This window comes from Kitasatospora kazusensis (assembly GCF_039529945.1).
Classification (GTDB): Bacteria; Actinomycetota; Actinomycetes; order Streptomycetales; family Streptomycetaceae; genus Kitasatospora; species Kitasatospora kazusensis.
On the sequence record NZ_BAAANT010000029.1, the window covers coordinates 1 to 91,387 of the forward strand.

The 91,387-nt window shown below is 73.2% G+C and carries 80 protein-coding genes and 1 riboswitch; of the genes, 23 read left to right on the forward strand and 57 right to left on the reverse strand.

The genetic code is table 11. The features are described 5' to 3' along the window. The 3 genes from ABD330_RS22185 to metK all read right to left on the reverse strand — a co-directional run. On the reverse strand, nt 1–793 hold a 793-nt coding region (locus ABD330_RS22185), incomplete at its 3' end, for a homocysteine S-methyltransferase family protein (RefSeq protein ID WP_344467677.1). Further along, nucleotides 790–1,737 carry a carbohydrate kinase family protein gene (locus tag ABD330_RS22190; RefSeq protein ID WP_344467678.1) on the reverse strand — a complete coding sequence of 316 codons (948 nt, stop codon included), beginning with the start codon at nt 1,735–1,737 and terminating at the stop codon, nt 790–792. The genes ABD330_RS22185 and ABD330_RS22190, both read right to left, overlap by 4 nt. A 54-nt stretch (nt 1,738–1,791) precedes the next feature. Further along, the gene (metK, locus tag ABD330_RS22195) at nt 1,792–3,000 is read right to left on the reverse strand and encodes a methionine adenosyltransferase (RefSeq protein WP_344467679.1); all 1,209 of its coding nucleotides are present in this window, start codon (nt 2,998–3,000) and stop codon (nt 1,792–1,794) included. 278 nt (nt 3,001–3,278) lie between these two features. Here metK and ABD330_RS22200 point away from each other — a divergent pair, with 278 nt between their 5' ends. Further along, the gene (locus tag ABD330_RS22200) at nt 3,279–4,493 is read left to right on the forward strand and encodes an FAD-dependent oxidoreductase (protein WP_344467680.1); all 1,215 of its coding nucleotides are present in this window, start codon (nt 3,279–3,281) and stop codon (nt 4,491–4,493) included. Nucleotides 4,494–4,635: 142 nt separating this feature from the next. On the opposite strand, the gene ABD330_RS22205 is transcribed toward ABD330_RS22200, so the two are convergent. Together ABD330_RS22205 and ABD330_RS22210 are read right to left on the reverse strand one after the other, a co-directional pair. Then, the gene (locus tag ABD330_RS22205) at nt 4,636–6,237 is read right to left on the reverse strand and encodes a right-handed parallel beta-helix repeat-containing protein (RefSeq protein WP_344467681.1); all 1,602 of its coding nucleotides are present in this window, start codon (nt 6,235–6,237) and stop codon (nt 4,636–4,638) included. A gap of 158 nt (nt 6,238–6,395) precedes the next feature. Next, a complete protein-coding gene (locus ABD330_RS22210; RefSeq protein WP_344467682.1) occupies nt 6,396–7,148 on the reverse strand; it encodes an SDR family NAD(P)-dependent oxidoreductase in 753 nt (250 codons plus the stop codon). A 214-nt stretch (nt 7,149–7,362) separates the two neighbouring features. Here ABD330_RS22210 and ABD330_RS22215 point away from each other — a divergent pair, with 214 nt between their 5' ends. Next, nucleotides 7,363–8,880 (forward strand): MFS transporter, encoded by a 1,518-nt coding sequence (locus ABD330_RS22215; protein ID WP_344467683.1) that lies wholly within the window; start codon nt 7,363–7,365, stop codon nt 8,878–8,880. A gap of 74 nt (nt 8,881–8,954) precedes the next feature. Here the strand turns inward: ABD330_RS22215 and ABD330_RS22220 are convergent, their stop codons facing one another. From ABD330_RS22220 to ABD330_RS22240, 5 genes are all read right to left on the reverse strand, one after another. Next, on the reverse strand, nt 8,955–9,725 hold the full coding sequence (locus ABD330_RS22220; protein WP_344467684.1) for an SDR family NAD(P)-dependent oxidoreductase: 771 nt from the start codon (nt 9,723–9,725) through the stop codon (nt 8,955–8,957). Nucleotides 9,726–9,817: 92 nt separating this feature from the next. Then, complete coding sequence (locus ABD330_RS22225; protein WP_344467685.1) at nt 9,818–10,489, reverse strand: SDR family NAD(P)-dependent oxidoreductase; 672 nt, start codon at nt 10,487–10,489, stop codon at nt 9,818–9,820. A 114-nt stretch (nt 10,490–10,603) separates the two neighbouring features. Continuing rightward, entirely contained in the window at nt 10,604–11,809 is a 1,206-nt protein-coding gene (locus tag ABD330_RS22230; protein WP_344467686.1) for a cytochrome P450, read from the reverse strand. Further along, nucleotides 11,806–12,489, reverse strand: a complete 684-nt coding sequence (locus ABD330_RS22235; RefSeq protein ID WP_344467687.1) for a thiaminase II/PqqC family protein — start codon at nt 12,487–12,489, stop codon at nt 11,806–11,808. The genes ABD330_RS22230 and ABD330_RS22235 overlap by 4 nt, the downstream gene beginning before the upstream one ends. 118 nt (nt 12,490–12,607) lie before the next feature. Further along, entirely contained in the window at nt 12,608–13,231 is a 624-nt protein-coding gene (locus ABD330_RS22240) for a PadR family transcriptional regulator (RefSeq protein WP_344467688.1), read from the reverse strand. A 183-nt stretch (nt 13,232–13,414) separates the two neighbouring features. Here ABD330_RS22240 and ABD330_RS22245 point away from each other — a divergent pair, with 183 nt between their 5' ends. Further along, entirely contained in the window at nt 13,415–13,867 is a 453-nt protein-coding gene (locus ABD330_RS22245) for a hypothetical protein (RefSeq protein ID WP_344467689.1), read from the forward strand. 98 nt (nt 13,868–13,965) lie between these two features. Here ABD330_RS22245 and ABD330_RS22250 read toward each other — a convergent pair whose 3' ends face one another. Both ABD330_RS22250 and ABD330_RS22255 read right to left on the reverse strand, forming a co-directional pair. Continuing rightward, nucleotides 13,966–15,168, reverse strand: a complete 1,203-nt coding sequence (locus ABD330_RS22250; protein WP_344467690.1) for a cytochrome P450 — start codon at nt 15,166–15,168, stop codon at nt 13,966–13,968. Nucleotides 15,169–15,236: 68 nt separating this feature from the next. Continuing rightward, nucleotides 15,237–16,298, reverse strand: a complete 1,062-nt coding sequence (locus ABD330_RS22255) for a methyltransferase (RefSeq protein WP_344467691.1) — start codon at nt 16,296–16,298, stop codon at nt 15,237–15,239. A 186-nt stretch (nt 16,299–16,484) separates the two neighbouring features. On the opposite strand from ABD330_RS22255, the gene asnB reads away from it, so the two are divergent. Further along, a complete protein-coding gene (gene asnB / locus ABD330_RS22260; protein WP_344467692.1) occupies nt 16,485–18,341 on the forward strand; it encodes an asparagine synthase (glutamine-hydrolyzing) in 1,857 nt (618 codons plus the stop codon). A 12-nt stretch (nt 18,342–18,353) separates the two neighbouring features. Then, nucleotides 18,354–19,037 (forward strand): class I SAM-dependent methyltransferase, encoded by a 684-nt coding sequence (locus ABD330_RS22265; protein WP_344467693.1) that lies wholly within the window; start codon nt 18,354–18,356, stop codon nt 19,035–19,037. A 193-nt stretch (nt 19,038–19,230) separates the two neighbouring features. On the opposite strand, the gene ABD330_RS22270 is transcribed toward ABD330_RS22265, so the two are convergent. From ABD330_RS22270 to ABD330_RS22305, 8 genes are all read right to left on the reverse strand, one after another. Beyond that, nucleotides 19,231–20,802 carry an FAD-dependent monooxygenase gene (locus ABD330_RS22270; RefSeq protein WP_344467694.1) on the reverse strand — a complete coding sequence of 524 codons (1,572 nt, stop codon included), beginning with the start codon at nt 20,800–20,802 and terminating at the stop codon, nt 19,231–19,233. A gap of 44 nt (nt 20,803–20,846) precedes the next feature. Beyond that, a complete protein-coding gene (locus ABD330_RS22275) occupies nt 20,847–21,569 on the reverse strand; it encodes a TenA family protein (protein WP_344467695.1) in 723 nt (240 codons plus the stop codon). Nucleotides 21,570–21,731: 162 nt separating this feature from the next. Next, nucleotides 21,732–22,607 carry an NAD(P)H-binding protein gene (locus tag ABD330_RS22280; protein ID WP_344467696.1) on the reverse strand — a complete coding sequence of 292 codons (876 nt, stop codon included), beginning with the start codon at nt 22,605–22,607 and terminating at the stop codon, nt 21,732–21,734. Continuing rightward, a complete protein-coding gene (locus ABD330_RS22285; protein WP_344467697.1) occupies nt 22,604–23,833 on the reverse strand; it encodes an FAD-dependent monooxygenase in 1,230 nt (409 codons plus the stop codon). The genes ABD330_RS22280 and ABD330_RS22285 overlap by 4 nt, the downstream gene beginning before the upstream one ends. After that, nucleotides 23,830–24,690, reverse strand: a complete 861-nt coding sequence (locus ABD330_RS22290; protein WP_344467698.1) for an LLM class flavin-dependent oxidoreductase — start codon at nt 24,688–24,690, stop codon at nt 23,830–23,832. The genes ABD330_RS22285 and ABD330_RS22290 overlap by 4 nt, the downstream gene beginning before the upstream one ends. Nucleotides 24,691–24,723: 33 nt before the next feature. Next, nucleotides 24,724–26,073, reverse strand: a complete 1,350-nt coding sequence (locus ABD330_RS22295) for an FAD-dependent oxidoreductase (protein ID WP_344467699.1) — start codon at nt 26,071–26,073, stop codon at nt 24,724–24,726. Further along, entirely contained in the window at nt 26,070–26,315 is a 246-nt protein-coding gene (locus tag ABD330_RS22300) for a ferredoxin (RefSeq protein WP_344467700.1), read from the reverse strand. Before ABD330_RS22300 ends, ABD330_RS22295 begins: the two co-directional genes overlap by 4 nt. Further along, a complete protein-coding gene (locus tag ABD330_RS22305; RefSeq protein WP_344467701.1) occupies nt 26,312–27,508 on the reverse strand; it encodes a cytochrome P450 in 1,197 nt (398 codons plus the stop codon). The genes ABD330_RS22300 and ABD330_RS22305 overlap by 4 nt, the downstream gene beginning before the upstream one ends. A gap of 264 nt (nt 27,509–27,772) precedes the next feature. On the opposite strand from ABD330_RS22305, the gene ABD330_RS22310 reads away from it, so the two are divergent. The 3 genes from ABD330_RS22310 (at nt 27,773) to ABD330_RS22320 (ending at nt 31,964) form a co-directional block, all read left to right on the forward strand. Continuing rightward, entirely contained in the window at nt 27,773–28,801 is a 1,029-nt protein-coding gene (locus ABD330_RS22310; RefSeq protein WP_344467702.1) for a methyltransferase, read from the forward strand. A 292-nt stretch (nt 28,802–29,093) separates the two neighbouring features. After that, nucleotides 29,094–30,827: an MFS transporter gene (locus ABD330_RS22315; protein ID WP_344467703.1), complete on the forward strand. Its 1,734-nt coding sequence runs from the start codon at nt 29,094–29,096 to the stop codon at nt 30,825–30,827. 117 nt (nt 30,828–30,944) lie between these two features. Further along, entirely contained in the window at nt 30,945–31,964 is a 1,020-nt protein-coding gene (locus ABD330_RS22320) for a methyltransferase (protein ID WP_344467704.1), read from the forward strand. 72 nt (nt 31,965–32,036) lie between these two features. On the opposite strand, the gene ABD330_RS22325 is transcribed toward ABD330_RS22320, so the two are convergent. After that, nucleotides 32,037–33,056 carry a methyltransferase gene (locus ABD330_RS22325; RefSeq protein WP_344467705.1) on the reverse strand — a complete coding sequence of 340 codons (1,020 nt, stop codon included), beginning with the start codon at nt 33,054–33,056 and terminating at the stop codon, nt 32,037–32,039. Nucleotides 33,057–33,297: 241 nt separating this feature from the next. On the opposite strand from ABD330_RS22325, the gene ABD330_RS22330 reads away from it, so the two are divergent. Continuing rightward, nucleotides 33,298–34,908, forward strand: a complete 1,611-nt coding sequence (locus tag ABD330_RS22330; protein ID WP_344467756.1) for an FAD-dependent monooxygenase — start codon at nt 33,298–33,300, stop codon at nt 34,906–34,908. Nucleotides 34,909–35,009: 101 nt separating this feature from the next. On the opposite strand, the gene ABD330_RS22335 is transcribed toward ABD330_RS22330, so the two are convergent. Continuing rightward, nucleotides 35,010–35,867, reverse strand: coding sequence for an LLM class flavin-dependent oxidoreductase (locus ABD330_RS22335; protein WP_344467706.1), 858 nt, complete (start codon nt 35,865–35,867; stop codon nt 35,010–35,012). 58 nt (nt 35,868–35,925) lie between these two features. After that, nucleotides 35,926–37,098, reverse strand: coding sequence for a nucleotide disphospho-sugar-binding domain-containing protein (locus ABD330_RS22340; protein WP_344467707.1), 1,173 nt, complete (start codon nt 37,096–37,098; stop codon nt 35,926–35,928). A gap of 242 nt (nt 37,099–37,340) precedes the next feature. Here ABD330_RS22340 and ABD330_RS22345 point away from each other — a divergent pair, with 242 nt between their 5' ends. Further along, entirely contained in the window at nt 37,341–38,078 is a 738-nt protein-coding gene (locus ABD330_RS22345; RefSeq protein ID WP_344467708.1) for an SDR family NAD(P)-dependent oxidoreductase, read from the forward strand. 52 nt (nt 38,079–38,130) lie between these two features. Here the strand turns inward: ABD330_RS22345 and ABD330_RS22350 are convergent, their stop codons facing one another. After that, nucleotides 38,131–38,565, reverse strand: coding sequence for an antibiotic biosynthesis monooxygenase family protein (locus ABD330_RS22350; protein WP_344467709.1), 435 nt, complete (start codon nt 38,563–38,565; stop codon nt 38,131–38,133). 101 nt (nt 38,566–38,666) lie between these two features. On the opposite strand from ABD330_RS22350, the gene ABD330_RS22355 reads away from it, so the two are divergent. Beyond that, nucleotides 38,667–40,286, forward strand: coding sequence for an FAD-dependent monooxygenase (locus tag ABD330_RS22355; RefSeq protein ID WP_344467710.1), 1,620 nt, complete (start codon nt 38,667–38,669; stop codon nt 40,284–40,286). Between the two features lie 68 nt (nt 40,287–40,354). Here the strand turns inward: ABD330_RS22355 and ABD330_RS22360 are convergent, their stop codons facing one another. The 10 genes from ABD330_RS22360 to ABD330_RS22405 form a co-directional block, all read right to left on the reverse strand. Beyond that, on the reverse strand, nt 40,355–41,215 hold the full coding sequence (locus ABD330_RS22360) for an NAD(P)-dependent oxidoreductase (RefSeq protein ID WP_344467711.1): 861 nt from the start codon (nt 41,213–41,215) through the stop codon (nt 40,355–40,357). A 172-nt stretch (nt 41,216–41,387) separates the two neighbouring features. Further along, nucleotides 41,388–41,696 carry an antibiotic biosynthesis monooxygenase family protein gene (locus ABD330_RS22365; protein ID WP_344467712.1) on the reverse strand — a complete coding sequence of 103 codons (309 nt, stop codon included), beginning with the start codon at nt 41,694–41,696 and terminating at the stop codon, nt 41,388–41,390. Beyond that, nucleotides 41,689–42,006, reverse strand: coding sequence for an antibiotic biosynthesis monooxygenase family protein (locus tag ABD330_RS22370; protein ID WP_344467713.1), 318 nt, complete (start codon nt 42,004–42,006; stop codon nt 41,689–41,691). Before ABD330_RS22370 ends, ABD330_RS22365 begins: the two co-directional genes overlap by 8 nt. Then, nucleotides 42,006–42,758, reverse strand: coding sequence for an SDR family NAD(P)-dependent oxidoreductase (locus ABD330_RS22375; protein ID WP_344467714.1), 753 nt, complete (start codon nt 42,756–42,758; stop codon nt 42,006–42,008). Before ABD330_RS22375 ends, ABD330_RS22370 begins: the two co-directional genes overlap by 1 nt. 53 nt (nt 42,759–42,811) lie before the next feature. Beyond that, entirely contained in the window at nt 42,812–43,279 is a 468-nt protein-coding gene (locus tag ABD330_RS22380; protein ID WP_344467715.1) for an anthrone oxygenase family protein, read from the reverse strand. Nucleotides 43,280–43,311: 32 nt separating this feature from the next. After that, the gene (locus tag ABD330_RS22385) at nt 43,312–43,779 is read right to left on the reverse strand and encodes an SRPBCC family protein (protein WP_344467716.1); all 468 of its coding nucleotides are present in this window, start codon (nt 43,777–43,779) and stop codon (nt 43,312–43,314) included. 17 nt (nt 43,780–43,796) lie between these two features. After that, complete coding sequence (locus tag ABD330_RS22390; RefSeq protein ID WP_344467717.1) at nt 43,797–45,020, reverse strand: ketosynthase chain-length factor; 1,224 nt, start codon at nt 45,018–45,020, stop codon at nt 43,797–43,799. Between the two features lie 2 nt (nt 45,021–45,022). Then, the gene (locus ABD330_RS22395) at nt 45,023–46,321 is read right to left on the reverse strand and encodes a beta-ketoacyl-[acyl-carrier-protein] synthase family protein (RefSeq protein ID WP_344467718.1); all 1,299 of its coding nucleotides are present in this window, start codon (nt 46,319–46,321) and stop codon (nt 45,023–45,025) included. Beyond that, a complete protein-coding gene (locus tag ABD330_RS22400; protein WP_425555609.1) occupies nt 46,318–46,764 on the reverse strand; it encodes a cupin domain-containing protein in 447 nt (148 codons plus the stop codon). The genes ABD330_RS22395 and ABD330_RS22400 overlap by 4 nt, the downstream gene beginning before the upstream one ends. Beyond that, the gene (locus ABD330_RS22405) at nt 46,761–47,096 is read right to left on the reverse strand and encodes a TcmI family type II polyketide cyclase (protein ID WP_344467719.1); all 336 of its coding nucleotides are present in this window, start codon (nt 47,094–47,096) and stop codon (nt 46,761–46,763) included. The genes ABD330_RS22400 and ABD330_RS22405 overlap by 4 nt, the downstream gene beginning before the upstream one ends. Nucleotides 47,097–47,258: 162 nt before the next feature. On the opposite strand from ABD330_RS22405, the gene ABD330_RS22410 reads away from it, so the two are divergent. Beyond that, nucleotides 47,259–47,639, forward strand: coding sequence for a SchA/CurD-like domain-containing protein (locus ABD330_RS22410; protein ID WP_344467720.1), 381 nt, complete (start codon nt 47,259–47,261; stop codon nt 47,637–47,639). A 65-nt stretch (nt 47,640–47,704) separates the two neighbouring features. Here ABD330_RS22410 and ABD330_RS22415 read toward each other — a convergent pair whose 3' ends face one another. The 12 genes from ABD330_RS22415 to ABD330_RS22470 form a co-directional block, all read right to left on the reverse strand. Then, nucleotides 47,705–48,157: an anthrone oxygenase family protein gene (locus tag ABD330_RS22415; protein ID WP_344467721.1), complete on the reverse strand. Its 453-nt coding sequence runs from the start codon at nt 48,155–48,157 to the stop codon at nt 47,705–47,707. Between the two features lie 24 nt (nt 48,158–48,181). Next, nucleotides 48,182–48,562, reverse strand: coding sequence for a SchA/CurD-like domain-containing protein (locus tag ABD330_RS22420; RefSeq protein ID WP_344467722.1), 381 nt, complete (start codon nt 48,560–48,562; stop codon nt 48,182–48,184). Next, a complete protein-coding gene (locus ABD330_RS22425) occupies nt 48,562–48,828 on the reverse strand; it encodes an acyl carrier protein (protein ID WP_344467724.1) in 267 nt (88 codons plus the stop codon). The genes ABD330_RS22420 and ABD330_RS22425 overlap by 1 nt, the downstream gene beginning before the upstream one ends. Nucleotides 48,829–48,951: 123 nt before the next feature. Further along, the gene (locus ABD330_RS22430; protein ID WP_344467725.1) at nt 48,952–49,779 is read right to left on the reverse strand and encodes an AfsR/SARP family transcriptional regulator; all 828 of its coding nucleotides are present in this window, start codon (nt 49,777–49,779) and stop codon (nt 48,952–48,954) included. A 153-nt stretch (nt 49,780–49,932) separates the two neighbouring features. Further along, on the reverse strand, nt 49,933–50,685 hold the full coding sequence (locus ABD330_RS22435) for a thioesterase II family protein (RefSeq protein ID WP_344467726.1): 753 nt from the start codon (nt 50,683–50,685) through the stop codon (nt 49,933–49,935). A 216-nt stretch (nt 50,686–50,901) separates the two neighbouring features. After that, nucleotides 50,902–51,729: an AfsR/SARP family transcriptional regulator gene (locus tag ABD330_RS22440; RefSeq protein ID WP_344467727.1), complete on the reverse strand. Its 828-nt coding sequence runs from the start codon at nt 51,727–51,729 to the stop codon at nt 50,902–50,904. Nucleotides 51,730–51,895: 166 nt separating this feature from the next. Further along, nucleotides 51,896–52,807 carry a 4'-phosphopantetheinyl transferase family protein gene (locus tag ABD330_RS22445; protein ID WP_344467729.1) on the reverse strand — a complete coding sequence of 304 codons (912 nt, stop codon included), beginning with the start codon at nt 52,805–52,807 and terminating at the stop codon, nt 51,896–51,898. After that, nucleotides 52,807–53,148 (reverse strand): acyl carrier protein, encoded by a 342-nt coding sequence (locus ABD330_RS22450; protein WP_344467730.1) that lies wholly within the window; start codon nt 53,146–53,148, stop codon nt 52,807–52,809. Before ABD330_RS22450 ends, ABD330_RS22445 begins: the two co-directional genes overlap by 1 nt. Next, entirely contained in the window at nt 53,145–53,462 is a 318-nt protein-coding gene (locus ABD330_RS22455) for an acyl carrier protein (protein WP_344467731.1), read from the reverse strand. The genes ABD330_RS22450 and ABD330_RS22455 overlap by 4 nt, the downstream gene beginning before the upstream one ends. Beyond that, nucleotides 53,462–55,228, reverse strand: coding sequence for an acyl-CoA dehydrogenase family protein (locus tag ABD330_RS22460; RefSeq protein WP_344467732.1), 1,767 nt, complete (start codon nt 55,226–55,228; stop codon nt 53,462–53,464). Before ABD330_RS22460 ends, ABD330_RS22455 begins: the two co-directional genes overlap by 1 nt. Before the next feature lie 123 nt (nt 55,229–55,351). Continuing rightward, nucleotides 55,352–57,142: a fatty acyl-AMP ligase gene (locus ABD330_RS22465; RefSeq protein WP_344467733.1), complete on the reverse strand. Its 1,791-nt coding sequence runs from the start codon at nt 57,140–57,142 to the stop codon at nt 55,352–55,354. 174 nt (nt 57,143–57,316) lie between these two features. Further along, nucleotides 57,317–57,529 carry a hypothetical protein gene (locus tag ABD330_RS22470; RefSeq protein ID WP_344467734.1) on the reverse strand — a complete coding sequence of 71 codons (213 nt, stop codon included), beginning with the start codon at nt 57,527–57,529 and terminating at the stop codon, nt 57,317–57,319. Between the two features lie 323 nt (nt 57,530–57,852). Between ABD330_RS22470 and ABD330_RS22475 the strand changes: the two genes are divergently transcribed. From ABD330_RS22475 to ABD330_RS22490, 4 genes are all read left to right on the forward strand, one after another. After that, on the forward strand, nt 57,853–58,143 hold the full coding sequence (locus ABD330_RS22475; protein WP_344467736.1) for a hypothetical protein: 291 nt from the start codon (nt 57,853–57,855) through the stop codon (nt 58,141–58,143). After that, nucleotides 58,140–60,425 (forward strand): TOMM precursor leader peptide-binding protein, encoded by a 2,286-nt coding sequence (locus tag ABD330_RS22480; protein ID WP_344467737.1) that lies wholly within the window; start codon nt 58,140–58,142, stop codon nt 60,423–60,425. The genes ABD330_RS22475 and ABD330_RS22480 overlap by 4 nt, the downstream gene beginning before the upstream one ends. 33 nt (nt 60,426–60,458) lie before the next feature. Continuing rightward, nucleotides 60,459–61,940, forward strand: a complete 1,482-nt coding sequence (locus ABD330_RS22485; protein WP_344467738.1) for a SagB/ThcOx family dehydrogenase — start codon at nt 60,459–60,461, stop codon at nt 61,938–61,940. 444 nt (nt 61,941–62,384) lie between these two features. Further along, a complete protein-coding gene (locus ABD330_RS22490) occupies nt 62,385–63,575 on the forward strand; it encodes a sensor histidine kinase (RefSeq protein ID WP_344467739.1) in 1,191 nt (396 codons plus the stop codon). Between the two features lie 65 nt (nt 63,576–63,640). Here the strand turns inward: ABD330_RS22490 and ABD330_RS22495 are convergent, their stop codons facing one another. The 9 genes from ABD330_RS22495 to ABD330_RS22535 all read right to left on the reverse strand — a co-directional run bounded on the left by ABD330_RS22495 (nt 63,641) and on the right by ABD330_RS22535 (nt 77,875). Further along, entirely contained in the window at nt 63,641–64,249 is a 609-nt protein-coding gene (locus ABD330_RS22495) for a response regulator transcription factor (protein WP_344467740.1), read from the reverse strand. A 180-nt stretch (nt 64,250–64,429) separates the two neighbouring features. Beyond that, nucleotides 64,430–64,651 carry a DUF6059 family protein gene (locus ABD330_RS22500; protein ID WP_344467741.1) on the reverse strand — a complete coding sequence of 74 codons (222 nt, stop codon included), beginning with the start codon at nt 64,649–64,651 and terminating at the stop codon, nt 64,430–64,432. Nucleotides 64,652–64,978: 327 nt separating this feature from the next. After that, nucleotides 64,979–66,424, reverse strand: a complete 1,446-nt coding sequence (locus ABD330_RS22505) for a glyceraldehyde-3-phosphate dehydrogenase (protein ID WP_344467742.1) — start codon at nt 66,422–66,424, stop codon at nt 64,979–64,981. A 176-nt stretch (nt 66,425–66,600) separates the two neighbouring features. Then, a complete protein-coding gene (locus ABD330_RS22510; protein ID WP_344467743.1) occupies nt 66,601–68,142 on the reverse strand; it encodes a hypothetical protein in 1,542 nt (513 codons plus the stop codon). A gap of 157 nt (nt 68,143–68,299) precedes the next feature. After that, nucleotides 68,300–72,253: an ACP S-malonyltransferase gene (locus tag ABD330_RS22515; protein WP_344467744.1), complete on the reverse strand. Its 3,954-nt coding sequence runs from the start codon at nt 72,251–72,253 to the stop codon at nt 68,300–68,302. A gap of 626 nt (nt 72,254–72,879) precedes the next feature. After that, on the reverse strand, nt 72,880–73,893 hold the full coding sequence (locus ABD330_RS22520; RefSeq protein WP_344467745.1) for a ParB/RepB/Spo0J family partition protein: 1,014 nt from the start codon (nt 73,891–73,893) through the stop codon (nt 72,880–72,882). Beyond that, entirely contained in the window at nt 73,890–75,101 is a 1,212-nt protein-coding gene (locus ABD330_RS22525; RefSeq protein ID WP_344467746.1) for an IS701 family transposase, read from the reverse strand. The genes ABD330_RS22520 and ABD330_RS22525 overlap by 4 nt, the downstream gene beginning before the upstream one ends. Before the next feature lie 1,010 nt (nt 75,102–76,111). Further along, the gene (locus tag ABD330_RS22530; RefSeq protein WP_344467747.1) at nt 76,112–76,573 is read right to left on the reverse strand and encodes a MarR family winged helix-turn-helix transcriptional regulator; all 462 of its coding nucleotides are present in this window, start codon (nt 76,571–76,573) and stop codon (nt 76,112–76,114) included. Between the two features lie 99 nt (nt 76,574–76,672). Further along, nucleotides 76,673–77,875 (reverse strand): MFS transporter, encoded by a 1,203-nt coding sequence (locus tag ABD330_RS22535; protein ID WP_344467748.1) that lies wholly within the window; start codon nt 77,873–77,875, stop codon nt 76,673–76,675. Between the two features lie 638 nt (nt 77,876–78,513). Here ABD330_RS22535 and ABD330_RS22540 point away from each other — a divergent pair. The 6 genes from ABD330_RS22540 (at nt 78,514) to ABD330_RS22565 (ending at nt 85,276) form a co-directional block, all read left to right on the forward strand. Further along, nucleotides 78,514–79,647: a selina-4(15),7(11)-diene synthase gene (locus ABD330_RS22540; RefSeq protein ID WP_344467749.1), complete on the forward strand. Its 1,134-nt coding sequence runs from the start codon at nt 78,514–78,516 to the stop codon at nt 79,645–79,647. A gap of 26 nt (nt 79,648–79,673) precedes the next feature. Next, nucleotides 79,674–79,829: a hypothetical protein gene (locus ABD330_RS22545; RefSeq protein ID WP_344467750.1), complete on the forward strand. Its 156-nt coding sequence runs from the start codon at nt 79,674–79,676 to the stop codon at nt 79,827–79,829. 1 nt (nt 79,830) lies between these two features. Then, entirely contained in the window at nt 79,831–80,040 is a 210-nt protein-coding gene (locus tag ABD330_RS22550) for a cytochrome P450 (protein ID WP_344467758.1), read from the forward strand. A 232-nt stretch (nt 80,041–80,272) separates the two neighbouring features. Next, nucleotides 80,273–80,486, forward strand: a riboswitch (cobalamin riboswitch). A gap of 58 nt (nt 80,487–80,544) precedes the next feature. Continuing rightward, nucleotides 80,545–81,681 carry a Nickel transporter NicT gene (gene nicT, locus ABD330_RS22555; RefSeq protein ID WP_344467751.1) on the forward strand — a complete coding sequence of 379 codons (1,137 nt, stop codon included), beginning with the start codon at nt 80,545–80,547 and terminating at the stop codon, nt 81,679–81,681. A 150-nt stretch (nt 81,682–81,831) separates the two neighbouring features. Next, the gene (locus ABD330_RS22560) at nt 81,832–82,653 is read left to right on the forward strand and encodes a helical backbone metal receptor (protein ID WP_344467759.1); all 822 of its coding nucleotides are present in this window, start codon (nt 81,832–81,834) and stop codon (nt 82,651–82,653) included. Between the two features lie 58 nt (nt 82,654–82,711). Next, nucleotides 82,712–85,276 (forward strand): helix-turn-helix domain-containing protein, encoded by a 2,565-nt coding sequence (locus ABD330_RS22565; RefSeq protein WP_344467752.1) that lies wholly within the window; start codon nt 82,712–82,714, stop codon nt 85,274–85,276. Nucleotides 85,277–85,301: 25 nt separating this feature from the next. Here the strand turns inward: ABD330_RS22565 and ABD330_RS22570 are convergent, their stop codons facing one another. Both ABD330_RS22570 and ABD330_RS22575 read right to left on the reverse strand, forming a co-directional pair. Beyond that, nucleotides 85,302–85,817 carry a hypothetical protein gene (locus tag ABD330_RS22570; RefSeq protein WP_344467753.1) on the reverse strand — a complete coding sequence of 172 codons (516 nt, stop codon included), beginning with the start codon at nt 85,815–85,817 and terminating at the stop codon, nt 85,302–85,304. Between the two features lie 14 nt (nt 85,818–85,831). Beyond that, the gene (locus ABD330_RS22575) at nt 85,832–89,680 is read right to left on the reverse strand and encodes a DUF6531 domain-containing protein (RefSeq protein ID WP_344467754.1); all 3,849 of its coding nucleotides are present in this window, start codon (nt 89,678–89,680) and stop codon (nt 85,832–85,834) included. Between the two features lie 313 nt (nt 89,681–89,993). Between ABD330_RS22575 and ABD330_RS22580 the strand changes: the two genes are divergently transcribed. Next, complete coding sequence (locus ABD330_RS22580; protein ID WP_344467755.1) at nt 89,994–91,238, forward strand: serine hydrolase domain-containing protein; 1,245 nt, start codon at nt 89,994–89,996, stop codon at nt 91,236–91,238. The last annotated feature ends 149 nt before the right edge of the window (nt 91,239–91,387 follow it).

The following is a 91,387-nucleotide window of genomic DNA, read 5'->3' on the forward strand; positions in this document are numbered from 1 at the left end:
CCTTGCCCAGCACCGGCAGACCCGCGTTCGGCATGCAGGACAGCCCGATCCGGGCGTTCTTCGCCAGGTAGCGCAGGTGCTCGCTCATCTCCGCCGGGCCGGTCGCACAGTTCAGCCCGATGAAGTCCACCCCCAGCGGCTCCAACGCCGTGAGCGCCGCACCGATCTCCGAGCCGAGCAGCATCGTGCCCGTCGTCTCCACGGTCACGTGCACGATGACGGGCAGATCCACCCCGGCGTCCGCCAGCGCCGCCTTGCTCGCCAGGATCGCGGCCTTGGCCTGGAGCAGGTCCTGCGAGGTCTCCACCAACAGCGCGTCCACCCCGCCCGCGATCAGGCCGGCCGCGTTCTGCCGGAACCCATCCCGCACCTGCGCGTAGGGGATGTGACCGAGCGTCGGCAGCTTCGTCCCCGGGCCGATCGAGCCGAGCACCCAGCGGGTCCGGCCGTCGTCGTGGGAGTCGGCGGCCTCGCGGGCGATCCGGGCACCGGCCTCGGAGAGCTCGAAGATCCGCTCCGGGATGTCGTACTCGGTGAGCGCCGCGAAGTTGGCCCCGAAGGTGTTGGTCTCCACGCAGTCCACGCCGACCGCGAAGTACGCGTCGTGCACCGAGCGCACGATGTCCGGACGGGTCACGTTCAGGATCTCGTTGCAGCCTTCGAGCTGCTGGAAGTCCTCCATCGACGGATCCTGCGCCTGGAGCATGGTGCCCATCGCACCGTCGCCGACCACGACCCGGGTCGCGAGGGCTTCACGCAGGGCGTTCGCCCGGCTCTGCCGGCCGCCGGTCATCGGGCACCGGCCGGGATGTCGTGGGTCCGGCCGATCAGGTCGGCCGGGCTGATCCGGTACTCCTGGGTGCCGATCGTCTGAAGGACCTCGGTGGCGAGTGCGCAGCCCAGCCGGGCCGCCCGCGTCAGCGGCCACTGGCGGCTGAGCCCGGCCAGGAAGCCGGCCCGGAAGGCGTCACCGACGCCGGTGGGGTCGGCCGCCCGGTCGGTCGGCACCGCCGGGACGGTCACCGCCGCGCAGTCCGAACGGGCGATGACCACGCCGTCCGCGCCGTACGTGGTGATCCAGGTGCCGACCCGCTCCAGCACCTGCTGCTCCGTCCAGCCGGACCGCTGCTGGAGCAGCGCCGCCTCGTACTCGTTGGTGAACAGGAAGTCCGCGCCCTCGACCAGGCGCCGGACCTCCGCCCGGTCGAGGCGGGCGAGTTGCTGCGAGGGGTCGGCGGCGAAGGAGAGCCCGAGGGACCGGCACTCGTCCGTGTGCCGGAGCATCGCCTCCGGGTCGTCGGGGGCGATCAGCACCAGGTCGAGGCCGCCGGAGCTCTCCACGATCGGGGCGAGCTCCAGCTCGCGGGCCTCGGACATCGCCCCGGCGTAGAAGGTGGCGATCTGGTTCTGGTCGGCGTCGGTGGTGCAGATGAACCGGGCGGTGTGCCGGGTCTCGCTGATCCGGACGTACCGGGCGTCGACCCCGGCGGCCTCCAGCCAGGCCCGGTACTCGGCGAAGTCGCGGCCCGCCGCGCCGACCAGGATCGGGCGCAACCCCAGACTCCCCAGCCCGAACGCGATGTTGGCCGCCACCCCGCCGCGCCGGATCTCCAGCTCGTCGGCGAGGAACGACAGTGACACCTTGTCGAGCCGGCCCTCGATCAGCTGGTCGGCGAAACGGCCTGGGTAGACCATGAGATGGTCGGTGGCGATCGAACCGGTGACGGCAATACGCACGGCGGTGCTCCTCAGGGCAGTGGCGTGACAGATGACCCGGGCCTGGGCTTCGTCCTAGCCCAGGGCGACGGCGCGGAGCTTCTCCGCCCGGTCGGTGCGCTCCCAGGTGAAGTCGGGCAGCTCACGGCCGAAGTGGCCGTAGGCGGCGGTCTGCGCGTAGATCGGCCGCAGCAGGTCGAGGTCCCGGATGATCGCGGCGGGGCGCAGGTCGAAGACCTGGGTGACGGCTTCCTGGATCTTCAGGACCGGGACGGTCTCGGTGCCGAAGGTCTCGACGAACAGGCCGACCGGCTCGGCCTTGCCGATCGCGTACGCGACCTGCACCTCGGCCCGGCGGGCGAGACCGGCCGCGACGATGTTCTTGGCGACCCAGCGCATCGCGTACGCGGCCGAGCGGTCGACCTTGGACGGGTCCTTGCCGGAGAACGCGCCGCCGCCGTGCCGGGCCATCCCGCCGTAGGTGTCCACGATGATCTTGCGGCCGGTCAGGCCGGCGTCGCCCATCGGGCCGCCGATCTCGAACCGCCCGGTGGGGTTGACCAGCAGCCGGTAGTCGGAGGTGTCCAGGTCGAGCCCGGCGAGCACCGGCTCGACGACGAACTCGCGGATGTCCGGGGCGAGGAGCGAGTCGAGGTCGATGTCGGCGGCGTGCTGCGAGGAGACCACCACGGTGTCCAGCCGCACGGCCCGGTCGCCGTCGTACTCGATGGTGACCTGGGTCTTGCCGTCCGGGCGCAGGTAGGGGACGGTGCCGTCCTTGCGGACCTGGGTGAGCCGCTCGGCGAGCCGGTGGGCCAGCCGGATCGGCAGCGGCATCAGCTCGGGGGTCTCGTCGCAGGCGTAACCGAACATCAGGCCCTGGTCGCCGGCGCCCTGCCGGTCCAGGTCGTCGGTGCCGGCCCCCTGGGAGGCGCCCTCGACCCGGGCCTCGTAGGCCGTGTCGACGCCCTGCGCGATGTCCGGCGACTGCGCGCCGATCGACACCGAGACGCCGCAGGAGGCACCGTCGAAGCCCTTGGCCGAGGAGTCGTAGCCGATCCCGAGCACGGTCTCGCGCACCAGGCTGGCGATGTCCGCGTACGCGGTGGTGGTGACCTCGCCGGCGATGTGCACCTGACCGGTGGTGATCAGGGTCTCCACCGCGACCCGGGAGGCCGGGTCCTGCCGGAGCAGCGCGTCCAGGACGGTGTCGCTGATCTGGTCGGCGATCTTGTCGGGGTGGCCCTCGGTGACGGACTCCGAGGTGAAGAGACGACGGGACACGATTCCTCCGGCTGGTCGGCGGTCACGGGCTGTCGGGCCCGCACAGACTGGGAGAGCGTTCTTCAAAGCAGCTCAAGTCCGGGTCGAAAGTGCGGCCGGGACGGCGCGGCGGGCCCCTCACCCGGGAATCCGGAGCGGAATCCGGCCCGGGATCCGGGCGGCGACCCGGCCTGCGGCTCGGGCGGCGGGCTCCAGCCGGACCCGAGCGGCACGGCGCACGGTGCCAAGGTCCCGTACGCAGCAGTGAAGAGCAGCAGTGAAGAGAGGTGTCGACGGCTATGCGAACAGGCCGATCACCCATCCGGGTCCTGGTCATCGGCGGCGGTATCGGCGGACTCTGCCTGGCCCAGGGGCTGCGGCAGGCCGGTGTCGACGTGCAGGTGTACGAGCGCGACGAGTCGGCCGACGGCCGACGGCAGGGCTACCGGCTGCGGATCAGCCCGGAGGGCGAGGCCGCTCTGCTGGCCTGTCTGCCCGCCCCGCTGGCGCGGCTGCTGGCCGCGACGGCGAACACCAGGGACGACAGCGGGCTGGTCGCCTACGACGAGCAGCTGGTCGAGCAGTGGGCCCCGCACTTCGACGACCCCCGGGCCGGGCTGGACGACAAGATCGACGCCGTCGACCGGGTGACGCTGCGCCGGATCCTGCTGGCCGGGCTGGACGAGGTGGTCCACTTCGGGAAGAACTTCCAGCGGCTGGAGCGGACGGCCGACGGGCGGGTGACGGCGTACTTCGAGGACGGCACCGAGGCGGCCGGTGACGTGCTGGTGGCCGCGGACGGCACCAACTCGCGGGTGCGGGCGCAGCTGCGGCCGCAGGACGTACCGCAGGACCTGGGGATCCGCACGATCTTCTCCCGGATCCCGAGGGCGGAGGCGATCGCGGCCGGTCTGCCGCCGGCGCTCCAGGACCGCTTCAGCTACGTGATCGGCACCGACGGCCACCACCTCGGCCTGATGCCGATGCTCTTCCGCGAGCGTCCGTCCCAGGCCGCCGCGCGGCTGTGGCCGCAGGCCCGCCTGGTCGACAGCGACGACTACTACATGTCGGTCTTCAACGTGCACCAGCAGGATCTGGGCATCGGGGACGAGGAGTTCTTCGCCCTCAGCGGCGAGGAGCTGTGCGCGCTGGTCGTCGACCGCACCAAGGCCTGGCACCCGGACCTGCGGGAGATCTTCGCGTTCGCCCTGCCGGAGACGACCTTCGCCGTCCCGCTGCGGGCCACCCGGCCGGTCCGGGCCTGGGAGACCGGGCCGGTGGTCCCGCTCGGCGACGCGGTGCACGCGATGCCGCCCTCGGGCGGGGTGGGGGCGAACACCGCCGTCCGCGACGCGCAGGCGCTCAGCGGGCTGCTGGCCGCCGTCGACCGGGGCGAGCGGGAGCTGGCCGGGGCGGTGGCCGAGTACCAGGAGGCGATGGTCGGGTACGCGACGGAGGGCGTGGAGATGTCACTGCGGATCGCGCAGTGGTCGATCAAGACGGCCGAGGCCTGAGGACCGCACACGGCCGGGGGGCAGGCCGCTGACGGCCTGCCCCCCGTTCGGTTCCCGGGCGGTGTCGCCACCGCCGGCCGGGTTCCGGTCCTGCTGTCCGGTCCTACCGGACGGTGCTGCTGAACGGCGCTGCCGGACAGCGTTACTGGACGCACGCCCCCTGGCACGCGCCGATGTTCGGCGGCGTGCCGGTGGGCACCGGGAAGCCGTAGCAGTCACGGCCGCCGTTGTCGGCGATCGCGATGCCCGCGCCGATCGCCGGCGAGGCGCAGCGCAGTCGGTAGCCGGACAGGCCGGCCCCGGCGGCGCTGAACAGCGGGTCCGCCTTCACCGCGTGCTGGTCACCGGCCGGGACGGCGGTGATGTTGTAGTAGAGGTTGTGGTCGAAGGTGCTCACCGTGTCGGTGATGGTGGAGCCGCCGGGGGCGCCGTAGAAGATGTTGTTGCGGTACGAGACGTTGGTCTGCCCGTAGTTGCCGATCAGCGCCTTGGCGACCGTGGAGTACACCACGTTGTTGTAGACCGACAGGTTGGTCTCGGTGACGCCGCAGCCGTTGAAGATCACCGGGAAGGTGATCCCGCTGTAGGTGGCGTCGTGGTCGTTCTGGCTGACGTTGTAGCGGATCGTCGCGCCGTCGGTGAACTGCCCGGGCGCGGTGCAGAAGGCCAGGAAGCCGCCGCCGTTGTCGTGGCTGTAGTTGTACTGGTAGGTGACGCCGGAGTCCGCGCCGTCCACGTCGAAGGCCATCATCGGCGGCGAACTCGCGCCGTGCGAAGCCTCGTTGTACTCCAGCAGGGCCTTGTCCGAGTTCCACGCCCAGATGCCGGCGTGGTACGCGGTGGCGCGCAGGCCGAACCCGTCGAGCACGTTGTGGTCGATCAGCGGGCTCACGCCGTTCTGCACGGCGATCCCGTCACCGCCCATGTCGGCGAGGTGGTTGCCGGTGATCCGGACATTGGTCATCGGCACGAAGTAGTTGTCGCCGCTCGGGAAGAGCGCGCGCTTGGACCACTGCGACTCGGTGGCGATGCCGTAGCCGTCCGTGCCGGTGACGGTGCTGTTGGAGACCAGGATCCCGTCGAAGCCGGTGGGGGTGACCGAGCCGGCGGCCTTGAAGACGATGCCGCCGCTGTCCTCCACGTCGGGGCCGGTGCTGTCGGCGGCGTTCACGTCGTGCACGTTGACGTTGTCGACGACGTAGTGGGCGCCGGTGCCGTAGTCGGACAGCAGGACATAGATCCCGGTCCGCACCGAACCGTCCGCCGCGCCCTTGTCCGAGACGTCGAGGTTGCGCAGCTCCCAGCCCTGCACGTTGTCCAGGAACACCGCCGCGCGGGCGCCGCCGCCGACGATGGCCGCGCGGGCCGACCCGCCGTAGCTGCTGACGGTGATCGGCGCACTCGCCGTGCCCGAGCCCTTCGGCGCCAGGACGCCGGTGCAGGTGGCGCCGCTGCGCAGGAGTATCGAGTCACCGGGCTGGAAGGTGACGGTGTCGACCCTGGCGAGGCTGTGCCAGGCGGTGCCCGTCGACAGCCCGTCCGCGGTGTCGCTCCCGGCGGAGCAGTCGACGTAGTACTGGTGGCCGGTCGCGGCGCCGGCCGGCGCGGCGGCGACGAGCGGCGTGACACAGAGCGAGAGGCCGACCGCCGCTCTCAGACCGGTACCGAGGAAGCCCCGCGTACGGGGCTCCCGGGCCGCCGGGACGGCGGGCCCTCCACTGGTCGGACTCCAGGTGAAAACCATGCTGTTGCTCCTTGGGATGAAATACGGCAACCCCGGCCCGGCTGCTTCCGCCTGGCGGGTGGGGTGTCGCAGAGACTGGTGTGACGCGGCTGACGATCGCTCGAAAGCCGGTCGAGAGCGGCCGGAACCGGCCGGACCGGGTCGGCCCGACGGCCGGCTCAGCGGCCGCCGGCCGGGTGGATGACCTGGCCGCTGGTGTTGCCGTTCGCCGCGGAGCCGAGGAAGACGATCAGCCGGGCCACCTCGTCGGCGGTGGTCAGCCGGCCGCTGGGGGTCTCCGCGACGGCCTTCTCCAGCAGCGCCGGGTCCACCGCCTCCAGGCTCTCGGTCAGCGTGCCGCCGGGCGCGACCACGTTGGCGAGCACGCCGTCACCCGTCCACATCAGCCCGCGCACGAAGCCGTGCAGGGAGGCCTTGGCGGCGCTGTAGATCTCCGAGCCGTGGTTCCCGTGCGTCGCGGTGACGGAGGAGAGCAGCACGATCCGGCCCCAGCCGCGCTCCCGCATCCCGCCGAGCGCCTGACGCACCGTCCACAGGTGCCCCTCGACGTTCTCCCGGTAGCGGGCGAGCCAGAAGTCCATCGGGAAGTCCTGGTACGGGACCATGTCCTCGGGGTTCATCCACACCCAGGTCTGGGCGTTGGCCACCAGGACGTCGACACCGCCCCAGCGGTCCTCCACCGCGCGCACCGCCGCGGCGATCGACACCGGGTCGGCGAGGTCGTACGGGAGCGCGCAGGCCCGGTCCGGACCGCCCAGCTCCTCGACCAGCTCCTTGGCGGCCGCCTCGGAGCGGTGGTACGTGATCGCCGTCCGCGCGCCCTCCTGCGCGAACGCCTTCGCCGTCGCGCGGCCGATCCCCCTCGTGGCACCGGTGATCAGCACCCGCTTGTCCGCCAGACCCAGATCCATGACGCAATCCCCTCGTGTTCCTGCGGCGCGGCGCCGACTCCCGGGCGCCGGCCACCACCTTCGGGAAGGGCACTCGCGAACGGCTCGGACCGCACTGGAGCAGCGCTGGAGTCCGGCGTCCGGACGGGTTTTCTCCGGGCGTTCTCGACCGTTCCTGGAGCGGGGCGGGGCACAGTTCGCGCCAATTCGAGCACTGTTCGTCGAAAGGCTTCCCATGACTGCCCCTGCCCGGCAGGCGACTGCCGCACCGGCCATCGGCCGGCTGCGCTGGCTCGCGCTCGCCGCGATCCTCACCACGCACTGTATGGACCTGCTCGACGGCATGATGGTCAACACCGTCGCGCCGGTGATCCGGACCGGGCTGCACGGCAGCTACCTGGACCTGCAGTGGATGGCCGCCGGCTACACCCTCGCCTTCGCCTCGCTGCTGATCACCGGCGGGCGGCTGGGCGACATCTTCGGCCGCCGCCGGATGCTCCTGGTCGGCACCGTCGGGTTCACCCTCGCCTCGCTGCTGGCCGGGCTGTCGGTCAACGCCGAGATGATCATCATCGTCCGGATCGTCCAGGGCGCCTGCGCCGCCGTGATGGTCCCGCAGGGCCTGGGCATCATGCGCGAACTGTTCCCGCCGCGCGAACTGCCCAAGGCCATCGGCATGATGGGCCCGGTGGTGGGACTGGCCGCGATCGTCGCCCCGGTCCTGGGCGGCGCCCTGGCCACCGGCGACCTGCTGGGCCTCGGCTGGCGTGCCGTGTTCTTCGTCAACGTGCCGCTCGGCGTCGCCGCGATCGTCGGGACCCTGCGCTTCGTCCCGGACGACAGCTCGGACAACCGGGCCGGCGACGGCTCCGGCGACCGGACCGGGACGCGCCGGCTCGACGGGATCGGCACCGTGCTGGCCGTCGGCGCGATGGTCCTGGTCGCCTACCCGCTGATGCAGGGGCGCACGGCGGGCTGGCCGGCCTGGTGCTTCGTCAGCATGGCCGCCTCGCTCCCCGTCCTCGCCGTACTGGGCCTGCACCAGAGCCGCCGGAACAGGGCGGGCCGGGTGCCACTGATCGAGCCGGCGCTGGTGCGCAACGGCCGGTTCGTCGCCGCGCTCGCGGTCGGCGTCCTGTACTACGTGGCGCTGAGCGGCATGATGTTCGCCCTCATGGTGCAGTTGCAGACCGGGCACGGCTTCACCGCGCTGGGCGCCGGTCTGGCCATGCTGCCGTGGACGCTCGGCTCCGCGGTGGGCTCCGCCGTCGCGGGTGCCATGCTGGCCCGCCGCTGGAGCGGCCTGCGCACCCTCCAGGGCGGCCTGGCGCTGCTGGTCGCCGGAGCGGTGGGGGTGATCGCCGTCGTCTCGGGCGACCGGGCGGTCACCACCTGGCAGCTGCTGGTGCCGCTGGTGCTGCTCGGCCTCGGCATGGGCGGGGTGCTGACCCCGTACTTCAACCTCGCCCTCGCGATGGTCTCCGGCCCCGAGACCGGCGCGGCCTCCGGTCTGCTGAACTCCTTCCAGCAGCTGGGCAACAGCATCGGGTACGCGCTGCTGGGCACGGTCTTCTTCAGCGTCCTGGGCACCGGCCACGACGTGGACGGCGCGCTCAAGGTGACGTTCTGGCTCGCGGCCGGCCTGCTGGCGCTCGCCTGCGGGACGGCCGTCCTGATGCGCGGCCGCCGGACCGGACCGCACCAGGGGCCCGCCGCCGTCCGGCCGAGGACCCCGGTGGACTCGCAGGTGTAGCGGCCCGGCCGCAACGCGACGGGCCCTCCGGCGGATGTCCGCCGGAGGGCCCGTCGCACTGCCCGGCCGCCCGCTCAGCGCAGCGCGGGACGGCTCATCCCCGCGTCGATCAGGTAGTCGGAGCCCGCGATGCTGGGCACCTTGCCGGAGGCCAGCAGGACGACCAGGGTGGCGATCTCCTCGGGCTCGATGATCCGGCCGGTGGCCAGGCCGGTCATCTTCGGCACCGCGTCGACGAACTCCTCGGGCGTGAGCCCGGCGCTGCGGGCGGTCTCCGGGTTGGTCCACACCCGGGTGCGGACCGGCCCCGGCGAGATGGTGTTGACCCGCACCCCCAGCGGGGTGAACTCGGCGGAGAGCGACTTGCCGACGCTGGCGAGGGCGGCCTTGGCCGCCGAGTAGTGGGCGAGCCGGGGGTCGGCGAGGGTGGCGTTGACCGACCCGATGTTGATGACGGCCCCCCGGCGCTCGACCAGGCTCGGCAGCGCCTCGCGGGTGGTCCGGACGGCCGTGAGGACGTTCAGCCCGAACGCCTCCCGCCAGGTGTCGTCGTCGATGTCGAGGAACCCGGACGCGAGCTTCACACCCCCGCCGACGTTGTTGACCAGGATGTCGACCCCGCCGAACTCCGCGAGCGCGTGCTTGACCAGGGTCTGCGCGCCGTCCTCGGCGGCCAGGTCCACCGTGAGCGCGTACGGCGTCGCCGCGAGCAGCTCGGGGCCCACCGTACGGGAGCCGCCGAGCACCTCGGCGCCGGCCTCGGCGAGGGCCCGGACGCAGGCCAGGCCGATCCCGCTGCCGGCTCCGGTGACGACGGCTTTCCTACCGGTCAGGTCGAATTGCATGAGTTCTCCAGTGAGAGGGAGCGGGTGGCCGGGCCCGCCCGCCGGGCCCGGGCCCAGGGGCGTGGGCAGCCGCCGGGCGGGCCCGGCCGGGGTCAGCGCTGTTCGGCGTAGAACCGGCCGGTGGGGCCGTCGTGCGGGAGGAGTGCCACGTCCGCGATGAACCGGGCCGCCTCCTCGGGCAGTTGCTGCTGGCCCGGCATCATCCGGGTACGGACCCGGCCGGGGTTGACGGCGTTGACGCGCACCCCGGTGCCCTCCGTCTGCTCGGCCAGCATGGTGGTCAGACCGTTGAGGGCGCTCTTGGAGAGCGAGTAGCCGGGGGCGCCGGCGAAGAGCCGGCCGCCGAACTCCGCGGTGGTGCCGCTGGAGACGATCAGGACGTGCCCCCGGCCCCGGCCGGTCATCCGCGGCACGAACTCCTGGATCACCCGCCAGGTCCCCAGCAGGTTCACCTTCAGGGTGCGCTCGGCGAGTTCGAGCGGGACGGTCAGCGGGTCGGTACGCGCGTCCAGCAGCACCCCGGCGTTGCACACCAGGACGTCCAGCGGACCGGCCGCCTCGGCGGCGCGCCGGACGCTGTCCGCGTCGGTGGTGTCGAGCGCGCACCAGCGCGTCCCGGGGCCGAGTCCGGCCGCCGCCGCGCGGGCGTCCTGCGGGTCGCGCGCGGTCACCACCACGTCGAGGCCCCGGCCGAGCAGTTCGGCGGCGACGGCCCGGCCGATGCCCCGGTTGGCGCCGGTGACCAGGGCGGTGCCGGCGGTCACGGGTTCACGTCCATGTCACGGTCTCCAGGTGTCTCCGGGGGCCGGCCGCCGCCGGCTCGGTGGTTGCCGGGTGCCTGCCGGGCGCCTGCCAGGCGTCTGCCGGCGCTTGCCGGGTCAACGGAAGCGCAGGGGAAGGTACTTGACGCTGTTCATGAAGTTGGTCTCCGAGCGGACCGGCGGGGCGGCGGCCTCCAGCAGCGGCAGCAGGTCGGCCGCGCCCTCCAGGAACTGCCGCAGCTCCATCACCGCCAGGGCGTTGCCGATGCACACGTGCGGGCCGCCGCCGCCGAAGCTCAGGTGCGGGTTGGCCGTCCGGGCGACGTCGAACCGGTCGGGATCGGTGAAGACCTCCTCGTCCCGGTTGGCCGAGCTGTACCACATCACCACCGTCTCGCCCTCGGCCAGCGGCTGCCCGGCGACGACGGTGTCGGTGACGACGCGGCGGGCGAAGTGCGTCACCGGGGTGACCCAGCGCAGGACCTCGTTGGCGGCGGACGGCATCAGGCTCCGGTCGGCCCGCAGCCGGGCGAGCTGGTCGGGGAAGTCCAGCAGGGCGAGCACCGCGCCGGTGACGGAGCAGTAGGTGGTCTCGCTCCCGGCGGTGATCAGCGTCGAGGCGAACAGGCCGACCTCGTCCGGGGTGAGCCGGTCCGGCAGGCCGAGCCGGTCGGCGCCCTTCAGCCGGGCGTCGAGCAGCAGCGAGAAGCAGTCGTCGGTGCGGCGCCCGGCCCGGTGGCGGGCGAAGTCCTGGAGGTAGGCGTGGATCTGCTGGAAGGCGTCCTGGCCCCCGTCGCCGCCGTACTCCTCGTCACCGAGGTTCACCGTCCCGCGCGCCCAGCCGAGCATCATGGCGCGGTCCTCGTGCGGGATGTCGAGCAGTTCGAGCAGCACCTCGAACGGCAGCCGCAGCGCGATGTCCTCGGCCAGGTCGAAGCTGCCCCGCTCGCGGGCCTGCGCCAGCAGGGTGTCGACGATGCCGCGGATCGACGCCTCCATGGCCGCGAGCCGGGCGGGCGCGAACGCCTTGAAGGTCAGCTTGCGGATGCGGGTGTGCTCCGGGCTGTCGAGGAAGGTGATGATCGGCGGGCTGGGGTCGACCTTGCGGATCGAGGTCATGGTGGTCGGGCTGGAGGAGAAGGTCTTCGGATCGCGGGAGACCGCGGCCACGTCCCGGTGCCGCACCAGGTGCCAGAGGCTCTCGCCGTCGGTGTCGGTGCCCCTGACCAGCCCCTCGGTCTGCCGCAGCCGGCGGAAGTGGTCGTGCGGGATCCCGTCGGCGAAGGCCTTCGGATCCATCAGGTCGAGTTCCTGGGTGGTCATCGCGCACCCTTTCCCGCCGGGCGCGCCGTCAGGTCGGCGCAGCAGTCGGCGAAGGCGAGTTCGTGGCGGACGCCACGGGAGAAGTGATCGGTGATCACCCGCCGCAGCCGGGGCGGGGACTGGGCGCCGACCCGGTCGGCCAGGGAGAGGAACGCCTCGACCGCGTACCCGTACGACTCCCCGGGGTGGTAGGCGGCGATCCAGGGCAGATAGCGGCTGCCGGGCACGGCATTGTCCCGGAGGTGGTCGGTGACCTTCGCGTTGAACCACACCATGGGCAGCAGCGCGCCGAGGCCGGCCTCGAAGGAGCTCTCGGCGGAGTCCGTGAAGAAGGCGGCGTGCGCGGCCACCGCCGGTTCGGCCACCGGGTCCGTGGCCGGCTCCGGGAGCCGCAGGCCGCCCGCGAGGGCGGCGTACGCCGCGCGCAGCCCGTCCCGGGCCTCCAGGGTGCCGACGACGGACTGTCCGAACAGCAGGGTGTCCGCGTCCTCGGTCGCGGCGGCGGCGCAGCGGGCCAGCGCCCGGGCGTAGGCCGGCAGCAGGAAGGCGGTGTCCTGGCCGACGAAGCGGGCCAGCGCCGCGGGCGGCAGGGTGCCGTCCCGCAGGCCCGACCAGAACGGGTGGTCCAGCACCTGCCGCAGCACCGGTTCACAGATCTCCGCGAGCTCTCGCCGCAGCATCGCACTCCCTCTCGCGCGTCGTCCGTTGTCCCCGTCCGGGACGGTACGGACGGACGGTATGGACGCGCGCTCGAAGGTGCCTGGGGCCCGGCTGGACCCGGTCTTAGGCCGGTCGGTCTCAGTCCTCCAGGACGGGCGCGGCCGAGCCGGCCAGCGCCGTCAGCTCCTCCCAGGTCCAGGCGAGCCGGCCGGCCTTCAGGTCCTCCACCACGCCGGTGAGCCAGCGCAGTTCGGCGGCGGCCACGGTGCGCTGGTACTCGGTCTCCAGCATCACGACCCGGCTGAGCCCGCCGTCGCCCTCGCCCTCCAGCAGGGCGTCCAACTGCTCCAGGCTCCGGGTGATGCTCTCCGCGCGCCGCTCCAGGACGGTCCGGGCCTCGTCGGGGGTGAGCATGAGCGCGAAGGAGAGGGCGACGGGGAACTGCGGGTACTCCTGCTTGGGCGCCCCGAGCATCTCCAGCAGCCACTCGCGGGTGATCCGGCGCCCGGGCTCGGTGATCCGGTAGACGGTGCGCTCGGCGTACTGCTGGTCGCGCCCGGTGCCCTCGATCTCCACCAGCCCGGCGGCCAGCAGCCGCTCGATGGTCCGGTAGATGCTCGCCCGCTGGTTGACGTTCACCACCTGGTCCTTGCCCCACTCCTTGATCAGCCGCTGCATGCCGTAGGGGTGCAGCGGCTGGTAGTGCAGCAGCGACAGGACGGTCAGGGCGAGCGGCGAGGAGCGCAGCGGTGTGTCGGTCATGCGCGCATCGTACGTGCCGGGCGACGTCACCGCCTCACTAGTTACTGACGTACTGGTTACTCCAACACTGGTTGCAGTCACACTGGTTTCTCGTTCACTAGTTGACTCGCAACTAGTTTCAGTGCAACTATATGAGAGTCAGCAGCGCAGGAGCTTCACCCGACCGGGGAAGGACCCACCGAGATGACCGACAACACCACCGAGCGCATCCTCGCCGACCGCACCGTGACCAAGCGGCTGGGCAACTGGACGGCGGCGGACAGCTTCGACGTCCGGGGCCGCGACGCGAGCATCGTCCTCGACCTGCGTTCCCCGGACGTCCCCACGGACGTCCAGTTCCACCTCGACCTGCACCACAGCACCGTCAAGTTGCTGCTCGCCGACGGCGACACCCTGGACCACTGGGACGTGAAGTGGCCCGCGAAGGGCCGGCTCAAGGACGCCCAGGGCCCCACCGGCAAGGCCGGCCGCCGGATCCACCTCTACGGCACCGCCGTCAACAGCGAGATCCGGATCCACCGGGGCGGGGTGGCGATCGTCTCCGCGATGCTCTCCCGCGAGTACCTGGAGGACGCCCGCAGCGCCCGCCGCGAGGGCCGGCACACCACGATCGACGACCCGACGCGTGGGCACTGACGGCAGGCGAGTGGCCGGGACCGCGACCTCCGTCGCCACCCCGGCCACTCGTAGCCCTCTCTCTCGCGGCCCGGCCGCGCGGACCGGGCCCGGCCCGGCTACCAGGCGACCGGGAGCTCGTGCACGCCGTAGAAGACCTTGTCCTCCGCCGCCGTCCGGACCTGGTCGGCCGGCACCGCCAGGCGCAGCCCGGGCAGCCGGGTCAGCAGCGCGCGGAATGCCAACTTCATCTCGACCCGGGCGAGTTGAGCCCCGAGGCACTGGTGGATACCGTGCCCGAAGGCCAGGTGGGGCGCCTGGTCGCGGAGCAGGTCCAACCGGTCCGGGTCCGGGTAGACCTGGGGATCGCGGTTGGCGGCGGCGAGCGAGACGATGAGCGTCTCCCCCGCCCGGACCGTCTGCCCGGCGATCTCCAGGTCCGCCCGGGCCGTGCGGGTCAGACCGAACTGGACGATCGTGAGGTAGCGCAGCAACTCCTCGACGGCGTCGTCGAGGAGCGCCTCGTCGGCCCGCAGCGCGTCCGCCTGCGCGGGGTTCTGCAGCAGCGCGAACGCCCCGAGCCCCAGCATGTTCGCGGTCGTCTCCAGGCCGGCGATCAGCAGCAGCGCCCCGATCCCGACCACCTCGTCGTCCTTGAGCGGCGTGTCACCGTGCAGCAGATCGCTGAGGATGTCCTCGCCCGGCTCCAGCCGCCTGGCCCGGACGAGTTCGGCCAGCCCTCCGTACAGCCCGTCCCTGGCCACCCGCAGCGGCTCCGGCTCGGTGTCGAGCGACAGCATCGCGATGATCCAGCGCTGGTAGTCCGAACGCTGCCCGGCCGGGATCCCCAGCATCTCGGTGATCACCAGTGTCGGGATCGGCTGCGAGAACCACTCCACCAGGTCCACCGGCGAGCCGTGCCCGATCATCGCGGTCAGCTGCTCGTCGATGATCTGTTCGAGCCTGGGCGTGATCTCCCGGCACCGCTTGCGGGTGAAGTAGCGGCTCACCAGCCGCCGGTAGCGGCTCTGCTCCGGCGGGTCCATCGCCGAGAACACCCCGGGCGGCACCGCGAGTTCGTCGTCCGGCAACGGGAGCTCCGTCGCCGGGGTGACCTGGATCAGCGGCGGGCTGGTCCGCGGGTCCGCGAGCGCGGCCCGCGCGTCCTCGTAGCGCGTGACCAGCCAGCCGACCCGCCCGCCGGGCAGCCGGAGCCGGCTCATCGGCCGCTCCTCCCGCAGCCGCGCGTACTCCTCGGGCGGATCGAAGGGGCAACCGCGCCGCGACGGCAGGATCATCGGATCGGGAAGCGGCATCGACATGGGCACACCTGTCTCGCGAATCGACCTGGGTCTCGGGGGTTCGGGGGAGTCCGGGTTCCGCGACCGCGTCACACCGGCCGGTACTCCAGCAGCGCGACGTCGCCGGGCACCGGTTCGTTGGCGGGCGCGAAGCCGGCCGCCCCGGCCAGGCGGTTCCACTCCGCGCGGTCGCGCTCGCGGCCGCCGAGCACGGCCAGCGACTCGACGTCGATGAGCTTGCCGATGTCCCACTCCCCCGGGCCGCGCAGCAGGTTCTCGACGATCAGCAGCCGCGCGTCGGTGTCGCCGACGGCCGTCCTGATGCTCCGCAGGATCAGCAGCGCCTTGTCGTTGTCCCAGTTGTGCAGGGTGTTCTTGACGAAGTAGGCGTCGCAGCCGGACGGCACCCCGACGAAGAAGTCGGACGGCACGACCGACACCCGGTCCTCCAGGCCGGAGCCGTCGAAGACCTCCTTCGCCTCGGCGACCGTGTGCGCCTGGTCGACCAGCACGCCGGTGGTGCCGGGGTGGCGGCGCAGCAGCTCGGCCAGGAAGTGCCCACGGCCGCCGCCCACGTCCGCGATCCGGCGGAACCGCCCGAAGTCGAACTCGTCGAAGATCCGGTCCATGCCGGGGTAGCGGTTCTGCAGCATCGCCCGGTCCAGCACCGCCGCCTTGTCCGGGTGCGCCTTGGTGTACTCGTAGAACGGCTCCCCGAACGCCGGTACGAAGGCCGCCTCGCCCGTCCGCAGGGTGTGCGCCACGTTCTCGTACGGCCGCCACAGCATCGGGTCGGAGGCGAACAGGAACATGTCGCGGATGCCGCCCTCGGCGTCCGAGACCAGCCCCTCCGACACCGGCAGCAGCGCGAAGCGGCCGTCGGCGCGCTCCTCCAGCACCCCGGCGGCGGCGATCGCCCGCAGCACCCGGTAGAGCGCGTCGGCGTCGGTGCCGGTCGTCCCGGCGATCTCGGCGACCGTCCGGGGGCCGTCGGCCAGCGCGTCGGGCACCTTCACCTCGACGGCCGCCCGCAGCGCGCCGACGGCCCACTTCGCATAGATGAATCCGAGCACCTGCTGACGCGGCGGCAGGCCCGGATCGAACCAGCCGGCCATGCCCCGGGGGTTGGAAGTGCTGTCCTGCGCGTCCATCGTCCTCCGCCTCTCGTCCGCCGCTCCGGCGGCCCACAGACTCGCGGCGGCCGCTCGACTCCCGATGGGGCTGCGGTCGAACGGGCCCGCCGCCGGGCGGCCCGGTCCACCGGTCGTCGAGGAGTACTCGAAGCGCCGGGCGCACGCTGCTGCGGGTTTACACCATCGAGGGAAAGGGACACGCCTATGTGCGGCATCGCTGGCTGGGTGGACTTCGAGCACGATCTCTCGGACGAGCGCCCGGTGCTGCAGGCGATGACCGACGCCCTGGCCAACCGGGGCGTCGACGGTCAGGGCCTGTGGCTGAGCGGCTGTGCCGCGCTCGGGCACACCCGGACCGCCGTGATCGACCTGGCCGGCGGCGCGCAGCCGCTGGCGGTGGAGGAGGACGGCCGCACCGTGGCCGTGATCGTCCACAACGGCGAGATCTACAACTTCAAGCAGCTGCGCACCGAACTGCAGGCGCGCGGACGCCGGTTCCGCACCCGTACCGACACCGAGGTCGCGCTCCAGGCGTACCTGGAGTGGGGCCCGGCCTTCGCCGAGCGGCTGGAGGGCATCTTCGCCTTCGCGATCTGGGACGTCCGCCGCGAGGAGCTCGTGCTGGTCCGCGACCGGCTGGGCGTCAAGCCGCTGTTCTACACCCGGCTGCCCGAGGGGGTGCTGTTCGGCTCCGAGCCGAAGGCGCTGCTCGCCCACCCCAAGGTCCGCCCGGTCGTGGACGTCGAGGGCCTGCGCGAACTGTTCTCGGTGGCCAAGCAGCCCGGCCGGGCCGTGTTCCGCGACATGGCGGAGCTGCTGCCCGGCCACACCCTCACCATCGGGCGGGACGGGGTCCGGGACCGCACGTACTGGGAGCTGACGGCCCGCCCGCACACCGACGACCTGCCGCAGACCGTCGAGACGGTGCGCTCGCTGCTGCACGACATCGTGCTGCGCGAGCTGGTCGCGGACGTCCCGCTGTGCACCGCGCTCTCCGGCGGGCTGGACTCCAGCACCGTCACCGCGATCGCGGCCGACTGGCGGTGGAAGCTGGACGGCGAGCGGATCCGCACCTTCGTGACCACGTTCGACGACTACGTGGAGAAGTTCCAGCGGGACGACGTGCGGTTCGCGCCGGACGAGCCGTACGCGGTCGAGGTCGCCGGGCACATCCGCTCGAACCACGTCAACATCAGGCTCAGCCCGAGCCAGCTGATGGACCAGAAGGACCGCCTCCAGGTGGTCCTGGCCCAGGACGGTCCGGCCACGCTCGGCGACATGGACACCTCGAACTACCTGACCTCGCGCGAGATCAAGACGCACTCGACGGTGGCGCTGGTCGGCGAGGTGGCCGACGAGATCTTCGGCGGCTACAACTGGATGTTCAAGCCGGAGTGCGTGGGCGCCGACACCTTCCCGTGGGTGGTCAACGAGGGCCTGCACCCGAGCAACCGGGGAGGCCAGGGCCGGGACCTGTTCGGCACCGGCTTCCTGGACAAGCTCGACATGGCCGGCCACTACGCGGACACCTACCGCACGGCGGCGGCGCAGGCCCCGCACCAGGAGGGCGAGAGCCCCGAGGAGAGCCGGATGCGCACCATCGGCTACCTCACCCTGACCCGCTGGCTGCCGATGCTGCTGGACCGCAGCGACCGGCTCTCGATGGCCCACGGCCTGGAGCTGCGGCTGCCCTACGCCGACCACCGGCTGGTCGAGTACCTGTACAACACGCCGTGGAGCCTCAAGACCTTCGACGGGCAGGAGAAGTCCCTGCTGCGGGCCGTCGCCCGCGACCTGCTGCCCGCCTCGGTGCTGGAGCGCAAGAAGAGCCCCTGGCCGGTCACCCAGGACCCGGCGTACACCCGGATGCTGCACGCCGAACTGGCCGCGCTGGTCGCCGACGAGACCGCGCCCGTCCTGCCGTACCTGAACCTCGACGCGGTGCGGCGCACGCTGGCCGAACCCGGCGACGCGCACGACTGGCCGAGCCGGATGCACCTGGAGATGGCGCTCCAGTTCAACACCTGGCTGACGCACTACAACGTCGAGTTGGCGATCTGAATGGAGACCGAGATGACCGACACCTCGCCCGCTCCCGAGCGGCTGGACCCCCGGATCGCGCACGCGCAGGAGGTGTACACCCGGGGCAAGCTCGCGATCTACGACAAGTGGGTGCTCGGGCTGTTCTGCTCGGCGGTCTGGAAGTGCCCGGCCCATGTGATGCGCAAGCTGTACGACACCTCCGCCGGCCGGCGCCACCTGGACATCGGCCCGGGGACGGGGTACTTCGTCGACCGCTGCCGCTTCCCCGTCCCGGATCCGGAGATCACCCTGCTCGACCTGAGCGAGGAGTGCCTGCAGATGTCGGCCGACCGGCTGGCCCGCTTCGAGCCGCAGACCTGCCGGGCCAACCTGATGGAGCCGCTGCCGCTGCCCCGGCAGCACTTCGACTCGGCCGCCATGAACCTGGTCTTCCACACCATTCCGGGCGGCTGGGAGGGCAAGGGCGTCATCCTGAAGCACGTCGCCGAGACGCTGCGGCCCGGCGGCGTCCTGTTCGGCACCACCGTCCTCGCCGAGGGCGTCCCGATGAGCCGCTTCACCCACAAGCTGCTGCTGGAGCAGCACCGGCGCGGCAACTTCCAGAACCAGGGCGACGACCCGCAGGGCCTGGAACGCCAACTCGCCCGGTACTTCCCCGAGTACGAGGTGAGGATCCGCGGCGCGGTCGCGGTCTTCCGGGCCACCGCGGGCTGAGCACGGCCCACCACCGGCCGCCATCCGGCCGCCGCCCGAGCGCCCCCGCCGACCGCCGGCGGGGGCGCTCGGCGCGTTGCCCGGCGGACAGCGGACAGCGGACGTCGGACGTCGGCAGAGGGCGCAGGGCGCAGGAACGCGGAAGGCGCCGGCCCCCGGCGGGGGTCGGCGCCTTCCGTGCCGGACGGCCGGATCAGACCGCCGTGCCGAGCACCTGCCCGAGCGCGTCCGCGAGCGCCGCGGCCGGGTCGGCCGGGAGCTCCTCGCAGCGCCAGGCGACGTAGCCGTCGGGGCGGACCAGGACGGCGCCGCCGTGGCCGAGGCGGTAGCGGGTGGCCCAGGTGGCCTCGACGTCGACCAGCTCGGTACCGGCCGAGGCCGGGCCGACCCGGTAGGAGCGGACCGGGACGGCCGTCCGCTCGGCGGCGGCCTCCGCCGCCCGCTTCCACTCGTCACCCGACGGCCCGGTGATCAGCGTGAAGGCGTCGTGGAACAGGTCGTGCACGCCGATCCGGCGGCCCTCGTGGTCGAGCCACAGGTGCGGCGCGCGGGTGCCGGGCTTGGCCTGCTGGTCGACGGTCTCGCCGATCACGCCGGTGTGCTCGGCGCCGATCATCGCCGAGGACCGGTACCGCTGCGCCAGGATGCAGAGCGTGGGCTCCAGCGGGTCCTCCTGCGGGGTGGGCCCGAACCGCGACTCCTGGCTGCGGACGGTGAGGTCGGCCAGCTCGACCGCGACGGCGCGCCGCTCGTCCTCGTAGCTGTCCAGCAGGGCGTCGCCGGCCTGCCCCTTCACCACGGCCGCGAGCTTCCAGGCCAGGTTGTGGGCGTCCTGCACCGCCGAGTTGGCGCCCAGCGCGCCGGCCGGCGGCCAGACGTGGGCCGCGTCACCGGCCAGGAAGACCCGGCCGCTGCGGTAGCGGTCGGCGACGCTGACGGCCTCCTCCCAGGCCGCCTTGTCCACCACCTCGACCGGCACGTCGCGGCCGATCAGGCCCTGCGCCGCCTTCACGCAGCGCTCGGTGGTGTAGTCCTCCGGCGACTCGACGGCGGGGTCGTAGGTGAGCGCCACGCCCCACTGGTTCGGCACCGCGTGGGTGACGAACCCGCCGGCCACACTGCCGCCGCCGATGATCCAGAACAGCGCGGTCTTCTCGATCAGGTCCGACAGGTCGGCCTTGATGACGAAGGAGACGTAGGAGCGGATCACACCGCGCCCGCTGCGGGTGATGCCCACGCTCTCCCGGATGCCGCCCCGGTAGCCGTCGCAGGCGACGACGTACTGCGCCCGCACCGTGCGCTGCCGGCCGGTGGTCCGGTCCTCGATCACGGCCGTCACGCCGTCGGCGTCCTGCTCGACCGACACGCACTGGGTGTAGTGCCGGATCTCGGCGCCCGCGGCGCGGGCCGTCTCGGCCAGGATCGGCTCGACGGTGCTCTGGTCGGCCATCCCGAACTCACCGGCCGTCAGCTCGGGCAGAGCGCGCGGGGAGTCCTGCATCATGATCCAGTTCCACTCGGAACTCAGACTCTCGCAGCGCACCACACCCGAGTCGGCGTCGAAGGGGCGGCCTGCCTCCTTGATGCGCTCCTCGATGCCCAGTGGGCGGTAGATCTCCATGGTGCGCGGGTTGATGCCGCGCGCCCGGCCCTGGACGGCCACCCCGGCGTGACGGTCCACCAGGAGCGAGCGCACTCCGTGGTGGGCCAGGAACAGCGAGGTCGCCAGACCCGCATAACCCCCGCCGACGATGAGAACCGGCACGTTTTCGTCGTATGAACTCACGTTCTCTGTCTTCCTTTCCGATGTCATCCCGGCCCCTCGGTGCTGTCGCGCGGCTCGGCCGGGTCGCCGCTCCCCTGGTACGGTCCGGCCCAGCTCTGCAACCGCCAGGCTGCCTCGCAGAAGGCCAGCTCATAGTGCGCGCCGTGCAGGAAACTGTCACCGAGCACGGCGAGTTCGGCGTCGGACGCCCGACGGCCGAAGTCGTCGACCATCCCGAGGTAGGCCTCGACGTAGTCGTGGAAGCCGTCCTCGGGGCAGTACTGGTCGATCCACCACGTGTAGCGGGAGCCGGGTTTCCGGCGCTCCGTCAGGTCGTGGCAGACCTTCTGGTGGAACCAGGTCATGGGTAGTAGTCCACCGATCCCGGCGGCGAAGGAGGTGGTGGCGGCGGCCGTCATGAACGAGGTGTGGGCCAGCGTCGACGGGGTGATCCCGGCGGCCGGTTCCAGCCCCTCGAACCGCTCGGACAGCCGCTCCAGCTCACGGGACATCCGGGTGAGCGACTCGAAGGTCGCCCCGGCCGCGCCCGCGAGCAGCGCGCCGTGGTCGTCCCGGTCCGGCGCGGCCGCGGTACGGGCCAGCGCCCGCGCGTAGGCGGGCACCGTGTAGCGGGCGTCCTGCTCGGCGAAGTGCCACAGGACCTCCGGAGCGAGCGTGCCGTCACGGAGCCCGGCCCAGAAGGGGTGCGCCAGGACCCCGGCGACCAGGGGCTCGGCACGTTCCCAGAGGTGTTCTCGCAGTGTCACCGGTTCAACTCCCCCCGACCGGACGGCCGGACCGCAGCCGTGCCCCCATCTCGCAACCCCTCACCCCGCCGTCGGGCGGTCGTATACCAAACATCTCCGGTCCCGAAACTCAGCCATGGTGGTCGAGTCCGGCTTGAGCCCCGCCGGAGCGGCCGCGCGGCGTCAGCCGGCCCGGCCGGTCCGAGGTCCGAACGCGTCCCGGTGGCGCAGCAGCCAGGCGTCGAAAGTGCCCGCCGGGCGGCCGGTGAGCCGGTGCACCGTCGGCAGCGGCGTGCCGCCCCGGCGCGGGTCGGGGTCGGCGAGCGCGTCCAGCAGGCCGGCCGCGAACTCCGGCGGCAGGCCGCCCTCGGCCATCGCCCGGGCCGCGGCCTCCCGGGGGGCCTCGACGTACTCCAGCGGGCGCCCCAGCAGTGCGGCGATCCTGGCCAGCTGCCCGGGCGCCGTCAGCGCCTGCGGTCCGGTGAGCCGGTAGACCCGTCCGCCGTGCCCGTCCGAGGTCAGGCAGGCCACGGCGGCGGCGGCGATGTCCGCCGGGTCGACGACGGCTCTGGGGATGCCGCCGTACGTCTGGTAGGCGCGGCCCTCGGCCGCGATCGAGGCCCGCCACTGCAGGACGTTGGACATGAACCCGGCGGCCCGCAGCATCGTCCACTCCGCGCCGGTCCGGGCGAACGCCAGTTCGGCGTCCGCCTGGGCACTCCCGTAGGAGCCGACGGCCGGCGCGTCGGCGGCCACCGAGGAGAGCCGCACCAGCCGGCGGACCCTGCGGCGGCCCGCCTCCTGCGCGACGGCCGCGTCCTGGCGGGCCGCGTCGGGGCCGGTCGACAGGGCGAAGACGGCGTCCACACCGTCGAAGGCGGCGCACAGCGTCTGCGGCCGGCCCAGGTCGCCCTCGGCGAGTTCGACACCGGGCGGCAGACCGGAGCGGGCGGCCCGGGCCGCGTCCCGGGTGAGGGCGCGGACGGGCCGGCCGGCCGCCGCCAGCCCCGCGACCACGCCACGGCCGACCGTCCCGGTCGCGCCGAGCACCAGGATCACCGGGGTTCCCCCTGCCCGGCGGCCGTGAGGGCCGGCAGCTCGGGCGGCCGCCAGTCCCCCACCACGGCCAGCCCCTGCTGGCTCTCCCGCGGCCGGGTGCGCCGCATCCGGGCGTTGCGCCGCAGCAGCCGCCAGGGCCGCTCGGTCAGCTTGAACTCGCCCATCCGGCGGGAGGCCTCGGCGATCGACTGGGACCGCGGGCGGCGCTGCTCGTCGTAGCTCGCGAGCGCCTCGGGGACGCTGCCGGGCGCCGCGAGCACCGCGCACAGCACGGCCGCGTCCTCCAGCGCCTGGCAGGCGCCCTGCCCGAGGTCGGAGGTCATGGCGTGCGCGGCGTCGCCCAGCAGCGCGACCCGCCCCGACACGTAGCTGGGCAGCGGACGCACCAGTTCGAAGACGTCGTGGCGCAGCACGGTGCCCGGCGGGGTGGCGGCGATCAGCGCGGGCACCGGCTGGTGCCAGCCGCCGAACCGCCGCAGCACCTCGGCGTGTTCGTCGGGGAAGCGCCTGCCCTGCGGGGTGTTGGCGACGGCGAACCAGTAGACGCGGTCCCGGCCGAGCGGCATCCGGCCGAACTCCAGGCCGCGCCCCCAGCTGCTGCCGCCCGGCTCGGCCGCGCCGTCGACGCCCTCGGCGATGCCGCGCCAGACGCTGTGCCCGCTGTACGCGGGTGGCGGGACGTCCGGCCACAGGGCGCTCCGGATGCCGCTGAACGCGCCGTCCGCGGCGATCACCAGGTCGGCGCTCTGCGCCTGCTCGCCCTGCGGGGTGCGGTAGACGGCCGCGGCGGCGTTCCCGAGGTCCACGACCCGGGTGACGGCCGCACCGGTGCGCAGCGCGCCCGCCGGGAGGGCGGCGCGCAGCAGTCCGTGCAGGACGGGACGGGGCAGCACCACCAGGGAGAGGCCGTGTTCGCGCAGGAAGTCCGGGTCGGCCGGGGGTTGCAGGCGGCGCCCGGAGGCGAGCCGCAGGCCCTCGCCGCCGGGCGCCATGACGGCCGCGCCCGCCCGGACGGCCGCGCCCAGGCCGATCGCGTCCAGGGCCCGCTGGGCGTTGGTGAGCAGGGAGATCCCGGCGCCGGACTCGCGCGGCTCGGGGGCGCGTTCCAGTACGGTGACGCGCCAGCCCGTCCGGTGGAGTCCGACGGCGGCGGCCAGCCCGCCGATCCCGCCGCCGATCACCACGGCGCTGCGGTCCGGCGGCTGCGCGGTCCGGTCCTCGGTCATCGGCGCAGCACCGCGTCCGCGAGCAGGTCCAGGTGGCCGGGGTCGGCCGTGACCGGCAGCAGGAACAGTTCGTCGCAGCCGGCGGCGGCGTAGCCGTCGACCAGCGCGCGCAGGGTGTCGGCCTCGGTGACGGCGCCGGCGGCCAGGTGCTCGGCCATCTTGCCCATGTAGGCGTAGTAGCTCAGCATGTGCTCGCGGGCGTGCTCCTTGCCGTCCGGGCCCAGCGCGACGTAGCAGTTGGCGCCCATCCGGGGGGTGCCGGTGCGGCCCTCCTCGTCCCACAGCGCGCGGAAGCCGGCCACCTGGTCGGCGAACCGCTGCGGCGGGCCGCCGGGCGAGATCCAGCCGATCGCGTGCCGGGCGGCCCGCCGCAGCCCCGCCGGGGAGTGGCCGCCTCCCCAGACCGGGATGTCGCCGTTCACGGGCTGCGGGCCGACACCGGGCACCGGGCCCTTGCCCGCCCAGACCTCGCGCAGTTCCTCCAGCATGGTGTCCAGGCGGCGGCCACGGGTGCCGAAGCCGGTGCCGGTCGCGGCGTAGTCGTCCTCGCGCATGCCGGCCGAGACGCCGATCACCAGCCGGCCCTCGGAGAGCCGGTCCAGGCTGGCGAGCTGCTTGGCCAGTTCGACCGTGCTGGGCCGGTAGGCGGGCAGCAGCACGGCGGTGACGAGCTTGATCCGGGTGGTGACGGCGGCGGCGGCGGAGAGCGCCACGATGCTGTCGTAACTGTCGTACACCACCCGGTCGGTGACGGTCAGGCTGCTGAACCCGAGCCGGTCGGCCCGGCGGGCGAACTCGATCAACTGGCTACCGGCGGCGCCGGGTACTCCGATCGGCAGGCAAACCCCGATGTCCACTGTGTTCTCCTCGGTCGAAGGGCGGGCGGGGAGTCAGTCGTCCCGGTCCCCGCCGCGTTGGGTGTGCAGGGCGTCGGCCATCTTCTGCTTCATGGACGGCACCCGGGAGGCGACGAAGAGGGACGCGCGCAGGCCGGCCAGCGCCAGCCGCCCGACGTACGGGCGGTGGATCGGCTGGTCCCCGCCGGTCTGCTTCCTGGATGCCAGCACGGCCTCGAAGCCGTACCGGATCATCTCGGTCTCGTAGGCGCGGACGGCGTCGTGGAGGCCGAGCCGGCCGTCCCGGAAGTCGGTGAGCCTGCGGGTGAGCAGCGCCGCGTCGCGCAGCGCGGTGTTCGCGCCGACGCCCTGGCCGGGCGTCATGGTGTGGATGGCGTCGCCGAGCAGGGTGATGGTGGTGGTGGGCCACTGCGCGACGGGCACCGAGGTGCGGATGTTGATGGGGAAGCAGGTGCTGGGGTCGCCCAGGCGGAACAGCTCGCGCAGGGCGGGGTGCCACCCGGGGGTCAGCTCCAGGACGAGGTCGATCAGCTGCCGGCCGTCGAGCTTCATCACGTCGGACGGGAACTTGTCGGTGGCGGCCCAGAAGCCCCAGTTGACGTAGTCGCGGGTGTTGTCGAAGAGCAGGCCGGGCCACTGCCCGACCAGGTCGGCGTCGTTGCCGCCGATGCCCTCCTTGACCCGGCCGGCGCCGTCCCAGGGGAACTCCATGGTGTGCAGGATGCAGGTGTGGCCCTTGGGTCCGAACACCAGGCCGATGCCGTTCCGGACGTGCTCCGGCAGCAGGGCCAGGGCCTCGGGGGTGGCCGGCAGCTTCGCGGCGATCGAGATGATCCCGGCCTCTTCCACCCGGGCGTGCGGCAGGTACTGCCGGCGGACCCGCGAGCCGACGCCGTCGGCCGCCACCAGCAGGTCCCCGGTCTCCTCGCTGCCGTCCTCGAAGTACGCGGTGACCCGGCCGTCGGGCAGGCGCTCGTAGTGGGTGAACGTCCGGTCGAAGGAGACGATGTCGTCCATGCCGGTGAACAGCACCTGGCGGAGCGTCATCCGGCTGACCGACCGCTCGCCGCTCTCCTCGTCCACCGCCGGGCGGACGGGCAGGTCGATGCTGGAGCGGAGCCGTTCGGTGAGCATCACGAAGTGCCGGGGCGGCCGGGCGCAGGTGGCCTTGAAGGTCTCGTACAGCTCGGGGGGCAGCAGCCGCTTGAGGGCGGCGCTGCCGTCGGGCCCGATGCCGACGCGGTAGCCGTGCAGCCCCGCACTGCGGGTGCGGTCGCGCTCGAAGACCGCGACGTCGAAGCCCGCACGGCGCAGGCCGTGGGCGAGCGCCATCCCGCCGGTGCCGGCGCCGATGACGAGGACGCGCAGCGGTGTGCCGGTCATGGCGCACCGCCGTCCTCGTCGGCGTCCGGCCCCAGCCCGTCCACCCGGATCGACCGGGTCGGGCAGCCCCGCCGGGCGCGCCGCAGCTCGCGCCGCAGGCCGTCCGGGGGCCGCTCGTCCAGGACCAGCACCCGGCCCTCGGCGTCCTGGTCGAACACCTGGGGCAGCCGGTAGACGCACAGGCTGCTGGTCACGCAGCTCTCCCGGTCCGCCGAGACGCGCAGCCCGTCCACGGCCGTCACCAGCTGACCGGGATCTCGGTGTACCCGGCGAGGAAGCCGCCGACCGGCCGGCGCAGCTCCTCCCCCGGCACCGCGAGCCGCAGCCCCGGGAAGCGGCGCAGCAGGGCCTCGGTGGCCTCCTGGAGCTCCATCCGGGCCAGCGCGGCGCCCGCGCAGAAGTGGATGCCCGCGCCGAAGGTCAGGTGGTGGTTGTCGGTGCGGCGGATGTCCAGGGTCAGCGGGTCGGCGAACTCCTCCGGGTCCATGTTGGACTCCTGGGAGAGCAGCACGGTCGACCCCTTGGGGATGACGGTGCTGCCGTCGAGCAGTTCGATGTCCTCGACCGCGTACCGCAGGGTGCCCAGCGAGGTGCCCATCATCTGGTAGCGGAGCAGCTCCTCGACGGCCGACGGCACCAGCGAGAGGTCCGCCTTCAGCTCGGCGGTCACCTCGGGCCGGTGCAGCAGCACGGCCATCCCGGTGCCCAGCTGGGAGGCGGTGGTCACGTACCCGGCGATCAGCAGCGTCTTGACCCAGTGCTGCAACTGGTAGGCCGTCAGCTTGGCCGGGTCCTCCCGGCTGATCTCGATCATGTCGCTGATCAGGTCGTCGCCCGGCTCGGCCCGCTTGGAGTCGATCAGCTCGGTCAGGTAGTCCCAGTACTGCCGGCGGCACTGGTCGACCTCGTCCTCGGGCAGCTTGGAGACCGACAGGAAGCCGTCGATCAGGCGCCGGAACTTGGGCCGGTCCTGCGGGGGGACGCCGAGCATGTGGCAGATCACCAGGATGGGCAGCGGGTAGGCGAAGGCCTCCATCAGCTCGGCGGGCTGCGGGCCCGCCTCCATCGCGTCCAGCAGCTCGGCGACGATCACCTTGACGACCTCGCGCAGCGCCTCGATCCGGCGCGCGCTGAACGCCCGCATCACCACCGAGCGTTCGGTCAGGTACTGCGGCGGGTCGTTGTCGATGTTGGGGTCGCCGAACAGGTCGTTGCTCGCCGAGACCCGTGAGGCGCGGCCGAAGGTGTTGCGGCTGAGCCGCTCGTCGGCGAACAGCCGCCGCACGTCCTTGTACCGGGTGACCAGCAGGGCCGGCTCACCACTGGGCAGCGCGATCTCCAGCAGCGGCTGCTCGGTCAGGGTCGTCCAGGACTTCGGTATGTCCGGTGCCGGGGCCCATGGAAGGGGATACCCGACTGGGCACGACGCGCTCATCTGTGAACCGCCCTCTCCTGCGCGTGCTGCTGGGACCCGGCCAGCGTGGGCACCCGGCCTGGGGACCGGCTCGAAGCCCGGTCGAGCGCGCCGGGGCCCCGGCGGCCGGGCTCCCGGGCCCAGCGCAGGTCGAGCGATCCTCCATCGGGCGCTGCGAGATTCGCGGCGGTACATCGAGCCGCTGAGCGCCCGGGCCACGCCGTCGACCGGTGCGGGCGCCGCGACCTGCGGCGGTCTGATCCTGACGGAACCAAGGGGAGTGCAATGAGCAGTCAGATCCCGACGCAGCCGGCGTCCGCAGCGGAGTACCTGCCGCTGGCGTTCGGATTCGCCCTCCACCAGATAGGCGCGACCGTGTCGAGCCTCGGCATCCTCGACGCGGTGGCCGAGCGGCCGCAGAGCGCCGAGCAGCTGATCGAGCGCACCGGCGCCCACCCGCGCAGCCTGCGCCGCCTGCTGTACGCGGCGGTCAAGGCGGGGGTGCTGCACCTGGACGCCGACGGCTACCGGGCCACCCCGGTGGCGGCCCACTTCGGGCCGCTGTCCGACATGCACGCCACGCCGGCGGTCTGGCGGGCCTGGGAGGTGCTGGAGGAGTCGGTGCGCACCGGGCGCTCGGCGTTCGACATCGCCAACGGCGCACCGCTGTTCGACCACTTCGAGCACGACCCGAAGCTGGCGGCCGTCTTCCACGCCGCGATGACCGGCGGCAGTGACGTGCAGTCCCCCGCGATCGTCAAGCAGTTCGACTTCACCCGGTTCCGGCACGCGGTGGACGTCGGCGGCGGGCGCGGCACCCTGCTGGCGGCCGTGCTCGGCGCCAACTCGGGCCTGCGCGGCACCGTGTTCGACACCGCCAACGGCGTCGTGGAGACGGCCGGGGTGCTCGCCGAGGCCGGGCTGGACGACCGCTGCGGCATCACGGTCGGCTCGTTCTTCGAGTCCGTCCCGGCCGGTGGCGACGTCTACCTGCTGAAGAACATCCTGCACGACTGGAACGACGAGGAGAGCATCCAGATCCTCTCCAACATCCGCAAGGTGCTGCCGGAGGGCGGACGGGTCGTCGTCTTCACCTCGGTGCTGTCCGAGGGCGGCACCGACGAGGACCCGGCCGACGCCCTGGGCGCCGCCATCTCCGACATCGAGATGCTGGTGATGACCACCGGCCGCGAGCGCACCCTCGCCGAGTACGAGCGGCTGTTCGCCGGGGCCGGCCTGGAGCTCACCGCCGCCACCCCGCTGCCCTGCCCGTACCTCTACCACGCGCTCGAAGCCGCGCCCGTCGCATCCTGAACCCGGCCCGCTGAGCCCGGCCGGCCGAACCGGGCCTACCGAACCCGGCCCGCTGAGCCCGGCCGGCCGAACCGGGCCGGCCGCGGCGGACAACGCGGCCGGCCGGGTTCGGCGAGGGCCCCTCCGGACAGCTCCGGAGGGGCCCTCGCGCGTCACCGTTCGTGCTCGACCGCCGCCCGAGCCGGTCCTGCGAGCATCCCCCGTTGCGGGTACCGCCCCCGGACGCCGGGGCCCGCAGCCCGTGGGCGCCGGCCGCCGCGGGCACGACGAGCGACGCCGACGGAGAGACCAGATGACCACTGAAGCCGACCACCGCACCCTCGCCGCCCCGGGCGGCCCCGACCCGATGCGCTGGCGCGCGGCGGTCTTCGTCCTGGTCGCGATGGCGCTCGACCTGGTGGACACCAGCATCGTCGTGGTGGCCCTGCCCGGGCTGCAGAAGCACCTGCACGCGAGCGGCGCGGCCCTGCAGTGGGTGGTCGAGGGGTACACCCTCACCTTCGCGCTCTGCCTGGTGACGGCCGGCCGGGTCGGCGACCTGCTGGGCCGCAAGCGGGTGCTGCTGGCCGGGATCGTCCTGTTCGTCGCCGCCTCGGCGGCCTGCGGCGCGGCCCAGACCCCGACGATGCTGATCGTGTCGCGGGTGGTCCAGGGGCTGGGCGGGGCACTGGTGGTGACGCAGGGCCTGTCGGTCTTCCAGGTGACCTTCCCGGAGAACGAGCGGGCCAAGGTGTTCGGGCTGTTCGGCGCGCTCTCCGGGCTGGCCTCGGTGCTCGGGCCGGTGCTGGGCGGCCTGCTGATCAACGCGGACCTGTTCGGGTGGTCCTGGCGGCCGATCTTCCTGATCAACCTGCCGGTCGGGCTGGTGGCGCTGGCGGGCGTGGCCAGGTACGTCCGCGAGTCGAAGGCCCCGGACGCCCGGCGGCTGGACGCGGTGGGCATGGTGCTGGTCACCGCGGCCCTGCTGGCGGTGCTCTACCCGCTCGTGCAGGGACGCGAACTGGGCTGGCCCGCCTGGACGTTCGTGGCGATGGGCTGCTCGCTGCCGCTGTTCGCGGTGTTCGCCCGGTACGAGCGGGCCAAGCAGCGGCGCGACGGCTTCGCCCTCGTCCAGCCCGCGCTGTTCCGCCGGCGGACGTTCACCGTCGGGCTGGTCCTGCTGCTGTTCTTCTTCGCCGCCGTCGCCGGGTTCTTCTTCCCGTTCACCTACTACCTGCAGAACGGCATGGGCTTCACCGCGTTCGGTGCGGGCATGGCCGTCCTGCCGTTCTCGGCCGGGGTGGTGGTGACCTCCGCGTTCTCCCCCACGGCCGCCAAGCGGCTGGGCCGGGTCGTGCTCAGTGGCGGCATCGCGGTGATGATGGGCGGCATGGTCGCCCTGATCCTGACGATCCGGCACTACGGCGCGTCCACCGGCAGCTGGGTCCTGGCGCCGTCGCTGGCCGTGATGGGCCTGGGCATGGGCCTGGTGGCCTCGCCCATGATCGAGCTACTGCTGTCGGGGGTGCCGCACCGCGACGCCGGGTCCGCCTCCGGCGTCCTGAACACCGTCAACCAGCTGGGTGCGGCGGCCGGTGTCGCGGTGCTGGGCGTGCTCTTCTTCGGCCTGCTGGGCGGGCAGGCCGTACCCGGCGCGCAGCGGGCCGTGCCCGAACTCCGCGACCGGCTGACCGCCGCCGGGGTGACCGGGCAGGCCCGGGAGGACATCCTGCAGAGCGTCACGGACTGCGCACGGGCGGCGGGCCGGAGCGGCGAACCGGAGCAGCCGTCGGCGCGGTGCCGCTCGGTGGTCCCGGACGGCGCCGTCCCCCCCGGCGCCGAGGCCCGGGTCCGGGCGGCCGTCGCGGACGCGTCGACCGTCGCCCGCAAGGAGGGCTTCTCGCTCGCGGTCTCGCACGTCCTCCGGTTCGAGACCGCGATCCTGGGCGTCGCCTTCCTGCTGACCTTCCTGCTGCCGGCCCGGCTCCGGCCCCAGGAGGAGGCGGGCGCGGACGAGACGAGCGCGGAAGCCGCGCTGACCGGCTGACCGGGCGGCCGGCGGCCGTGCCGACCGGCCGCCGGATCCGACCGCTGGTCGAGCCGTTCTCCATCCCGCGCTGGGAGATTCCGGTGCGCAGATCCGTCCAGGAATGGGAGACCGGTCATGACCACCACCGTCGAGGACGTCGGCACCGCGGCGTCGATCCTCCAGCTAGGCAACCGCTTCTGCCACGCGAAGGCGCTGCTCACCGCCGTCCGGCTCGACCTCTTCACCGTGCTGGACGAGGGGCCCGCGACCCCCGGGGAGCTGCGCGACCGGCTCGGCCTGCACGGCCGGGGGCTGGCCGACTTCCTCGCGCTGCTCGCCGCCCTCGGCCTGCTGCGCCGGGACGCGGACGGCCGCTACCGCAACGCCGACGGCGCCGACCGCCACCTGGTGTCCGGGCGCCCCGGCGCGGTCGGCGGGTTCCTGCGCGGCGCGGACATCAACCTCTACCCGGTCTACGGGGAGCTGGCGCAGGCCCTGCGGACCGGCCGGCCGCAGGGCCGGGTCGACTACACCGGGATGCTCGACGACCCGGTCGCCACCGGCCAGTTCGTGCGGATGATGGACGGCCTGACGCAGGGTCTCGGCGCCCCGCTGACCGCCGCGCTGGAGGGCGTCGAGTACCACTCGGTGCTCGACGTCGGCGGCTGCCGGGGGCACCTGCTCGGGCAGCTGCTCGCCGCCCGGCCGGACGTCCGGGGGCACGTCTTCGACCTCCCGCAGCTGGAGCCGTTCTTCCACGAGTACCAGGCCGAACTGGGCCGGACGGGCCAGGCCGTCTTCCACCCGGGCGACTTCTTCCAGGACCCGCTGCCCGCCGCCGACGTCCTGGTGCTCGGCCACATCCTGCACGACTGGGACCCGGAGCAGCGGCAGGAACTGCTGGACAAGGCGTTCGAGGCGGTCAACCCGGGCGGGGCGCTGCTGGTCTACGACCGGATGCTCGGCGAACTGGCGGACGACACCGAGAACCTGGCGGCGAGCCTGCACATGCTGCTGGTCACCGACGGCGGCGCGGAGTACACCGTCGCGGAGCTCCGCGCGCAGGCGGCCGCGGCGGGCTTCGGCGCGGTCACGCACCGGCGGCTCGCCGACTACGACACGCTGGTGGTCTGCCGCAAGGAGCTCCGCGGCTGAGCCCGTCGGGCCCGCCGCAGTACTGTGCCCCCGGACTCGTGGTCCGGGGGCACAGTGCTGCGCGGTGCGGGGTCAGGCCGCCTTGCGGCAGACGACCAGGGTGTCGTAGTCGCCGAGCGGGAGGACCTCGGTGCCGGCGAAGCCGGCGTGCGCGGCGTGGGCGACGATCTCGGACGCCGGGTACTCCGAGCCGCCGTCGGTGACCAGCAGCATGTCGAGGCTGATCACCAGATTCTCGGCGTGCTCCGGCTCGTCGTCGAGCATCCGGTCGTAGACCAGCAGCGTGCCGCCCGGGTTGACCGCGTCGAACGCCTTGTGCACCAGCAGGCTGCGCTGCTCGGTGTCCCAGTCGTGCAGGACGTGGCCGAGCACCACGACGTCGGCGGCGGGCAGCGGGTCGGTGAAGAAGCTGCCGCCGTGGAACTCCAGCTTCCCGGTCAGCCCGAGCCCGGTGATCAGCTCCTTGGCGAACGGCTCCATCTCGGGCAGGTCGAAGACCTTCCCGGCCAGGTGCGGCCGCGCCCGGACGATCTGCGAGCAGAGGTTCCCGCGCGCGCCGCCCACGTCCACCACCGAACCATGGCCGGACCAGTCGTACGCCTCGATCAGCTGGGCGCCGAGCACGTTGGTGAAGGCGTCCATGCTGCCGATGAACTGACGGAGGATCTCCGGGTTCTGGGTGACCTCGTCGTAGTGGCTGCCGGACTGCTGCTGCCCGGTCCGCAGCGCCTCCTCCAGCCGGCCCCAGGCCGGGTAGAGGTTGCGGCTGGAGCGCAGCAGGAAGCCGCCGACGTACTCCTCGCCGCCGCGCACCAGGTGCCGGTCGGTGCCCGGCGCGTTGCGGTAGCGGCCGTCCTGGCGCTCCAGGATCCGCAGCGCGACCAGCAGGTCGAGGAAGTCGCGCAGGCCGCGTCCGTGCAGCCCCAGCGACTCCCTGACCTCCTCGAATCCGGCCGAGCCGCCCGGGGCCTTGTGCAGCTGCGTGAACAGGTCGAGTTCAACAGCGGTCAGCAGCGCCTTGGCATCGCAGAACGCGTTGCCGAGGCGCAGTATCCCGGCGGCAGTGCCGACGTCCGGGGCCTTGGTAGTCATCGGGGAGACTCCTTCCTGGACGCCTGCCTGCCAGGCGCCGCACCTGTCGGGCTGTGACGCTGTCAGCCGGGCATGGAGCCGTCCTCGAACCTGCCTGGAGGGGCCGCGGCGGCCCCGGGGCCCGACCGTGAAGCCAGGAATCCTTGAGCCCGCGCCGGTACCCCTGTCCCAGTGCCGCGGATCGACCCGTCACTGTTCATGAGTTCATGAGGGGACGCACATGTATGACGTGAACATCCCTGTGTTGATCGTGGGAGCAGGGCCTGTCGGGCTCTCCACCGCCCTCTTCAGCGGGCGCCACGGGATCCGCACCATGGTGCTGGAGAAGCGCGACGGGACGTCGCTGCTGCCGCGCGCCCCGGGCCTCCAGGCACGCACCCTGGAGCTGTTCCGTGCCGCCGGCATCCACGCCGACATCCGGGCGCTGGAGATGGGCGACTCCCACCCCTACTTCGAGGGCGGGATCATCCAGGTCGACACCTTCGCCGGCATCGACGACGCGGTCGTCCTGGAGTCGCCCTCGCTGGACGGGCCGACGGTCAGCCCCGAGCGGGTGATGGGCTGCGGGCAGGACCGGTACGAGAAGGTGCTGCGGCAGAAGGCCGCCGAGTTCGGCTCGGACGTCCGCTTCGGCACCCGCCTGATCGAGTTCACCCAGGACGAGGACGGCGTCACCGCCGTCGCCGAGGAGAACGCCACCGGACGGCGGTTCACCATCCGGGCCGACTACCTGGTGGGGGCCGACGGCGCGAACAGCAGCGTCCGCAGGCACCTGGGCGTGGAGCGGGAGGGGCGCGGGACGGTCTTCAACGCGCTCAGCATCTACTTCAAGGCGCCCGAGCTGGAGACCGTGCTCAAGGGCCGCAAGTTCATCCTCTGCTACGCCAACGTCAACGGCACCCTGATGGGCCTGTCCCGGCTGCACGGCTGCGACCCGTACCTGGCCGCCCCCATCTACTACCCCGAGCGCGGCGAGAAGCCGGAGGACTTCACCGACGAGCGCTGCGTCGAGATCGTCCGCACCGCGGCCGGCAAGGCCGACCTGGCGGTCGAGGTGGTCGACAAGGTGCCGTGGCAGGGCGCCCAGCTGGTCGCCGAGCGGTTCCGCACCCAGCGGGTCTTCCTGGCCGGCGACGCCGCCCACCTGCACCCGCCGGCGGGCGGGTTCGGCGCCAACACCGGCATCCACGACGCCCACAACCTGGCCTGGAAGCTCGCCGCCGTGCTCAAGGGCTGGGCGGGCGACCCGCTGCTCGACACCTACCACGACGAGCGCCACGCGGTCGGCTCCGCGATGGCGGCCCAGGCGATGGTCCGCAACCGGATCCGGCACGGCCACGCGACCGACGCCGACCGGGCCGAGATGGTGGACGACATCATCATCACGCTCGGGTACCGCTACACCTCCACCTCGATCAGCAGCGAGGGCACCGGCCCGGTGCTCACCCCCGAGTTGGAGCTCACCGGCGAGCCCGGCACCCGGGCGCCGCACGTCTGGCTGGAGCGCGGCGGCGAGACCCTCTCCACCATCGACCTGTTCTGGGACTCGTACGTGCTGCTCACGGACGAGGCCGGGTCCCCCTGGGCCGAGGCGGCCACCAGGGCCGCCGAGCGGCTCGGGGTCCCGCTGCGGGTACACCGGGTGGGCCCGCAGAGCGAGCTCAGGCCGCAGGACCGCGACTGGGCACAGGCGTACGGCCTCACTGCGGGCGGGGCGGTGCTGGTGCGTCCGGACGCCTTCGTCAGCTGGCGCGCCGCCGGCCCCGCCGCCGACGCCGATGCCGACGGGGTGCTCCTCGACGCGCTCGGCCGGTCCGCGGGGCTGGCCCGCGAGGCGGCCGTGACCGGCTGAACCCGCTGACGCCGAAGGGCGGCCCGCTCCGATCCGGAGCGGGCCGCCCTTCGGCTTGCGGCGGGCGGTGCGGTGGCGCAGTGGTGCGGTGGTGCCGGCGGTCAGAGCGCGGCGTCCGCCAGCAGGCCGACCTGCTTGAGGTCCGCCGTGCAGGGCAGCAGGATCAGCTCGTCGCACCCCGCGTCCGCGTACGCCTGGACGGCGTCGCGGATCTGCGCGGGCTCGACCAGCACGCCGGAGGCCGTCCGCTCGGCCTTGGGGCCGACGAACGAGTAGTATCCGCGCAGGTAGTCGCCGGCCACCCGGGCGGCGTCCGGGCCCAGGTGGGCGTAGAGGATCGCCACCATCCGCGGCCGGTCGGTGCGGCCCTCCTCGGTCCAGACCCGCCGGGCCTGCCGGACCTGCTCGGCGTAGGCCGTGACGGAGTTGCCCCCCGCGATCCAGCCGGTGCCGAACCGGGCCGAGCGCCGCATCGCCTGCGCCGAGTGGCCGCCCACCAGCAGCGGCACGCCCGCCGGGTGCAGCGGCGCGGGACCGATCCCGGGGACCCGGCCGCCGCCCGCCCAGATCTCCCGCAGCTCGGCGAGCAGCGCGTCCAGCCGCGCCCCCCGGTCGTGGTAGCCGGTACCGGTCGCCGCGAAGTCGTCCTCGCGGCCGCCGGCCGCCACCCCGAGCACCAGGCGGCCGCCGGAGATGGCGTCAATGGTCGCCGCCTGCTTGGCGAGCAGCGCGGTGTCGCCGCGGTAGCCGGCGATCAGGATGGTGGTCACCAGCCTGATCCGCTCGGTGACGGCCGCCGCCGCCGCGAGCGAGACCAGCGGCTCGAAGTTGTCGTACACCAGCCGGTCCAGGACACCGAGGCTGCGGAACCCGCACTCCTCGGCGCGCCGCGCCCACTGCGGCAGCTGCGGTCCGGCCTTGTCCGGGACGGTGGTGGGCAGGCCTACTCCGATCTCCAAGGCTCTCTCCTTCGTCGGTCTCGTCACATCACGTGGATTCGGTGGATCCGGTCCGGTGTCAGCGGACGGCGCGTGCGGTCAGCTCTTCGAGCGCGGCCACCAGCCGGGCGGGCTCGGGCCGCTCCAGGTTCAGCGCGGCCAGCCGCCGGGCCGCCGCGCGCTCGCGGCCGGAGTCCAGCAGCCGCCGCACCTCGGCGCGCAGCTGCGCCGGGCCGGCCTCGTCGCGGCTGAGCACCTCGCCGGCCCCGCAGGCCAGCACCCGGGCCGAGTGGCCCGCGTGGTCCGGCAGTTGGGGCACCAACAGCAGCGGCACACCGGCCTGAAGGGCGGTCAGCACGGTGCCGGCGCCACCGTGCGAGACCACCAGGTCCGCCTCGGCGAGCAGCAGGTGCAGCGGCGCGTCCACGGTGACGGTGACGTCCCCGGGGAGGTCGCCGAGCAGCGGGAGCTGCGCGGCGGAGACCGCCAGCACCACCTCGGCGTCCGCCTCGCGCGCGGCCAGCGCGGCCTGCGGGGCGAGGAAGTGCGCCGGGGACAGCTTGGCCATGGTGTGCCCCCAGGTCACCACCACCCGGCGGCCGCCGGGCCGCCGGGCCGGCGGCTCCGGGAGCGCTCCGGCCCCGGGGCCGTTGTACGGGACGTACCGCATCGGCAGCCGCCGGTAGTCGGTCGGCACCTGGAACTCGTCCGGGCACGGGTCCACCGTGAGCGCGCCGAACGGGTCGAAGGCGTCCACCCCGTTGCGCTCGGCCAGCGGCGCGAGCACCCCGGGCAGCACCCCCCGCGCGCGCAGCAGCAGATCGGTGCCGTACAGCAGCCGTACGGCGGGCACGCCCGCCGCCGCCGCCGCGATCGGCCCGGCCAGTGCGGTGGGCTCGTACACCACCAGGTCGGCCCGCCAGTCGCGGGCCAGTGCGGTGAGGTCGTCCACCATGGAGTCCGCGTGGGCGTGGAACATCCGCATGGCGCGCGGGCCCCGGCCCTCGGGCCCGGCCGGGGTGACCGGTGCCGGGACGGCCCGGGACGGCAGCAGGTAGCCGCGCACCAGGCCGGCCGCGTCCACGTCGTGCCCGGTCCGGGCCGCCGGCAGGCCGGTCCGGACGATGTCGTCGTACAGGCCGGGCTGGCTCGCGATCAGCACCTCGTGTCCGGCGGCACGGCAGGCCCAGGCCAGCGGCACCAGCGCGTACAGGTGCGAAGGCCAGGCCCAGGTCGTGAAGAGCACCCGCATGGACCGCCTCACTCTCCTTGAGAACCAATGGTTCGGCTGAGACCGGCCCACCGGTACACGGTGGGCGGCGGTCCGATGGCCCGAAAGGTCTCCCAGCCGGCTATCAGACCGATCGCGGCGGACTCGAACCGGCTGCTCCGGGCGCTGGTCGAGCTGCCGTCCAGGCGTTCCCGAGACGGTCGCGGGACGGTGGCGGGACGGTGGCGGCGGATCCACCCGGCAGCAGGCAGAAGGAGAAGCAGATGGATCAGGGACTGCTCGGCAAGCGCGTCCTCGTCACGGGCGGCACCCGGGGCATCGGACGGGTGACGGCGCTCGCGTTCGCCCGCGCCGGGGCCCGGGTGGCGGTGTGCTCGCGGTCCGGCGGGGCCGACGCCGACAGCCTCGCCCTGGAGCTGAAGGAGACCGGCGAGGGGCACCTGGTCCTGCGGGCCGACGTCACCGGCGCGGCGGGGGCGGCCGACCTGGCCGACCGGGTCCGGGAGTCCTTCGGCGGGCTGGACGTGCTGGTCAACAACGTCGGGGTGGACGGCCAGGCCTGGTTCGGCGAGCTGGCCGAGAGCGAGTGGCACCGGGTGGTCGACCACAACGTCACCTCGGCCTTCCTGGTCACCCAGGCCGTCCTGGACGTGCTCGCCGACGGCGCCTCCGTGGTCAACGTGGGCTCCTCCGTCGCGCTGCGCGGCCGCGTCCGGGGGGTGCACTACACCGCGTCCAAGGCCGCCCTGATCGGCCTGACCCGGGCGCTCTGCAAGGAGCTCGGCCCGCGCGCGATCCGGGTCAACACGGTGGCCCCCGGCCTCACCGAGACCGAGCCCGGCACCGGGCTGCCGCCCGAGGCGGTCGAGCGGATCGTCGGGATGACCGCGCTGGGGCGGATCTGCCGGCCGGAGGACGTGGCCGGCGCGGTGCTGTTCCTGGCCGGGGACACCTCCGCGTACATCAGCGGCGTGACGCTGAACGTGGACGGCGGCGTGTGAGGACGGGCGCGGCGGCAGGCCCCCGGCCCGGCGGCCGGGGGCCTGCCGCAGGTCAGCCCGCGGGCGCCGGCCGCAGGTCGTGGACGGTCCGGTTCACCGTCATCTGCCCGCCGGCCCGCAGCGGCCGGAGCCTGCGGCGGTGCTCCACGTGCTCCGCGCTCAGCTCGAACTCCCGGAAGCTCGCCTCGTCCGCCCAGTCGGTGAGCACGTGGTAGACGTGGCTCCCGTCCTCCTCCACGGACCGCAGCAGCACCTGCCCCCGGTTGGCGGGGCGGCCCGCGATGAGCCTGCCGATCTCCAGCCAGACGGCCTCGAACTCCTCCTCCCGGCCCGGGACGATGTCCATCCGCAGGATCACCCGGACCGGACCTCCGTACGCCGCCATCCGCTCGCCCGCCATCGCCTCGCCCGCCTCTCGCTCGCCGACCGCCGGGCCACCCGGCCCGGACGGGCCCAGCGTGACCGGGCCCGCTCGAATCCCGGTCAATGGGGCCCGCCTTGAGCGGTACCCGATCCCCGGGGCCGATCCTCCGGGCACGTACCCGCCGCCGGCGCCACCGTCGGCACTGCCCAGCAGAGGAGAACGGGATGACCGAGCAGCCGAAGGTCCCGGTACTGGTCGTCGGAGGCAGCCTGGTCGGGCTGTCGACGGCGCTGTTCCTGGCCCGGCAGGGGGTGCCCTGCCTGGTGCTGGAGCAGCGGACCGGCCTGTCCTCGCACCCGCGCACCCGGGGCGTCAACCCGCGCTCGATGGAGCTGCTGCGCGCCGCCGGCCTGGAGGACGAGCTGCGCGCCCTGCCCTCGGCACGGGTGCTGGCCCGCAACAGCGGGCTGCGGCTGGCACAGTCGCTGGCCGGCCCCGAACTGGGGGCCTTCCAGGAGGAGTACTACCGCGAGGTCAGCTCCGACCTGGGCGCGCTCTCGCCCACCAGCTGGTGCCTGTGCCACCAGAACGAACTGGAGGACGTGCTCCGGGTCGCCGCCGCGCGGGCCGGAGCGGCCTTCCGGTTCGGCAGCGAGCTGCTCTCCTTCGACCAGGACGCCGAGGGCGTCACGGCGGTGGTCCGGGACGGTGACGGCTCGGTCGAGCGGCTGCACGGCAGCTACCTGGTCGGCGCCGACGGGGCCCGCAGCGCGGTGCGCCGGCGGCTGGGCGTCGCGTTCGGCGGGACGGGCCAGCTCGGGCGGTTCCTGGCCGTCCACTTCCGCGCGGACCTCACGGCGGAGCTGGGCGACCGGCGGTTCGTCATGTGCTACACCTTCAACTCCCAGGTGCGCGGCGCCCTGATCCCGCTGGACAACGCGCGGGAGTGGCGCCTCGACGTGATCCTCGACCCGACGGCGACGGGGGACGTCGGCGCCGACTACCCCGCCGAGCGCTGCGTCGAGCTGGTCCGGGCGGCCGCCGGCGTCCCCGGGCTGGACGTGGAGATCCTCGGCACCGTCCCGTGGGAGGCCGCCGCCAAGGTCGCGGACGGCTTCCGGTCCGGGCGGGTGTTCCTGGCAGGTGACGCCGCCCACGTGATGCCGCCGAGCGGGGCCTTCGGCTCCAACGCCGGTGTCCAGGACGCCCACAACCTGGCCTGGAAGCTCGCCGCCGTCCTCGCCGGACACGCCGGGCCCGGCCTGCTCGACAGCTACGATGCCGAACGCAGGCCGGTCTGCGCGGCCACCGTGCGCCAGGCCGTGCTGCGCCAGCAGGACCGGCCGCGCGGCGGCGAGCGCAGCGGGCGGCGCGGTCTGCCGCCGGGCATGGTCGAGGACTCCACCCTGTGGTTCGGCTGGCAGTACCACTCCGCCGGGCCGGCCGGCCCGGCGGACGGGTCCGAGGTCTGGACCACGGACCCGCGCGGCCTGCCCGGCACCCGGGCCCCGCACGTCCAGCTGCTGCGGGACGGCACCGAGTGCTCCACCCTGGACCTCTTCGGGGACGCGCCGGTCCTGCTCACCGGCGCGGCGCCGGGCCGCTGGCCCGCCGCCGCCGAGGCGGCCGCGCACGTGCTGGCCGTCCCGCTCGTGGTGCACGGCATCGGCGGCCGGGGGGAGTTGGACGACCCGAGCGGCACCTGGGCGAAGACGTACGGCGTGACCGAAGCGGGCGCCGTGCTGGTGCGCCCGGACGGGGTGGTCGCCTGGCGGGCCGCGGACGCGCTCCAGGACGCCCCGCAGGCCCTGCGGGAGGCGCTGGCCCGGATGCTCGCCCGCTGACCGGCGGCACACCGAGGGCGCGGGGACCGTCCGGTCCCCGCGCCCTCGGCACCCGGCCGGCCCGCGGCTCAGACGTGCTCGATCAGCACCGCGGCGTCCTGGTCGCCGTCCCCCGCCTCGACCACACCGGCGAACGCGGCCCGTACGGTGTCCAGCACCGGCATCGCGACCCGCACGGCCTCGGCGTCGGCGACCGCCAGCCGCAGGTCCTTCTCCATCAGCGCGGCCCGGAAGAAGGCCGGCCGGTAGCTGCCCTTGCGCATCAACTCGGCGCGGAAGCGCATCACCTGGGAGCTGAAGCCGCTCCCCGCGATGGTGGCCAGCAGCTGGTCCCGGTCGAGCCCGGCCCGCTCCCCGTAGGTCACCGCCTCCGCGAGCGAGGCGACCTGGGCCCCCAGCAGCAGGTTGAGGATCAGTTTGGCGGTGGCCGCCGCACCCGGCGCGCCGAACAGCACCAGCTCGGAGCCGATGGCCTCCAGCACCGGCCGGACGGCCTCGATGTCCTGCTCGTCCCCGGCCGCGAAGACCCGCAGCTGACCCTCCCTGGCCTGGAGCGGGTTGCCCACCACGCAGGCCTCCACCCGGCGCAGGCCCGCCGCGGCCAGCCGGGCGGCGGCCTCGCGCGCGTAGCCCGGCGAGACGGTGGAGGTGTCGACCACCGTGCTCCCGGGCTCCAGCACCGGCACCAGCTCGCCGAACAGCACCTGCTCGACGGCGGCTTCGTCGCTGAGGCTGAGCAGCACGGTCCGGACCCCGGCGGCCGCGAGCGCCGGCGAACCCGCCACGACGGCGCCTTCGGCGGCCAGCGGCTCGGCCCGGGCGGCCGTCCGGTTGTGGACGGTCAGTTCGAAACCCGAACGGAGCAGGCGGTGCGCCATGCCTCCGCCCATGCTGCCGAGTCCGATGAACGCCAGTCTGGTCTGGCTCATGGTGCCGCCTTCCTTCGCGTGTGTTCGTTCCTGACGTCGTCAAGGGGCTGTTCCCGGCGCCGGGGGGTGCGCCGGGAACAGCTGTCTTCCGGGGCCCTGCCCGGTCCGGGGTCGCGTGGGGGTCTCCCGTCCGGCGGGTCTCACACCCGGTGGGCCTGCTGGGCGGCGCCGGTCAGTACGCCGCGTCGACCTGGTAGACCGCGAACGGCGTGCCCGCCCGGTCGTCCCGGTAGGGGCGCAGCGGCGCGGTGTCCGCCCGGTGCCCGTCACCGCGCTCCCAGCTCTCGAAGGCCGCCATGCTCTCCCAGCGGCTGACCACCACCAGCGAGGACGGGTCGTGGGGCTGGCGCAGCAGCTCGTTGCCCAGCATCCCGGGCACGACCGCCAGCCGCCCGCTCACCTGGTGGTAGGCCGCCCGGACGGCGGCCAGTTCGGCCTCGTCCCGGGCGACCTGGTAGACCAGCACCCGCACCTCAGACATCGGCCGCCGCCTGCCCGGGGATGTGCGCGAGGAGCTCCATGGTGTGGAAGGACCCGCCGCTGCGGTAGGGGTGCAGCCGGGCGCGGTGCTCCAGGTGCGCGGGGCTGTCCTCGAAGGCCCGGAAGCGCGGCTCGTCCAGCCAGTCGCTGACGATCCAGTAGGTGCCCTCCTGCGCGGTGTCCTTGGAGAGCCACTGGCCGAGGTTGGCGGGGTGGCCGGTGACCGCTTCGGTGCCCTGCCGCCACTCCTCGACGAACGCGGCCTCGGCGTCCGGCTTGATCTCCATCCGGAGCATGACCCGGAACGTCATCAGGAGATCCCCCCGTCCACACTGACGGTGGACCCGGTGACGTAGCGGGAGAGGTCGCTGGCCAGCCAGAGGATCGCGCCGGCCACCTCGTCCGGGGTGCCGAGCCGGCCCAGGGCCGTCTTGGCGCTGTACCGCTCGATCATCAGCTTCCGCTGCTCCTCGGGCAGCTGGTGCAGGTTCTCGGTCTCCACCACGCCGAGCGCGACCACGTTGAACCGGATGCCCTTGCCGCCGAACTCCTTGGCCAGCGACCGGCTGAGACCCACCAGCGCCGCCTTGGAGGCGGTGTAGTGCGAGCGCAGCGGAATTCCGGCGTCGACCGCCTTGGAGCCGATGCTGACCACCGAGGACTCCGAGTGGAGCAGCGGCAGGGCGCGCTGGATGACCAGGTGCGCGGCGGTGACGTTGGTGGTCAGCACCCGCTGGAACTCGTCCAACGGCAGCTCGGCGTACGGGACGTGGCTGATCGCCCCGGCGTTGTTGACCACCAGGTCGAGCCGGCCGTACTCCTCGCCGGCCCGGGCGACCAGGGCGGCCACCTCGTCCGGCCGGGTCACGTCGGCCCGCAGCACCAGGTGGTGGCCGCCGATCTCCTTCAACTCCCGCTCCAGTGAGCCGACGTAGTCGCTCTCCTGCTGGTAGCAGGTCACGACGTCCACGCCGGCCCGGGCCAGGGCGAGCACGATGCCCCGGCCGACGCCTCGGGTGCCGCCGGTGACGAGGGCCTTCTTGCCCTGCAGGGCCAGGTTCATTGTCTTCCTCCGTAAGGGCGGTCTGATGGGTCGTCGGATGTGTTCCGGCCGGGTCAGAGCAGGGCCGACAGCGCCGCGCAGTTGGCGGCCAGGGCGAGCACGGCGAGCAGGCTGCGGCGCCGGTTCCAGGGGCCCCAGCTGCCGCGCGGGTCGAGGTCGGCGAAGTTCTCCGGCAGGTTGTCCGGGTCGATCGTCCGGATCCACCGGTTGACCGGGACGTTCTTGGTGATCGAGATGGCGACGGTGGCGGCGGCCAGCAGCGCGGCGGCCAGGCAGAGCACCCGGGCGGGGGTCTGCGAGCCGCCGAGGCCGAGCACCAGGTCGCCGGCCAGGGTGCCCAGCAGGCAGATCGGCATGGCCGGGTCGTAGCGGGTGGCGAAGAAGGCGTGGGCGTGGACGTAGCGGTCCGGTGGCAGGGAGGCGAGCAGCGGCCAGCCGCCGAGCTGGGTGCCCAGGAGCACCCCGGCGGCGAGGCCGTTGAGCAGGACCACCAGGGGGGCCAGCAGAGCGGTCACCGTCATTCCTCTCGTTTGGGGCTTCGGGCCGGGCCCGGTCAGGCCAGGCTGCGGGCGCGGTCGGCCGCCTCGACCCGCTCCTTGATCAGCTTCAGCTGGACCAGGGTGTTGCGGTTGAGGTGCCCGGTCATCCCCTCGTCGTCCACCGGGGCCTGCGGCTTCATGTGGAAGTCCTGGATCCAGCGCATCCGGATCCCGCCCTCCTCGGCGACGGTGTACTCCCAGTGGATGTCCATGAACTCGAACGGGCCGGTCTCCACCCGGTGGGCCCGGACGGTGCGGGTCAGCGGATCCGGTGTGCGGCGGGAGACCCAGCTCCACACCACCCCGTTCTCGTCGGGGTGCATGGTCAGCCGGAAGGTGACGGTGGCACCGTCGCGCTCCAGCACCTCGGCACTGGCGTACTCGCTGAACAGGTTCGGCCAGTTCTCCAGGTCGTTGGTGATCTCCCAGACGGTCTCCAGGGGTGCGTCGATGACGATCGAGTTGTCGGTGTGGCCTGCCATGGCGCGTCTTCCTTCCGTCAACGTGCGAGGACCAGAGCTGCGTTGAAGCCGCCGTGGCCGCGCGCGAGCACCAGCGCGCGGCGCAGCGGGGCGCTGCGGGGCGCCTCCCGGACGAGGTCGATGTCGCAGCCCGGGGCGAGCGACTCGACCCCGGCGGTGTGCGGGACGACCCCGTCGCGCAGGGCCAGCAGCGCGGTGGCCACGTCCAGCGGGGCGCCGCCGCCGTACAGGCGGCCGGTGAGCACCTTGGGCGCGGTGACGGGCACCCCGTACGGTCCGAACACCGCGCTGATCGCCCGGGCCTCCGCCAGGTCCTCGGCGGGTGTGCCGGAGCCGTCGGCGAAGACCACGTCGATGTCGCCGGCGGTCAGGCCCGCGTCCGCGAGCGCCTGCCCGATGGTGCGGCGCAGGGCCGGGGGGCGGCCGGAGCCGGGCGCGGGGTCGAAGCCGGCGGCGTAGCCGAGGACGCTGCCGTACGGCTGCGTCACGCCGCGCTCGGCGGCGGAGGCCGCGCTCTCCAGCACCAGGATCGCCCCGCCCTCGCCCGGCAGGTGCCCGGCGGCGGCCCGGTCGAAGGGCAGGTAGGCGCGGGCCGGGTCCGTCCCGGTGGACAGCCTGCCGGTGGAGATCTGCGCGGTCACGCCGTACGGGCAGAGCGAGGCGTCGGTGCCGCCGGTGACCACCAGCCGGGCGCCGCGCCGGGTCAGCCGGCGGGCCTGCCCGATGGCGTCCAGGCCGCCGGCCTGCTCCCCGCACAGCACCCCGCACGGCCCGCGCATCTTGTGCCGGATGGAGAGCTGGCCGGTGGTGGCCGCGTAGAACCAGGCGATCGACTGGTAGGCGCCGACCCACTCCGGCTCGTGCTGGTAGAGCGCGGCCATCTCGTGCTGGCCGAACTCGGTGCCGCCGGAGGAGCTGGCGGTGACGACCGCCATCTCGTACTCGGGCAGCGCGGCCGGATCGACCCGTGCGTCGGCCAGGGCCGCCTCGGAGGCGGCGAGCGCCAGGTGGGTCCAGTGGTCGGTCTGCGGGACCAGCCGGCTGGGCACCGCATCGTCCGCGCTGAACCCGCTCACCTCGCCGGCCAGGGTCACCGGGTAGGGGGTGGGGTCGAACCGGGTGATCCGGTCGATGCCCGACTTCCCGGCCAGCACCGCGGCCCAGTGGGCCTCGACGCCGATGCCGGTCGGCGCGGTGACGCCGATACCGGTGATCACCGGGGGGCTGTCCTCGGTCGGCATGGTCAACTCCTCTCGTGGGCGACGACTCCGGGCCGGGCGAGCACCATCGCGCTCTGGAATCCGCCGAAGCCGCTGCCGACCGTCAGCACCACGTCCGTCCGGTGCTCGCGGGCGGTCAGCGGGACGTAGTCCAGGTCGCAGTCCGGGTCGGGGTTGTGCAGGTTCGCGGTCGGCGGCACGACCTGCCGGTCCAGGGCCAGCGCGCAGGCCGCCACCTCGATCGAGCCGATGGCGCCCAGCGAGTGGCCGATCATCGACTTGATCGAGCTGACCGGGATGTCGTACGCGTGGCTGCCGAGGCTGCGTTTGAACGCGGCGGTCTCGTGCCGGTCGTTCTGCTTGGTGCCCGAGCCGTGCGCGTTGATGTAGCTCACCGCGGTCGGGTCCAGCCGGGCCTGGTCCAGGGCGACCCGGATGGCCTCCGCCATCTCCCGGCCGTCCGCCTTGAGGCCGGTCATGTGATGGGCGTTGCTGCGCCCGGCGCTGCCGACGATCTCGCCGTAGACGTGGGCGCCGCGGGCCTCGGCCGCCGACTTCTCCTCCAGCACCAGGACGGCGGAGCCCTCGCCCAGCACGAACCCGGCCCGGTCGCGGTCGAACGGGCGCGAGGCGTGCTCGGGGTCGTCGTTGTGGCTGGTGGTGGCCCGGATCGCGTCGAAGCAGGCGGCGCTGATCGGGGAGATCGGCGCGTCGGTGGCACCGGCCAGTGCCACGTCGGCGGTGCCCTCCTCGATCAGCTGGACGGCGTGCGCCACGGCGTCGATCCCCGAGGTGCAGCCGGTGGAGACCAGCGAGACCGGGCCCTCCGCGCCGGCCGCCCAGGCGACCTCCACCGCGAGGGTGGAGGGCACCATGTAGCCGTAGAGGTGCGGGACGCCGTAGGTGTGGTCGACCAGCCAGTCCTTGCCGGAGTCGCTGAGGATCTTGTACTCCTCCTCCAGACCCATGGTGCAGCCGACCGCGCTGCCCAGGCCCACCGCGATCCGCTCGGGGGCGACCGCCGAGAGGTCGACGCCGCTGTCGGCGAGCGCCTCGCGGGCGGACACCACGGCGAACTGCGCGGCCCGGTCCATCCGCCGGATCTCGCGGGCCTCCAGCCCCGCCGCCACCGGGTCGAAGTCCACCTCGGCGGCGACCTGGGAGCGGAACAGGGCGGGGTCGAAGAGGCTGAGCCGGCGGGTCGCCGTCCGGCCCTCCGTCAGCAGCCGCCAGAAGGCCTCCCGGCCGACACCGCCGGGCGCGACCACCCCGATGCCGGTGATCACCGCCCGCCGCCCGGCGGCCGGCCCGGCGGTGCTCATGCCCCGCCGCCTATCTGCGGGTTGGCGGCGTCCGGGTGCTGGGCCGGCTCGGTGTCCACGTGCCCGAGCTCGGGCCGCGGGGCGAGCGGCGACAGGTGGAACGCGCAGTGCGCGGTGACCTCGCCGACGTTCACCAGGCGGTGCCGCACGCCGATCGGCACCAGCAGCGAGTCGCCGGCGGTGAGCCGCACGGCCTGCCCGTCCAGGGTCATCTCCAGGTTGCCGGAGACGACGTGGATGAACTCCTCGGAGTACGGGTGGTAGTGCTCGGTGACGTGGTCGCCCGGCACCAGGCTCATCACGCCGCCGAAGCCGGAGGTGCAGCCGACGGTCTTGGGGCTGAGCGTCACCCGGATGTCGCCGCCGCGCTTGGTGTTGGGCTCGGCCTGGTCGGCGGAGAACTTCACCGTCCGGTTGATGGTGGTGCGGTCGGCGGCGCTCACAGGACCCGCCCCTCGCCCTTGGTCCACACGTAGAAGGGGGTCGCCATGGCGTCCTTGGGTTCCTTCCAGTTCGGGTCGTACGGGTTCACACAGGCGGCGAGCCGGCTGTTGATCTCCTCGTAGAGCGGGTGGCTGCGTGCCTTGTAGAGGTCGGGCGAGATGTCCTGGTCGGCCTCGACCAGGTGGAAGTAGAGGTCGTGGAACCTGAACAGGGTGCGCCGGGCGACGCCGATCAGGTGCGGCAGCTCCGTCGCGTCGGAGTCGCCGAAGATGCCCGCGATGTCATCGGCCTTGCCGGGCTGCAACTTCGCCACGATGAGGGTTCGGTGCACTGCTCGCCTCCTACTGAGTGGGTCCTGCCACCGACAGCAGGACTGTTCCAGCGCGGGCTGGAGATGCACTCAAGAGCCTGTCCAGCAAAGGGACTTGAGAGAAATGCGAGCCTCAGCTGCTGGCATCGGGACACACCGCCGTCCACCACCCAGGAGCGACCCATGCCGTTCGCCGCCATCACGTACGACATCAAGCCGGGCTTCGAGGCCGAACTCACCGAGATCTTCGGCAACTTCCGCCGGGTCCGGTCCGACAAGGTGCGGACCGAGACCGGCGAGGAGGCCGGCCGGATCCTGGCGACCGCCGTCTTCCTGCGCGACGACACCATGGTCCGGGTCATCGAGTACCAGGGCGACCTGGACGCGGTGGCCCGCCACATGGCCTCCCAGCCCGGCGTCCGCGAGGTGGAGGCGAGCCTCAAGCCGTACCTGAGCCGCCCTCGTGACACCGACACCGTCGAGGGGTTCGTGGCCACCTTCCGGCGCAGCCTGTTGAACACCGTCGCCCAGATCTCGGTACGGGACGCGCCGCCGGCCGCCTGAGGCCGACAACGCACCGGCCGGGCCGGCCCCCTGGAGCAGGGGGCCGGCCCGGCCGGTGCGACAGCTCAACCACTCAGTGCCGCAACGCTGTTCAGCAGCAGCGCGGTGGCGGCGAGCGCGGTGCGGAGCAGGTGCCAGCGCCGCCACAGCGGGCGCGGGTCCGTCCAGTCGGCGGGGAGCCGCAGCGGGTCCTCGACGGCCTTCACCCGGCGGTTGATCGGGACGTTGCACAGGTGCGACACCCCGGAGACCCCGAGCAGCAGCACCGCCGCCGCGGCGGCCGGGGCCCGTACGGCGCCCCCGCCCAGCACCGCCCACAGCGCGTCGGCCAGGGTGGAGCCGACCACCACGGCCGGCATGGTCGGGTCCCAGTTCCGGCCGAGCAGCTGGTGGGCGTAGACGTAGGTGCTCGTCGGCATCGCGAAGAGCGCGGGCAGCACGCTCAGCGCGACGGCGAACAGCACGCCTGCGGTGACCCCGCTGCCGAGCAGCGCCAGGATGCCCAGCGCAGCAGTCATGGCGAACCGCCTCTCTGTCGGCGCTCAGGCCCGGGCCGGGTGGGTGTCCACGGTGAGCTGGGCGATCGGACGCATCACGGCGTTGCGGAAGTAGGCGGCGAAGCCCTCGGCGCTGGTGGTGTCCCGCTCCTCGGCCAGGTAGGGGGCGAGCCGCTCCTCCAGCACGTGCACCCCGCGCTGGGCCGCCATGTGCCGGCCGACGGCGGCGAAGTCGCCCTCGTAGTGGATGACCCGGACGAGCACGTCGTCCTTGACGAAGACCCCGGTGCCGAGCAGCCGGCCCGCCGCCGTCCCGTCCGCGGCGGCGTAGTCGGGGGTGTCGACCCGCTGGAAGTCCGCGAAGACCGCGGCGATCTCGTCCTCGTGGCCCGGCTTGACGCGGTAGGTGATCGCTGCGTACGGCATCAGGCGGCCCGCACGCTGAGCTGGGCGTTGATCAGCCGGAGGAGTTCCCCGGGGGTCTCCACCGCGATCACCTCGTCGTCGTCGAGCACGATGCCGCGCTCCCGCTTGAGGACCCCGGTGACCTGGAGCAGCGCCAGCGAGTCGTACTCCAGCATGAAGAACGGGACGTTCGTGACATCGTCCTTGTCCAGGTCGTAGCCCTCGGCGGGCTCGCCGGCACAGGCCCGCAGCTCGTCGGTCAGCTCGGTCAGGGTGAACTCACTCATCGCTTTCCTTCCTCAGGTGGTGACTGGTCGGTCGCACGGTAGTTCGGACGCAAGGCGGTTGGGACACAAGGTGGTTCGGGCGAGCCGGTGGTTCGGGCGGGCCGGTGCCCGGGCCGGCCCGGCTCAGATGGCCCGGAGCAGCCGGCCGGGGGCGCCGGTCCGGGCCAGGTCGAGTCCGGGGTCGGCGTCGAGCAGGGCGCTCTGCAGCTCGCGCAGCTCCGGCGAGGGGTCGAGCCCGAGTTCACGGCTGAGCACGGTGCGCAGCCGCTGGTAGGTCTCCAGCGCGGTGCTGCGGCGTCCCGCCCGGTACAGGGCGAGCATCAGCTGGCCCTGAAGGCCCTCGTGCAGGGGGTGCTGGACACAGAGGCCGGCGAGTTCCCCGACCAGCTCATGGTGGCGCCCGAGCCTCAAGTCGGCCTCGATCCGCCGGCCGAGGATGCTCAGCCGGGACTCCTCCAGGGCGCGCGCCTCCGCCTCCAGCAGCGACCCGCACTGGACGTCCACCAGCGCCGGGCCGCGCCACAGGTCCAGCGCCTGCCGGAAGGTGACGGAGGCTCCCGCGAAGTCCCCGTTGTCCATCGCCCGGTGGCCGCGCCGGCCGAGCAGCTCGAACTCGACGCAGTCCAGGGAGCCGCCCTGGGTGTCCAGCAGGTAGCCGCCGGGCTCGGTGACCAGGACGCTCTTCGAGCCGAACGGCAGGTCGGCGGGCGACTGCCCGCCCAGCGCGGTGGCGATGCAGCCGCGCAGTTGCAGGACGTAGGTCTGCAGGGTGGTCTGGACGCTGCGCGGCGGGTGTTCGCCCCAGACCTCCTCGATCAGCGCCTCCACCGACACCAGCCGGTCCGCGCGGCAGGCCAGCAGGGCCAGTACCTTGCGGGGTTTGCCGGCCGTCGGCACGACGGATACCCCCGACTGGTCGACCCTGAGCGGGCCGAGCAGGCCGATATGCATATCGCCTTCTCCCTTCGAGGTTCGCGTTGTTCGGTTCCGGGCGGTGCCGCCTCCGCGCGCGTGCTCGTGTCCCGGGGGCCGGCCGGCCGACCTGCGTCGGCCGCTGACCTGCGTCGGCCGCTCAGCCGGCCGTTCAGCCGGCCGCTCAGCCGGTCAGCCGACGGCGGCGAGCACGGCGGGCGTGGCGAGCAGTTCGCCGAGCAGACTCGGCAACTCGGCGTCCCGGACGAAGAAGTGGCCGCCCTCCAGGGTGCGGAAGTGGAACGACGAGGTCGTCCAGCGCTCCCACTCGGCGACGGCGGCCGGGGTCGCGACCCGGTCCTCGGCGCCGGCGAACGCCCAGATCGGGCAGGAGAGCGGCGTCACGGCGCCGTCGCGCAGCGCGCGGCCGAGCGTCAGGTCGGCGCGGGTGGTGGCCAGCATCTCCCGCAGCCAGACCGGGCGGGAGAGCAGCTCCTCCGGGACACCGCCGAGGCCGGAGAGCATCCTCAGCAGCTGGTCGTCGCCGAGCGCCGCCGAGGTGATCAGCGGGTTGGGCAGGTGGGGCGCCATACAGGCGCCGACCACCACCCCGACCGGCGGGCGGTGCCCGGAGCTGATCCGGTGCTCGGCGAACCGGTGCGCGACCAGGGCGCCGAGGCTGTGCCCGTAGAAGGCGTAGGAGCCCTGCTCCAGTACCGGCCCCAGGTGCTCGTCCAACTCCCTGAACAGCAGGTCGACATCGGTGATCCGGGCCTCGCCGAGCCTGCTCTCCCGGCCCGGCAGCCGGACCGGCACCACGGAGATCTCCGGGCCCACCCGGGCGGCCCAGCCGGCGAACGCCATCGCCCCGGCACCGGCGTGGTGGAAACAGACGAGCCTGAGCGGCGCCCCGGCCCGCGGCATGGCTGCGAAGTACTGGTTCACTCGGCCTCCTTCGCCCCCATCGGCACCGCCGGACGGCAGTGCCCGACGATGGTGGCCAGCGGCTCTGGAAGAACACTGGATGTGAACTGGAGCATGGATGGACACGTACCACCCGGACGCCGCAGGCCCGCCGGGCCGGAGGTTCAGCCGGCCGGGCGCCCGCGGCGGACCAGCGCACCGCCGACCGGCGCGCCGCAGGCTGGCGCGGCGCGGGGCTCAGCCGACCAGGCGCCCGCCGCGGACCAGCGGCTCGGCGGCCACCAGCCCGTAGTCGTCGACCGGCTCCCCGCGCAGGATGGCGCGCTGGAGCTGCTGCAACTGCCCGGACGGCTCCAGGCCGAGTTCCTCGATCAGGGTCTCGCGCAGCTTCTGGTACACCGTCAGCGCCCGGGGCGCGCGGCCCGCGCGGTAGAGGGCGACGATCAGGTGGGCGTGCAGCGCCTCGTCCATCGGGTGGTGCCCGGTCAGCGCGTACAGCTCGCCGATCAGCTCGTGGTGCCGGCCCAGGCGCAGGTCGGCCCGGATCCGCCGCTCCAGCACCCCGATCCGGGACTCCTCCAGCCGGGTGACCTCGATGCTCAGCTGGTGGCCGTGCCGGACGTCGGCCAGGGCCGGGCCCCGCCACAGCTCGGAGGCCGCGCCCAGGAGTGCGGACGCGGCCTGCAGGTCGCCGATCCCGAAGGCAGAGTGGCCCGCGGCGCTCAGCCGGTCGAACTCGGTGGCGTCCACCGCGGACGGCGGCACCTCCAGCATGTACCCGCCGTGCCGGGTCGCCAGGGCCTGCTCGCCGGCCGACGGCTGCCCGCACTCCAGCGCGGCGGCCCGCAGCTTGCGGCGCAGCTGCAGGATGTACGTCTGCAGGGTGGTGGGGGCGCTGCGCGGCAGCTCCGCTCCCCAGAGTTCCTCCATCAGCTGCGGCACCGAGACGATCCGGTTGGCGTTCAACGCGAGCAGCGCCAGGATCTGGCGCGGTTTGGCGGCCGTCGGGACGATCGACGCACCCGACTCGGCAGCGGCCAGCGGGCCCAACACCTGAATTTCCATCCGAGGACGTCCCCCATCTCTCCGCGAATGCCGGGCTGCGGGACGAGTCCGGTCTCCGAGGATCGTGGCACGTGGGAAGGGGGGCGGGACAGTGAGATCTTCAGGAATCGGACCGGAAGTAACCGGCTTGGACCGGTGTGAATTCCTCACACCCAGGCTGTGAGACTCACACTGGCGGCTCCCGCCGGGCCGTCGGATGATGGTCGTGTCGCACAGCGGGCCGGCCGGCGGACCCGCCGAGCAGCTCGGCCAGTAACCCGTCCTCCACCCGCAGGGCCTGGGCCCCGTCACCCGTCTCGCCGAAACCCGCGTCGTAGAGCGCGATGCTCACCGTGTAGCGCTGCTGGAGCGGCGCGGTGTGGAAGGTCCACTCCTCGCCCGTGCCGGGCGAGCCGTCCGGCAGCAGGACGTCCTGGGCCTGCTGCTCCTGCGGTCCGAAGCCGAACTCGGTGAAGCGGAACCGCATGCCCTGGCCGATTGCCTTGCTGTAGGCCTCCTTCAGCGTCCACAGGCGCACGAGCGCGCTGTTGCGGTGCTCCTCGGCGATCCGCTCCAACTCCGCCCGCTCGTGCCAGGTGCACATCTGGGGCTCGGTGCCGAGCCCGACCATCTGCCGGTCCGAGAGCTCCGCGTCCACCCCGATCCAGCCGCGCCTGGTCAGGCCGACCACCAGCAGGTCGGCGGTGTGGCTGAGACTGATGTCCAGTTGCTCGAACCCGCGCAGGTACGGCCGCCCGCCGAGTTTGTAGGCCAGCTCCAGGGCGTCCGCGGACTCGCCGACCACCGCACCGGCGGTGTGCTTGAGCATCAGCCGGGAGGCCACGAACCGGGCCCGGACGGTCGGGTGCCGCATCCGGCGGAAGCGCACCTGGTCGGGGCCGAGCCGGGCCGGGAGGCCGGGGTCGGACAGGTCCGTCGGCAGCCAGTCGTCCATCCGCGCGTGGACGAGCGCGCTGCCGTGCCGGGAGACCGCCTCCCGCACGGCCTCCCACGGCCCGTCCGGGCCGCGCACCTGGATCGGGTTGGCGAACATCCCCGAGGTCCTCGGGTCGGCCGCGGGTTCCAGTGAGGAGACCATCAGAGCGCACCGGCCGACGACAGCCGCCGCTTCAGGAAGCCGACGATCGAACCGACGGTCCGCAGGCTCGGCAGGACCTCCGGCAGGGTCAGCTCGCCGAGCGCGGGGAAGTGCTGCTCCAGCCGGGACTTGAGCTCCATCAGCATCACCGAGTCGAAGCCGAGGTCGTCCACCAGCTGGAGGTCCTCCTCCAGTTCCTCCGCCGTCCCGCCGCCGGCCCCGCCGTCGCCGCCGTCGCCGTCCGGGTCGCCGAAGAGCAGCTCCGGCGTCACCCCGCTGACGTCGAGCAGCGCGTCCCGCAGGCGCTGGGTGACGGAGCAGACCGCAGTCGTCCCGGTCATGAGCCCGCCACCTCGTGCCGTCCGAGGGCGGCCGCCCGGTCCGCCAGGTGGAGCGCCAACTCGTCGACCGTGGCGTGCTCGTAGACCGCGCCGGGCTCCAGCCGCAGTCCGAAGGCCTCCTCGATCTCGCCGTAGAGACCGAGCGCGGCCACCGAGTCCAGGCCGTACTCGACCAGCTGCACCCCGGGTTCGATCAGCTCGACGCCGGGCAGTTGGCCGTACAGCCGGGTGGTGAGCCAGCCGCGCAGCTCGTACGCCGTCCCGTCCTTCGCGGTGAGGGCCAGCGGCGGCCGGCCTGTCGTTCCTCTTGTCATCAGCTGTTCCGTCCGTCTCCGTGAGTGGTGGTGCCGCCGGTCAGCGGCGTGTCGTAGAGGTCGTAGCTGCGGTGCCCGTGGAACCTCGCCAGCACCTCCGCGAGCAGCGGGCCCTCGTGGTCTGCCGCGGAGTCCGGTGCGGGCAGGCCCAGCCGTCGCACCAGCCGGGTGAGGGCCGCCGTCAGCCAGGCCGGATCGGCCAGGAAGCCGGTGCCCCGGGCCCGTTGCCGCTTCCAGACGCCGAGGCAGGCCGCGCCGGTGAGCACCAGGGCGTAGCGGTCCGCCAGCGCCCGTCCGCGCGGGTCGGCCAGCGCGGAGCGGCCGTCCAGGTCGAGGGCGGCGCAGCCGTCCCGCAGCCGGGACAGCTCGGCGGTGAGCAGGGCGTTCAGCTCGGCCGGCCGCCCGCCCGGGTCGTCGGCGGCCTCCGGTGGCGCGGCGGCGGCCAGGGACGCGGCGAGCGGGTCGCCGCCGGCTGCCGGGGTGAGGCGGCCGAGGTCCAGCGGGGGCAGCCCGCCCGCCTCCAGCCGGAACAGTCCGTCCGGCGGCTCGGGGTCGCGGAACCACGACTCCCGGGCCAGCCGGGGCAGTTGCGGCACGACGGTGGCGCGGCAGGCGGCCGAGCCGGCCGCGCCCAGTCCGATCATGGGCAGGTCCCGGACGCTCTTCGCGAACGCCCCGTACACCCCGTCCTGGGTGTGGAACTCCGCCCCCAGCAGGGTGGACAGCTCGTACAGGGTGTCCGTGAGCAGCTGGGGCAGCAGGTACTTGACGGCGGCGGCGTACAGACCGGAGTCGGCGGGCAGCAGGTGGACGGCCCGGGTCGCCACCAGGGCCAGGCAGTCGCACATCAGCAGGTCGACGAAGGCGCCGACCAGTGTGCTCCGGGCGTGCGAGGCCGGTTGCGGGCCGTCCGTGTCCTGCCCCGGCCGCCCGACCACACCCCGGTCCACGGCGCAGGCGACGGCGGTCCGGAGCGCGGTGTCCGCGCAGCCCAGCGCCACCGAAGGACCGACACTGCGGATCACCGGGAAGACCCGCAGGGCCAGCTCCAGACCGCGCCCGGGCCCGCCCACCAGCGCACCGGCGGGCACCGGGCAGTCGGTGAACTCGATCCCGGCGACGAGACAGCTCCGGACACCGGGCGTCCGGCGCCTGGGCAGTCCGGCGACCCGGCCCGGCGGCAGCCCGGAGCGGTCCACCAGCAGCACCGAGTGGCTGCTCCGCCCCTCGCCCGTCCGGGCGAACAGCACCAGGCCGTCGGCACGTTCGACGTTGGTGAGGGACTCCTTCCGTCCGCTGAGCCGGACCCCGGGCCCGTCCTCGGCCGGCCGTGCCGTCAGCTCGTTGGCGAGGAAGTTGCTGCCGCGCGCCAACTCCGGGTAGGCGGCGGCGAGTCGGCGGCCCGCCAGCAGCAGGCGGGCGGCCGTCTGCCGCTGCCCCCGGTCCCCGTCGGCCCAGAGCACCACGGCGGCCTGGAAGTTGGCATAGCCGTAGCCGAGCCCGAGCGCCGCGTCCCGCCGGAAGACCACCCGCACCACCCGGGCCAGCGTGTCGAGGTCCACCAGCCTGCCGCCGAGCTCGCACGGCACGAACTCGGCGTTCAGGCCGAACCGTTCGAGCAGCGCCTCGGCCGCCGCGAGCGGCTCCTCCCGGGCGTCGGCGGCCAGGAAAGCCGCCCCGCCGACCGGATTCGCCGGATCACCGGGATCACCGAAGAGCCGTTCCAGCTCGGCGACCCGCCCCCTGACCTCCGTTTCCCCGTCCATCCTGCCTCCCTCTCTCACTGAACCCGATGCGACTCGGCCGGGCGTTGCCCCGGGGTGCGCACCGGGAGCCGGCCCCCACGCGCCGGCGGGTACGGCCGGGCGGGCGGGCCCGCCCGGCCGGTTTCAACCGCCGTAGGCCGGGGCCCCGGCGGGCAGCGGCGCGGCCGGGGCACCGGCGTGCAGCGGCTTGATCCGGCCGGCGAGGAACAGCTGCCGCATCGCGGTACGCCGCAGCTTGCCGCTGGTGGTGCGCCGGACGGTGCCGGGCCGCACCAGCAGGACGTGTTCGACCGCGACGCCGAACTCCTCCGCCACGCACCGCTGGACGGCGCCGACCAGGGCGGGCAGCTCCTCCTCGCGGTCGCGGCCGCCGGTCCGGACCTCCTGGACCACCACCACCTGGTCCTGGTCCGCCCCGACCGCGAACGCCGCTCCCGAGCCGAACAGGACGCTGAGCTTCTGCACCTGCTGCTCGATGTCCTGCGGGTGCAGGTTGCGGCCCGCGACGATCAGCACCTCCTTGAGCCGCCCGGCGACGAAGAGTTCACCGTCGTCCAGGAAGCCCAGGTCGCCGGTGCGCAGGTAGCCCCCGGCCGCGCCGGGCTCCACCGGGCCGGTCCCGGCCGGTACCGCCTGGAAGAGCTCGGCGCTCTCCCGGGGCCGGTTCCAGTAGCCCCGCGCCACGCTGCTGCCCCGGAGCCAGATCTCGCCGATCCTGCCGTCGGCCAGCGGCCGCAGGGTGTCCGGGTCGACGATCAGCGTCTGCAGCCCGTCGACCACCCGGCCGACCGGGACGAAGGTACGCGAGGGCCGGCCCTCCACCGCCGGGGCGACCTTGTTGCGGGCCAGCGCGGCGGCGTCCACCGTCCGGGCCGCCCGCATCCCGCCGACCGCGGCCATCAGGGTCGCCTCCGCCATGCCGTAGCCGGGGCGCAGCGCCCGCGGGCGCAGCCCGGACGGCGCGAAGTGGGCCGCGAAGTCGTCCAGGGTCTGGGCCCGGACGGACTCTCCGCCGCTGACGGCGGTCTCCCACCGCGTCAGGTCGAGCTCCGCCGCCTGCTCCCCGGTGACCCGCCGCACACAGAGCCGGTAGGCGAAGTCGGGCGCGCCGGAGACCGTGACGCCGTACCGGTCGATCATCTGCAGCCAGCGGACCGGGCGTTGGGCGAAGGCGAGCGGCGGGAGCAGGACGGCCGAGGCGCCGAGGAACAGCGGGTGCAGCAACTGGCCGATCAGCCCCATGTCGTGGTGGAACGGCAGCCAGCCGCCGATCCGGGACCGCTCGCTGGTGCCGAGGGCGCTCCGGATGGCCCGCTGGTTGGCGAGCAGGTTGGCGTGGCTGACCACGACTCCTTTGGGGTCGCTCACCGAGCCCGAGGTGTACTGCAGGAAGGCGGGCTCGTCCGGCCGGGCGGGCGGGCGCGTCCAGGCGTCGGGGTCGCCGAGGCCCGGGCGGTCCGTGGCCAGGCAGGGGATGTGCGACTGGCCGACCGTCGCCAGCAGTTGGGAGACCAGGGGCCCGTGCGCCGCGTCGGTCAGCACGTAGCCGGCGGAGGTGTCCTTGAGGATCCGGGCCAGCCGCTCGCCGGACTGCGCGGTGCCGGTGGGCGCGGGTGCCGGGACGGGCGTCGCCCCGGCGTACAGGCAGCCCACGAAGGCCGGGAGGAAGCCGTCGCTGTCACCGTGGCAGAGCACCACCCGCTGCCCGAGCGGGTTCCCCTCCTGGAGCCGGGAGGCGATCCGCTTCGCCGCCCGGTCCAGCTCCCCGTAGGTGACCGCGACGCCCGGCACGGGCCCCCCGTCGGCCGGTCCGGCGCCGGCCTCCTCGCCGGTCAGGAAGCGGTAGGCCTCCCGGTCCGCCAGTTCCTCGCTGCGGCGAAGCAGCAGATCGGTGAAGTCAGCATTTCTGGCCACCACAACCCCCATGACGTCAGGTCCGATGGACGGTCGGGCGCACCGCTGGCGCACTGCGCGCCGCAGACGGCGGGCAGCTCTTGACCGTGCACGCCGTCGAGCATGCGTGCGACGGCTCAAGCCCGGCTCGAAATCCCCGGGACCGGCGGGCCCGCCCTTCCGCCCGTACGGGCCTCACCGCCGTCGCACCCCGTCCGGGCCGCCGCCCGGCCACCCGTCGTCGTACCCGGCGGTCCGTGCGGCCTCCTCCGACGGCGCGGCCTGACGGCCCAGCAGATGTGCGAGGGCGTAGGGCGGCGGCGTGAACCCGTACGCCGCGGCCAGGACCGCGAGCGGCCGGAAGAGGGCGAACAGGACCCGCTCGGTACCGGACAGTTCCTGCCCCATGGCTCCTCCTGACGACTGGTCGGAGGCCCGAGGGTGCCAGCGCGCTCTCAAGGAACACTCAGGGCCGGGCCCTCGCGCCGGGCGGACACCCCACCCGGCTCCCCCCGTCCGGCCGCCGGAGCGGAGAACCGGCCAACGATCGCACAGCACGACGGTGTCCCGGCAGTGCGGACCTCCCGGATCTCCGTGTGACTTCTTCATGTCAGAGCCATGACCACGGCACTGGTCAAGGATCGCTCGGATTTCGTTTACTCCTTGCTATAGCGCGGCTACAGAGACCGTCGGTTCACGGCCGACAGCAGCACCGTCAACGGAGGCAGAGCGTGTCCCTGGACGAGGACTGGCGTTTCGCGGATCTGATCGTGCGGGCCTGGACGGAGCCCGGCCTGCGCCGGCGATACGAGGAGAACCCCTACCGGGTGCTGGCCGAGGCAGGCATCCGTACGCTCCCCGGCGAAGCGGTACCGATCCTGCCCGCAGCCGAGGAACTGGACCTGGTGGTCGACCTGTTCGAGTTGCTCCCCACCGAACCACCCATAGCCTCGATGTGTCTCACCTTCAACGACGGGGACGCCGTCGCCGCGTTCTCCGGTGCGGAGGCCCTTGCGATATGACCACCCACGGGGGAGACGAGCGGGCACCGCTGATCGGCTTCAAGCACCACCTGCGGGCGGAGGTGGTGCCCGGCGACGCGGTCTACCTCATGTCGGAGCACGGGGTCACGGCCGTCCGGGAGCCGCATCTGGCGGCCCTGGCGCCGCTGCTGGACGGCACCAGGGACCTGGCGACGCTGCTGAGCGAGGCGGGTCCCGCCGTCCCGCCCGCACAGGCGGCCCGGCTGATCGGCCAGTTGACCCACCGCGGGCTGCTCGACCGCCGCCCTCGCCAGGCCGCCGCCGGGAACCCCGATCCCGCCGACAGCGCGGCCCGGGCGTACTGGGAGTTGGCGGGCGGCGCCCGCCCCGAGCAGGCCGACGCCCTGCGGATCACGGTCTGCGGCGACCTCGACGACGCACCGCTGCGCGAGGCCTGCCGCACGGCGGGGATCGCCGCCGTCGAGCCCGGCGGCGGCCCGGCCCGCCTCGACCTGCTGGCCTGCGCCGACTACCTGGACCCGCGGCTGCGGGCGTTCGACGCCGAGCGGCGGGCCGACGGCCGCCCCTGGCTGCTCACCAAGCTGTGCGGCACCACCCTGTGGATCGGCCCGGTGTTCCGGCCGGGGTCCGGGGCCTGCTGGAACTGCCTGGCCCACCGGCTGCGCGGCCACCGGCAGGGCGAGACCCCCGTCCGGCTCCGGCACGGCGGCGACCTGTTACCCGTGCCGCAGGCCGCCCTCGCGGTCACCGTCGGCCTGGGCGCCCGGATCGCCGCCCTGGAGTGCGCCAAGTGGCTGGCCGGCCGCCGCAGCGCGGAGCAGGACTGCGTGGTCACCCTGGACACCCTCACCCTCACCAGCCGGTCGCACCGCCTCACCCGCCGCCCCCAGTGCCCGGACTGCGGCGACTCCTCGCTGATGGCCCGCCAGAACGCCCGCCCGGTGGTGTTGACCCGCCGCCGGTGCGCCGTCCGCAGCGGCGGCGGGCACCGGGCACTGTCCGCACAGGCCGTGCTCGACCGGTACGGGCACCTGCTCAGCCCCGTCACCGGCGTGGTCAAGGAGATCCGCCGCGACCCGCGCGGCCCCGAACTGCTCAACGTCTACCGGGCCGGGCACAACCTGGCACTCGGCTCCCGGCACATGTCCGAGCTACGCGACTCGCTGCGCCAGGAGAGCTCCGGCAAGGGCCGGACTCCGCTGGACGCCCAGGTCGGCGCGCTCTGCGAGGCGGTCGAACGGATCAGCGGCCGGTGGCAGGGCGACGAGGCCCGGGTGCGGGGTTCGCTGCGCTCGCTGGGCCCGGACGCCGTGCACCCCGGCAGCTGCCAGCTCTGGGACGAGCGGCAGTTCGCCGGCCGGGCCCGCTCCAACGCGGGCGGCCACCCGTTCCACCAGGTCGCCGACCCCTTCGACCCGGACGCCGAGCTGGACTGGTCACCCGTCTGGTCGCTGACCCGGGAACGCCAACTGCTGTTCCCGACCGCACTGCTGTACTACGACGTCCCCGACCGGCCGGGCCGCAGGATGGTCCGCGCCGACTCCAACGGCTGCGCGGCGGGCGGCACCCTGGAGGACGCCGCGCTGCAGGGCCTGCTGGAGCTGGTCGAGCGGGACGCGGTCGCCCTGTGGTGGTACAACCGCACCCGCCAGCCGGGCATCGACCTGGCCGCGGCCGGTGACCCGTGGACGGCGGAGGTGTGCCGGGCGCACGCCGAACTGGGCCGTACCGTCTGGGCCCTGGACCTCACCTCGGACCTCGGCGTACCGGTGGTCGCCGCCCTCTCCCGGCGGACCGACCGCGCCCCCGAGGACATCGTCTTCGGTTTCGGCGCCCACCCCGACCCGGCCGTCGCGCTCTCCCGGGCGCTCAGCGAGATGAACCAACTGCTCCCGCCGGTGCTCGGCGCCCGCCCGGACGGGACCGGCTACGGCTGCGCGGACCCGGCCGCCCTGCGCTGGTGGCGCACCGCCACCCACGCCGCGATGCCCTACCTCGCCGCGGACCCGGACGTGCCCGCTCGCGCGCCGCTCGACCATGGCTACAGCCCCGCCACAGACCTGCTGGAGGAACTCCGGAACCTGCGGCGAACCCTGGAACAACGGGGTTTGGAGGTATGCATACTGGACCAGACCCGCCCCGACCTGGGCCTGCCGGTGGTACGGACCCTCGTCCCGGGTCTGCGGCACTTCTGGCCCCGGTTCGCCCCGGGACGGCTCTTCGACGTCCCGGTGTCCCTGGGGAGGCTGCCGAGTCCGACGCCGTACGACGAGCTGAACCCGATACCGCTGTTCGTCTGAAGCCGTGCCCGATCCCCCGAGCAGGAGCAACCCGTGCCGCCTGTCCAGACCTCCGACGCTTCCCCGGCAGCCTCCTGGATCAGGCTGTGGTCACTCCGGGAGGACACCCTGCTGGAGGAGCAGCCGGAGGACGGCTCGGTGCTCCTGCGCTCGCAGTGGGGCGATCTGCACATCCCCCGGCCCGGCGCGGTGCTGACCGAGGCGCTGCGCCGGATGCTGCTGGGGCCCGTCCAGCTGGAGAACGTCCCGGGTACCGACGAACTGCCCGCCCGGCTGCGCCTGTTGAGCGCACTGCAGCAGCTGGGCGGGCTGGTGGTCCGCTCGATCGGAGCACCCGACGGGGAGCACCCGCTGCTCTCCGTGGTCCCGACGGCCACCGGCGCCCGGATCGACCCGCTGCCGGTGCCGGCCGAACGGCTGCTGCGGCTCTCCCAGTTCGCGGCGCTGCGGTCGACCGGCCGGGACAGCCTGCTGGAGTCACCGCTGTCGCCCTTCCGCGCGGTCTTCGCCCGGCCCGAGGCCGGCTGGCTGATCGCCTCGCTCGGCCGCCCGGTGACACTGGAACGGGCCGTCGAACGGCTGCCGATCGCCCGGCCGACCGCCGACGCCCTGGTCGCCCACCTGGTCGCGACCGGCATGGTCGAGGTCGCCGGGCCGGCCACCGAGGCGCACGGCGCCGGCTTCCCCGAGGACCACGACCCCGCGCTGCTCCCCTGGTCGCACCACGACCTGCGGTTCCACTGGAGCAGCCGCCCCGGCCCGCACGACCGGCAGTTCGGCGCCACCTTCCCGCTGCGCGGCCGGCAGGATCCGCCCCCGGCCCTCAAGCCCGTACCCGACGGCGTCCGCATCCCGCTCCCCGGGCCCGGCCCCGGGGCGCCCGGCTGGGACCTTCCGCTGTCCGAGGCACTGGAGACCAGGCGGTCGGTCCGCCGGCACGGGGCGGACGGACTGACGCTGCATCAACTCGGCGAGCTGCTGCACCGGTCACTGCGCGTCCGGGCCACCGACCCGGACACTCCCCCGAACGGCCGGCTCCGGACGACCAGCCGCCCGTACCCGAGCGGCGGCGCCTGCTACGAGCTGGAGTTCTACCTCGTCGTCGGACGCTGCGCCGGGCTCGAACCCGGTGTCTACTACTACGAGCCGCTCGGTCATGCCCTGATCCGGCTGCCCGCCCGGGCGCAGCCGGCCGCCATGCTGCTGGGCGAGGCCCAGGCCGGTACCGGGATGGCCGCCCCGCCCGACCTGCTGCTCACCATGACCGCGCGCTTCGCCCGGGTCTCCTGGAAGTACAGCGGGCTGTCCTACGCGCTGACCCTCAAGCACGTCGGGGTGGTCCAGCAGACGCTGTACCTGCTGAGCAGCGCCATGGGCCTGGCCGGCTGCGCACTGGGAACGGGAAACACCAGCCTCTCCGCCGAGGCGTTCGGCCTGGACTGGCGGGTCGAGTCGGCCGTCGGCGAATTCGTGCTCGGCTCCCTCCCGGAGGGGGACGGCGCCCACCGCGCCTGACCGGGCCGCACGGCGTGACCGGGAGCCTTCCGCCCCCTGCTTACCGGCGCCTGATCAGCCTATGATTCCCGGGGACGGGACGTGCGCCGACGCGTCCCGCGGAACGGACCCCAACCGGCCGGTTCCGACCTACGATCGACCGGGCGGGCGGGGAGCGGAGGGAGCCCGATGAAGACGTCAGGCTGCCCGGGTCCACACCCGCCCACTGCCCCTCCCCACCCCGGAGAGCAGACCCCGGCCGCCCGCGCGGCGCCGGCCGGCGCCTCCGTCCAAGCCGCCGCGGCCGAGATCCCTGAAGCCGCACCCGGCCCTCCCGGGCCGCCCGAAACCCTACGGAGAGCCATGACGGACAGGTTCAGCACAGGGGCGCCGCTCTCGTTAGACCCGCGGGGGCAGGACTGCCCGGAGGGCCCGGCGGACAGCCAGGGACGGCAGGAACCCGGGGTGCGGGTACTGGGCATCGACGCTCCCGCCCCGCGGTTCGCGCTGACGGTGGTCTGGTCGGTCATCGGGGCGGTCTTCTTCATGCAGATCGTCGACGTCCTCGAAGAGGCCGTCACCCCCCTCACCATCGCCTGCTGCCTGACCGTGCTGCCCGCCAACATCGGCCTGCAGCTGGTGCACACACTCCCCCGCTGGCGGCGCATCCGGGCCAGGTACGGTCGGTGGACGCTGCTCGTGCAGGTGCTGCTCACCGTGCTGCCCACGGCGTTCCTCGGCTGGCCGTGGGGCGGGATGGGCGGGTTCGTCGGCGCTTCGATGCTCCAACTGCTGCCGCTCCGAGCGGCGTTGCCCGCCTTCGGGGGTCTGATCCTGGCCATCGGCCTGGGCACCGCCCTGGAGCCCCACAGCAGCATCGGCACCGTGCTGTACATGGCGGTGTCCACCCTGGTCACCGGTGTCATCGCCTACAGCCTCTCGCTGCTCGCCAACCTCACGCTGGCCGTCCACGAGGCGCAGGAGGACATCGCCCGGGTCGCGGTCATCAAGGAGCGGCTGCGGTTCGCCCGCGACCTGCACGACCTGCTGGGCTACAGCCTCTCCGCGATCACCCTGAAGAGCGAACTGGCCCACGCCGTCCTGGGCCGCTCGCCGGACCGGGCCCGGGCGGAGCTGGAGAGCATCGTCGACCTGTCCCGCCAGGCGCTGCGCGACGTCCGCGAAGTGGCGCGCAGCTACCGGTCGATGTCGCTGCTGACCGAGCTCTCCTCGGCCCGTTCGGTGCTCTCGGCCGCCGGGATCGACGCGCACCTGCGGGTGGAGTGCGGGCGCCTGTCCGCGCGTGCCGACACGGTGCTGGCCACGGTCCTGCGCGAGGGCATCACCAACGTGATCCGGCACAGCAAGGCGTCCCGGTGCACCATCGAGGCGGTCGACCAGGACGGCGTGATCAGCCTGCGGCTGGCCAACGACGGCATGCCGGCCCGGGACCGGGACGGCCTGCGGGATCGGCAGGAACGGCCCTCCCGGACCGACGGCGGCCTCGACAACCTGGCCGCCCGGCTGGCCGAGCTGGGCGGCACCCTCTCCTCCGGGGTACGGGAGGACGGCTGGTTCCACCTGGAGGCCGACATCTCGGCGGAGACCCCGGAGGAGACCGGCGACTCGGCGCTCCACTCCGTCCGGGTGGCGTAGCGGCCCGCCTGTGACTGTGCGTCAGCCGACCCCGCCTTCCAGGGAACGGACCTGACGCACAGTCACTAGACCCAGCCGGCCTCACGCGCTATCCGCACCGCGTCCAGCCGGTTGCGGGCGTTCAGCTTGACCACCGCCGAGGTCAGGTAGTTGCGGACCGTCCCGACCGACAGGTACAGCCGGCCCGCGATCTCGGTGACCTCGGCGCCGTCTGCCGCCAGGCGCAGCACCTCGGTCTCCCGTTCCGTCAGCGGGTTGTCGCCGCTGTCCCAGGCGGCCACCATCAGATCCGGGTCCACCACCCGCTCGCCCTGCGCCACTCTGCGGATGGCCTGGGCCAGTTGGCTGGGCGGGGCGTCCTTCAGCAGGAACCCGCGCACTCCGGCCGCGAGCGCCCGGCGGAACGTCCCCGGACGGCCGAGGCTGGTCAGGATCAGCGTCCGGCACTCGGGCATCACGTCCTGGAGGTGCCCGGCGGCGGTGAGGCCGTCCATCCCGGCCAGGTCGATGTCGATGACGGCCACATCGGGCTTGTGCCGCAGGGCCGCCGGGACGATCTCGTCGCCGTTGGCCAGCTCCGCGATCACATCGATGTCCTCCTCCAGGCCGAGCAGCGCCACCAGGGCACCCCGCACCATGTGCATGTCCTCGGCCAGTAACACTCTGATGGTCACAGAAACATCCCCCGCTGCCCGCTCCAGAACGACTCGAATATCGCTCTACGGCACTTCGGAGAGATGCTACCCGCGGGCGTACCCGTCAGATCCAGAAGTTCCCCAGAACCCCGTCCGTCCCGGGGGCGGGCCGGGCCGGGGCCTGCCCGCCCCGCCCCCGGGCGGTCCTCGATCCGGACGTCAGAGCTGCTGGAGCTCGCGCTGAAGCCTCCGCTCCAAGGGGCTCAACGGCACCTGCGGACAGAGCCGTTCCGGATGCCACGGACCCGGACCCTCCGACGGCGGCCACTCCGCCATTTCGGCCGGAACCATCATCCCGAAGAACGACCCGACGGCCATCAGCCCCAGCAACGCGGGTGAACTCAACAGCCTCACCAGGCCCTTCACCATCACAACGCCCACCAACGGAACCTCCTCCTCCCGGCCGGGAGTCCGCTCCCGGCCGGGAGGAGTGTGGGCACCGGGACTCAAGGACCACCGGACCCGGCCGGACGCCCGGGTCCGGTGGTCACCGGTACAGGTTCCGGCGGAGGTTCCGGCGGAGGCGGTACCCGGGCGGTTCGGGCCCGGAAACCGGTCGGGGCCGGTACCTGGATCAGGTACCGGCCCCGACCCGCGACTTCGCGGTGGGCACGACGGGTCCCCCGTGAGGCGGACGGACGCACGGGGAGACCGCCCCGGCCGCCGGGACGCCGGATCGGGCGTCCCGGCGGGCGGGGATCAGCGGGTTCAGGCCGCCGGGGCCGGGAAGGTCGGGTACTCCACGCCGGAGACGTGCTGGACGACCCGGATGACCTGGCAGGAGTAGCCGAACTCGTTGTCGTACCAGAGGTAGAGGATGGCGTTGTCGCCCTCGACCTTGGTGGCGCCGGCGTCGACGATCGAGGCGTGGCGCGAGCCGATGAAGTCGCTGGAGACCGCGTCGGGAGCGCTGATGAAGTCGATCTGGCGCTTGAGCGGCGAGGTCAGCGACACCTCGCGGAGGTAGTCGAGGACCTCCTCGCGGTTGGTCTCACGCTTCAGCTGCAGGTTGAGGATCGCGATCGAGACGTCCGGCACCGGGACGCGGATCGAGCTGCCGGTGATCTTCGCCTTGAGGTCGGGCAGCGCCTTGGAGACGGCCGAGGCCGCGCCGGTCTCGGTGATGACCATGTTGAGCGCCGCCGAACGGCCACGGCGGTCGGAGCTGTGGTAGTTGTCCAGCAGGTTCTGGTCGTTGGTGTACGAGTGGACGGTCTCCACGTGGCCGCGCAGAACGCCGTACTCGTCCTCCATCGCCTTCAGCGGCGGGACGATCGCGTTGGTGGTGCAGGACGCGCAGGACAGGATCCGCTCGTCCGGCTTGATCGTGTCGTGGTTGACACCGTGCACGATGTTGGGGACGTCGCCCTTGCCCGGCGCGGTCAGCACGACCTTGGCGATGCCCGGCTGGAGGTGCTTGGACAGGCCCTCGCGGTCACGCCACCGGCCGGTGTTGTCGATCAGGATGGCGTCGTTGATGCCGTACGCGGTGTAGTCCACCGAGGTCGGGTCGTCGGAGTAGATAACCGTGATCTCGTGACCGTTCGCGACGATCTTGTTGTTCGCCTCGTCGACGGTGATCGTGCCGTGGAACTGGCCGTGGATCGAGTCGCGCCGCAGCAGTGAGGCGCGCTTGACGAGGTCCTCGCCGCCGCTGTTGCGGACGACGATGGCCCGCAGCCGCAGACCGTTGCCCGAACCGGCCTTCTCGATCAGCAGGCGGGCGAGCAGGCGGCCGATGCGGCCGAATCCGTACAGCACGACATCGCGCGAGTCGCGACGGTCCAGCTTGTTGGCACCCGTGGCACCGGCGACGGCTTCTGCGGTGAACTCCGCCACCGAGAGGCCGCGGGCGTCGGTGCGGTACGTCGCGGCAAGCATGCCGATGTCGATCTGGGAAGGGCCGAGATCAAGCGCGGTCAGGGCCTGCAGGAAGGGAAGCGTCTCGTTGACCGAGAGCTCCTCGCCGGCGATCTGGCGGGCAAAGCGGTGGGTCTTGAGAATGCTGACCACCGACTTGTTCACCAGGGACCGGCTGTGCAGCAGGACTGTGACGTCCCGCTCCCGATGCAGTCTCCCGATGACCGGGATCATCGACTCCGCGATCTCCTCGCGGTTCTTCCACTCCGTGAACACGTCCTCATTGACAGTCACAAGTCCATCTTTCGAGCTAGGCGATGTTTACATGCTAGCTTTCGGCCATTTGGATCACTCGGGCGGACCCACCTGAGCAGCAGGGCTTTCGGCTCCCTCACCCACCGTGGCCGGCCGCCCGCCCGGCGGCCGGCCCGCGCCGGGCGTGCGCCGGGCGCGGGCCGGAACGGGCGGCGTCAGACCAGCGCCTCCCGGATCTCACGGGTCTCCTGGGCCTCCGGGGCCTCCCGGTCGGCCGCGAGTCGGAAGCGGAGGTTCCGGAACAGCTCCGTCTCCCCCCGGCCGGCTCCGCGCAGGCGGAGGGCGTAGCTGACCAGGGCGTGGTCCAGCATGGTGAGCCGGGTGCCCTCCGCACGGCCGTCCTCGGAGAGGTGGTCGACGATCCAGGCCATCGGCGAGCTGCCCCCGTAGCGGGCCCTGGGCTCGAAGAGCCGGTCCGCGGCGCCGACCTCCCCCAGGATGTTCAGGACGTAGCTCACCGGGTACGGGCGGTTGGCCCGGTCCTGGTCGGTGCGGTCCATGTCGGGGAAGCAGTCCACCAGGCGGTCGAGGGTCTCGTCGGTGAGCAGGTCCGCCCGGCCGGAGACCATGGCCGTCTGGATGATGTACGGGTAGGAGATCCCGTTGAGGAAGAAGTCCGCGCCGGGATCCACCTGCTCCCACTGCCCCACGACGCCCTCCACGAAGGTGTCCAGGTCCGGTATCCGCTCCTCCAGGCGCCCCAGGTTGTGCAGGGCCACCAGGTAGTACAGGCCCATGTGGGTCCGCTCCACCGGGGCGATACCGGCCATCAGCTCCGCCGCCTCCGCCAGGCGGTCCTTCCGGTACGTGAGGTACTCCGCCCGGCCGGACACCGCGATGGCGTTGAGCACGGTCAGGAGCGGATAGACCTTCGGGAAGGCGGGCGTCATGGGGCTGGGGAAGGACGGGGGGTTGTCCAGCTCGTCGGCGCGGTCCAGGTAGTCCAGGACCTCCTTCAGGTAGTCCCGGTCACCGTCGAAGATCAACGCGTCGTATCCCAGCAGCGAGATCACCGAGAAGAGCATGGATCCGCCGCGGCCCCGGAAGAACGGCCCCGGGATCCGCTCCAGCAGGTCCAGCGACTCGCGGACGTAGTTGCGCGGGCCGGAGACCAGCCGGTCCTGGAGGCCCAGCTGGCCGAAGGCCAGGAAGACCGCGGAGCACGCGGAGAGCCGCTCGTACTCGCCGTGGCGGCCGTTGTTCTCGTCCTCGATCCGGTCCGGCTCGATCCGGTCCAGCACGGCGAGGATCTCCCCGGGGAAGTCCCGCTCCCCGTCGGCCAGCAGGGTCCGGTCCAGCCCCAGTTTGGCGAAGGCGTCCATCAGGATGCAGCCGGCCATCAGGCGGTAGTAGGGGTTCTGCTCCGACCGCACGGCGTCCAGCACCGGGCCGAGCGCCTGCTCGACGCCGCCGGGAGAACGCTCCGGCCCGAAGCCGTCGGCCGGGTCCGCCGCCTTGAGGACCAGATCGGCCAGCAGCCGGGAGAACGTGGTGTAGGAGTGCGAGGCCGGGACCTTGGCCGCCAGCAGCTCGAAGGTCCGGCGGATCCGCGCGGCGGCGGCGGGGTCGTAGTCCACGGGGTACTGGCCGAGACCGATCCCCCGCACCATGCGGCTCCACGGCGTCGTGATCATGCGGGATTCGTTCGACAGGTCGTCCAGCCCCGCCACGGGCAGGGGGGTCGGGGCAATGGCCATGAGCTGAGCCTTTCGATGGGAGGTCACGGGGTGGCCGGCCGAATCGGCTCGGCCGGCCACGGTTGGGCCGCCGGTGGTCCGGCAGGCCGGGGTCACGACGAGCCGGGGTGACGACAAGGGGTCCGGCCCGGCGGCGCGTCGGCGGAGCGGGGTGCCGCTACGCCTCCACCAGGCGCCTGGCGGCGTCCCGGCCGGCCGGGCTGCCGCCGGCTGGGGCCCCGGCACCGCCCGGACCGGCCGCCGGCCCGCGCTCGGTGGCGCGCTGCGGAGGCACCTGGGCCAGGTGGGGCAGCGCCGGGACCGGCAGGCCCAGGAACTCCGTCCGCTTCCCCTCCAGCAGCTCCAGCGCCCAGTTCAGCCACTTGACGCCTTCGCAGTAGATCGCCACCGGCCGGCGCTGGGTCCGGTAGGTGTCGGTCAGCGTCCCGTCCAGCTCGGCCTGGAAGTGGAAGGGCGGCATCGCGGTGAAGTGGGTGCCCATCATGAAGACGAAGCGGATGAGCCAGTACGGGTCGTCCTCCAGGTACCGGGACTTGGGGTCGTCCAGGCCGTACACGGCCGTCATCACGGGCGCGAAGTAGTCCTCCATGCCCTGCGGGGCGGCCGCCCGGTCGACCTTCCCGCCCCGCGCCTCGACGTCCCGCACCCGGTACGCCTTCCGGTACGGGTTCCCCTCGTCGAACTCGACGTCGACGGCGGGGGTCAGACCCGGGCCGGTCCGGACCCGCAGCTTGAACTGCTCGTAGTGGATCTCGTCGTAGTGGCCGACGGAGTTGTGCCAGGGCTTGTTGTCGTACATCGGGTCGTCGCGGGTGTCGCCGCCGTCGCTGCGGAAGCCGATGGCGCGCGGGTCCAGGAAGTTGATCCCGAGGGACTCCGGCGTGATCGCCGCCAGCGCCGCGTCGATCCGCTGCCGCGGCGCGCCCGCCTCGATCAGCTGCTGGGCGCGCAGCAGCGGTCCGGTGTCGGCCATCTTGATGTTCTCGGTGTTGGTGTCGCCCATCACCAGGGCGTGCACCCGCGGCTCCAGGATCTCCAGGAACTCCGGGCGCTCGCGGAACCGCTTCAGCAGGGCCGGCGCGTTGAGGTAGCGGACGCCGTCGACGACGATCCGCTCGGTGCCGGTCAGCTCCGGGCCGAAAGTGTGCGGCGCGGTGCTCCGGCTGAGGGCCAGCCGGTCCTCGATCTTCCTGAAGTAGGAGGCCTCCAGCGTCCCGCCCGGGGCGGGGACCCGGTCGACGCTGTGCACGTTCCGGTTCAGGACCCGGAAGATCTGCTCGTAGAGGCGGGCGACCACCGCCGGCGGCGGGGAGTGCTTCTCGATGAACCGGCTGACCTCCTCCCCCTCCACGTAGCTCATCTCGTAGATGACCTCCCGGTAGCCGGTCCTGCCGTCCTCGCGCAGGTGCGGCGGGATCGGGACGTCCCGCTCCAGGACCTCGTAGACCTCGGGGAAGTTGCGCCGGACGGACTCCGGCAGGGCCTGGAGGTACTCCGCCTGCTTCTTGGCCTTCGCAAAGGGCGGCAGCATCACACCCTCCCCCTGCGGGTTCCAGCGGGCCGTGGTCAGGGCCTCGCTCAGGATCTTGCGGACGGTGATCCGCTCCTCCCCCTCCTTCCGGAGGAAGACCGTCATGGACTCGCTGCCGCCGTTGCCGAAGCCCACGATCGCCTCGCCGATGGAAACGTAGGCATTGACCATGCTGCTGAGGATCCGGCGGCTCCGGGCCAGGCGCAGCACCCGCTCGTTCTCGGCGGTCAGCGCCAGGACCGAGCGGTCCTCGAACGCGTCCAGTGCGGGGTTGAGCCGCTTGTGCCACAGCTCGGCCGGGGAGAGCACACAGACGACGTCCGTCCGGTGCGGCCCCGCGTCCACCCGCGCCGGGTCCAGGACGGATCCGAGCGAGAGGACCTGGCAGTTCCCGTTGAGATGGATCCGGCGGACCGGGGCGTCGAGGGCGCCGTCGCACAGGACCGCGCGGGTGGCGGCCTCCAGGTCCTTCCTGGACCGCAGCGGGATGCCCTCCGGCGAGACGACCGGCACCTCGGAGTCACCGAGCAGGGACAGCATCCGCTCCAGCGCCCGGTCCGCCGCACCGGTTCCCGCTCCCGCCCGCAGCCGGGCGCGGTGGAACTCCACGACGGCCGGCAGCGGGACCGCGCCCGAGGCCGCCAGGGCGACCAGCCACCCGAGCGGATCGCTCCCTTCGAGGTAGTGGTCGCTCTGCGCGAACACGGCCGGGCGGTAGTGGCGCAGGAGCTGGAACAGGCCGTACTGGTAGGTGATCCGGCTGACCGCAGCCCGCTCGGCGGCACCGTCGCCCGGCCCGGCCGGGAGCACCCCGTCCTCGGTCCGCAGGCTCTCCAGCAGCCGGTCGTGGATCCGGCGGGCGGCCGGCGGCGTGTCCGGCGGCAGCCGCCTGCCACCGGCCGGACCGGCGTGGCCGGTGTCCGCGGGACGGTCGAAGTGGAAGACCACCACCTCGGCCTGCCCGGTGTCCGCCGAGATCCGGTCGACGGCACCGCCCGCCCCGTCGATCACCCTGAGTTCGGCGTAGACCTGCCCCAGGCTCTCGGGCCGCCCGGTCGTCCGCTTCTTCAGCCGCGCCCGCTGGACCAGCTCCCCCTCGGCGATGTCGATGTCGTCCCGGTGGGTGTACGTGTGCTGGAAGGTCTCCAGGAACTGGTAGAAGGCCGGTGACCCTACCCGTTCGGAGCCGAGCATCTCGTCGGTGATGACGCGGCGCATGGTCCGGTAGAGGTACCTCCCGCCGAAGCCGCTCTCCGACGCCAGCCGGAACAGACTCCGCAGCAGGCCGTGGTGCCGGTCCTCCAGCCGGTCTCCCGAGGCGCGTAACTTCGCCAGCCCGCCCTTCAGTTCACCCACCAGCCGCACGGCTCGGAGCAGCTGGTCCGCCTCCTCGGCGGTCCCGGTGTAGGCCGTGACGGGAGCCTCGACGCCGTTGTCGGCCAGCAGCTGCACGGACTTGCCCCCCAGCCCCAGCTCCAGGACCAGGTCGGGCCTCAGGCCGTCCAGGGCCTGGGCCGTCGCCCGGGAGGCCATCACCTCGTCGGTGATCGCCAGGACCCCGCTCCGGACCTGCGCGGCCGTCGTGAGCAGGCCCGCGTCGTTGTTCGACACCACAGGGGTACGAGGCGGCCCGAAGACGATCCGCTGCTCCTCCACGAACCGCTCCAGCGAGCGGCGGACCTCCCGCATCCGCGCGGAGTGGGCCAGGAACGTCGTCGGCGCCTTCAGCTCCTCCGCGACCACGGCGGGGAACCCGTCCGTGAACAGGTCGAAGCCGGGCTTCGCGCCGACCCGGACGTAGACGTTCGTCTGGCGTCGCGAGTACGTCTTGTGCACCTCGACGTCCGCCACCGGGAAGACCCTCCCGAGCTCCGCCAGGATCTCGCCGAGGTCTTCCGGCTCCCCCCGCAGCGCCACCACGTGGCACGGCTCCGGCACCAGCTTCCCGGCCTTCAGGTCGTCGGGGAGGTAGCGGGCGATCTCCCGCGCGAACGGATCGTCGCCGTCCCCGCCTTCGGCCGCCAGCATCACCAGCGGCGTGAACGCCTGCGCGATCTTGACGCCGTCGCCGACGGAGAGGGCGCCGCCGGCCACCGCCGCCGCGATCACGCCGAAGCTCTCGCCCGTGTAGGCCACGAAACCCAGCGGGACTCCGCGCTCCTGCGCCACGGCCCGCAGGTGGGCTTCCAGAGCCAGGTTGTGCACCAGGAACGCCGCCCCGACGAAGCCCTGCCGGGCCGCCCTCCCCTCCGGCATGTTCTCCGGGAGCAGCAGGAGTTTCTCGGGCCGGCCGGGGAACCCCAGCGCCCGCGCCCCCTCCCGGTAGACCTCGGCCACCGCCGGGAACCCGGAGTCTAGGAGGGCCCGGCCGACGCCCTGGTAGGCGGCCCGGCTGCCCAGCCCCGGGAAGAAGCCGACCAGCCGGTCCGCCTCGGCCTCCGGGCGGAAGCCGTCCGCCGCGAGGTCCACCCGGCCGGACTGCTCCTGGCCGGGCTGCTCCTGGCCGCGCTCCTTCCGGGGGGACCGCTCCCGGAGGGAGGGGGACGAGCTCGCGTGGGAAAGGGAGTTGCACAGCTTCATCGAAATCTCTCCAGGTTGGCCAGGGCGGAAGAACACCGCCATGCCGTCGAATTCGTCGTCGCGCCCGTCGCCCCGGGTGCGGACCGGGTGCGGACCGGTCAGCGGGAGACCGGGCGGGGGTTGCCCATCAGGGGTTGCCGAGCAGGGGCTACCGGACAGGGGGTGCCGAGCAGGAGGGTGTGCCGGGAGGGGAGCCGCCGGAGCTGTCCGTGTTCCCGGGGGACTCGGGAGGTGGGACGGCTGCTGGAAGGACGGGCTGGACACCTCGGCGGAGCCGGGTGGAAGTGCGGCCGAGGGTTCCGGGCGGGAGCCGGAATGCGGGGCCGGGCCGCTCAACCGGCTTTCGGGAGGCGCCCGTCGGCCGTTCTGCGCGAACTCCGGTGTGTCAGCGGGGGCCGAGTGATCGCGATGTTCACTGCCGTCGCCCCCGCCACTTTCGTTCCGAGGAAGAGTTAACCCGTCCGTCCGTCCGTGCAACAACGGACGTACCGTCAGCTCCGGGAGACACAGGCCACACCGGGAGCGGGAATTCGGCCGTGACAGCGCAAGAGCCGAGCCCTCCGCAAGGCGGAGGGCTCGGCTCGACGGGCCCGCTCAGCGGGACCGGTGGGCAGGCCGGCGGGGCGTCAGGCGCCGGCCGCCTCGCCGTACTCGGCACTGTCCAGCTCACGCAGGAAGACGTCCCACACGAGGACGCACTCCCGCACCGCGGCGGCGACGGCCGCCCGGCTGTGCGGCGGGAGGCTCGCCATGACCTCGCCCAGGCCCCGGGCGAGCGCGCGGTTGTCGAGCAGGCGCAGCAGCAGCCGGCCCGGCTCGGAGAAGCGCAGCGAGGGGTCCTTGCGCAGTCGCAGCAGCGCGTCGCCCCTGAGCGCCGTCGGCAGCGGGCCGCCCTCGGCGGCGGGCGGCACCGGACGGGCGGCGGCGATCCGCCGGGGTGCGGCGCTGCGGGCGGCGGGTGCGCGGCGGGCGGGCGGCGGGCCCAGGCCGGCCGGCACCGGGTCCTCGTCCCGGTCCAGCCGGCGTCGCACGTCCCGGGCCGTCCCGGTGGACACACCGGCCGCCGCGGCGATCTCGCGCAGCGAGGCGCGGGGGGTCGTCCGGATGAACTCCGCGGCGCGCCGACGGCCCTCGGCTCCGTTGACCGGGCGGACCCGTCCGTCCAGACCGATCCGGGTGTGCAACTGCGGTATGTCGTCACTTGCACGACGTCGCACCTGGGCGACCGTCTTCACCGACAGCCCGGCGGCGGCGGCCACCGCGCGGTCCGACCAGTCGGGGCGGGTCATCATGATCCGCCGCGCGGCGGCCGTGCGCTCCTGGCGCGAGAGGGCGCTGCCGTGCTCGACGTTGGCCCGGACGGCCTCCACGAACGCCTCCTCGGCCGTCCCGTCGAAGAACCGGACCTCGATCTCGCTGCGGCCGAGCTGGGCCGCGGCGTGCAGCCGGTGGTTGCCGTCGATCACCCGCATGGAGGGCCGGTGGACCGTGATCGGCGGCAGCCGGCGGGCCGTCATCAACCGGCGGACGTGGCCCGGGTCGGGCCGCCCCGAGCGCGGCGACTCACCGGGCCGCAGCAGACCGAGCGGCACCGTGACCACCACCGGGGACACCGCGGCGGGACGCTCCGCGGCACTCATGCCGGCCGCCGCCCGGCCGCCGGCAGGCCGGCCTGCCACCGGTCGTCCCCGGCGATCAGCGTCCGGTAGACGGAGGCCGCCGAGACCATCGTCATGTGGTGGTGCCATCCCGGGTACGACCGCCCCTCGAAGTCCAGCGCGCCCAGGTCGAAGGCGAGTTGCCGCAGCACGTCCTCGGTCCGCGCCACCTGCCCCGCCGCGTCCAGGACCGCCTCCACCGGCCGGTTCATGATGCTGGTGATCCAGTAACGCTGCTGCTGCCGGCCGTCCGAGGAGCGTTGGGCGACCAACCGGTAGCGCCGCGGGCGGGAGCGTGGGGCGAGTTCGGGGCCGGGCAGCTGGATGGAGCGGACGGAGGCGGTGACGCGCTGGGCCCGGCCCTCGACGTCGGCCCCCGCGGCGGCGAGCCAGAGGTGGTTGTGCCGCCAGACCTCGCTGACGGTGGTCTGCTCCTCGACCCGGACCGCGCCGATGGACGGGCGGGCGGGCACGGCAACGGCCACCCGCTGCGACGGGTTCACCTCGATGACGAAGTCGACGCCGCGCAGGGCGAGTTCGCCCGCCAGGCGGCTGACGTCGTTGGCGACCGTCCGCAGGTCGACCGCGAGGACGGCCGGCGGCCCGGGACGGCGCGCCAGCATGGTGTCGGTGAGCTTCAGCACGCTCGTCCAGGGCGGCCGGGCGCCGACCTCGGCCGGGATCCTGGCCTGGCGGCGGCGCTCGGCGTCCTCGGCCCAGGAGCCGTCCAGGAAGAGATCCCAGTCGACCGGCACGGTGCTGTCGCCGGAGGAGAGGAACATCCCGAGACCGAGCTGGGAGTTGACGGTGCGTCCGTAGTCCGCGACGAACCTGCGGTGCACGCCGACCGAACGGGTGCCCCGCTTGGGGATGTTCAGGACACCCACCGTCCAGGTCCGCACCGGCATCAGGCGTTCGACCGTGTCCGCCAGCACCCGGCGGGCCGGACTCCACTCCCAGGGGCTGGAGTTGATGAACTGCTGCAACCCTCCCGAGGCGCTGGTGGCCGACGGCACGGCACGCGCCATCCGCTGCGGGCTCTTCCTCCCCTCCACGCTGAGCAGGCCGCTCAGGTAGGCGCGCGCCCACCGGCGCTGGTCGGTGCGGGGCAGACAGCCGAAGACCTCCGCGGTGAACCGCGTCAGGGAATCGTCGACAACGGGCCACAGGTGTTCTCTTCGTGCGTACAACTCCCGCTCCCCCCAGCAGTCTGCATCCGCACTCGGATGACGGAGTCACCCCATAAAAATACCTCCCCGAATGTTGTGGAAGGATCATGCGTCCGACGACTTACGGCCGACTTTGCCATGTCGCTGTCCCACCTGCGCAGATCACGTTCGGTGAGCCGGTAGATACTCAGCCATTACCTATGCGAAACCGCAGTACGATCGGGACCGGCCGATCAGGTGTCCGTCAGTATGCCAATTGACTGACCATCCGGTTTGTTTCTTCTGGCGGCCACGCCCGGCTCGCCCGCCAATCCGCTCAGGGGCACCCAGGAGAAATTCCCGCACCACGGGCACCACCGGCCGCCCGGCCCCCCGCCGGACGGCCGCACGGCACCACCCCCGGCCGGCTCGATCCCCCCATCGGCTCACCGTGGCAGCACATCGCAGGAAGAAGTGGATCCTCGGCAACCCCGCCGCACTCCATGATCACCCAGCAGCCCGTGCCGGAGAACGACGCAGGACCCGACTCCTCCCGGCCGGCGAGCGCCCGTCCCTTGAACTCCCCCATTCCGGTCAAAGGAGTTTCGACTTCGCCGGTCCGGCAATTTTCTCAGCCGGAACAGTTCAGTAACATACTGATGCCGCTGTTCCTGTCGAGGACGTTCCACAGCGGCACCCGGCGCGCTCGCAGCAGCCCGTCCTCGGCCCCGGGAACGGCTTCCGTACGGCCGCCGGCCCCGTGCGGCGGCGGCTCGGGACACGGCGTGACCACGCAATTCGCGCCCGGCCGGACCGGCTCGGCGGCTGGGGGTCCGGGTACTGCCGCGCGGCGGCAGGGAATGGAATTCAGGGTGTGAAACACCCGGGAAATCCATGTGCCCCGCCCGCCGCACCCCGGCCCGGCCGGATATTTCGGCCGCCCCGGACGGCGGCTCTTCAGGTGTGGCGGCGTACGGACGTGAAACGCCCGCCGACTGGTCCGAACGGTGGCTCCGGTCGGGTCGGCGGGCGGCACGGACGCACCCCGGGGACTACCCGGTGATCAGGGACTTGCCTTCGACGACGCCGATCGCGGAGATCAGGTGCGCCATCTCCGGGTTGAGCGAGGCCTCGGCGAGCGCCTCCCGCAGGACCGCGTTGTGGTCCGGCCGGGCCTGGTCCAGCAGTTCGAACCCGGCCGGTGTCGCCTCGCTGTAGATCCCTCGCCGGTCCTCGGGGCACAGACATCGGACCAGCAGACCGCGGTCCTCCAGCCGGCTGACCAGCCGGGTGGTCGCGGCCTGGCTCAACGCCATCGCCGTGGCCAACTGCCCCATCCGCAGGTGGTACTCCTCCTGCCGGGAGAGCAGTTCCAGGACCCCGTACTCACTCACACTCAGCTTGTGGCGGGCTTGCAGCACGCGCTCCAGTCGCGCCTCGATCCGGGCGTGCAGTACCGCAAGCAGCCGCCACCCGTGTACCTGGGCCTCAACTTCTTCGTCAGCCAGCGACACGGGTTCCTCCTCCGATGGGCCTACCTCCACGGTAGCGCGTCACGATGACTACCCGCGCCGGCAATGGTCGGCCTGCGCGGGTAGTCCGACGGCGGCGGCTCAGCTCATGACGTCGGCCGGGGCGGGGGCGGGGGCGGCGACGGCCTCCGGCACCGTGGCCCGACCCTGCGTCCGGACCGACCCGGCGAGCAGGACGAGGACTCCGGCGGCGGTGACTCCCGCGCCGACCCAGAGCGGTGAGACGTACCCGGCTCCGGCGGCGAGGGCCAGCCCGCCCAGCCAGGCGCCGATCGCGTTGCCGACGTTGAAGGCCGCGATGTTGGCACCGGAGGCCATCGTGGGCGCGTCCTGGGCGTGCTTCATGATCCGCACCATCAGACCGGGTGCGGTGGCCAGCCCGACCGCGCCCATCAGCAGCAGCGAGACGACCGCCATGACCTTGTTCTGCGCCGTCAGCGCGAACAGCGCGAGCACTCCGGTGAGCAGCGTCATGATCACGATCAAGGACTTGTTCAGCGCCCGGTCCGCGGCCTTGCCGCCGAAGTAGTTGCCGACGAACGTACCGGCCCCGAAGAGCACCAGCAGCCAGGGCACCGTGGCGGTGGCGAACCCGCTGACCTCGGTGAGGGTGAACGCGATGTAGGTGAACCCGCCGATCACGCCGCCGAAGGCGAGCACGCTGATCGCGAGGGAGATCCAGACCTGCGGGCGGCGGAACGCGCCGAACTCGTTGCGCAGGCTGGTCTGGGCGGGTGCCGTCGTCTGCGGCACCAGCAGTTGGATGCCGGCCAGCGCGATGACGCCGATGACCGTGATCGCCCAGAACGTCGAGCGCCAGCCGAAGTGCTGGCCGAGCAGCGTGCCGAGCGGGACGCCGAGGACGTTGGCCGCCGTCAGCCCGCCGAACATCAGCGAGATGGCTCCGGCCTTGCGGTTCTCCGCGACCATGTCGGAGGCGACCACCGCGCCGACGCCGAAGAACGCACCGTGGCACAGTGCCGCGACGATCCGGCCCACCATCAGCACCGAGTAGTTCGGCGCGATCGCGGAGATCAGGTTGCCCACGATGAACAGCGTCATCAGCGCGAGCAGCACCTTCTTCCGGTCGAACCGGGCGATCGCGGCCGTCAGCAGGACGGCTCCGACCGCCACGCTCAGCGCGTAGCCCGACACCAGGTACCCGGCCACCGGATCACTGACCCCGAGGTCCGACGCCACCTCGGGCAGCAGACCCACGATCCCGAACTCGGTGAGCCCGATGCCGAAGCCCCCGAGTGCTAAGGCGAGAAGGCCGATAGGCATGAACAACCCCTTCGTTGTAGTGCGTCTGTCTTTATACGGCGTCTGCAATGATTGCGTACGTAGGCTATCTATGCAAGCGTCATAAGTGCTGCCACAGCGGCGAATCCGGCCCGAACGGCACCCTTGAGGGCCCGGCTCACCCGCCGCGACCTGGGGATTCATCAAAACAACCGGACCCGTCGGATTTTTTTCGGGACCGGTGCCAAGCGGCCTGCGACGGGCGGTGGTTCAGCCCGGCGGGAGGACCTGGGCGGTCGGCCGGGGCCGCGAGGCGGGCGGCGAGCAGGCCGCGAGGCGGGTGGGCCGGGCCGCGGGGCAGGCAGTAGAACCGAGGGGGAGGCTCGAAGGCACCCGGCCGCCCGATCGTGGCGGCGCCGACCCGGCCGCCAGGGGCCCGTACGAACCAACCGTCCGTCCGGTACGGGCCCTTCGCGTACATAAGCCCAGGTGAAAGGCGGTGCCGAAAGATCAAGCGAAGTCGTCACGAACATGCCATTTTTGGCCATTGGCGTGATCACACCCTTGACGTACGCGGTCAAATACCGATGTATTGGCCCGTGATCCACTGGCCGCACGACGGGAACCACTCCCCCGGGCGGCAACGGTGGGAGGCTGCTAGTCGACCGAGGTGACGGACAGTGCATGGGCTGACGACGGTGCCGCCGATCTTCTCCCCCTACCCTCCCGCCATCCACCCCCGGCACGAGGTGATCGACCGTCGGACCACCGCCTGGGCGGCGAAGTTCGACATCGGTTCGCCCGAACTGCGCGAGCGGCTCGTCACCCACAGCATCGGCACCTTCGCCGCCCGGATCCTGCCGGACGGGCGCGAGGAGGTCGTCCAGATCATGGCCGACTTCGTGCTCTGGCTGTTCGGCGTGGACGACGGCTTCTGCGAGGAGGGGGAGCTGGGCAGAAGACCCGGGGAGCTCATCGGCGCACTGTCGAGGCTCCTGCGCGTGGCCCAGAACCCCGAGGTGCCGATCCTGCCGGGCGACCCGCTGGCAGCCGGACTGCGCGACCTGCGGCACCGAATATCCGAGCTCGGAACGGACGGCCAGGTCACCCGCTGGATCGACGCGCTCCGCGAGTACTTCCTGTCGGTCGGCTGGGAGGCGGAGTACCGCTCCCGGGAGGCCGTCCCCGAGCTCGACGACTACGCCCTGATGCGGATGTACAACGGCGCGACCTCGGTGGTGCTGCCCCTGCTGGAGATGGGCCACGGGTACGAACTCCAGAGCCACGAACGGGACCGGCGCGAGGTCAGGGCGGCCGCCGAGATGGCGTACTTCGTCATCTGCTGGGACAACGACCTGTTCTCGCACCACAAGGAGAGCCGTACCGGCGGGTACTACCTGAACGCGATCCGGGTCCTGGAGCACACCCACGGCATCACCCCGGAGCAGGCCGTCCACCTGGCCATCAGTCAGCGCGACCGCACCCTGTGCCTCTTCCAGCGCCTGTGCCGGAGCCTGCGCGCGACGGGCACCCCGCAGCTGCGGCAGTACCTCGCCGGCCTGGAGACCTTCATCCGGGGCGCGCAGGACTGGGGCATCAGCTCGCTGCGCTACACCACGCCGGACGATCCGGCCGGGCTGCCCGCCGCCTTCACCGCGACGCCCACCGACGACAGCCAACTGCCCCTGGACATACCGGTGATCTCCTGGTGGTGGAGCCTGCTCCCCAAGGACGACACCGCCCGCTTCGACCGGCGCACCGGCGCGCTGTTCGCCCTCCCGGACCACGACCCCGCGGCACTGCGCTCCGCATAGCGCGCCACGGCGGAAGGGACGCCGCAGTGGCGCCTCTCCACTCCCTCCCCCGTGCTCCCAAGGGGCTCCCGCTCCTCGGCCACGCCCTGCCGCTGATGCGGGACCCGCTCTCGTTCGTCAAGTCGCTCCGCCGGAGCGGCGAGCTCGTCCGGGTCTCGGCCGGCGGCATGCAGATCCTCTGACATCCCGTTCGGCACGGGCAGCCGCCAGTGCATCGGCGACGCCTTCGCCCGCGCCGGGACGGCCATCACGCTCGCCACCGTCCTCCAGCGCCGGCGGCGGCGCCCGGTCCCGGGCCGCACCACCCGGGCCACACCACCCGGGCCGCGCTCGCGACGATGCCCCACCCGGACGGCCTCCCCGGTCGTCCTGGCCGTGCTGTGCCTGACCTGAGGACGGCCGGGCTGGATCGCCCTGGGCACGCTGTTCGCCGTCACCGGCCTCACCGTCCCGCCCGTCACCCGCTGGGCCGAGCGCGCACGGGCGGCCGGCCGGGAGCTGAACCTCCGACAGGGGGAGCGTGCGGCGCGGAAACCGGCCGCGCGCTCCCCCCGCACGCCCCTGAGCACGTGATCTACGACACCTGCGTAACTGTGCAGGCTTGTGGCCGGACCGGGCTGGGCCCTACGGTGTTCCCCGCCGTGGTGTTCGGGAAGACCGGTGCACTGTGCTTGCACAGGAGTCCGGAGCGGCCCTCGCCACTGTGATCGGGAAGTCTCCCCACCACCCCCGCCGGCGACGGCGGGCGGCCACTGGGCGCCTCTGCGCGCCTGGGAAGGCCGGGCGGGCGAGACATTCGACCCGTCAGCCAGGAGACCGGCCACGGCACCGCACGAAACCTCCCCCGGCCTTCGGCCGGGGGTGCCCCCATCGAGGTGCTGGAGAGGCTGCCCTGAGATGACCCTGCCCGAAAACACTGCGACACCGCCCGCGACCGCACCGCCGAAGCCGGGCGCCACGGCCGCCCCGCGCTGGCAGAGACGGGACTGGATACGCACCGGCGGGCTGATGTCGGTCATCCTGGCCATGCACGTGGTGGCGTTCACCGTGCTGATCACCATGGTCGCCCCGCACCACTACTCCGTCGGCAGCCAGGCCTTCGGCGTGGGCCTGGGCATCACCGCCTACACCCTGGGCATGCGGCACGCCTTCGACGCCGACCACATCGCCGCCATCGACAACACCACCCGCAAGCTGATGGCCGACGGCAAGCGCCCGATCTCGGTGGGCTTCTGGTTCGCCCTCGGCCACTCCAGCATCGTGGTCGTGCTGGCCGGACTCGTCGCCACCGGGGCCAAGGTGGTCGGCACCCTCACCAACGACGACTCCAGCGCCCACAAGCTCCTGGGCGTGGTCAGCACCAGCGTCTCCGGCGGTTTCCTCTACCTGATCGCGGCCCTCAACCTGGTCTCGCTGGCCGGGATCTACCGGGTGTTCAAGGCGATGCGGGCCGGGCAGTTCGACGAGCACGAGCTGGAGAAGCACCTGGACGGCCGCGGTTTCATGAACCGCATCCTGGGCCGCCTCACCAAGTCCATCACCCGCCCGGGCCAGATGTTCCCGATCGGCCTGCTCTTCGGCATCGGCTTCGACACCGCCACCGAGGTCACCCTGATGGTCATGGCCGGCAGCGGCGCCGCCGCCGGCCTGCCCTGGTACGCCATCCTGTGCCTGCCGCTGCTGTTCGCCTCCGGCATGAGCCTGTTCGACACCCTCGACGGCACCTTCATGAACTTCGCCTACAACTGGGCGTTCTCCAACCCGGCCCGCAAGGTGTACTACAACCTCACCATCACCGGCCTGTCCATCGCGGTGGCGTTCTTCATCGGCACCATCGAGCTGGTCGGCGTGCTGCACGAGCAGCTCGACCTGACCGACCCGGTCTCCGGCTGGATCTCCGGCATCGACCTGAACAACATCGGGTTCATCATCGTCGGCCTGTTCGTCGTCGTCTGGGCCTGCGCGCTCGGCTACTGGCGCTTCGCGAAGGTCGAGAACCGCTGGAGCGAGAAGGCCGCCCAGCAGGCCGGCTGACGGACCGCCACCACCACGCCGCGCGTCCGGCACGGCCGGGGCTCCGGGCGCGTCCCGGTACGGCGGCGCGGCGGCTACGGTGGTCCGGTGGACCGTACACATGAGCCCCCGCCCCGCCCGGAGATCCGCGAGGCGTACGACGACCTCGGGCTGCCGGTCCGGCTCGGCCCGGTACGCCGGATCGTCTCCCTCGTCCCGTCGCTGACCGAGGCGGTCGAGGCGACCGCGCCCGGCCTGCTGGTCGGCGCCACCGACTGGTGCACCCATCCGGCCGGGCTGGAGGTGGTGCGGATCGGCGGCACCAAGAACCCGGACACCGCCCGGATCGCGGCCCTCGCCCCCGACCTGGTGGTCGCCAACGAGGAGGAGAACCGCCTCCCCGACCTCGCCGCCCTGCGCGAGGCCGGGATCCCGGTCTGGGTGACCGTGATCCGCACCCTCGACCAGGCCTTCAACTCGCTGGACCGCCTGCTCACGGTCGGCTGCGAGCTGCCGCGCCCCGCCTGGCTCGACCGGGCCGAGGCGGCCTGGGCCGCGCCCGGCCCTCCCGGCCCTCCCGGCCCTCCCGGACGGCGCGCGCGGGCGGTCGTGCCGATCTGGCGCCGGCCCTGGATGGTGCTCGGACGCGACACCTTCGCCGGCGACCTGCTGGCCCGGCTCGGCGTCGACAACCTGCTGGCGCAGGACCCGGAGCGCTACCCCCGGGTGGCCCTCGCCGACCTGCGCGCGGCCCGCCCCGACCTGGTCGTCCTGCCCGACGAGCCCTACCGGTTCACCCCGCAGGACGGACCGGAGGCCTTCCCCGGGATCCCCTGCGCCCTGCTGAGCGGCCGTCATCTCACCTGGTACGGGCCCTCCCTCGCCGAGGCACCCGCCGTCCTGGGCGCCGGGCTGCGCGCCGGACCGGGCGGGAATGACGAGACAGGCCCCAGGGTGCGCGGTTCCCGTGCCCGGGGCGGTCGGCACGGCTGACCGATCGTCACGGTAGGCTCTCCGGCGGCCGCGCTCGGCTGTGGAAAGGGTGTTCGAAGTGGCGGATCAGCTCGGCACGCTGCTGCGGCGGCTGCGGGCCCAGGCGGGGTTGACGCAGGAGGAGCTGGCGGAGCGCTCCGGGGTGAGTGTCCGGACCATCCGCAGACTCGAAACCGGCAAGTCCAACGACAACCGCCGGGGGACGCTGAACCAGCTTGCGGCCGCTCTGGAGCTCGGGCCCGAGGACCGCCGACTGCTGGCGGCCGCGTTCGCGCACACACCCCCCGAAGCGTCCGCCCCGCCCGCGCCGGCCGAACCGCCCGCGCCCCTCGCGGCGCCCGCACCGCCCGAGGACCCGCTCCCCGAACCGCTTCCCGAACCGCCCCCCGCTCCGCTCCCCGTCGCCGCCCCGGCACCGCAGCCGCGGATCCTCGGGGCGCTCGCCGACGCCGCCGAGGAGCTGGCGCAGGAGGTCAGGCGCCGCTGGCAGCGCGAGGAGGAGCAGCGCCGGGTCCATGATCCGTTCCCGCTGCCGGTGCGGTGGCAGCAGGTACCCCCGCACCTGACGGACCATGCGGCGAACATCCAGCGCCTCCCGGCGGGAGCCGCTTCGCAGCGGATGGACCTGAGCGGTGACCTGCGCAGTGTGGCCGAGGTCTACCGGCGGATATCCTCCGGGCGGTTGGTGGTGCTCGGCCGGGCCGGTTCGGGCAAGTCGATCCTGACGATCAGGTTCGTGCTGGACTACCTGGCGGTCCCGGCGCCTGCCGACCGGGTCCCGGTGATCTTCAGTCTCGGCTCCTGGGACCCGACGACCACCGCGCTGCGCGACTGGCTGGTCGACCGGCTGCTGCGGGACCACCCGCACCTGACCCGCCGGGCCCCCAACGGGTCGACGCTGGCCGCCGCGCTGGTCGACGCCGACCTCGTCCTGCCGGTGCTGGACGGGTTCGACGAGATCGCCGAAGGCCTGCGCCGGGAGGCGTTGGAGGCGCTGAACGCCACCTCGCTGCCGCTCGTGCTGACCAGCCGGCGCGGCGAGTTCGCCGAGGCGGTCCAGGCGGCACGTGCGCCGCTGGTCTGGGCCGCCGGTATCGAACTCACCGACCTCACCCTCGACGACCTGGTGGACTACCTGCCCCGGACCGCCCGGCCCGCCGCCCACCCGGGCACTCACCCGGGCGCCCACCCGGCCGGCAGCGAGGCGGTCTGGGCAGTCGTCCTGGAGCGGCTGAGCGCCCGGGGGACACCGGCGAGCGCGCACCTCACCGCGGTGCTGACCACCCCGCTGATGGTCGTCCTGGCGCGGACGATGTACAGCGAGACGTCCGACCGGGATCCGGCCGAACTGCTGGACACCGACCGGTTCCCCAACGAGCACTCGTTGGAGGAGCACCTGCTGGCGGGCTTCGTGCCGACGGTCTACCGGCGCCGCGTCCCCGAGCGGCTCGCGGGCGGCCACCGGCACCGGGAGCGGGACCGGGACCCGGAGCGGGCCGAGCGCTGGCTCGGCTACCTCGCCCACCACCTGGTCCGGCTCGACCGCGACCGGCAGGACCTCGCCTGGTGGCAGATCGGCGACTCGCTGCCGCTCCTGACCCGTGTCCTGGCCGTCGTGGTGGTGTCCACGCTGTGCGTGTCCGGGGCCGAGTGGCTCGTCGGCCTGCTCGCCTGTCTGTTCACCTCCCGCCTCCCGGTGGGCGAGGTCATCCTGGAGGGTGCCCTGATGGGGCCGGCGGCCGGTCTCGCGTTCGGCTCCGTGTACGGGGTCGTGGCCGCGCTCGGCGGTGCGGCCTTCGAGCCGACCCGCGTACGGCTGCGGCTGCCCGGCACCCGCAGCGGCGTCGGCCGCAGACCGCTGCGCACCTTCGCCGCCCGGTTCGGGGTCGTCCTGGTGGGCGGTTTCGTGATGGGGGTCGGCTCCGCGAGCGCCCTCACCCTCGAACGCGCGCTGTACTACGGGATCCCGCTCACGAACGGCCAGGTGATCCAGGGCACGCTGATCAACATGCTGGTCTTCGGGCTGATCTTCGGCGCGGGCGCCGGGGTGGTCTTCGGGCTGCTGGCCGCGCTCGAAGCGCCCCTGGACGTCACCTCGGCGGCCACCCCGGTCGGCCTGATCTCCTCGAACCGCGCGACGGTGAGCCGGCAGGTCCTGGTCCTGGCGCCGATGCTCGCCCTGGCGATCGGCCTCGGCGGGCACCTGGTCGTCTGCCTGCTGCAAGGGCTCCTCGGGCCGATGAACTGGGAGCTCTCGGACGGGCTCCTGATCGGGACGGTCGGCGGCCTCGGCGGCTCGCTCGCGTACGCGCTCTCGTTCACCGCCTGGGGGCAGTGGGTGGTGCTGTCCCGCATCTGGCTGCCGCTGACCGGCAAGCTGCCCTGGGACACCGTCGCCTTCCTCGACGACGCCTACCGCCGGGGAGTGCTCCGCCAGACCGGCGCCGTCCACCAGTTCCGCCACCTCCGGCTCCAGCACCACCTGGGCCGCTCGTTCCGCGGCCGGCACGCCAACTACCGGCCGGTCAGCCTCGCCCTGCCCACCGGGAGCACCGGCGCCGCCGGGGAGCAGCCCCTCCTCGGGCCGGCGGCCGGGCCGGGCGGTACCGCCCCGGACGGCTGACGGCGACGGCGCCCGCGCGGACGGGCTACCTGCGGTTCCCGGTGAAACGGTCGCGCAGGGTCTCCAGGCCGTCCACGAGCGACAGCCAGCGGCCTTCCACCGCGTTCACGACCCAGCGGCGGAGGAAGGTCCACTGGAACCACGGCGGGAGCCGCCGGAACGGGACGAAGGTCAGGACGTCCTTGACCGCCGTGTCCGCGATCCCGCCGAGCCCCTCCTCGCGCAGCAAACGGTAGATCTCGGGGCTGAGCCCCCCGGACAGCCGCGCGAGGTCGCCCGCGGCGACGTACCCGAGCCGGCGGACCTCGACCTGCTCGGCCCGCAGGGCGCGCTCGACCCGCGGCGCCACGGCGTCGAAGTCCCCACGGCCCAGCACCAGCCGGACGACCGCCGTACCGACCTCCGGATCGCCCCGGTCGAACGCGGCGTCCACGGCCGCCAGTTCACCGGCCCCGCCGCCGCTGCTGCGGCCGGCCCCCTCGGACCCGCCGGCCCCACCGGCCCCACCGGCTCCCTCGGCTCCCTCGAAGCGCTGCGACATCTCGGCCCGGGCTCCTACTCCTCGCAGGGCGGCGGCTGCACCCGCTGCTTCTTGATGTTGTCGATCATCCCGGCCTTCTTGAGCTTGGTCAGGTCACCCTGCGTCACACTCGGGGACGGGTACTTCGACTGGACATGGCCATGGTAGATCTCCTCGATCACGTTCCCGTCCTTGTCCGCGACCTCACGGTGCCGGTCGAGCACCACGATCTCGTTGTTGCCGTGGTCGACACCGAGCCGGCGGGTCACGTTCGGGTTGCTCGGGTCCAGGTCGATGGACCGGTCCAGCGCCGCCTGGCCGTCCTTCGGCGCACGGCTGACCTCGCCCTTGCCGGAGGAGCTGGAACCGCTGCCGTGCTTGTCGTACTCCGAGTCGTCGTACGTCCGCTTGACCTTCTTGCCCTTGAGGCCGAGCGGGTCGATCCACCAGAGCGGGTTGTCGACGTACTTGTGCTGATTGGGCGCCGCCCGGAGGCCGAGCGGGTCGGGCGAGAGATAGCCCGCGGTGTCCGCGTCGTAGTACCGGGCGATGTTGTAGTCGAGCCCGGTCTCCACGTCGTGGTACTGGCCCGGGAAGCGCAGCGGGCAGGCCACCGTCGGAGCGTCCGCGCCGCCGACCGGCCGGCCCCAGAGGGTGCTGACGCCCCGCCAGGCGATCCGGCCGTCGAGGGTGACCAGCTCGGTGGGTGTGCCGGCCAGGTCGGTGACGATCGCGTGGAAGCGGCGGTCGGTCTCGGCCTGGTCGCCGTCCGTCCGCCAGGTGCGGTCGAGTTGGGCCGTGGCCCGGTGGGTGCCCGGGTCCCAGTCCCAGGTGGTCGACCGGCGGGTGCCGGGCAGGGTGGTCCGCTGCTCCGCCAGGGTGGCCTCGTCCCAGCTGAACACCGTCCGTTCCGCGACCGAGCCGTCCTCGGCGAGCCGTGTCTTGGCGAGCCGGCGGCCGAGCGCGTCGTACCGGTAGCGCCAGACCGTGCCGTCCGGCGTCGTCGCCTCGGTCAGCCGGTCCTCGGCGTCCCAGGTGTACCGGGACTCCTTCTCCAGGCCGGACAGGGTGCGCCGGACGGCCCGGACGACGCGGCCCTGCCCGTCGTGCTCGTACCTGGTGCGGCCGGCGCGGCGGATCAGGGTCCCGGTGTGCTCCCGGCCGCCCTGGGTGTCGTCGTCCGCCGCCGGGTAGGCCGCGTGTGCCAGGTTGCCGAGCGCGTCGTAGGCGTACGACTCCGTCCAGGCCGTGGCGTGGACGGCGGTGACCCGGCCGGCCGGGTCGAGTTCGAAGCGGCGGGTGCCGGCGAGCTGGTCGGCGATCTCGGTGGGGTGGCCGTCCGCGCGGTAGGTGTAGCTGCGGGACTGCAACTGCCGGTACCCGGTGGCGGGCTCGGCCGCGTCCTTGGCCCAGATGGCCTGTCCGACCAGCCGGTGCGCGCTGTCCCAGCTCTGGGTCAGGGCCGAGCCCTCGCCGAAGGTCCTGGTGGTCTCCCGGCCGGCCTGGTCGTACTGGAAGGACAGCCCGCCGCCGATGGTCGCCAGGCCGGCCGGCAGGCCGTTCGGGTCGTACGTCCACAGCGACACCGCGCCGGTCGGCGTGGCCCGGCGGACGCGCCGGCCCAGCAGGTCGTACTCGCTGGTCAGGGAGTGCCCGTCCACCGCTTCGCCGACGATCCGGCCGAGGGCGTCCCGGGTGTACTCCAGGACGCTGTCCGGGGCCGCGGCGCGGAGCAGGCGTCCGGCGGGGTCGTAGGAGAAGGTCGTGGTGCTGCCGTCACCTGTAGCCCCGTCACCCGTGACGCCGTCGCCCGTGGTGCTGGTGACGACCCGGCCGAGCGGGTCCCGGGTGAGCGTGAGGGTCTGGCCCGCGCCGTTGGTGCGCTCGACCAGCCGCCCGGTGGGATCGCTGCGGTAGCGCAGGGTCCGGCCGTTGAAATCGGTCTCGCCGACCAGGCAGCCGGTCTCGTCGAGTTCGTAACTCCAGGTCAGCCCGGCCGGGTTGGTGACCGCGCGCAGGCGCAGCTCGCCGTCGTGGGTGAAGGTGTAGCGCTGCCCGTCCGGGTCGGTCCGGGCGGTGGGCAGGTCGAACGGGCCGTACTCGAAGGTGGTGGTGTGGCCCGCCGGATCCCGGTGGGCCGTCAGGTTGCCCTCGGCGTCGTACTCCCACTCCTCGCGGGCGCCGTCGGCCGTCACCCGCCACAGCGGGCTGCCCTCCACCGTCCAGCCCTGCCGTACGGTGCCGCCGACCGGGTCGGCGATGGCCACCACCCGGCCGAAGGCGTCGCGTTCCACCCGGACGGTGTTGCCCATCGCGGCGGTCGCCTCGATCTCCAGGCCCGCGCCGTCCGTCCGGTAGCCGGTCGTGTGCCCGAGCGCATCGACCCGGGACGTCCGGTGCCCGCGCTCGTCGTAGCCGTAGCGGGTCACCGCGCCGAGCGGGTCGGTGGTGGCGAGGAGGTTGCCGTCCGGGTCGTAGCTGTAGCGCCAGACGGCGCCGTCCGCGGCCACCACCCTTATCGGCAGCCGCAGTTCGTTGTAGTACACCGACATCGTGCTGCCGTCGGCCCGGTCGATCCGGATGACGTCGCCGAGGCCGTCGAGGGTGTAGCGGGTGGTGTGGCCCAGTTCGTCGGTGTGGGACAGCAGGTTGCCGTGGGGGTCGTGCTCGGTGAGGACGGCGTGGCCGGCCGGGTCGACGGTCCTGGTGAGGTGGCCGTACCGGTCGTGGTGGTAGCGCGTGCGCCGGCCGAGACTGTCGGTGACCGTGGTCACCCGGTTGCCGTCGTCGTACTCGAAGGCGGCCGTCAGCGTGCCGTCCGAGCCGTGTCCACGGGCCACCCGGCCGTCGGGGCCGTACTCGTAGGCGTACCAGAAGCCGTTCCGGTCGGTCCACGAGGTGAGCCGGTCCTCGGCGTCGTGGCCGTAGACCAGCGGGGCGCCGCTGGAGTCGGTGATCTCGGCCAGCCTGCCGCGGGCGTCGTAGCCGTAGGCCACCACGGTGGTGCCGAGCCGCTGGTTGGTGCCGTCGAGCAGCCGCAGGGCCTCGATCCGGGGGCCCGCGGCGGTGTGCACGACGTCGACCGCCACGCGGTAGCCGCCGGCGTGCTGGATCCCGGTCGGCAGCCCGCCGTCGTCGTAGCGGTAGTCGATCCGGTGGCCGCTGCGGTCGGTCAGCAGGCTGATCGGGCGGGTCCGCTCCGGCGCGGGCACGGGGGCGAAGTGGCGGGTCCAGCCGGTCTCGGTGTCCTCGATCCGGATGGTGTCGGTGTCCTGGTCCCAGGTCAGCGGCCAGCGCGCGCCCGCGGTCGGCAGCACCGGCGCACCCGGCCGGGCGGGGTGCGGGTAGTGCAGGACCTGGGCGTCCTCCCCGGCGTAGTGGATCCCCTCGTCGTCGATCTGCACCCGTTGGTCCAGCGTCGAGGACCAGCCGGGTCCGAACCAGCGTCCCTGCCCGTAGCCGGAGGCGTACGACCGCTGCACCACCAGGGGCAGCAGGCCGGGCAGGTCGAGATCGACCGCCGAGGTGATCATCTGACCGGAGACCACGTCCACCGGGTCGCCGGCCTTCGTGCACCTGCGGTTGCCCTCCGACGGCTGGCCCGGCCGGGCGGCGCCGCCCAGCGACGGCTCACCCTTCCCCGGCCGGCCGGGCCCGCCCGCCCCGCGCGGCCCGTGGGGCATGTCCTTCTCGCCGCCGTGCAGGACCTTGTCGAACTCGGCGGCGTGCTTGGCATCGGCCTCGGCGGTGTTCTCCGCCACCTTCTTCAGGTTGGTCCCGGTCGAGCGGTAGAAGTCCTCGACGGCCTTGCCGGCGTCCTCGCCCAGCGTCTTGCCGAGCTTCTCCGCCCCCTGCTCCAGCGCCCTGACGATCTGGTTGCTCATTCGAAGCCCACCCCCACGAGTCCGGCCCGGCACGCGTACCCGGCCGCCGTCCCGGCGCGATCGTGCGGGATCCGCGACTCCATCGCCACTCGCCCCCCGATGTCGACAGTACCGATCCGGCAACCGAAGGCTCATCCTATGGTCACCTTGAACGGGTCACCCTGAAACGGGGCTACCGGCCTTCGCCCACGGACCGGCGCCGGGTCCGTACGGGTGGACTCGCCGGGCGGTGTCCGCGGACACCGGGTCCGGGGCCGGGGCGGATGGTGACGTTGTCCGGCAAGGTCCCCTCACCCCGGAAGAGACGTGCCCGATGCGCCGTGCCCCCGCCCGCCGACTCGCCACCGCCCTGCTCGCCCTCTCCACCCTGGCCCCCCTCGCCCTGACCGCGCCCGCAGCCCAGGCCGCCCCGGGCGCCCGGACCGCCCGAGCCGCCCTGCCGAGGGCCGCGGCCGCCGACCCGTCCGCCGACCTGTCGGCCGACGACTGCCCGCCCCAGGGCCTGGATCCCGCGACGGTGTCCCGCCTCGACGAGGCGATCGAGCGGACCCTCCGGGAGACCGGGGTCCCCGGCGTGACCGTCGGCCTGTGGCTCCCCGGCCGGGGCAGCTACGTGAGGTCGTCCGGGGTGGCCGACACCGCGACCGGCGCGCCGATGCGGCCCGACTTCAACCAGCGGATCGGCAGCGAGACCAAGATGTTCACCGCCACCGCCGTCCTGGAGCTGGTCGACGACGGGCTGGTCGGGCTGGACGACCCGATCTCCACCTACCTCGACGGCGTACCCGACGGCGAGCACATCACCGTCCGCCAGCTGGCGGAGATGCGCAGCGGCCTGTACTCGTACAGCTTCGACCCGGGCTTCCAACAGGCCCTGTTCACCGACCCGAACCGCCCGTTCACCCCGCAGGAGCTGCTGGCGTACGCCTTCCGCCACGACAACGTCTTCGCCCCGGGCACCCAGTTCCAGTACTCCAACACCAACTACATCCTGCTCGGCCTGCTCGTGGAGAAGCTCGGCGGCATGCCGCTCGCCGAGTTCATCCACCGGCGCGTCACCGAGCCGGCCCACCTGCACCACACCCTGTTTCCGCAGGGCGCCGAGTTCCCCGAGCCGCACGCGCACGGGTACACCAACCAGACGCTGACCGGCGCGGTCGCCGACACCACCGACTGGAACCCGAGCTGGGCCTGGGCGGCCGGCGCGATGATCTCCGACCTGCACGACCTGCACCACTGGGCCAAGGTGGCCGCCACCGGCACCCTGCTCTCCCCCGCCACCCAGGCGCAGCGGGAGAAGTTCGTGCCGGTCCCCGGCTTCGACGACGCGGGGTACGGGCTGGGCCTCTTCCGGACCCACGGCTGGGTCGGGCACAACGGCTCGCTGCCCGGCTACGAGACCGTGACGATGTACCTCCCGGAGGAGAAGGCCACGATGGTGGTCATGCTCAACACCGACATCCTGCACGACGGCTCCGAACCGAGCACCCTCTTCGCCAAGGCCGTCACCTCCGTCGTCACCCCGGACCACGTCTACGACCTCCCGGCCGAGGGCTGACCCCGCCGCACCGGCCGTGGCGCGCGCTGCCACGGCCGGCCCCCGGAAGGCTCGCTAGGGCCTGTCGTCAAACCCCCGTCGTCGCCCGAAGGGCGGCGGCGCGGCTCCCCCAGCCTTCGGCCGGGAGGTGCCCCCACGGTGCGTGCTCT

Bases quoted from the DNA above. Each gene is read 5' to 3' on its own strand.
- ABD330_RS22200 (WP_344467680.1), top strand. From the start codon at position 3,279: ATGCGAACAGGCCGATCACCCATCCGGGTCCTGGTCATCGGCGGCGGT.
- ABD330_RS22205 (WP_344467681.1), bottom strand. From the start codon at position 6,237: ATGGTTTTCACCTGGAGTCCGACCAGTGGAGGGCCCGCCGTCCCGGCG.
- ABD330_RS22210 (WP_344467682.1), bottom strand. From the start codon at position 7,148: ATGGATCTGGGTCTGGCGGACAAGCGGGTGCTGATCACCGGTGCCACG.
- ABD330_RS22215 (WP_344467683.1), top strand. From the start codon at position 7,363: ATGACTGCCCCTGCCCGGCAGGCGACTGCCGCACCGGCCATCGGCCGG.
- ABD330_RS22220 (WP_344467684.1), bottom strand. From the start codon at position 9,725: ATGCAATTCGACCTGACCGGTAGGAAAGCCGTCGTCACCGGAGCCGGC.
- ABD330_RS22230 (WP_344467686.1), bottom strand. From the start codon at position 11,809: ATGACCACCCAGGAACTCGACCTGATGGATCCGAAGGCCTTCGCCGAC.
- ABD330_RS22235 (WP_344467687.1), bottom strand. From the start codon at position 12,489: ATGCTGCGGCGAGAGCTCGCGGAGATCTGTGAACCGGTGCTGCGGCAG.
- ABD330_RS22240 (WP_344467688.1), bottom strand. From the start codon at position 13,231: ATGACCGACACACCGCTGCGCTCCTCGCCGCTCGCCCTGACCGTCCTG.
- ABD330_RS22245 (WP_344467689.1), top strand. From the start codon at position 13,415: ATGACCGACAACACCACCGAGCGCATCCTCGCCGACCGCACCGTGACC.
- ABD330_RS22250 (WP_344467690.1), bottom strand. From the start codon at position 15,168: ATGTCGATGCCGCTTCCCGATCCGATGATCCTGCCGTCGCGGCGCGGT.
- ABD330_RS22255 (WP_344467691.1), bottom strand. From the start codon at position 16,298: ATGGACGCGCAGGACAGCACTTCCAACCCCCGGGGCATGGCCGGCTGG.
- asnB (WP_344467692.1), top strand. From the start codon at position 16,485: ATGTGCGGCATCGCTGGCTGGGTGGACTTCGAGCACGATCTCTCGGAC.
- ABD330_RS22265 (WP_344467693.1), top strand. From the start codon at position 18,354: ATGACCGACACCTCGCCCGCTCCCGAGCGGCTGGACCCCCGGATCGCG.
- ABD330_RS22285 (WP_344467697.1), bottom strand. From the start codon at position 23,833: ATGACCGAGGACCGGACCGCGCAGCCGCCGGACCGCAGCGCCGTGGTG.
- ABD330_RS22295 (WP_344467699.1), bottom strand. From the start codon at position 26,073: ATGACCGGCACACCGCTGCGCGTCCTCGTCATCGGCGCCGGCACCGGC.
- ABD330_RS22305 (WP_344467701.1), bottom strand. From the start codon at position 27,508: ATGAGCGCGTCGTGCCCAGTCGGGTATCCCCTTCCATGGGCCCCGGCA.
- ABD330_RS22310 (WP_344467702.1), top strand. From the start codon at position 27,773: ATGAGCAGTCAGATCCCGACGCAGCCGGCGTCCGCAGCGGAGTACCTG.
- ABD330_RS22315 (WP_344467703.1), top strand. From the start codon at position 29,094: ATGACCACTGAAGCCGACCACCGCACCCTCGCCGCCCCGGGCGGCCCC.
- ABD330_RS22320 (WP_344467704.1), top strand. From the start codon at position 30,945: ATGACCACCACCGTCGAGGACGTCGGCACCGCGGCGTCGATCCTCCAG.
- ABD330_RS22325 (WP_344467705.1), bottom strand. From the start codon at position 33,056: ATGACTACCAAGGCCCCGGACGTCGGCACTGCCGCCGGGATACTGCGC.
- ABD330_RS22340 (WP_344467707.1), bottom strand. From the start codon at position 37,098: ATGCGGGTGCTCTTCACGACCTGGGCCTGGCCTTCGCACCTGTACGCG.
- ABD330_RS22345 (WP_344467708.1), top strand. From the start codon at position 37,341: ATGGATCAGGGACTGCTCGGCAAGCGCGTCCTCGTCACGGGCGGCACC.
- ABD330_RS22355 (WP_344467710.1), top strand. From the start codon at position 38,667: ATGACCGAGCAGCCGAAGGTCCCGGTACTGGTCGTCGGAGGCAGCCTG.
- ABD330_RS22360 (WP_344467711.1), bottom strand. From the start codon at position 41,215: ATGAGCCAGACCAGACTGGCGTTCATCGGACTCGGCAGCATGGGCGGA.
- ABD330_RS22365 (WP_344467712.1), bottom strand. From the start codon at position 41,696: ATGTCTGAGGTGCGGGTGCTGGTCTACCAGGTCGCCCGGGACGAGGCC.
- ABD330_RS22370 (WP_344467713.1), bottom strand. From the start codon at position 42,006: ATGACGTTCCGGGTCATGCTCCGGATGGAGATCAAGCCGGACGCCGAG.
- ABD330_RS22375 (WP_344467714.1), bottom strand. From the start codon at position 42,758: ATGAACCTGGCCCTGCAGGGCAAGAAGGCCCTCGTCACCGGCGGCACC.
- ABD330_RS22380 (WP_344467715.1), bottom strand. From the start codon at position 43,279: ATGACGGTGACCGCTCTGCTGGCCCCCCTGGTGGTCCTGCTCAACGGC.
- ABD330_RS22385 (WP_344467716.1), bottom strand. From the start codon at position 43,779: ATGGCAGGCCACACCGACAACTCGATCGTCATCGACGCACCCCTGGAG.
- ABD330_RS22390 (WP_344467717.1), bottom strand. From the start codon at position 45,020: ATGCCGACCGAGGACAGCCCCCCGGTGATCACCGGTATCGGCGTCACC.
- ABD330_RS22395 (WP_344467718.1), bottom strand. From the start codon at position 46,321: ATGAGCACCGCCGGGCCGGCCGCCGGGCGGCGGGCGGTGATCACCGGC.
- ABD330_RS22410 (WP_344467720.1), top strand. From the start codon at position 47,259: ATGCCGTTCGCCGCCATCACGTACGACATCAAGCCGGGCTTCGAGGCC.
- ABD330_RS22415 (WP_344467721.1), bottom strand. From the start codon at position 48,157: ATGACTGCTGCGCTGGGCATCCTGGCGCTGCTCGGCAGCGGGGTCACC.
- ABD330_RS22420 (WP_344467722.1), bottom strand. From the start codon at position 48,562: ATGCCGTACGCAGCGATCACCTACCGCGTCAAGCCGGGCCACGAGGAC.
- ABD330_RS22425 (WP_344467724.1), bottom strand. From the start codon at position 48,828: ATGAGTGAGTTCACCCTGACCGAGCTGACCGACGAGCTGCGGGCCTGT.
- ABD330_RS22430 (WP_344467725.1), bottom strand. From the start codon at position 49,779: ATGCATATCGGCCTGCTCGGCCCGCTCAGGGTCGACCAGTCGGGGGTA.
- ABD330_RS22440 (WP_344467727.1), bottom strand. From the start codon at position 51,729: ATGGAAATTCAGGTGTTGGGCCCGCTGGCCGCTGCCGAGTCGGGTGCG.
- ABD330_RS22445 (WP_344467729.1), bottom strand. From the start codon at position 52,807: ATGGTCTCCTCACTGGAACCCGCGGCCGACCCGAGGACCTCGGGGATG.
- ABD330_RS22450 (WP_344467730.1), bottom strand. From the start codon at position 53,148: ATGACCGGGACGACTGCGGTCTGCTCCGTCACCCAGCGCCTGCGGGAC.
- ABD330_RS22455 (WP_344467731.1), bottom strand. From the start codon at position 53,462: ATGACAAGAGGAACGACAGGCCGGCCGCCGCTGGCCCTCACCGCGAAG.
- ABD330_RS22460 (WP_344467732.1), bottom strand. From the start codon at position 55,228: ATGGACGGGGAAACGGAGGTCAGGGGGCGGGTCGCCGAGCTGGAACGG.
- ABD330_RS22470 (WP_344467734.1), bottom strand. From the start codon at position 57,529: ATGGGGCAGGAACTGTCCGGTACCGAGCGGGTCCTGTTCGCCCTCTTC.
- ABD330_RS22480 (WP_344467737.1), top strand. From the start codon at position 58,140: ATGACCACCCACGGGGGAGACGAGCGGGCACCGCTGATCGGCTTCAAG.
- ABD330_RS22510 (WP_344467743.1), bottom strand. From the start codon at position 68,142: ATGGCCATTGCCCCGACCCCCCTGCCCGTGGCGGGGCTGGACGACCTG.
- ABD330_RS22515 (WP_344467744.1), bottom strand. From the start codon at position 72,253: ATGAAGCTGTGCAACTCCCTTTCCCACGCGAGCTCGTCCCCCTCCCTC.
- ABD330_RS22520 (WP_344467745.1), bottom strand. From the start codon at position 73,893: ATGAGTGCCGCGGAGCGTCCCGCCGCGGTGTCCCCGGTGGTGGTCACG.
- ABD330_RS22535 (WP_344467748.1), bottom strand. From the start codon at position 77,875: ATGCCTATCGGCCTTCTCGCCTTAGCACTCGGGGGCTTCGGCATCGGG.
- nicT (WP_344467751.1), top strand. From the start codon at position 80,545: ATGACCCTGCCCGAAAACACTGCGACACCGCCCGCGACCGCACCGCCG.
- ABD330_RS22570 (WP_344467753.1), bottom strand. From the start codon at position 85,817: ATGTCGCAGCGCTTCGAGGGAGCCGAGGGAGCCGGTGGGGCCGGTGGG.
- ABD330_RS22575 (WP_344467754.1), bottom strand. From the start codon at position 89,680: ATGAGCAACCAGATCGTCAGGGCGCTGGAGCAGGGGGCGGAGAAGCTC.
- ABD330_RS22580 (WP_344467755.1), top strand. From the start codon at position 89,994: ATGCGCCGTGCCCCCGCCCGCCGACTCGCCACCGCCCTGCTCGCCCTC.